The sequence below is a fragment of the Nocardioides marmorisolisilvae genome, from assembly GCF_003725775.1.
Taxonomy (GTDB): Bacteria; Actinomycetota; Actinomycetes; order Propionibacteriales; family Nocardioidaceae; genus Marmoricola; species Marmoricola marmorisolisilvae.
Genome location: NZ_RJSG01000002.1, coordinates 1,600,934 through 1,714,866, shown reverse-complemented (window position 1 = coordinate 1,714,866; position 113,933 = coordinate 1,600,934). Strand labels below are relative to the sequence as shown.

At 70.4% G+C, this 113,933-nt stretch carries 107 protein-coding genes, 1 tRNA gene and 1 pseudogene (2 of these 109 running past the window's edge); 81 read left to right on the top strand and 28 right to left on the bottom strand.

Annotated elements, in window-relative coordinates; genetic code table 11:
* A protein-coding gene (gene pknB, locus EFL95_RS12385) for a Stk1 family PASTA domain-containing Ser/Thr kinase (RefSeq protein ID WP_246004923.1) crosses the window boundary here: on the bottom strand, positions 1–1,099 show its 5' portion. The gene continues 938 nt to the left of window position 1, outside the view; the window shows 1,099 of its 2,037 coding nt (coding positions 1–1,099); it begins with the start codon at positions 1,097–1,099; its stop codon lies beyond the left edge, outside the window.
* Positions 1,100–1,207: 108 nt separating this feature from the next.
* Here pknB and EFL95_RS12380 point away from each other — a divergent pair, with 108 nt between their 5' ends.
* Together EFL95_RS12380 and EFL95_RS12375 are read left to right on the top strand one after the other, a co-directional pair.
* A complete protein-coding gene (locus EFL95_RS12380; RefSeq protein WP_221176377.1) occupies positions 1,208–1,597 on the top strand; it encodes an Rv2175c family DNA-binding protein in 390 nt (129 codons plus the stop codon).
* A complete protein-coding gene (locus EFL95_RS12375; protein WP_221176376.1) occupies positions 1,594–2,004 on the top strand; it encodes a guanyl-specific ribonuclease in 411 nt (136 codons plus the stop codon). Before EFL95_RS12380 ends, EFL95_RS12375 begins: the two co-directional genes overlap by 4 nt.
* A 4-nt stretch (positions 2,005–2,008) precedes the next feature.
* On the opposite strand, the gene EFL95_RS12370 is transcribed toward EFL95_RS12375, so the two are convergent.
* Together EFL95_RS12370 and EFL95_RS12365 are read right to left on the bottom strand one after the other, a co-directional pair.
* Positions 2,009–2,287 (bottom strand): hypothetical protein, encoded by a 279-nt coding sequence (locus tag EFL95_RS12370; protein ID WP_123234249.1) that lies wholly within the window; start codon positions 2,285–2,287, stop codon positions 2,009–2,011.
* Positions 2,288–2,289: 2 nt separating this feature from the next.
* Entirely contained in the window at positions 2,290–3,375 is a 1,086-nt protein-coding gene (locus EFL95_RS12365) for a polyprenyl synthetase family protein (protein WP_246004922.1), read from the bottom strand.
* Between the two features lie 31 nt (positions 3,376–3,406).
* Between EFL95_RS12365 and metF the strand changes: the two genes are divergently transcribed.
* Positions 3,407–4,297 (top strand): methylenetetrahydrofolate reductase [NAD(P)H], encoded by an 891-nt coding sequence (metF, locus tag EFL95_RS12360; RefSeq protein ID WP_123234247.1) that lies wholly within the window; start codon positions 3,407–3,409, stop codon positions 4,295–4,297.
* Positions 4,298–4,390: 93 nt separating this feature from the next.
* Here metF and EFL95_RS12355 read toward each other — a convergent pair whose 3' ends face one another.
* Positions 4,391–5,707, bottom strand: coding sequence for a phytoene desaturase family protein (locus EFL95_RS12355; protein ID WP_123234246.1), 1,317 nt, complete (start codon positions 5,705–5,707; stop codon positions 4,391–4,393).
* Between the two features lie 69 nt (positions 5,708–5,776).
* Here EFL95_RS12355 and EFL95_RS12350 point away from each other — a divergent pair, with 69 nt between their 5' ends.
* Positions 5,777–6,418, top strand: a complete 642-nt coding sequence (locus tag EFL95_RS12350; RefSeq protein WP_123234245.1) for an MSMEG_1061 family FMN-dependent PPOX-type flavoprotein — start codon at positions 5,777–5,779, stop codon at positions 6,416–6,418.
* Here EFL95_RS12350 and EFL95_RS12345 read toward each other — a convergent pair.
* Complete coding sequence (locus EFL95_RS12345; RefSeq protein ID WP_123234244.1) at positions 6,415–6,780, bottom strand: ArsC/Spx/MgsR family protein; 366 nt, start codon at positions 6,778–6,780, stop codon at positions 6,415–6,417. The genes EFL95_RS12350 and EFL95_RS12345 overlap by 4 nt on opposite strands.
* Complete coding sequence (locus tag EFL95_RS12340; RefSeq protein ID WP_123234243.1) at positions 6,780–7,277, bottom strand: YbaK/EbsC family protein; 498 nt, start codon at positions 7,275–7,277, stop codon at positions 6,780–6,782. The genes EFL95_RS12345 and EFL95_RS12340 overlap by 1 nt, the downstream gene beginning before the upstream one ends.
* Before the next feature lie 175 nt (positions 7,278–7,452).
* On the opposite strand from EFL95_RS12340, the gene EFL95_RS12335 reads away from it, so the two are divergent.
* The 5 genes from EFL95_RS12335 to EFL95_RS12315 all read left to right on the top strand — a co-directional run bounded on the left by EFL95_RS12335 (position 7,453) and on the right by EFL95_RS12315 (position 10,930).
* Positions 7,453–7,833, top strand: a complete 381-nt coding sequence (locus EFL95_RS12335; RefSeq protein ID WP_123234242.1) for a DUF6504 family protein — start codon at positions 7,453–7,455, stop codon at positions 7,831–7,833.
* A 7-nt stretch (positions 7,834–7,840) separates the two neighbouring features.
* The gene (locus tag EFL95_RS12330) at positions 7,841–8,251 is read left to right on the top strand and encodes an SAV_6107 family HEPN domain-containing protein (RefSeq protein ID WP_123234241.1); all 411 of its coding nucleotides are present in this window, start codon (positions 7,841–7,843) and stop codon (positions 8,249–8,251) included.
* Between the two features lie 30 nt (positions 8,252–8,281).
* Positions 8,282–9,001, top strand: a complete 720-nt coding sequence (locus tag EFL95_RS12325; RefSeq protein WP_123234240.1) for a methyltransferase domain-containing protein — start codon at positions 8,282–8,284, stop codon at positions 8,999–9,001.
* A gap of 126 nt (positions 9,002–9,127) precedes the next feature.
* Positions 9,128–10,336 (top strand): DNA polymerase IV, encoded by a 1,209-nt coding sequence (dinB, locus tag EFL95_RS12320; protein ID WP_123234239.1) that lies wholly within the window; start codon positions 9,128–9,130, stop codon positions 10,334–10,336.
* Positions 10,337–10,456: 120 nt separating this feature from the next.
* Positions 10,457–10,930 carry a DUF3040 domain-containing protein gene (locus EFL95_RS12315; RefSeq protein ID WP_123234238.1) on the top strand — a complete coding sequence of 158 codons (474 nt, stop codon included), beginning with the start codon at positions 10,457–10,459 and terminating at the stop codon, positions 10,928–10,930.
* Between the two features lie 56 nt (positions 10,931–10,986).
* Here the strand turns inward: EFL95_RS12315 and EFL95_RS12310 are convergent, their stop codons facing one another.
* Genes EFL95_RS12310 through EFL95_RS12300 form a run of 3 tightly spaced genes read right to left on the bottom strand, consistent with a single transcriptional unit; the run spans position 10,987 to position 15,596 of the window.
* Complete coding sequence (locus EFL95_RS12310; protein WP_123234237.1) at positions 10,987–13,335, bottom strand: transglutaminase TgpA family protein; 2,349 nt, start codon at positions 13,333–13,335, stop codon at positions 10,987–10,989.
* Positions 13,332–14,627 (bottom strand): DUF58 domain-containing protein, encoded by a 1,296-nt coding sequence (locus EFL95_RS12305; protein WP_123234236.1) that lies wholly within the window; start codon positions 14,625–14,627, stop codon positions 13,332–13,334. The genes EFL95_RS12310 and EFL95_RS12305 overlap by 4 nt, the downstream gene beginning before the upstream one ends.
* 9 nt (positions 14,628–14,636) lie before the next feature.
* A complete protein-coding gene (locus EFL95_RS12300; RefSeq protein WP_123234235.1) occupies positions 14,637–15,596 on the bottom strand; it encodes an AAA family ATPase in 960 nt (319 codons plus the stop codon).
* A gap of 155 nt (positions 15,597–15,751) precedes the next feature.
* On the opposite strand from EFL95_RS12300, the gene mraZ reads away from it, so the two are divergent.
* The 19 genes from mraZ (at position 15,752) to EFL95_RS12210 (ending at position 34,703) form a co-directional block, all read left to right on the top strand.
* Entirely contained in the window at positions 15,752–16,180 is a 429-nt protein-coding gene (gene mraZ, locus EFL95_RS12295; RefSeq protein WP_123234234.1) for a division/cell wall cluster transcriptional repressor MraZ, read from the top strand.
* Between the two features lie 216 nt (positions 16,181–16,396).
* Positions 16,397–16,531, top strand: a complete 135-nt coding sequence (locus tag EFL95_RS20050) for a hypothetical protein (RefSeq protein WP_281272209.1) — start codon at positions 16,397–16,399, stop codon at positions 16,529–16,531.
* 10 nt (positions 16,532–16,541) lie between these two features.
* Positions 16,542–17,495: a 16S rRNA (cytosine(1402)-N(4))-methyltransferase RsmH gene (gene rsmH / locus EFL95_RS12290; RefSeq protein WP_123234233.1), complete on the top strand. Its 954-nt coding sequence runs from the start codon at positions 16,542–16,544 to the stop codon at positions 17,493–17,495.
* Positions 17,492–18,103: a cell division protein FtsL gene (gene ftsL / locus EFL95_RS12285; protein ID WP_123234232.1), complete on the top strand. Its 612-nt coding sequence runs from the start codon at positions 17,492–17,494 to the stop codon at positions 18,101–18,103. Before rsmH ends, ftsL begins: the two co-directional genes overlap by 4 nt.
* Complete coding sequence (locus EFL95_RS12280) at positions 18,100–19,935, top strand: peptidoglycan D,D-transpeptidase FtsI family protein (protein WP_246004921.1); 1,836 nt, start codon at positions 18,100–18,102, stop codon at positions 19,933–19,935. Before ftsL ends, EFL95_RS12280 begins: the two co-directional genes overlap by 4 nt.
* Positions 19,936–19,952: 17 nt before the next feature.
* Positions 19,953–21,500 (top strand): UDP-N-acetylmuramoyl-L-alanyl-D-glutamate--2,6-diaminopimelate ligase, encoded by a 1,548-nt coding sequence (locus tag EFL95_RS12275; protein ID WP_123234231.1) that lies wholly within the window; start codon positions 19,953–19,955, stop codon positions 21,498–21,500.
* Positions 21,497–22,906 (top strand): UDP-N-acetylmuramoyl-tripeptide--D-alanyl-D-alanine ligase, encoded by a 1,410-nt coding sequence (locus EFL95_RS12270; RefSeq protein WP_123234230.1) that lies wholly within the window; start codon positions 21,497–21,499, stop codon positions 22,904–22,906. Before EFL95_RS12275 ends, EFL95_RS12270 begins: the two co-directional genes overlap by 4 nt.
* Positions 22,903–24,000 carry a phospho-N-acetylmuramoyl-pentapeptide-transferase gene (gene mraY / locus EFL95_RS12265; RefSeq protein WP_123234229.1) on the top strand — a complete coding sequence of 366 codons (1,098 nt, stop codon included), beginning with the start codon at positions 22,903–22,905 and terminating at the stop codon, positions 23,998–24,000. Before EFL95_RS12270 ends, mraY begins: the two co-directional genes overlap by 4 nt.
* On the top strand, positions 23,982–25,490 hold the full coding sequence (gene murD, locus EFL95_RS12260) for a UDP-N-acetylmuramoyl-L-alanine--D-glutamate ligase (RefSeq protein ID WP_123234228.1): 1,509 nt from the start codon (positions 23,982–23,984) through the stop codon (positions 25,488–25,490). The genes mraY and murD overlap by 19 nt, the downstream gene beginning before the upstream one ends.
* A gap of 9 nt (positions 25,491–25,499) precedes the next feature.
* On the top strand, positions 25,500–26,789 hold the full coding sequence (gene ftsW, locus EFL95_RS12255; protein ID WP_246004920.1) for a putative lipid II flippase FtsW: 1,290 nt from the start codon (positions 25,500–25,502) through the stop codon (positions 26,787–26,789).
* A 13-nt stretch (positions 26,790–26,802) separates the two neighbouring features.
* Positions 26,803–27,906 (top strand): undecaprenyldiphospho-muramoylpentapeptide beta-N-acetylglucosaminyltransferase, encoded by a 1,104-nt coding sequence (gene murG / locus EFL95_RS12250; protein WP_123234227.1) that lies wholly within the window; start codon positions 26,803–26,805, stop codon positions 27,904–27,906.
* Complete coding sequence (murC, locus tag EFL95_RS12245; protein ID WP_123234226.1) at positions 27,903–29,336, top strand: UDP-N-acetylmuramate--L-alanine ligase; 1,434 nt, start codon at positions 27,903–27,905, stop codon at positions 29,334–29,336. The genes murG and murC overlap by 4 nt, the downstream gene beginning before the upstream one ends.
* Complete coding sequence (locus EFL95_RS12240; RefSeq protein WP_123234225.1) at positions 29,323–30,081, top strand: cell division protein FtsQ/DivIB; 759 nt, start codon at positions 29,323–29,325, stop codon at positions 30,079–30,081. Before murC ends, EFL95_RS12240 begins: the two co-directional genes overlap by 14 nt.
* 289 nt (positions 30,082–30,370) lie before the next feature.
* Entirely contained in the window at positions 30,371–31,534 is a 1,164-nt protein-coding gene (gene ftsZ, locus EFL95_RS12235; protein ID WP_123234224.1) for a cell division protein FtsZ, read from the top strand.
* A 17-nt stretch (positions 31,535–31,551) separates the two neighbouring features.
* Positions 31,552–32,277, top strand: coding sequence for a peptidoglycan editing factor PgeF (pgeF, locus tag EFL95_RS12230; protein ID WP_123234223.1), 726 nt, complete (start codon positions 31,552–31,554; stop codon positions 32,275–32,277).
* 8 nt (positions 32,278–32,285) lie between these two features.
* The gene (locus EFL95_RS12225; protein WP_246004919.1) at positions 32,286–33,008 is read left to right on the top strand and encodes a YggS family pyridoxal phosphate-dependent enzyme; all 723 of its coding nucleotides are present in this window, start codon (positions 32,286–32,288) and stop codon (positions 33,006–33,008) included.
* Between the two features lie 43 nt (positions 33,009–33,051).
* Positions 33,052–33,534, top strand: coding sequence for a cell division protein SepF (locus EFL95_RS12220; protein ID WP_123234222.1), 483 nt, complete (start codon positions 33,052–33,054; stop codon positions 33,532–33,534).
* 7 nt (positions 33,535–33,541) lie between these two features.
* Positions 33,542–33,838, top strand: a complete 297-nt coding sequence (locus EFL95_RS12215; RefSeq protein ID WP_123234221.1) for a YggT family protein — start codon at positions 33,542–33,544, stop codon at positions 33,836–33,838.
* Positions 33,839–33,950: 112 nt separating this feature from the next.
* Complete coding sequence (locus EFL95_RS12210) at positions 33,951–34,703, top strand: DivIVA domain-containing protein (RefSeq protein ID WP_123234949.1); 753 nt, start codon at positions 33,951–33,953, stop codon at positions 34,701–34,703.
* 134 nt (positions 34,704–34,837) lie between these two features.
* Here EFL95_RS12210 and ileS read toward each other — a convergent pair whose 3' ends face one another.
* Entirely contained in the window at positions 34,838–38,029 is a 3,192-nt protein-coding gene (gene ileS / locus EFL95_RS12205) for an isoleucine--tRNA ligase (RefSeq protein WP_425463969.1), read from the bottom strand.
* A gap of 351 nt (positions 38,030–38,380) precedes the next feature.
* Here ileS and EFL95_RS20115 point away from each other — a divergent pair, with 351 nt between their 5' ends.
* From EFL95_RS20115 to htpX, 5 genes are all read left to right on the top strand, one after another.
* On the top strand, positions 38,381–39,319 hold the full coding sequence (locus EFL95_RS20115) for a TraR/DksA C4-type zinc finger protein (protein ID WP_183407140.1): 939 nt from the start codon (positions 38,381–38,383) through the stop codon (positions 39,317–39,319).
* Entirely contained in the window at positions 39,292–39,852 is a 561-nt protein-coding gene (locus EFL95_RS12195; protein ID WP_123234220.1) for a signal peptidase II, read from the top strand. The genes EFL95_RS20115 and EFL95_RS12195 overlap by 28 nt, the downstream gene beginning before the upstream one ends.
* Positions 39,849–40,886 carry an RluA family pseudouridine synthase gene (locus EFL95_RS12190; RefSeq protein WP_123234219.1) on the top strand — a complete coding sequence of 346 codons (1,038 nt, stop codon included), beginning with the start codon at positions 39,849–39,851 and terminating at the stop codon, positions 40,884–40,886. The genes EFL95_RS12195 and EFL95_RS12190 overlap by 4 nt, the downstream gene beginning before the upstream one ends.
* Positions 40,876–41,598, top strand: a complete 723-nt coding sequence (locus EFL95_RS12185; protein WP_123234218.1) for a GNAT family N-acetyltransferase — start codon at positions 40,876–40,878, stop codon at positions 41,596–41,598. The genes EFL95_RS12190 and EFL95_RS12185 overlap by 11 nt, the downstream gene beginning before the upstream one ends.
* Before the next feature lie 73 nt (positions 41,599–41,671).
* Entirely contained in the window at positions 41,672–42,553 is an 882-nt protein-coding gene (gene htpX, locus EFL95_RS12180) for a zinc metalloprotease HtpX (RefSeq protein WP_123234217.1), read from the top strand.
* Between the two features lies 1 nt (position 42,554).
* On the opposite strand, the gene EFL95_RS12175 is transcribed toward htpX, so the two are convergent.
* Both EFL95_RS12175 and EFL95_RS12170 read right to left on the bottom strand, forming a co-directional pair.
* Positions 42,555–43,214, bottom strand: coding sequence for a DUF6308 family protein (locus EFL95_RS12175; RefSeq protein WP_123234216.1), 660 nt, complete (start codon positions 43,212–43,214; stop codon positions 42,555–42,557).
* Entirely contained in the window at positions 43,211–44,035 is an 825-nt protein-coding gene (locus EFL95_RS12170) for a DnaB-like helicase C-terminal domain-containing protein (RefSeq protein WP_123234215.1), read from the bottom strand. Before EFL95_RS12170 ends, EFL95_RS12175 begins: the two co-directional genes overlap by 4 nt.
* Before the next feature lie 233 nt (positions 44,036–44,268).
* Here EFL95_RS12170 and dnaE point away from each other — a divergent pair, with 233 nt between their 5' ends.
* The 3 genes from dnaE (at position 44,269) to EFL95_RS12155 (ending at position 50,266) form a co-directional block, all read left to right on the top strand.
* Entirely contained in the window at positions 44,269–47,826 is a 3,558-nt protein-coding gene (gene dnaE / locus EFL95_RS12165; protein ID WP_123234214.1) for a DNA polymerase III subunit alpha, read from the top strand.
* Positions 47,814–48,527: a hypothetical protein gene (locus EFL95_RS12160; protein WP_148045039.1), complete on the top strand. Its 714-nt coding sequence runs from the start codon at positions 47,814–47,816 to the stop codon at positions 48,525–48,527. Before dnaE ends, EFL95_RS12160 begins: the two co-directional genes overlap by 13 nt.
* A 62-nt stretch (positions 48,528–48,589) precedes the next feature.
* A complete protein-coding gene (locus tag EFL95_RS12155; protein ID WP_123234212.1) occupies positions 48,590–50,266 on the top strand; it encodes a DUF3352 domain-containing protein in 1,677 nt (558 codons plus the stop codon).
* Here the strand turns inward: EFL95_RS12155 and ybaK are convergent.
* Together ybaK and EFL95_RS12145 are read right to left on the bottom strand one after the other, a co-directional pair.
* Complete coding sequence (gene ybaK, locus EFL95_RS12150; RefSeq protein ID WP_123234211.1) at positions 50,247–50,747, bottom strand: Cys-tRNA(Pro) deacylase; 501 nt, start codon at positions 50,745–50,747, stop codon at positions 50,247–50,249. The genes EFL95_RS12155 and ybaK overlap by 20 nt on opposite strands.
* A complete protein-coding gene (locus EFL95_RS12145; RefSeq protein ID WP_123234210.1) occupies positions 50,747–51,421 on the bottom strand; it encodes an LON peptidase substrate-binding domain-containing protein in 675 nt (224 codons plus the stop codon). Before EFL95_RS12145 ends, ybaK begins: the two co-directional genes overlap by 1 nt.
* A gap of 82 nt (positions 51,422–51,503) precedes the next feature.
* Here EFL95_RS12145 and hisD point away from each other — a divergent pair, with 82 nt between their 5' ends.
* From hisD to hisF, 7 genes are read left to right on the top strand one after another with little or no spacing between them, the layout of a single operon-like run.
* Positions 51,504–52,841 (top strand): histidinol dehydrogenase, encoded by a 1,338-nt coding sequence (hisD, locus tag EFL95_RS12140; RefSeq protein ID WP_123234209.1) that lies wholly within the window; start codon positions 51,504–51,506, stop codon positions 52,839–52,841.
* Positions 52,838–53,968, top strand: a complete 1,131-nt coding sequence (locus EFL95_RS12135; protein ID WP_123234208.1) for a histidinol-phosphate transaminase — start codon at positions 52,838–52,840, stop codon at positions 53,966–53,968. Before hisD ends, EFL95_RS12135 begins: the two co-directional genes overlap by 4 nt.
* Positions 53,965–54,567, top strand: coding sequence for an imidazoleglycerol-phosphate dehydratase HisB (gene hisB, locus EFL95_RS12130; RefSeq protein WP_123234207.1), 603 nt, complete (start codon positions 53,965–53,967; stop codon positions 54,565–54,567). The genes EFL95_RS12135 and hisB overlap by 4 nt, the downstream gene beginning before the upstream one ends.
* Positions 54,564–55,211 (top strand): imidazole glycerol phosphate synthase subunit HisH, encoded by a 648-nt coding sequence (gene hisH, locus EFL95_RS12125; RefSeq protein ID WP_123234206.1) that lies wholly within the window; start codon positions 54,564–54,566, stop codon positions 55,209–55,211. Before hisB ends, hisH begins: the two co-directional genes overlap by 4 nt.
* A gap of 24 nt (positions 55,212–55,235) precedes the next feature.
* Complete coding sequence (locus tag EFL95_RS12120) at positions 55,236–55,568, top strand: hypothetical protein (protein ID WP_123234205.1); 333 nt, start codon at positions 55,236–55,238, stop codon at positions 55,566–55,568.
* 8 nt (positions 55,569–55,576) lie between these two features.
* Positions 55,577–56,317, top strand: a complete 741-nt coding sequence (priA, locus tag EFL95_RS12115) for a bifunctional 1-(5-phosphoribosyl)-5-((5-phosphoribosylamino)methylideneamino)imidazole-4-carboxamide isomerase/phosphoribosylanthranilate isomerase PriA (RefSeq protein WP_123234204.1) — start codon at positions 55,577–55,579, stop codon at positions 56,315–56,317.
* Positions 56,314–57,075 carry an imidazole glycerol phosphate synthase subunit HisF gene (gene hisF, locus EFL95_RS12110; RefSeq protein WP_123234203.1) on the top strand — a complete coding sequence of 254 codons (762 nt, stop codon included), beginning with the start codon at positions 56,314–56,316 and terminating at the stop codon, positions 57,073–57,075. The genes priA and hisF overlap by 4 nt, the downstream gene beginning before the upstream one ends.
* On the opposite strand, the gene EFL95_RS12105 is transcribed toward hisF, so the two are convergent.
* From EFL95_RS12105 to EFL95_RS12095, 3 genes are read right to left on the bottom strand one after another with little or no spacing between them, the layout of a single operon-like run.
* Positions 57,072–57,899 carry a septum formation family protein gene (locus EFL95_RS12105; RefSeq protein WP_148045038.1) on the bottom strand — a complete coding sequence of 276 codons (828 nt, stop codon included), beginning with the start codon at positions 57,897–57,899 and terminating at the stop codon, positions 57,072–57,074. The genes hisF and EFL95_RS12105 overlap by 4 nt on opposite strands.
* Positions 57,899–58,681, bottom strand: coding sequence for a septum formation family protein (locus tag EFL95_RS12100; protein WP_123234201.1), 783 nt, complete (start codon positions 58,679–58,681; stop codon positions 57,899–57,901). The genes EFL95_RS12105 and EFL95_RS12100 overlap by 1 nt, the downstream gene beginning before the upstream one ends.
* A 9-nt stretch (positions 58,682–58,690) precedes the next feature.
* On the bottom strand, positions 58,691–59,200 hold the full coding sequence (locus tag EFL95_RS12095; RefSeq protein ID WP_123234200.1) for a flavodoxin family protein: 510 nt from the start codon (positions 59,198–59,200) through the stop codon (positions 58,691–58,693).
* 178 nt (positions 59,201–59,378) lie between these two features.
* Between EFL95_RS12095 and leuA the strand changes: the two genes are divergently transcribed.
* On the top strand, positions 59,379–61,118 hold the full coding sequence (gene leuA / locus EFL95_RS12090; RefSeq protein ID WP_123234199.1) for a 2-isopropylmalate synthase: 1,740 nt from the start codon (positions 59,379–59,381) through the stop codon (positions 61,116–61,118).
* On the opposite strand, the gene EFL95_RS12085 is transcribed toward leuA, so the two are convergent.
* Positions 61,119–63,515, bottom strand: coding sequence for an ATP-binding protein (locus EFL95_RS12085; protein WP_183407139.1), 2,397 nt, complete (start codon positions 63,513–63,515; stop codon positions 61,119–61,121).
* Positions 63,516–63,563: 48 nt separating this feature from the next.
* Here EFL95_RS12085 and EFL95_RS12080 point away from each other — a divergent pair, with 48 nt between their 5' ends.
* The 4 genes from EFL95_RS12080 to EFL95_RS12065 are packed head-to-tail and all read left to right on the top strand — an operon-like array spanning position 63,564 to position 67,623.
* Positions 63,564–64,415, top strand: a complete 852-nt coding sequence (locus tag EFL95_RS12080) for an alpha/beta fold hydrolase (protein WP_123234197.1) — start codon at positions 63,564–63,566, stop codon at positions 64,413–64,415.
* Between the two features lie 3 nt (positions 64,416–64,418).
* Positions 64,419–66,071, top strand: coding sequence for a sensor histidine kinase (locus EFL95_RS12075; protein WP_123234196.1), 1,653 nt, complete (start codon positions 64,419–64,421; stop codon positions 66,069–66,071).
* Positions 66,072–66,095: 24 nt separating this feature from the next.
* On the top strand, positions 66,096–66,824 hold the full coding sequence (recO, locus tag EFL95_RS12070; protein WP_123234195.1) for a DNA repair protein RecO: 729 nt from the start codon (positions 66,096–66,098) through the stop codon (positions 66,822–66,824).
* Positions 66,811–67,623: an isoprenyl transferase gene (locus tag EFL95_RS12065; protein WP_123234194.1), complete on the top strand. Its 813-nt coding sequence runs from the start codon at positions 66,811–66,813 to the stop codon at positions 67,621–67,623. The genes recO and EFL95_RS12065 overlap by 14 nt, the downstream gene beginning before the upstream one ends.
* Before the next feature lie 60 nt (positions 67,624–67,683).
* Here the strand turns inward: EFL95_RS12065 and EFL95_RS12060 are convergent.
* The 4 genes and pseudogenes from EFL95_RS12060 to EFL95_RS12045 form a co-directional block, all read right to left on the bottom strand.
* A pseudogene (locus tag EFL95_RS12060) lies at positions 67,684–68,040 on the bottom strand (Fur family transcriptional regulator); the annotation flags it as partial.
* Positions 68,037–68,324, bottom strand: coding sequence for a hypothetical protein (locus EFL95_RS12055; protein ID WP_123234193.1), 288 nt, complete (start codon positions 68,322–68,324; stop codon positions 68,037–68,039). The gene EFL95_RS12055 and the pseudogene EFL95_RS12060, both read right to left, overlap by 4 nt.
* 38 nt (positions 68,325–68,362) lie before the next feature.
* Positions 68,363–69,517 (bottom strand): DUF1214 domain-containing protein, encoded by a 1,155-nt coding sequence (locus tag EFL95_RS12050; RefSeq protein WP_123234192.1) that lies wholly within the window; start codon positions 69,515–69,517, stop codon positions 68,363–68,365.
* Positions 69,514–70,062 carry a TetR/AcrR family transcriptional regulator gene (locus tag EFL95_RS12045; protein ID WP_221176374.1) on the bottom strand — a complete coding sequence of 183 codons (549 nt, stop codon included), beginning with the start codon at positions 70,060–70,062 and terminating at the stop codon, positions 69,514–69,516. The genes EFL95_RS12050 and EFL95_RS12045 overlap by 4 nt, the downstream gene beginning before the upstream one ends.
* A 43-nt stretch (positions 70,063–70,105) precedes the next feature.
* Between EFL95_RS12045 and EFL95_RS12040 the strand changes: the two genes are divergently transcribed.
* Positions 70,106–71,341, top strand: coding sequence for a sulfotransferase family protein (locus EFL95_RS12040; RefSeq protein WP_123234190.1), 1,236 nt, complete (start codon positions 70,106–70,108; stop codon positions 71,339–71,341).
* Here EFL95_RS12040 and EFL95_RS12035 read toward each other — a convergent pair.
* Positions 71,297–72,646, bottom strand: a complete 1,350-nt coding sequence (locus tag EFL95_RS12035) for an adenylate/guanylate cyclase domain-containing protein (protein WP_123234189.1) — start codon at positions 72,644–72,646, stop codon at positions 71,297–71,299. The genes EFL95_RS12040 and EFL95_RS12035 overlap by 45 nt on opposite strands.
* A 59-nt stretch (positions 72,647–72,705) precedes the next feature.
* Here EFL95_RS12035 and EFL95_RS12030 point away from each other — a divergent pair, with 59 nt between their 5' ends.
* From EFL95_RS12030 to pyk, 18 genes are all read left to right on the top strand, one after another.
* Positions 72,706–73,017 carry an antibiotic biosynthesis monooxygenase family protein gene (locus EFL95_RS12030; RefSeq protein ID WP_123234188.1) on the top strand — a complete coding sequence of 104 codons (312 nt, stop codon included), beginning with the start codon at positions 72,706–72,708 and terminating at the stop codon, positions 73,015–73,017.
* 54 nt (positions 73,018–73,071) lie between these two features.
* Positions 73,072–74,469, top strand: coding sequence for a glycine--tRNA ligase (locus EFL95_RS12025; RefSeq protein WP_123234187.1), 1,398 nt, complete (start codon positions 73,072–73,074; stop codon positions 74,467–74,469).
* 59 nt (positions 74,470–74,528) lie between these two features.
* Positions 74,529–75,170, top strand: coding sequence for a hypothetical protein (locus EFL95_RS12020; protein ID WP_123234186.1), 642 nt, complete (start codon positions 74,529–74,531; stop codon positions 75,168–75,170).
* Between the two features lie 41 nt (positions 75,171–75,211).
* A complete protein-coding gene (dusB, locus tag EFL95_RS12015) occupies positions 75,212–76,309 on the top strand; it encodes a tRNA dihydrouridine synthase DusB (RefSeq protein ID WP_342773200.1) in 1,098 nt (365 codons plus the stop codon).
* A gap of 169 nt (positions 76,310–76,478) precedes the next feature.
* On the top strand, positions 76,479–77,318 hold the full coding sequence (locus EFL95_RS12010; RefSeq protein ID WP_123234185.1) for a VldE C-terminal domain-containing protein: 840 nt from the start codon (positions 76,479–76,481) through the stop codon (positions 77,316–77,318).
* A 46-nt stretch (positions 77,319–77,364) separates the two neighbouring features.
* Positions 77,365–79,203, top strand: coding sequence for an ABC transporter ATP-binding protein (locus EFL95_RS12005; protein WP_342773199.1), 1,839 nt, complete (start codon positions 77,365–77,367; stop codon positions 79,201–79,203).
* The gene (locus EFL95_RS12000) at positions 79,196–81,010 is read left to right on the top strand and encodes an ABC transporter ATP-binding protein (protein WP_123234944.1); all 1,815 of its coding nucleotides are present in this window, start codon (positions 79,196–79,198) and stop codon (positions 81,008–81,010) included. Before EFL95_RS12005 ends, EFL95_RS12000 begins: the two co-directional genes overlap by 8 nt.
* Before the next feature lie 22 nt (positions 81,011–81,032).
* Complete coding sequence (hisI, locus tag EFL95_RS11995; RefSeq protein WP_123234184.1) at positions 81,033–81,380, top strand: phosphoribosyl-AMP cyclohydrolase; 348 nt, start codon at positions 81,033–81,035, stop codon at positions 81,378–81,380.
* Entirely contained in the window at positions 81,373–81,969 is a 597-nt protein-coding gene (locus tag EFL95_RS11990; RefSeq protein WP_123234183.1) for a Trp biosynthesis-associated membrane protein, read from the top strand. Before hisI ends, EFL95_RS11990 begins: the two co-directional genes overlap by 8 nt.
* Before the next feature lie 69 nt (positions 81,970–82,038).
* Positions 82,039–82,233, top strand: coding sequence for an HGxxPAAW family protein (locus tag EFL95_RS11985; RefSeq protein WP_123234182.1), 195 nt, complete (start codon positions 82,039–82,041; stop codon positions 82,231–82,233).
* Between the two features lie 100 nt (positions 82,234–82,333).
* Positions 82,334–83,125 (top strand): indole-3-glycerol phosphate synthase TrpC, encoded by a 792-nt coding sequence (gene trpC / locus EFL95_RS11980; RefSeq protein ID WP_123234181.1) that lies wholly within the window; start codon positions 82,334–82,336, stop codon positions 83,123–83,125.
* An 8-nt stretch (positions 83,126–83,133) separates the two neighbouring features.
* The gene (gene trpB / locus EFL95_RS11975) at positions 83,134–84,339 is read left to right on the top strand and encodes a tryptophan synthase subunit beta (protein ID WP_123234180.1); all 1,206 of its coding nucleotides are present in this window, start codon (positions 83,134–83,136) and stop codon (positions 84,337–84,339) included.
* Positions 84,336–85,142 carry a tryptophan synthase subunit alpha gene (gene trpA, locus EFL95_RS11970; protein ID WP_123234179.1) on the top strand — a complete coding sequence of 269 codons (807 nt, stop codon included), beginning with the start codon at positions 84,336–84,338 and terminating at the stop codon, positions 85,140–85,142. Before trpB ends, trpA begins: the two co-directional genes overlap by 4 nt.
* The gene (locus tag EFL95_RS11965; RefSeq protein ID WP_123234178.1) at positions 85,135–85,779 is read left to right on the top strand and encodes an SCO family protein; all 645 of its coding nucleotides are present in this window, start codon (positions 85,135–85,137) and stop codon (positions 85,777–85,779) included. The genes trpA and EFL95_RS11965 overlap by 8 nt, the downstream gene beginning before the upstream one ends.
* Positions 85,776–86,759: a prolipoprotein diacylglyceryl transferase gene (gene lgt / locus EFL95_RS11960; RefSeq protein WP_246004918.1), complete on the top strand. Its 984-nt coding sequence runs from the start codon at positions 85,776–85,778 to the stop codon at positions 86,757–86,759. Before EFL95_RS11965 ends, lgt begins: the two co-directional genes overlap by 4 nt.
* Before the next feature lie 143 nt (positions 86,760–86,902).
* The gene (gene gltB / locus EFL95_RS11955; RefSeq protein ID WP_221176453.1) at positions 86,903–91,465 is read left to right on the top strand and encodes a glutamate synthase large subunit; all 4,563 of its coding nucleotides are present in this window, start codon (positions 86,903–86,905) and stop codon (positions 91,463–91,465) included.
* The gene (locus EFL95_RS11950; RefSeq protein WP_123234176.1) at positions 91,458–92,918 is read left to right on the top strand and encodes a glutamate synthase subunit beta; all 1,461 of its coding nucleotides are present in this window, start codon (positions 91,458–91,460) and stop codon (positions 92,916–92,918) included. Before gltB ends, EFL95_RS11950 begins: the two co-directional genes overlap by 8 nt.
* Before the next feature lie 85 nt (positions 92,919–93,003).
* Positions 93,004–94,461 (top strand): pyruvate kinase, encoded by a 1,458-nt coding sequence (gene pyk / locus EFL95_RS11945; protein ID WP_123234175.1) that lies wholly within the window; start codon positions 93,004–93,006, stop codon positions 94,459–94,461.
* Here pyk and EFL95_RS11940 read toward each other — a convergent pair whose 3' ends face one another.
* Both EFL95_RS11940 and EFL95_RS11935 read right to left on the bottom strand, forming a co-directional pair.
* The gene (locus tag EFL95_RS11940; RefSeq protein WP_123234174.1) at positions 94,462–95,013 is read right to left on the bottom strand and encodes a P-loop NTPase family protein; all 552 of its coding nucleotides are present in this window, start codon (positions 95,011–95,013) and stop codon (positions 94,462–94,464) included.
* An 85-nt stretch (positions 95,014–95,098) separates the two neighbouring features.
* Positions 95,099–95,171 (bottom strand) — tRNA-Leu (locus EFL95_RS11935).
* A 53-nt stretch (positions 95,172–95,224) separates the two neighbouring features.
* Here EFL95_RS11935 and EFL95_RS11930 point away from each other — a divergent pair.
* The 6 genes from EFL95_RS11930 to EFL95_RS11905 all read left to right on the top strand — a co-directional run bounded on the left by EFL95_RS11930 (position 95,225) and on the right by EFL95_RS11905 (position 100,944).
* Positions 95,225–95,845, top strand: coding sequence for an ANTAR domain-containing response regulator (locus tag EFL95_RS11930; protein ID WP_425463968.1), 621 nt, complete (start codon positions 95,225–95,227; stop codon positions 95,843–95,845).
* Positions 95,846–96,022: 177 nt separating this feature from the next.
* Complete coding sequence (locus EFL95_RS11925; RefSeq protein WP_123234172.1) at positions 96,023–97,153, top strand: branched-chain amino acid ABC transporter substrate-binding protein; 1,131 nt, start codon at positions 96,023–96,025, stop codon at positions 97,151–97,153.
* Positions 97,154–97,253: 100 nt separating this feature from the next.
* Positions 97,254–98,303, top strand: a complete 1,050-nt coding sequence (locus EFL95_RS11920) for a branched-chain amino acid ABC transporter permease (RefSeq protein ID WP_123234942.1) — start codon at positions 97,254–97,256, stop codon at positions 98,301–98,303.
* Positions 98,303–99,457 (top strand): branched-chain amino acid ABC transporter permease, encoded by a 1,155-nt coding sequence (locus EFL95_RS11915; protein ID WP_123234171.1) that lies wholly within the window; start codon positions 98,303–98,305, stop codon positions 99,455–99,457. Before EFL95_RS11920 ends, EFL95_RS11915 begins: the two co-directional genes overlap by 1 nt.
* A complete protein-coding gene (locus EFL95_RS11910; protein ID WP_123234170.1) occupies positions 99,450–100,235 on the top strand; it encodes an ABC transporter ATP-binding protein in 786 nt (261 codons plus the stop codon). The genes EFL95_RS11915 and EFL95_RS11910 overlap by 8 nt, the downstream gene beginning before the upstream one ends.
* Entirely contained in the window at positions 100,225–100,944 is a 720-nt protein-coding gene (locus EFL95_RS11905) for an ABC transporter ATP-binding protein (RefSeq protein ID WP_123234169.1), read from the top strand. Before EFL95_RS11910 ends, EFL95_RS11905 begins: the two co-directional genes overlap by 11 nt.
* Positions 100,945–101,014: 70 nt before the next feature.
* Here EFL95_RS11905 and EFL95_RS11900 read toward each other — a convergent pair whose 3' ends face one another.
* Complete coding sequence (locus EFL95_RS11900) at positions 101,015–101,779, bottom strand: DUF554 domain-containing protein (protein WP_123234168.1); 765 nt, start codon at positions 101,777–101,779, stop codon at positions 101,015–101,017.
* A 97-nt stretch (positions 101,780–101,876) separates the two neighbouring features.
* On the opposite strand from EFL95_RS11900, the gene EFL95_RS11895 reads away from it, so the two are divergent.
* Positions 101,877–102,479: a GNAT family N-acetyltransferase gene (locus EFL95_RS11895; RefSeq protein ID WP_123234167.1), complete on the top strand. Its 603-nt coding sequence runs from the start codon at positions 101,877–101,879 to the stop codon at positions 102,477–102,479.
* Between the two features lies 1 nt (position 102,480).
* Here the strand turns inward: EFL95_RS11895 and EFL95_RS11890 are convergent, their stop codons facing one another.
* Positions 102,481–102,924, bottom strand: coding sequence for a hotdog fold thioesterase (locus EFL95_RS11890; RefSeq protein WP_123234166.1), 444 nt, complete (start codon positions 102,922–102,924; stop codon positions 102,481–102,483).
* Between the two features lie 61 nt (positions 102,925–102,985).
* On the opposite strand from EFL95_RS11890, the gene polA reads away from it, so the two are divergent.
* From polA to EFL95_RS11870, 4 genes are all read left to right on the top strand, one after another.
* Positions 102,986–105,661 carry a DNA polymerase I gene (gene polA / locus EFL95_RS11885; protein WP_123234165.1) on the top strand — a complete coding sequence of 892 codons (2,676 nt, stop codon included), beginning with the start codon at positions 102,986–102,988 and terminating at the stop codon, positions 105,659–105,661.
* Between the two features lie 82 nt (positions 105,662–105,743).
* On the top strand, positions 105,744–105,989 hold the full coding sequence (locus tag EFL95_RS11880) for a hypothetical protein (protein WP_123234164.1): 246 nt from the start codon (positions 105,744–105,746) through the stop codon (positions 105,987–105,989).
* A 207-nt stretch (positions 105,990–106,196) separates the two neighbouring features.
* The gene (locus EFL95_RS11875) at positions 106,197–106,844 is read left to right on the top strand and encodes a hypothetical protein (RefSeq protein ID WP_148045037.1); all 648 of its coding nucleotides are present in this window, start codon (positions 106,197–106,199) and stop codon (positions 106,842–106,844) included.
* Complete coding sequence (locus EFL95_RS11870; protein ID WP_123234162.1) at positions 106,841–109,126, top strand: hypothetical protein; 2,286 nt, start codon at positions 106,841–106,843, stop codon at positions 109,124–109,126. Before EFL95_RS11875 ends, EFL95_RS11870 begins: the two co-directional genes overlap by 4 nt.
* Positions 109,127–109,132: 6 nt before the next feature.
* Here EFL95_RS11870 and EFL95_RS11865 read toward each other — a convergent pair whose 3' ends face one another.
* Positions 109,133–109,945, bottom strand: coding sequence for a class I SAM-dependent methyltransferase (locus tag EFL95_RS11865; protein WP_123234161.1), 813 nt, complete (start codon positions 109,943–109,945; stop codon positions 109,133–109,135).
* A gap of 231 nt (positions 109,946–110,176) precedes the next feature.
* On the opposite strand from EFL95_RS11865, the gene rpsA reads away from it, so the two are divergent.
* From rpsA to EFL95_RS11850, 3 genes are all read left to right on the top strand, one after another.
* On the top strand, positions 110,177–111,628 hold the full coding sequence (gene rpsA / locus EFL95_RS11860; protein WP_123234160.1) for a 30S ribosomal protein S1: 1,452 nt from the start codon (positions 110,177–110,179) through the stop codon (positions 111,626–111,628).
* Between the two features lie 79 nt (positions 111,629–111,707).
* Entirely contained in the window at positions 111,708–113,501 is a 1,794-nt protein-coding gene (locus EFL95_RS11855; protein WP_123234159.1) for a fibronectin type III domain-containing protein, read from the top strand.
* 12 nt (positions 113,502–113,513) lie between these two features.
* A protein-coding gene (locus EFL95_RS11850; RefSeq protein WP_123234158.1) for a DinB family protein crosses the window boundary here: on the top strand, positions 113,514–113,933 show its 5' portion. The gene runs 72 nt beyond the window's last position; the window shows 420 of its 492 coding nt (coding positions 1–420); its start codon is at positions 113,514–113,516; the stop codon falls past the right edge of the window.

Sequence of the window (113,933 nt, the reverse complement as noted above, 5' to 3'; positions counted from 1 at the left end):
GCGGCTGGTTGTGGGCGAGGTTCTGCGGCGGTCGCGGCGGTACCGCGGTCGCCACGCCGGACGGCGGCATCGCCGTGGTGACCTCGCGGTCCTGGTCGTAGACGTCGTCGGCCCCGAGGATCGAGATGCGGTCCTCGCGCTCGAGCTCACCGGTCACCTCACCGGTGTCCTCGGCGATCGGGCGGACGCCGGGCATCAGGTCGGCGTAGAGCTCCGGGTCCTCGACGACACCGTGGTCGAGCGCCTGGCGCACGCGGCGCACCTGGTGCAGCAGCACCCGTGCGTCCGAGGGCCGCAGGTCACGGTCGCGGGCGGTCGCACGGGCGACCAGCGCATCGACGTACGCCGGCAGCGCGGGCTCGCGCAACGACGGCGCCGGCACGTCCTCGTGGACGTGCTTGTAGGCGACCTGGATCGGGCTGTCCGCCTGGTGCGGCTTGACCCCGGTGAGCATCTCGTAGAGGAGCACGCCGACCGCGTACACGTCCGAGCGAGCGTCCGCCTTGCCGTCGACGACCAGCTCCGGCGACAGGTAGGAGACGGTCCCGATCAGGACGCCCCCGGTCGCGGTGTGCTGCGTCTCGGCGTTCACCGCACGAGCCAGGCCGAAGTCGGCCACCTTGATCCGGCCGTCGTCGGCCAGCAGCACGTTCTCCGGCTTCACGTCGCGGTGGATCATCCCGGCGCCGTGGGCGGCGGCGAGAGCCGCGAGCACGGGCTCGATCAGCTCCAGCGCCTTGCCCGGGTCCATCGGGGCGTCCTTGCGGATCAGGTCGCGCAGGGTCAGGCCCGGCACGTACTCCATCACCAGGAACAGCGTCCCGCGGTCGTCGCCCTGGTCGAAGACCGAGACCACGTTGTGGTGCGAGAGACGCGCGGCCGAGCGCGCTTCGCGCTCGAACCGGGAGACGAACTCCGGGTCGTCGGCGAGGCCGGAGTGCATGACCTTCACCGCGACGGTGCGGTCCAGGCGCAGGTCGCGCGCCTGGTAGACGGTGGCCATCCCACCGCGGGCGATCTTCTGCCCGACCTCGTAGCGGCCGTCCAGAACGCGGCCGATCAACGGGTCGTCACCACGACCCAGATCAGTGCGCTCCACAACGCCTCCCATGCAGGACCGGTCGGGGAAGGGGTCCGGTCAAGCAGGCAGTTTAGTTGCCCGGAGCCCCGAATCGCGGCATCGCAGCGCGCCTGGCAGCATGGTCGCGTGCCAGAAATCACTCCCGAGAACCCCGCCGAGGCCGGCGCCGACCTGGGCACACTCATTTCCGAGTGGCTCGACTGGAAGGCCGCAGGCGTCGCGCTCGGCGTCTCGGTCACCAAGGTGCGGACCTGGATCCGCGAGCACCAGCTGGCCGCTGCCGTGCCCGCCCCGGGTGCCGGTCAGCAGATCCCGGCCGAGCTGATCATGGACGGCCAGATCGTCAAGGGCGTCCCCGGACTGCTCACGATCTTCCACGACGGCGGGTACGACGACCGCGAGATCCTGGAGTGGATGTTCACCCCTGACGACACCCTTCCCGGCCGGCCGATCGACGCGCTGCGGGAGAACCGGGGTTCTGAGGTGAAGCGGCGCGCCCAGGCGATGTCGTTGTGAGCTCGGTTCTCGGGCGGCGCCTGCTCGCGCTGACCTTCCTCGTCGTCCTGGGGCTGCTCGTCGTCTGGGCACGCTCGGTCGGTCACCCGGACGGCGCACGGCCGCTCGCGCCCGTCGGGATGGGGCACGTCGTCGTCACCGAGCTCCCGCCGGATGCGGTCAGGACGATCAACCTGATCCTCGCCGGCGGCCCGTTCCCGCATCCCGAGGACGGCAGCACCTACGACAACGGCGACCTGCTGCTGCCCCGTGCCGACGCGGGCTACTACCGCGGGTACACGGTCCTCGTGCAGGGGGCTCCGGACGACGAGCGGCAGCGGATCGTCCGCGGGCGCGACGGCGACCTCTACTACACCGACGACGGCGGGAAGACGTTCGAGGCGATCCTCGGCGCGCCCGGCCCCTGACGGTTCAGGCGGGCGGCTGGTGGTGGCGCTTCGGTGCGGCCGGGAGGTCCAGCGGCGCCGGTGACGGCTTCTGGTCATCGTCGTCGTCCAGCCAGCCCTCGTAGCGGTCGACCAGCACCTCCAGGACGAGGCCCGGCGCGTCGGTGCTGACCGCCCACGGGTGGTCCTCGTCGTCGTCCTCGCCGGCGTACCGGACCCGGCTGAGCGCGACGTCGTAGCCGTCGGCGGCGAGCAGCCCCTCCACGGTGCGGGCGTCGTCCTCCGAGAAGAAGATGCCGCGCAAGGTCAGACGGTCCTCTGGGTCGCTGCGGCGGCGAGCTCGCGCAGCACGGCGCGGGCATCGTCCCTGATGCTGGCGCTCGTCAGTGCGTCCAGAGCGCGATCGGTGAGCTCGGTGATCAGGTGCTCGACGCGCTCGTGGGCGCCGCTCCCGGTGATGAGCTCGCGCAGGTGGCTCACCTCGTCCTCACCCAGCGGTTTGCCGAGGCTGTGGTCCAGCAGGTCGCGGTCCGATCCCTGCAGGACCTCGAGTGCCAGCGCGATCAGCACGGTGCGCTTGCCCTCGACCAGGTCGTCGCCCGCGGGCTTGCCGGTGACCTCGGGGTCGCCGAAGACACCGAGCAGGTCGTCGCGCAGCTGGAACGCCTCGCCGAGGGGGAGTCCGAACCGGGACAGCTGGTCGAGCACGGGCGGCGTGCCGCCGGCCAGGGCGGCCCCGATGTGCAGCGGGCGTTCGATCGAGTACTTCGCGGACTTGTAGCGGACCACCCGCATCGCGAGGTCGACCTCGGAGGTCGCCCGTGCCTGTGCGGAGACGTCGAGGAACTGACCGGTCACCACCTCGGTCCGGGTCAGGTCGAAGTAGCCGAGCGCGTCGAGCACCCGGTCCGGCGGCAGGCCGCAGGTGCGCAGCAGCTCGTCCGACCAGGACAGCAGCAGGTCGCCGAGCAGGATCGCTGCGGAGGCGCCGTACTGGGCTGCGCTGGCCGCCCAGCCGTTGTCCCGGTGCAGGGCCTCGAAGGCGCGGTGCGTCGCAGGCCGCCCGCGGCGTACGTCGGAGGCGTCCATGTAGTCGTCGTGCACCAGGGCGCTGGCGTGCAGCAGCTCGAGCGAGGCGCACGCGCGCAGCAGGGCCACGTGGTCGGTCGGCTCGGCGATGGCGAGGTGACCCCACCAGCAGAACGACGCACGGAAGCGCTTGCCACCCGAGACGCTGACGCGGGCGTGCTCGACGAGTCGCTGGGCGTCCTCGCCGAGGGCGGCGAGCCAGCTGGCCTGGCCGTCGACGAACGACTGGAGCGTCGACTCGATGCCGTCGCGGAACCCGGTGGGATCCCAGGTGGTGGGGACGACTTCGTGAGACTCAGTCACGCGGCGAGCGTATCCCCGTATCCTTCCCGCCATGGCTTCGGGACGATCCACGAGCATCGCGACCCTGCTGGGGCAGGGCGAACGCTCCTTCTCCTTCGAGTTCTTCCCTCCCAAGGACGCCGCGGGTGAGGAGGTGCTCTGGCGCTCCATCAGCGAGCTCGAGGAGCTCCGTCCGACCTTCGTCTCGGTGACCTACGGCGCCGGGGGCAGCACCCGCGACCGCACCATCGAGATCACCGGCCGGATCGCGCGGGAGACCTCGATGACCCCGATGGCGCACCTCACCTGCGTGGGTCACACCGTCGAGGAGATCGACGACATCCTCGACTCCCTGGCCGCTGCCGGCGTGCAGAACGTGCTGGCGCTGCGCGGCGACCCGCCCGGTGGTCCGGGAACGCCGTGGACCGCGACCGAGGGCGGTCTCGAGTTCGCTGCCGAGCTCGTCGGGCTGATCCGGCGCCGCGACGACGTGTCCGTGGGCGTTGCCGTCTTCCCCGAGGGGCACCGGGACTCCACCTCCCTGGAGGCGGACGTCGCGGTGATGAAGGCCAAGTACGACGCCGGTGCCCAGTTCGGCATCACCGAGATGGTGCTGCGCGCCTCGGACTACTTCGGGCTGGTCGAGCGCTGCCGCGCCGCCGGTGTCGACATGCCGATCGTGCCGGGGATCATGCCGATCCTCGCGATCGGCTCGATGAAGAAGATGGTCGAGCTGTCTGGCCGGGAGATGCCCACCGAGATCCTGGACCGGATCGAGCCGCTCGCCGAGGACCCCGAGGCCGTGCGCGCCGAGGGCATCCGGATCGCGACCGAGCTGTGCGACGAGCTGCTCGCCGGAGGCGCACCGGGTCTGCACTTCTACACGCTGAACCGGTCCAAGGCGACCCGCGAGATTTACTCGTCCCTGGCCGTCAACGCCTGAAAGCGGTTTCCCACGTTCTGATGGGAAGCCGTCACTGACCCGTCGTTCTTTCGACGGGTCAGTGCATGTTTCCCATCAGAACGTGGGAAACCGTCAGGCCGGGCCGATCGCTTGGGCGACCAGAGCGGCCGACAGTCCGACGCTGGGCAGTCCGGCACCTGGGGTGGTGTGTGCGCCGGCCAGGTAGACACCGCTGATCGGGGCCACGGTGCCGATCCGGTTGCGGACCGTGCCCCGGCCCTGCCACAGCACGCCGTACGGCGAGCCGTTCCAGTCCGAAACGAGCTCCCGGGGGGAGCGGTCGATCCGGGTCTCGACCTGCTTGTGCACCTTGATGCCGCGGCGGGCCAGAGCGGTGACGAGGTCCTCGGCAAGCGGTCCGCGACCCAGGATCGTCCAGGCGTGCATGCCCTCGGGCGCTGTTCCTCCGGTGCGCACGACGAGGGTCGGGTCGCGCTTCTCGTGCCCGTGCAGCACGACCTCGTGCGGCAGCTCGGGCACCTCGCCGGTGATGCCGACGTGCGAGATGACCGGCGGGATGCACGGCATCGTCCGCTCGACCAGGGGCGCGAGGGACGGCAGTCGACGCGGGTCGATCGCGACGACCACCGCATCGGCGGCGAACTCCCCGGACTCGGTCCGAACGCCGCGGACCGCACCGCCCTCGACGATCAGGTCGCGCGCCGTGGTGTCGGTCAGGGCGGTGACCCCGCGCGTCTGCAGCCGGCTCGCCAGCACGTCCACCAGCTGACCCATGCCGCCGGGGATCGTCCACGCGCCGAAGTTCTGCTCCACGTAGGCCCACACGCCGACCCAGGCCGGGACGTTGCGCGGCTCGTGACCCTCGAGACGTGCCGGGTGCAGCGCGAGGGTGCGGAGCCGCGCGTCCTTGAACTCCTTGTCCACCAGCTTGTGCAGGCTCAGCCGGCTCTCCAGGAGCTGGTGGGTCTCCTTGCTGGCGTGCTCGGCGGACCAGACCCGCTCGAAGTAGTCCTTGCGCAGGGCCTCCCAGACCTCGCCGAAGTCGTCGACGTAGCTGACCCAACGGGCCCCGGCTCCCTTGCCGAGCGCCTCCTCGACCGCCTCGAGCTGGGCGGCGCGGCTGCCTCCGGGCAGGTCGAGGACGGTGCCGTCCTCGAAGCGGTGCTGGCGCGCCGGCTCGGCGGGAACCAGGTCGATCTCCTTCTCCGCGGGGCGACCCGACTTGCGGAAGAAGTCGCGGATCACCGCCGGCAGCAGCGTGCTCGTCGGCCCGGTGTCCCAGCGGCAGCCGTCCTGCTCGACGAACCCGAGCGCCCCGCCGAGCTCCGACCGCGCCTCGAGCAGGGTGACCTCGTGCCCGAGCTTGGCCAGCCGGGCAGCGCTCGCCAAGCCGCCGAAGCCGCCACCGACCACCACCACGCGTGCCATGCGGACACCCTAGTGAGCCGGGCCGATATCCCGTCGCGGGGCACCACGGGCGCGGCGTACCGTCGTGCCGTGGAGCAGACCTGGACCGAGATCACCGACCTCGACGAGCTCGTCGAGGTCATCGGCGTGCCGCTCCCGCGGGTCCGGGACAAAGCGCGGCACGCGCTCACCGACCTGGACCGCGACTGGCTGGCTGCGTCTCCGTTCTGCGTGATGGCGACCGCGGCCGTGGACGGGACCTGTGACGCCTCGCCGAAGGGCGACCCGGCCGGGCAGCTCGTGCACGTGATCGACGAGGTCACCATCGCCCTGGCCGAGCGGCCGGGGAACCGTCGCGCCGACGGCTATCGGAACATTCTGGAGAACCCGCACGTCGGGTTGAACTTCTTGATCCCGGGTCGGGGCGACACGCTGCGCATCAACGGCCGGGCGCGGCTGGTCTCGGACGCACCGTTCTTCGACGAGATGGTCGTGAAGGGGCACCGTCCGGTGCTGGCGGTGGTCGTCGAGATCGACGAGCTGTTCCACCACTGCGCGAAGGCGTTCCTGCGCTCGGGCCTCTGGGACCCCGAGACCTGGGACCCGGAGGGGACGGTGCCGCGGCGCGCGGTGCTGGCGCAGAGGCTCGACGCCAGCGAGCTGACGCTGGAGGAGCTGGACACCTACTACGGCGAGCAGTACGGCAAGGGCCTCTACGGGCCGACGCCCTAGGACCGTTCGCGCTCGACGATCGAGGCGATCGTCCCCGGGTCGCGGGCGACGACCGTCGTGGCGTCGCTGGCGGTGATGATCGGACGCTGGATCGCCCGCGGGTTCGCCACCAGCGCCGCGATCCAGGCATCGCGGTGGGCAGCGTCCTTGGCCAGGTCGATGCCGGCGTCGCGGGTCTCGACCGGGCGTGCGATGTCCCACGGGTCCAGGCCGAGGCGCTCCAGCACCTCGCCGAGCTCGGCGGTCGTCGGCGGCTCGTCGAGGTAGCGGCGCTCGACGTACTCGATGCCCGCTGCGTCCAGGTCGGCCTTCGCGGACCGACACTTCGAGCACGACGGGTTCATCCAGATCTCGACGGCCATCAGTTCACCTCGATCTCGATCGCACCCGTCATCGTCCGGAGCTCGGCGTACGTCGTGGAGTAGACGGCCGCCGGGTGCCCGGCCGCGGCCCAGACGACCGGGTAGTGCTCCAGTGCCGGGTCGAGGAACGTGCGCACCGGTGCCGGGTGCGCGATCGGGGAGACCCCGCCGATCACCTGGCCGGTGTGCTCCTTGACGAACTCGGGCTTGGCCCGGCGCAGCTCCGGTACGCCGATCAGCGCGGCCGCCTTGTCGGTGTCCACCCGGTGCGCGCCCGACGTGAGGATCAGGATCGGCTCGCCGCCCGTCTCCGTCGGCGCCGTGAAGAGGAGGCTGTTCGCGATCGCGCCGACCTCGCAGCCCAGAGCCTCCGCGGCCAGCGCCGCGGTGTGCACCGAGTCGGGCAGCACGACGATGCGGCCGGTGCCTCCGAGCTCCGTCCAGCGGTTGCGGAAGTGGGCGATCGAGGGGTGCTCGGCGGCCGGCTCGCTGGACATGCCGGGACCGTATCCCAGCTCCCCGAAACAGGTCTTGACGGGTTGTCCGTGGGGAGGTGTACCTTGGAGTTGTTCGAACATATGTTCGAACAACGGTCCGGTGGAGGACGTGCGACCCCGATCCTCCACCGGACCACCGACAACCACGGCAGCCACGGAGCGGAAGGAGCGGACGATGCGTACCTACTCGGACCAGGTGGAGGTGCGGACCGGGCCGGTGCCCGGCTACGGGCTCGACGGCGTTCCGACGTCCTTCGGCGACACGCTCCTGCTCGACGAGCGCCCCGATGACGCTCCGCAGCAGTTCCTCTGGCGCGGCCGTCTCTGGCAGGTGCGCGAGGTGATCGCGAACTGGATGGAGGTCGGAGCGTGGTGGGTGCGCCGCCCGGAGGAGGCTCCCGGTCGTTCGGAGCTGGTCACCGAGCGGCAGGTCTGGCGGGTGACGGCGGCCCGGGGTCGGGCAGTGGCCACGGCCGACGACCCGGGCTTCGGCGTCTTCGACCTGACCTTCGACGGAGCCGAGGGCGCCTGGCGCCTGGCCGGCTCGCTGGACTGAGGGCGGCATGATGCACGTTCAGCTTCCTGCGGCGACGCACTCCTACCTGGAGCGGTCCGCCGAGTCGTTGCGCGAGGCGATCCTGTGCAACGACGTTCCGCAGCGCTACGCGCTCGCGCACGTCTCCGCCTTGCGGGCGACCGCCGCGCTGCTGGCCGCCAAGGCTCAGCCGATGCCGGCCGCGCGCCGCCGGCAGAAGAACGCCTGGGTGCTGCTCACCGAGGTGGCTCCGGAGTTCGAGGAGTGGGCGGTGTTCTTCTCCTCAGGCGCGCAGAAGCGTTCGGCCGCCGAGGCGGGTTCCCGGCGCGCGGTCTCCGCGCGCGAGGCGGACGACCTCGTGCGCGACGCCGACCGCTTCCTCGCACTGGTGGAAACCTCGCTCGGACTGACCGAACATCCGGCGATCCGGGTGGCCTGAGACCCGAGGGGCCGCACTAGTGTTCCTGCCATGGAGCGAGACCGTCCTCTCGAGCGCCGGGCCTCGGTGCGCACCGCAGTCGTCTGGGACGCCTGCCGTGCTCGCCTCGACGGTGCCTCCGACCAGACGGTCATCGACATCGGGGGAGGCACGGGCGGGTTCGCCGTACGGGTCGCCGAGCTCGGGCACCGGGTCACTGTCATCGACCCGAGCCCGGACGCGCTGGCAGCCCTCGGCCGTCGGGCCGAGGAACGCGGCGTCGCCGATCGTGTCGTCGGGCAGCAGGGCGACCTCGCCTCGCTTCCCGAGCTCGTCGAGTCCGGCAGCGCCGACCTCGTCCTGTGCCACGACGTCCTCGGCCTGGTCGACGATCCCCGAGCCGCGCTGCGCACGATCCACGGCGTACTACGTCCCGGTGGTGCTCTCAGCCTGCTGGTCGGGCAGCGGCACGCGGCCGTGCTCGCGAAGGCCATGGCCGGCCACTTCGGTGAGGCGGTCCGGACCCTTGACGGGGAGGACGGCGCCGAGCGCCGGTTCACCGCTGAGGAGATCGCCGGTCTGCTCGCCGCGACCGGGTTCAGTGTCGCCCAGACCCACGCGGTCCGGGTGTTCGCCGACCTCGTCCCCTCCACGTTGCTCGACCTGGAGCCGGGAGCGGTGGCAGGCCTGCTCGAGCTCGAGCGCGCCGTCGCCGAGCGGCCGGAGTACCTCGCCCTCGCGGCCGCGATCCACACGGTCAGCACGGTCTGACTCTTCGCCGCGCTGCTCCTGGGACGTCAGGCGTGCCAGCTGGCAAGGCGGAGGAGGGAAGGCGTCCTTCGGCGGAGCGCCAGCGGAGCGGACGTCGACCGACGACAACGCAGCCAGGTGGCGTGCATGACGCCCCAGGACGGGTCGGAGGCGTGCTCGATCCTTCATGTCGACATGGACGCCTTCTACGCGTCGGTGATGTTGCGCGACCGACCCGAGCTCCGTGACGAGCCGGTGGTGATCGGCGGCGGGCACCGGGGCGTGATCCTCGCCGCGAACTACCCGGCGCGCAGGTTCGGGGTCCGCTCCGGGATGTCGGGCCGCGACGCGCTCCGGCTGTGTCCGCAGGCCGTCCGGCTGTCGCCGGACTACCGGCTCTTCGAGCGGGTCTCGTCCTCGGTGATGGAGACCTTCAGGCGGGTCACCCCGCTCGTCGAGGCGTACTCCCTGGACGAGGCGTTCCTCGACGTCTCCGGCGCCGGGCGCCGGCTCGGGACCCCGCTCCAGGTGGCGGAGTGGCTGCGCGCCCAGGTCTTCGATGAGCAGCAGATCACCTGCTCGGTCGGGGTCGCCGGGACGGTCTCGGTCGCGAAGCTGGCCTCGCGCCGGGCCAAGCCTGACGGCGTACTGGTGGTCACGCCGGAGCGGGTCGTCGAGTACCTGCACCCACTCGATGTCGGGGAGCTCTTCGGCGTGGGCGAGAAGACGCGCGCCAAGCTCCTGCGGATCGGGCTGGTCACCGTCGGTGACGTCGCCAGGATCCCGCTCCCGACGTTGCAGCAGATGCTCGGTCGGGCCAGCGGTGCCCACCTCCACCAGCTCGCCTGGGGGACCGACCGGAGCTCCCTGACACCGCGCAGGTCCGACGACGACCCGGAGCGCAGCATGGGGGCCGAGGAGACGTTCTCCCGCGACACCGCCGACCCGGCGGTGATCAGCCGCGAGCTGCTCCGGCTCTCGGCCCGGGTGACCTCGCGGATGCGGGCCGCCGGCATGACCGGACGCACCGTCGCGATCCGGATCCGGTACAGCGACTTCACCACGCTGACCCGCTCGCACACGCTGGCCGACCCGACCGACGTGACCTCGCTGGTGCACGCCGAGGCGTTCCGGCTGTTCGAGGTGCTCGTCGCGCAGGCGGGCCAGCGGCGGATCCGCCTGGTCGGGGTCCGGGTCGAAGGTCTGCGCCCGCGGGCCGGGAGCGAGCGGCAGCTGGCGCTGGGGGAGCGCGAGCGCGGCTGGGCCGAGGCGGACCGCGCGGTCGACCTGGCCGGGCGTCGGTTCGGCCGCGGGGTGGTCAAACCGGCGGCTCTGCTCAGCGGGGACCGCCCGTAGCGGCGCCGGAGCATCCGGGACAAGTCGTGACCTATGAATTCTCGGTCTCGGGTACCGCGTTCACCGGAGCCTGCCTAGACTTGTGGCGTCGAACACCATCAGGCCAATCCGGAGGACGTCGTGCCGCTGTCGGAAGAGGAGCTCCGTCTGCTCGAGCAGATGGAACGCGCCCTCGCCGCGGAGGACCCGAAGTTCGTCTCCGCTCTGCAGGGGCGGACGCTTCGTCGGGTCGCCCGGCTGCGCACCCTGTTCGCAGGGGTGGCGTTCCTCGGCGGTATCGCCCTGCTCATGGGTGGTGCCATCGCCGAGCTGCCGTGGCTGGGCATTCTCGGCTTCCTCGTGATGCTCGGCTCCGCGATGTTCGGCATCGCCGCGTGGCGCGGGCACCGGGTGCCCGAGGAGCGGCCGAGCCCGGACGCGCTCTTCGATTTCGACGACCACCCGCACCGGTTCGAGGTGCTCGACGGTGGTCGTGCCGGCAAGCCGAAGCGCGACCGTCGGCCGCGCCAGCGCAAGCTGCGCCAGCCCAAGCAGGGCACCTTCATGCAGCGCATGGAGCAGCGCTGGCAGCACCGCCGCGACCAGGGCTACTGAGCACCCGCCGCTGATCCGGACCGACCTCGACCGAGGTCGGTCCTTGTGCGTCTGCCTCAGCCGACCTCGGTGAAGCTGTTCGCGTCCGCGTGCGCCACGGCCGGGACGTCCAGCTCGGCCCTGCGCTGTGAGCTGAGCGCGGAGCGCGGCCAGACCAGCGCGACCCGAGAACGCCGGGACGGGGTGGCCTCGACGAGCACGGTGATCCAGTGCCGTGTCGCCTCCCGGCAGCGGGCGCGGGTGTCCTCGTCGAGCACGAAGCGCTCGCGGTACCGGGCCTGCTCCAGCACGCCGACGAGCACCAACAACTCGTTGACCTCGTCGGGTCCGGCGTTGACGCGGTGGCAGACGATCCGGGCCGCGGTCCGCGGGGAGCGCCCCTCGGGCCACGGGATGCGGAGGTCGGTCGCGGTCGCGCGCAGTTCGCGCCACAAGTTCTCGACCTCGAGCCGGGCATTGGCGCGGTCGGTGAAACGGCGCCGCCGCTGCGCCCGGCGCAGCAGGGCGGGAACCGCGAGCAGGCAGAGCAGGAGCAGCACGACGGCCAGACGGAGGTAGGTCGTCGACGACGTACCGCTCGCGGTCGGGGTCTGGGTGTTCTCGGTCGGCTTCTTCGTCGGCTTCGGGATCGGTGCCGACGTGGTCGGGCTGGCCGACGGCGTGTTGGTCGGCTGCGGCCGCACGTTGCCGCGGGTCCAGGAGGGAGCCGTGCCCGTCCGGGTGGAGGGGGTCGGCTCGAACCGCACCCAGCCGGAGCCGCGGAAGTAGACCTCCGGCCAGGCGTGCAGGTCGTCGCTGGTGAACTCGTAGGTCTCGTCCGAGAGCTTCTCCGGGGCGAGGAAGCCGACGACCACGCGGGCCGGGATGCCGAGCGCCCGGGTCATCACGGCCATCGCGGCGGCGAACTGCTCGCAGTAGCCGACCTTCTCGGTGGTGATGAAACGCTCGAGCTGGTCCATCCCGTCACCCGGCGCCGGGTCCAGGGAGTAGCGGAAGCCACCGTCGTTGCGGAACCAGTTCTGCAGCAGCACCACCTTGGCGTAGTCGGTCGTCCCTGAGGCCGTGACCTCCTTCGCGATCTGCGAGACCGTTGCCGTCAGCTTCGGAACGGCGGTCATCGGCTTGAGGATGTCGTCCGGTGCGACCGTGGCTGCGTTGAGCTTGGCCGGGTCGTAGACCTGCGCGAACCCGGTCAGCCGGTAGCTCACCGGGATCGGCGGGTTCTTGTCGGTGTTCGCCAGGTCGAGCGTGGTGATGTCGTAGCGCCAGTCGCCCTCGTCGACCGAGATGTCCCGCGTCAGGTAGGGCGCCGGCAACCACGTCGTCCGGAAGTTCTCGGTGGTCTTCAGGTTCCACGTCGAGGTGGTGCCCGGAGTGGTCGGGGAGACACCGGAGGGGTCGGGGAGCCGGCCCTGGGCGATGTTGGTCTCCGGCAGGTCGCGGTGCCCCGGCACCCAGGCGGTGCCGTTGAAGGTGTCCAGCACCGTGGTGCGCAGGTAGGACGGGTCGGCGGCGTCGGTCCGCACGTCGAGCAGCGGGAGGTGGTCCTCCTGGACCAGGTTGCGGCGCAGGTCGACCATCGGGTTCCTCAGCTGGACCTGCTGGCCTGCACCGCGACCGCTCTGGCCGTTGTCGGGGCCGGCGTCGAGGACACCGCGTCCGATCGGGATGAAGATCGGCAGCACCAGCGCCGCGACCGCGGCGACGGCGCCGATCTTCAGCGCCGGCAATTGCGCCGACGCGCGGTCCAGGACCTGGTCGGTGGTGTCGTCCCGCTGGCGCCGGCCGGTGACGGCCTGTCCCCAAGCCAGGGTCTGCTCGTTCTCGACGGTGGCCAGGAGCATCACGAACAGCACCGCAGTGCCGATGAAGACGTGCGCGGCGAGCGGTTCGCTCAGCACGCTGATCGGCACGGTTAGCGCGACCAGGATCGGCAGCCCGGCCCAGGTCGGACGGCGCAGCCCGGCGGCGATGAAGTCGACCGCGAGCAGGAGCAGCAGCGCCAACCCGAGCAGGTACATCGGTGCGGTCACCCGGGCCGCGCGCACCGGCGCGGCGTACGTGTTGATCGCGGAGGCACCGGTGCGGATCTGGTCGCTGATCGCACTGATGCCGTCCCAGGTGGGCAGCCAGCCGCCGTAGGAGGTGGAGACGTCCTGGTGGTGGAAGAACCAGACGAGGACGACGAGGATCTGGACGACCAGGACCAGGTACGACGGCAGCGGGGTCCCGCGCAGCACGGCACCGGTCACCGCGATGAGCAGGGCCGCGGTCAGGGCCGGGCCGGTGAACTTCAGCGGCTCCTCGACCATCCCGTTCCAGGAGTGGATCGCCATCCAGGTCATCAGGTTCGCCAGCAGCGCGACCAGCAGTCGTGCCGGGAACCTGCTGCGGACCGCGCTCACCGTCCGAGCTCCTGCCACGCGGTGGCGACCGGTTCCCAACGCGCCAGCTCGGCGGCCTTCCAGCCACGGTGGTGCAGCCAGTCGACGACGTCGGTCCGGTGGTGCTCGACCGGTTGCTCGGGAGCGGTGCGCCCGGTCCAGCCGGCGACGTCCAGCAGCACGGCGTACGACGCGCTGCCGGCTCCGTGCAGCCGGCCGAGGAACGCGCGGTCGTCGGCGGTCAGGCCGCCGAAGACCCCGATGAACATGCCGCCGGTGACGGTCTCGTCGACCCAGCCGCTGGTGATGTCGGGAGTCTTGGTGGTCGGCAGGACCGCCAGGCGCTCGAGGACGGGGCGGGCGTGCGCGGCGACGTCGCCGTCGTGCCAGGAGTGGTCGACCTCCTCGCCGTCCGCGCTGACCAGGCGCACCTGGTAGCCGAGGTCGGCGAGGTGGACCGCGATCGAGGCGGCCACGGTGATCGCGCGCTCGAGCGAGGAGTCGGGTCCGCTGCCCCGGTGCGAACCGGCGCGGTTGTCGACGAACAGGGTGCAGCGCGACTGCCACGGCTGCTCCTCGCGCCGCACCATCAGGTCGCCGACGCGGGCGGTGCTGCGCCAGTGCACCCGGCGCAGGTCGTCGCCGCGGCGGTACTCGCGCACCGTGACGTCGGCGGCGCTACCGGTGGAGAAGGGGCGCGGACGGTTGTCACCGCTGCCCGACCAGGCGCCGCCCAGGTGGATCGCCGGCAGCGGCTCGGCGACCGGGATCACCACCAGCGACGAGGTCTTGGTGAACGCCCGGTTCAGCGACAGCATCCCGAACGGGTCGGCCACCCGCAGTCGCATCGGGCCGATCTCGTAGATGCCGCGCACCTCGGCGCGTACCGGGTAGCTGACCTTGCGGTGCCAGCCGGGACGCATGGAGTCGATGACGAAGCGAGGGCGCTGACCGAGGGCCCAGGGGACCTGCTCCTCGACCAGCAGCAGGCCGGTGGTGCTGCCGACGTTGGCCAGGTCGAGCTGCACCTCCAAGGTGGTGCCGACCTCGATCTGGGTGGCCGCCAGCGTCCGGGTCAGGCTGAGCCGGTTGCTGCTCAGCGCTGTGATGCCGGCCGTGACCAGGGGGAGCAGCGCGACCAGGAAACCGATCCGCACCAGGTCGCGCTCGCCGAGGACGAGACCGGCGATCGCCGCGGTGACGCCGCCGGCGACGAAGCCGCGACCGCGCGCGGTCAGCGACCCGAGACCTTCTCGAAGGCCGGTGCCAGGGCGGTCCCGGCCGGGCCGGGTCCGCGAGGGTGAGGCAGCCATGCTCGCGACCTACTCCGGGACCGGGACCGACTCCAGGATCCCGGCCAGGATCTCGGCGGGCTCGCGACCGGTCCGGGTGGCCGGCAGCAGGCGGTGGGCCAGCACCGTGGGGGCCAGCACCTGCACGTCGTCGGGGACGACGAAGTCGCGGCCGGCCATCGCCGCCGAGGCACGGGCGGCGCGAACCAGGTGCAGGGTGGCGCGCGGCGAGGCGCCGAGGCGCAGCTCGGGGGAGTTGCGGGTCGCGGTGGTCAGGGCGACGGCGTAGCGCTGCACCGCCGAGGACACGTGCACCCCGGAGACCACGGAGATCAGCTTGCGGATCTCGGCCGCGTCGGTGACCGGCTCGAGCTCCTCGAGCGGGCTGGTCGTCGTGCGCGCCGAGAGCATCGCGATCTCGGCCGCCATGACCGGGTAGCCCATCGAGACCCGGGCCAGGAACCGGTCGCGCTGGGCCTCGGGCAGGGCGTAGGTGCCCTCCATCTCCAGCGGGTTCTGGGTGGCGATCACCATGAACGGCGAGTCCAGCGCGAAGGTCTGGTTGTCGACCGTGACCTGCCGCTCCTCCATGCACTCGAGCATCGCGGACTGGGTCTTCGGCGAGGCCCGGTTGATCTCGTCGCCGATCACGATGTTGGCGAAGATGCCGCCCGGCCGGAACTCGAACTGCCGGGTGTCCTGGTTGAAGATCGAGACGCCGGTGACGTCCGACGGCAGCAGGTCCGGGGTGAACTGGATCCGCCTCACGGTCAGGTCGATCGAGCGCGCCAGCGCCTTGCTCAGCATCGTCTTGCCGACGCCGGGGACGTCCTCGATGAGCAGGTGACCCTCGGCGAGCAGCACCACCAGGGCGGTACGGGCGACCTCGGGCTTGCCCTCGATCACCTTCTCGATGTTCGCCTGCACCCGGTCGGTCACCGACCGCAGCGCGTCCAGACCGCTCCCGAGCTCAGCCGCGTGTTCTCCCATGCGCCTAGTCAACCCCATGGGCGTTCGACGCCGCAGGAACAGCGGTGGATCCCTGGGGCGCAAAAAGGGAGGGAAATGGAGCGAAGGTGGTTGACGGTGGAGCGTTGTGGAGTAAAGTGGGGGAAAGTGGTGGAAGAGAGGAATGAGGTGGCGAGTTGTTCTCCGGCACCTTCAAACCTCGGCTCGACGACAAGGGCCGTCTCTTCCTCCCGGCGAAATTCCGAGAGGCGATGGGGGACGGTCTGGTGATCACCCGGGGTCAGGAGCGCTCGATCGACATGCGCACCAAGGCCGACTTCGCCGTGTTCGCCGACAGGTTCCAGAACGCGTCGCAGACCGACGCCCGGCTGCGCGGCTACGGCCGGATGCTCTTCGCCCTCGCCTCCGAGCAGGTGCCGGACAAGCAGGGACGCATCTCGATCACCCCGGAGCTGCGCGAGTACGCGTCGCTCGAGAAGGACTGCGTGGTGATCGGCATCTACAACCGGATCGAGATCTGGGAGCCGCAGGCGTGGGTCGAGTACACGGCGGCCCAGGAATCGGCTTTCTCCGACGTGCAGGAAGAGATCTTCCCGGGTTTCTGACCCGGCGCTCCACTCTGCTCCACCACACAGCGCTCCACCACACAACTCAACAGCGGTGATCGCAGGACGAGGCTCGTGTCCGCTCCTCCGGCAGGTCGTCTGTCGCACCTTCCCCGGTGACAGAAGACAGCAGTCGTCAGACGAGCGGACCCGAACCTGGGCCGGCGATCACCACCTCACCAGTCGCGTACAGCCAGCCAGCAGGGGTCGAAACCAATGAGCGGTTCTGTCACACCCGCACGACGGGTCCGTCACGACGTTCGTGACGGTCTCGCCGTGATGGCGTTCTCCGCCGCCACCAGCGTCGGGGTCGCCGGCGTCTGGATGCTCCTCGTCGGGCTCGGGAAGTAGGGCCGAGCAGATGAGCAGCCCCGCCCACGTCCCGGTCCTCCTCGACCGGGTCGTTGCTTTGGTGGCCCCGGCCCTCGCCGAGCCGGGCAGCGTCCTGGTGGACGCCACGCTCGGCCTGGGCGGCCACAGCGAGGCCGTGCTCACCCGCTGCCCGCAGGCCCACGTGGTCGGCGTCGACCGCGACGTGCACGCCCTGGACCTGGCCCGCAAGCGCCTCGAGCCGTTCGCCGAGCGGATCACCCTGGTGCACGCCGTGTACGACGAGATCCCGGAGGTCCTCGCCGAGCACGGCATCGGACCGGTCCAGGGGATCCTCTTCGACCTGGGCGTCTCCTCGATGCAGCTCGACGTCCGGGAGCGCGGCTTCGCCTACGCCGAGGACGCGCCGCTGGACATGCGCATGAACGACACCACCGGCATGACCGCCGCCGAGGTGCTGAACACCTACCCGGCCGAGGACCTGGCGCGGATCCTGCGCACCTACGGCGAGGAGAAGTTCTCCCGCCAGATCGCCCGTGCGGTGGTGCGCGAGCGCGAGGCCGAGCCGTTCAGCTCCTCCGCCCGGCTGGTCGAGCTGCTCTACGACGTGATCCCGGCGCCGGCCCGGCGTACAGGGGGACATCCGGCCAAGCGCACCTTCCAGGCGCTCCGGATCGAGGTCAACGACGAGCTCGGCGTCCTGCGCCGGGCCATCCCGGCGGCCCTCGACTCCATCGACGTCGGTGGCCGGGTCGTGGTGATGAGCTACCACTCGCTGGAGGACCGGATGACCAAGCAGGTCTTCGCCGAGCGCACCCGCTCCACGGCGCCGGTCGACCTCCCGGTGGTCCCCGAGGCGCACCAGCCCGAGCTGAAGCTGATCACCCGCGGTTCGGAGAAGGCCACGGCCGCCGAGATCGCCGAGAACCCCCGTGCCGCGTCGGTCCGACTGCGTGCCGTCGAACGGATCCGGAGGGCAGCATGAGCCAGCTGAGCAGCACCGTACGGGCCGCGCGTCCGGCCATCGCGGCCGTCGAGCGCGCCCGCCTCGCCCTGGTCCCGGCCCGTCGGGTCGACGCCCCGCGCGCCCCGTTCGCCGTCCTGGTCTTCCTGATCCTCGGTGCCGGCGTCGTCGGCCTCCTGATGTTCAACACCCAGATGCAGCAGGACTCGTTCTACGCCACCCGCCTGCAGAACCAGGCGGACCGGCTGACCGCGCAGCAGGAGTCGCTGCAGATGGACCTCGACGGATTGCGCGACCCGCAGCACCTGGCCCAGGCCGCGACCTGGCTCGGCATGGTCCCGGCGCCGGTCCCGGCCCAGATCAACCTCGCCTCCGGGAAGGTCGAGGGCATCCCGACCGTCGCCACCGGCGCCGACCGGATCCAGGTCAACCCGAAGGCCACGGCGGTCACCCCGCCGTGGCAGCCGCCGGTCAAGCACGTGGTCGTGACGGTGAAGACCCCCGAGGCCCCGGCCACGACGACGAAGACGGGGCAAAAGGGCGCCGCCCACGGCCCCGCCTCCACGACGAAGCGGTCCACCGGCGGTACTAATGGGGCAGGAACCGCTGCCCAGGGAGCAACTCGTTGACCCAGCCCCGCCGACCGGTCGCCCGCCGCTCGCCGTCGCAGCGTGGTCGCACGTCCAGCGCCCGTTCTTCCGGGCGCTCGCTGCGGGGTTCCTCCGAGCTCCGCCTGCGGGGCGGTCTGATCATCATCCTGATGATCCTCTCGGTCTTCGGCGTGCGGCTCTTCGAGCTCCAGGGCCTGGACCCGAAGGCCTACGCGAAGCTGGCTGACGCCCAAGGTCTGGTGACCGTGCCGCTGCCGGCTACCCGCGGCGAGATCACCGACCGCAACGGCGTTGCGCTGGCCGAGTCGGTGACCGGGATGATGGTCGTCGCCGACCCGTCGCGCACGGCGGCGCACGCCGAGCCGATCGCGCGCATCCTGGCCAACAAGCTCAAGCTCGACTACGTCGACACCCTCACCCAGCTGCGCAAGACCGGTCCGGACGGCAAGCCGACGGTCCGGTTCGCCTACCTCGCCCGTCGGGTGCCGGCGTCCGAGGCGACGGCTGCGGTCAAGGCGATCGACAAGGCCGGCTACCAGGGTGTCGACACCCGCCCCGACCCGCTGCGCGAGTACCCGGCCCACGACGTGGCCGCGAACCTCCTCGGCTTCCTCGGCACCGACGGCACCCCGCTGGCCGGACTGGAGCTGGCCTTCAACAACCAGCTCGCGGGCAAGGACGGCAGCACCACCTACGAGGTCGGCGGCGGCAACCGGATCCCGCTCGGCGAGAACAGCGAGACCAAGCCGGTCAACGGCAAGAACCTCACGCTGACGATCGACCGGGACGTGCAGTTCTTCTCCCAGCGGGTGCTGCGCACCGCGGTCCAGAAGGCGCACGCGGCCTCCGGCGTCGCGATCGCGATGGACACCAGGACCGGCGAGATCCTGGCGCTCGCCGACTACCCGACGTACGACGCCAACGACGGCGCGAACGCGAACAAGGACGACTACAACAGCCGGGCGCTGAGCAACGTCTACGAGCCCGGCTCGGTGGAGAAGGTGCTCACCAGCTCGGCGCTGATCGACGCGGGCAAGGTCACCCCGCGCACCAAGCTGACGGTGCCGCAGAACCTGCGCGTGGCCGACCGGACCATCCACGACTACTGGGGCCACGGGACGCTGCACCTCACCCTGGCCGGCGTGATCGCGAAGTCCTCCAACGTCGGCACCGTGCTCGCGTCGCGCCAGCTGAACCACCGGCAGCTGTGGAACTACCTGGACGCGTTCGGCCTCGGCCAGAAGACCGACGTCGGTCTGCTCGGCGAGACCAAGGGTCTGCTGCCGGCCGAGCCGACCTGGACCGAGCTGACCCAGTCCAACATCGCGTTCGGTCAGGGACTCTCGGTCAACGCCCTGCAGATGGCCACCGCGGTCAACGCGGTCGCGAACGGCGGGGAGCGGATCTCGCCGAGCCTGATCAAGGGCACGGCCACCAACGTCAAGGGCGCCGTGGTCGGCACCGGAACCGCGACCCGGACCCGGGTGATCAGCCGCAGCGCTGCCTCGCAGGTCGCCCAGATGATGGAGGGCGTCACCACCGAGGGCCTCGGTACCGCACCGCGCGCCGGCATCGCCGGGTACCGCGTCGCCGGCAAGACCGGCACGGCGCAGGAGGTCGGTGCCACCTGCCGCTGCTACGACGGCTCTCTCGCGGTCTCCTTCGCCGGCTTCGCCCCGGCGGACAACCCGCGGTTCACCGTCTACGTGGTGATCCAGAAGCCGGTGCAGAGCGCCAGCGGTGGCGGTACGGCCGGTCCGGTGTTCCGGCAGATCATGAACTACCTGCTGCAGAAGTACGCGGTGCCGCCGACCAACACCCGGCCGCCGCTCCTGCCGATCATGTGGTGAACCGATAGGTTTGCGGTGTGCCAGCAAGCCCGTCGTCGCGCCCCGAGGAACCGCTCGCGACGCCGCTGACCGACCTCGTCGCGTGGCTCGGCGCACGGTGCGTCGGCGATCCCTCGGCGACGGTCGTCACCGGCCTGACGTTGAGCTCCCAGCGGGTCCGCCCCGGCGACCTGTACGCCGCCCTGCCCGGCGCCAGCCGCCACGGTGCGGCCTTCGCTGACGACGCCGTCGCTGCCGGGGCGGTCGCCGTGCTCACCGACGCGGCCGGGTGCGAGCAGCTCGGCCCGACCGGTGTCCCGGTGCTGGTGCTCGAGGACCTGCGCCCGGTCCTCGGGGCGCTCGCGGCCCGGGTCTACGGCGAGCCGGCAGCGGCGTTGACGCTGATGGCGGTGACCGGGACCCAGGGCAAAACCACCACCACCCGTCTGCTCGAAGCGGGTCTGGAGCTGGCCGGCATCCCGGCAGCGGTCGTCGGCACCGTCGGCACCCGGATCGCCGGCCACGACGTGCGGACCGCGCTGACCACTCCTGAGGCTCCCGACCTGCACGCGTTGTTCGCGGTGATGCGGGAGCACGACGTCGTGGGCTGCGCGATGGAGGTCTCCAGCCACGCTCTGGTGATGGGCCGGGTCGACGGCGTGGTCTTCGACGTGGCCGCCTTCGCGAACCTCGGGCGCGACCACCTCGACTTCCACGCCGACATGGAGGAGTACTTCGCCGCGAAGGCGTCGCTCTTCACCCCCGAGCACGCCCGGCTCGGCCTGACCAACGTCGACGATGAGCACGGCCGTCGGTTGCTCGAGGTGGCCGGGATCCCGATGCGCACGTTCTCGCCGAGCGGTGCCGACGCCGACTGGCGAGCGGTCGACGTCGAGCTGGCGCCGGAGGGGTCCCGGTTCACCGTCATCGCCCCGGACGGGGCGCGCATCGCTGCCGGGGTGCCTCTGACCGGTGCCTTCAACGTCGCCAACGCGTTGTGCGCCGTAGCCCTCGCGGCCGAGGCCGGCTTCGACCCGGTGGTCGTCGCGGCCGGGATCGCCGCCTCGCACGGGGTGCCCGGTCGGCTCGAACGGATCGACGGGGGCCAGGACTTCCTGGTCGTCGTCGACTACGCCCACAAGCCTGATGCGCTCGAGGCCGCCGTGGCTGCGGTCCGGCCGCTGACCACCGGGAAGCTGGTCGTGGTGATCGGCGCCGGCGGCGACCGCGACACCGGGAAGCGTCCCCTGATGGGGGAGATCGGCGCCCGCCTGGCCGACGTCCTGGTGGTGACGGACGACAACCCGCGGAGCGAGGACCCGACCGCGATCCGCCGGGCCGTCCTCGACGGTGCGGACCAGGTGCCATCGGCCGATCGGGCCGAGGTGCTCGAGCTCGGCGACCGCCGCGAGGCGATCCGTCGCGCGATCGCGTCCGCAGGCCCGGGCGACACCGTGCTGATCGCCGGCAAGGGTCACGAGACCGGTCAGGAGGTCGGCGTCGGACCCGACAAGGTCGTGCACCCGTTCGACGACCGCGACGAGGCACGCGCCGCGCTGGCCGCGCTGGGGGAGGCCGGACGATGATCGAGATGACCCTGGGCGAGATCGCCGAGGTGGTCGGCGGCGCGCTCGCCGACTCCGCGGACGCGGGCGTCGCCGTCACCGGCCCGGCCTTCCTGGACAGCCGCAGCCCCGAGCCGGGTGGGCTGTTTCTCGCGATCGCCGGAGAGCACGTCGACGGTCACGACTACGCCGTCGGTGCGGTCGGGGGTGGGGCCGCCGCGGTCCTCGGCAGCCGCGCGACCGAGGTGCCGACGGTCGTGGTCGACGACGTCGAGGCGGCGGTGCAGGCACTCGCACGCGAGGTGCTGCGCCGGCTCCGCCGGGTGAACCCCGACCTGCGGGTGGTCGCGGTCACCGGCTCGCAGGGCAAGACCACCGCCAAGGACATGCTCGCCGCGGTGCTCGGCGATGCCGGGGAGACGGTGGCCACCTACGGCTCCTTCAACAACGAGCTCGGTCTGCCCATCACCGTGCTGCGCACGGGGCCGACCACCCGGTTCCTGGTGCTCGAGATGGGCGCGCGCGGCATCGGCCACCTCGCGCTGCTCTGTGCGATCGCGCCTCCGGACGTGAGCCTCGTGCTCAACGTCGGGCGGGCGCACATCGGCGAGTTCGGCAGCCAGGAGGCGATCGCCACGGCGAAGGGCGAGCTGGTCGAGGCGCTCGGACCCGAGGGGACCGCGGTGCTGAACCACGACGACCCGCTGGTCATCGGGATGGCTCCGCGCACCCGCGGCCGGCTGAACACCTTCGGACGCACCTCGGGTGCCGCGGTCCAGCTCGAGAAGGTGGAGCTCGACGACCTCGGGCGTCCCTCGTTCGACCTGCACCGTGGTGCCGAGCGCGTGCACGTCCGGCTCAACCTGCTCGGCGAGCACCAGGCCACCAACGCGGTCGCCGCCGCGACGGTCGGCCTGACCCTCGGCCTGTCGCTGTCCGCGATCGGCGCCTCGCTGGAGTCGATCACGGCGCTGTCGAAGTGGCGGATGGAGCTGCACGAGCGCGCCGACGGGCTCGTGGTCATCAACGATGCCTACAACGCGAATCCGGACTCGATGCGCGCGGCGCTCGAGACCCTGGCCGCGATCGGGCGCAGCTCGGGACGCCCCACCGTTGCGGTCCTGGGGGAGATGCGCGAGCTCGGCGCGACGAGTGCGCAGGAGCACGCGGCGATCGGACGCCTGGTCGGCGACCTCGGCATCGACCGGCTCGTCGTCGTCGGTGAGGGCGCCCGTGCGATCAGCGACACAGATGAATCTGCCCTGTTCTCCGCGTCGGTGTCCGATGCGGTCGAGGCGGTGCGGAACAATGTCGACGGCACGGAGATCGTGCTGGTCAAGGCGTCCCGGGCTGCAGGCCTGGAACGGGTGGCCGACGCGCTGCTCGGGGCAGCGCCTGATGTGGTCGGGAAGGAGGCGAGTCCGTGAGAGCGATCCTGCTCGCCGGGGGACTGTCGCTGATCCTGACCATCATCGGGACCCGGGTGGCCATCCGCGTGTTCGCGGCCAAGGGCTACGGCCAGCTGATCCGCGACGACGGACCGACCTCGCACCACACCAAGCGCGGTACCCCGACGATGGGCGGCCTGGTCATCGTGCTGGCCACGCTGATCTCCTACTTCACCGCCAAGCTGATCACCGGCTCGCAGCCCTCGGCCTCGGCGTACCTGCTGCTGTTCCTGTTCGTCGGGCTGGGCTTCGTCGGGTTCCTCGACGACTTCATCAAGATCTACAAGCAGCGCAACCTCGGGCTGCGGAGCAAGGCCAAGTTCATCGGGCAGACCGCTGTCGCGGTCGTTTTCGGGTTCCTGGTCCTGTGGGACCACAGCCCGTTCGTCGACCCGGACGGCCTGACCCCGGCGAGCCGGGCGATCTCGTTCACCCGGGACATCGAGAAGTTCAAGCTGCCGATCGTGCTGATGATCCTGTTCATCGTGCTGCTCATCGCCGGAGCCAGCAACGCGGTCAACCTCACCGACGGGCTCGACGGTCTGGCCGCGGGCTCCTCGATGATGGTCTTCGGCGCGTACACGCTGATGAACATCTGGCAGAACAACCAGTCCTGCGGCGGGGCCCGGGTGGCGCTGGACGTCTCCACCAAGGCCTCCTGCTACGACGTCCGCGACCCGCTCGACCTCGCGGTCGTCGCGGCCGCCATCACCGGCGCCTGCTTCGGATTCCTCTGGTACAACGCCTCGCCCGCCCAGATCTTCATGGGGGACACCGGCTCGCTGGCCCTCGGCGGCGCCGTGGCTGGCATGGCGGTGCTGACCCGCACCGAGCTGCTGCTCGCGGTGCTCGGCGGCCTGTTCGTGCTGCAGACGATGTCGGTGATCCTCCAGGTCGGCTACTTCAAGCTCAGCAAGGGCAAACGGCTGTTCCGGATGGCACCGCTGCACCACCACTTCGAGCTGCTCGGCTGGGAGGAGATCACCGTGGTGATCCGCTTCTGGCTGATCGGCGCCGTCTGCGTCGCGGGCGGTCTGGGCATCTTCTACGCGGAATGGGTGGTCGGCGGGTGAACGCCGGTGCTGACGGGCGTCTGGACGGTCTCGGCCGCGAGGACTCCTGGGAAGGCGTGCGCGCCGTGGTCGCCGGGATGGGTGTTTCGGGCTTCGCCGCTGCCGACAACCTGACCCACCTGGGCGCCTCGGTGACCGCGCTGGACGAGTCCGACGCGGGCGACCGCGGCGAGAAGGCGACGCTCCTGGAGATCCTCGGCGCGACCGTGCGCCTTGGACCCGGCAGCACCGCCGAGCTGCCCGCCGACGTCGACGTGGTCGTCACCTCGCCCGGCTGGCGCCCGGACTCGAGCCTGCTCACCCAGGCCGCGGCCCGGGGCATCCCCGTCTGGGGCGAGGTCGAGCTGGCCTGGCGCCTGCGGGCCGACAACCCGGCGACCGGGGTGCCGGCGCCGTGGCTGACCATCACCGGGACCAACGGCAAGACCACGACCGTGCAGATGCTCGAGCGGATGCTCCTCGCCGGTGGCCTGCGCGCGGTCGCCTGCGGCAACGTCGGCCTGCCCATCGTCGAGGCGGTGATGACCGTCGACGAGACCGGAGCCTCGCCGTACGACGTGCTGGCGGTCGAGCTCTCCAGCTTCCAGCTGCACTACACCTCCTCGATGCGGGCGCACTCCGCGGCGGTCCTCAACATCGCCGAGGACCACCTGGACTGGTACGACGGCATGGAGGGCTACATCGCCGACAAGGGCCGGATCTACGCCGGCGTCCAGCACGCCTGCGTCTACAACGTCGCTGACCCGGTCACCGAGCAGCTGGTCCGCGACGCCGACGTCGAGGAGGGAGCCCGCGCGATCGGTTTCACCCTCGGTACGCCGGGAGTCGGCATGCTCGGCCTGGTCGAGGACGTGTTGGCCGACCGAGCGTTCATCGACGACCGGCAGAACGCAGCCGCCGAGATCTGCACCCTGGCGGACCTGGCCACGCCGGCGCCGCACTTCGTCCAGAACGCCCTGGCGGCAGCCGCCCTGGCCCGCTCGGTCGACGTCGAGCCGGCGGCGATCCGGGAGGCGCTGCGCGGCTTCGTCCCCGACGGCCACCGGATCGCCGAGGTGGGCACCTACGACGAGGTCCGGTGGGTCGACGACTCCAAGGCGACGAACCCGCCGGCGGCGCTCGCCTCGCTGCAGGCCTACGACCCGGTCGTCTGGGTCGCCGGGGGACTGGCCAAGGGGGCGCACTTCGACGACCTGGTGCAGCGGGTCCGCGACCGGCTGCGGGCTGTCGTCCTGCTCGGCCAGGATGCTCCGGTGATCGCCGAGGCGCTCGCCCGACACGCCCCGGATGTACCGGTCTTCCGCCTGGATCCCGGCGAGACTTCTCCCATGGACCGCGTTGTGGCGGAAGCCGCAGCGTTCGCCCGACCGGGTGACACGGTGCTGCTTGCTCCAGGCTGCGCGTCCATGGACATGTTCACCAACTACGGGGCTCGTGGCGACGCGTTCGTCGAGGCGGTGCACCGGAAGTGGCGAGCCAGCGAGGATTGAGGAGGATGCGTGAGCATCACGGCGCAGCCGGGAGGCCGGACCGGGACCCGTGACGAGGTCCGGGGCTCGTCCTCGCAGGGTTTCGCCGGTTGGCTGGAGACCGTCCGCCGCTACCGCGACCGCCCGCTCACGCCGTACTACCTGCTCCTGGGCGCCACCGGCCTGCTGCTCGCCATCGGCCTGATCATGGTGCTGTCCGCCTCGAGCGTCTACTCGTACAAGACCCAGCACGGGAACTCCTACTACTGGGCGACCAAGCAGCTGATGTGGGTGCTGATCGCGCTCCCGTGCGCCTGGGTGGCGACGCGGCTCCCCTTGCGCACCCTGCGCGTCGCGGCCTGGCCGATGCTCGCCGTCGCGGTCGTGATGCTCGCGCTGACCCAGACCGGCCTCGGCGTCGAGGTCAACGGCAACAAGAACTGGCTCGGCGTCGGTCCGTTCCAGGTCCAGCCGTCCGAGGTCGCGAAGTTCGCGATGATCCTGTGGTGCGCGGACGTGTACGCGCGCAAGGACCGGCTGCTCGACACCTGGCGCCACCTCGCCGTGCCGGTGCTCCCGGTCGCCGGCCTGATCGTGGGTCTCGTCCTCGTCGGTGGCGACCTGGGCACCGCCCTGGTGATGTTCGCGATCGTGCTCGGCATGCTCTGGGTGGTCGGGGTCCCGGCCCGGATCTTCGTGGCCGCGGTCAGCGTGGTCTCCGTCGGTGCGCTCTACCTGGCGGCGAGCAGCCCCGAGCGGCTCAACCGCATCACCGGCTTCGTGAACCCGTTCAACGACCTGCAGAACTCCGGCTGGCAGGCCGGCCACGGCATCCTCGGCATGGCGAGCGGCGGCATCTTCGGCAAGGGCATCGGTGCCAGCCAGCAGAAGTGGGGCAACCTGCCCGAGGCCCACACCGACTTCATCTTCGCGGTGCTCGGCGAGGAGCTCGGCCTGGTCGGCACCCTGCTCGTCCTCGCGCTGTTCCTGACCATCGCGTACGCCGGCCTGCGGGTCGCCGTGCAGGCCCAGAACCTCTTCGTGCGCTACACGAGCGCGGGCATCGTGATCTGGCTGACCGCGCACATGGTGATCAACATCGGCATGGTGCTCGCGCTGCTGCCGGTCATCGGCATCCCGCTCCCGCTGGTCTCCTACGGCGGCTCGTCCCTGGTCCCCGAGCTGGTCGCGCTCGGTCTGGTGATCGGCTTCGCCCGGTCCGAGCCGAACGCTGCGGGTGAGCTGCGCCGCCGGCGTGGCGAGCGCCGCAACCGTCGTGCGGTCAACGCGGGCGCGGTCCCGCGGGGCCGGACCTCGTGAGCGGGGCCGGTCGATGAGGAGGGTGCTGCTCGCCGGTGGCGGCACCGCGGGGCACACCTCGCCGCTGCTCGCCACCGCTGAGGCGCTGCGCCGTCGCTACCCGGACGTCGAGATCGTCTGCATGGGGACGCCGCGCGGGCTGGAGAACACCGTGATCCCGGCCGCGGGCTACCCGCTCGAGCTGGTCTCGCCGGTTCCGCTCTCGCGCAAGGTCAACGCCGACCTGTTCAAGACCCCGGCCCGGCTGCGGGCCTCGGTGAACGAGGCCGTCGACATCCTGGACCGGCACCAGCCCGAGGCCGTGGTCGGCTTCGGCGGGTACGTCTCGGTCCCGGCCTACCTGGCGGCCCGGCGTCGCAAGTTCCCGCTGGTGGTGCACGAGGGAAACGCCCTGCCCGGCATCGCGAACAAGCTCGGCGCCCGCTTCACCTCCTTCGTCGCGACCAGCTTCCCGGGGACGGTGCTGCCGCACGCGATCTGCACCGGCCTCCCGATCCGGCGGATGATCGCCACCCTCGACCGCGCCGCGCTGCGGGCCGAGGCCGCGGCGTTCTTCAGCCTCGACCCGGACCTGCCGACGCTGCTGGTCACCGGCGGCTCCCAGGGCGCCGAGCGGATCAACACCTCGGTGGCCGCCTCCGCCCAGGCGATCGCCGACGCAGGAGTCCAGGTGCTGCACATCGTCGGGCCGAACGGCGAGGCCCACCCGGCACGCGGGACCGAGGGGCCGGCGTACGTCATCGAGAACTACGTCGACCGGATGGACCTCGCGTACGCCGCCGCGGACGCGGTGGTCTGCCGGTCCGGGTCGAACACGGTGACCGAGGTCTCCGGGGTCGGCCTGCCGGCGGTCTTCGTGCCGCTGCCGCACGGCAACGGGGAGCAGGCCCTGAACGCGCGCCCGGTGGTCGATGCCGGCGGTGCCTTGCTGGTGGCGAACGCCGCCTTCACCCCGGAGTGGGTGGCCGCCAACGTGCCGGGCCTGCTCACCGACACCGCCCGGCGCGAGGCGATGGGCCGGGCGGCCTCGGGCGTGATCCCGCTGGACGCCGACGAGAAGCTCGCCGACCTGATCGAGGCCGCCGTCGAGAGCGGTCAGAGGGGTCGCGGGCGATGAGGGTTCCGATTCCCGACGTGCTGCTCCCCGCCGAGGCGCTCGGCCGGGTGCACTTCGTCGGTATCGGCGGCGCCGGGCTGTCCGGCATCGCCCGGATCATGCTCGCCCGGGGTATCGAGGTCTCGGGCAGCGACGCGAAGCCCTCGGCCACCATCGAGGCGCTGCGCGCGCTCGGGGCGACCTGCTTCGTCGGGCACGCTGCCGAGCAGGTCGCGAACGCCGACACCGTCGTCGTCTCCACGGCGGTGCGTGCCGACAACCCCGAGGTCGTCGAGGCCGAGCGGCTCGGCCTGCGGTTGCTGCCGCGCTCGGCGGCGCTCGAGGCGGTGATGCAGGGCCGCCGGGTGGTCGCGGTCGCCGGCACCCACGGCAAGACCACCACGACCTCGATGCTCACGGTCGCGCTGCAGCACTGCGGTGCCGATCCCTCCTTCGCGATCGGCGGCGACCTCAACGAGGCCGGCACCAACGCCCACAACGGCACCGGCGAGCTGTTCGTCGCCGAGGCCGACGAGAGCGACGGCGCCTTCCTGGTCTACTCGCCGTACGCCGCGCTGGTCACCAACGTCGAGGCCGACCACCTCGACAACTACGGGACCGAGGAGGCCTACCGCGAGGCCTTCGTGCAATTCCTCGACCGGATCGACGAGGCCGGCTTCCTGGTGGCGTGCTCGGACGACCCCGGTGCGGCGGACCTGCTCGACATCGCGCGCGAGCGCGGACGGACCGTGGTCTCGGTGGGTCTCGGGACCGCGGCCGAGGTCCGGGCCGAGAACCTGCGCCAGGTCGGCTCGACGTCCACCTTCGAGGTGGTCGACCGCGGCCGCCGGCTGGGGGAGGTCACGCTGGTGGTCCCCGGTCAGCACTACGTGCTCGACGCGCTGGCGGCGCTGGCCTGCGGCCTCCGCCTCGGCTACCCGTTCGCCGACCTGGCTCGTGGCCTGGGTGCCTACAGCGGCACCCGTCGCCGGATGGAGCTCAAGGGGGAGCGCAACGGCATCCGCGTCTACGACAGCTACGCGCACCACCCGCGCGAGATCGCCGGCGACCTCGAAGCGGCACGTGCCCTGGCAGGTCCGGGCCGGATCGTGGTCGCCTTCCAGCCGCACATGGTCTCGCGCACCCGGATCTTCGGCGCCGAGATGGGCCAGGCGCTCGGCGCCGCCGACGAGGTCGTCGTGATGGACATCTACGTCGCCCGCGAGGACCCCGAGCCGGGGGTCACCTCGGCGCTGGTGGCCGACGCCGTGCCGCTCGGGCCCGAGCACGTGGTGCTCGAGCCGTCCTGGTCCGCGACCGCCGGGCACCTGGTCGAGCGGGCCCGTCCGGGCGATCTGATCCTCACGCTCGGCGCCGGTGACGTGACGCTGCTGGGCCCCTCCGTGCTGGCCCTGCTCGAGGGGGAGGAGCCCGTCGATGACCATGACTGACGACGAGACCGTGGTCGTCGCGGCCCCGACCTTCAAGCAGCGCCGGTGGACCGCACGGCTGCGCCGCTGGCGGCCGTTCCTGATCATCGCCCTGGCGCTGGCGCTCGTGGTCACCGGCATCTGGCTGGTCTTCTACTCCTCGGTCGCCAGCGTGCGCGGCGTCGAGGTGGTCGGGAACCACCGGGTCACGGCCCAGCACATCCGCAGCGTCGCGCGCGCCCCGATCGGGACGCCGCTGGCGCGCGCCGACCTCGCCGCGGTGCAGGCCCGCGTCGAGGCGATCCCGGACGTGAGCGCCGTCTCGGTGTCCCGCTCCTGGCTGCACACCATCCGCATCGAGGTGACCGAGCGGGTCCCGGTCGCGGTGGTCAGCCGCGACTCCGGGACGGCCGGCGCGCCGCTCCAGGCGGTCGACCTCGACGGTGTCCTGTTCGGCAGCTTCCGGAGCCGGCCGAAGGGCCTGCCGCTGATCCGCACCGCTCCGGGCGTGACCGCGGAGGTGCTCTCGGAGGCGGCGAAGGTGGTCACCTCGCTGCGTTCCGACATCGCCTCCCGGGTCCGGTACGTCGACGTCGCCTCGATCGACAAGATCACGCTGAGCCTGCGCAACGGGCCGCAGGTGCTGTGGGGGAGCGCGGACGACTCCGAAGAGAAGGCGGACGTCCTCGCCGTCTTCCTCAACGGGGGCTCGAAGAAGTACACCCGGATCGACGTCAGCGTCCCGGGCAAGCCGACGACGCGCTGATTCCCTAGGCAGGACGTGAAACCAGCACGTCCGACCCGTTGCATCGGGTCGAGCGCGAGGATTCGGGTCGACGTTCGACCGGAATCGTGATTGGTCCGCGTGTCGCGGGCGTGTTGCCACGGTTTCCCGGCGGCCGGTGCCTACCTTGGTTCCACGACCTCAGGTTGACATAACATTAACCCTCTACTGGAGGGTTAATGTTCCGGAAAGCCAGAGGGAGTGCTTCCCCAAGACATACCGGAGCCGCCCTGCAGACGGCGGGGCGACACAGCAGACGAGAGGCATCGCCGTGGCAGCACCACAGAACTACCTGGCCGTGATCAAGGTCGTGGGTATCGGTGGCGGTGGCGTCAACGCAGTGAACCGGATGATCGAGGTCGGTCTGCGTGGCGTTGAGTTCATCGCGATCAACACCGATGCACAGGCACTCCTGATGAGCGACGCCGACGTCAAGCTCGACATCGGCCGCGAGCTCACCCGCGGGCTCGGTGCCGGCGCGAACCCCGACGTGGGTGCGCGCGCCGCCGAGGACCACGCCGAGGAGATCGAAGAGGTCATCAAGGGCGCCGACATGGTGTTCGTGACCGCGGGCGAGGGTGGTGGCACCGGCACCGGTGGCGCCCCGGTCGTCGCGAAGATCGCCCGCTCGCTCGGCGCGCTGACGATCGGTGTGGTCACCCGCCCGTTCGCCTTCGAGGGTCGTCGCCGGTCGAACTCCGCCGAAGAGGGCATCGCCAACCTCCGCGAGGAGGTCGACACCCTGATCGTGATCCCGAACGACAAGCTGCTCTCCATCGCGGACCGCAACGTCTCGATGCTGGACGCGTTCAAGCAGGCCGACCAGGTGCTGCTCCAGGGCGTCTCGGGCATCACCGACCTGATCACCACCCCGGGCCTGATCAACCTCGACTTCGCCGACGTGAAGTCGGTGATGTCCAACGCGGGCTCCGCCCTGATGGGCATCGGCTCGGCCCGCGGCGAGAACCGCGCCGTCGAGGCGGCCGAGCTCGCGGTGTCCTCGCCGCTGCTCGAGGAGTCCATCGACGGTGCCCAGGGCGTGCTGCTCTCGATCGCCGGTGGTTCGGACCTCGGCCTCTTCGAGATCAACGAGGCCGCCGCGATGGTGGCCGACGCCGTGCACCCGGAGGCGAACATCATCTTCGGTGCGACCATCGACGACGCCCTCGGTGACGAGGTGCGGGTGACGGTGATCGCGGCCGGGTTCGAGGGCGGTCGTCCGAAGCGTCGCGAGGAGGCGCCGTTGAAGCGCCCCGTCACCGCGCAGAAGACGCAGAGCCAGGAGGAGACGCTCGCGGCCGCGAAGGCGCTCGCCGAGGAGCGGCGTACCGCTGACGCTCCGGCTCCGAAGGTCCCGGTGGGCGTCACCGCCTCGACCCCGCGCGGGAACGCGGACTTCGACGACGACCTCGACGTCCCCGACTTCTTGAAGTAGGGCGCAACACTGCTGCTGTGTACTTCCATCGTGCGACGCTCGGCCCCGTCGACCTGGCCTTCACGGACAGGTTCGGCGGGGTCAGCGCCGTTCCGTACGACGAGCTGAACCTGGCCCTGGAGAGTGGAGACGCTCCCGAGGCGCTCGCCGAGAACCACCGCCGGGTGCTGGCCGATTTCGCCCCGGACGACGCGGTCGTCGACCTGCACCAGGTGCACGGCGCCACCGTCGTGCTCGCCGGCGGCGCCGGCTTCTCCGAGCCACCCGACGCGGACGGACTGGTCGCGGTCGAGCCCGGCGTCACGCTGATGGTCCGCGCCGCGGACTGCGTCCCGGTGCTGCTCGCCGACGCGGAGGCCGGCATCGTCGGTGCGGCCCACTCCGGGCGGCCGGGGCTGGTCGCCGGCGTCGTGCCGGCGACCGTGGCCCGGATGCGGGAGCTCGGCGCCGCACGCATCACCGCGTGGATCGGGCCGCACGTGTGCGGCGCCTGCTACGAGGTGCCCGCGACGATGCAGGCCGAGGTCGGAGCCTTGGTGCCGGCCGCTGTCGCGACCACGAGCTGGGGGACCCCGTCCCTGGACATCGGGGCGGGAGTGCGCGCCCAGCTGGAGGCAGCCGGTGTCGCGGTGCAGGACCTGTCCCGGTGCACCCGCGAGTCTGCAGACCTCTACTCCTACCGCCGCGACGGCGACGGCGCTGGGCGCCTGGCCGGGCTGATCCGCTTGCGAGCCCGGGGATGAGCCCAGGGATGAGCCCGGGGATGGGCGCAGCGATGAGCCGCCGTGAGGAGCTGGCCTCCAACCTGGACGCGGTGCACGACAGGATCCGGGCGGCGTGCGACGCCGCCGGCCGCGACGTGGCCGAGGTCGGGCTGGTCGTCGTGACCAAGTACTTCCCGGCCTCCGACGTCCGGCTGCTGGCCGACCTCGGCGTCACCGACGTGGGGGAGAACAAGCACCAGGAGGCGCAGGGGAAGGCTGCCGAGTGCGCCGACCTCGGGTTGCGGTGGCACTTCATCGGCGGCTTGCAGAGCAACAAGGCGGCCGCCGTCGCCGGGTACGCCGACGTCGTCGAGTCGGTCGACCGGCTGAAGCTGGTCCCCGGGTTGAGCCGTGGCGCGGGGGAGCGCGGTGCCGTCGTCGACTGCCTGGTGCAGGTGAGCCTGGACCCACCGGGCGCCGGCGGACGCAGCGGGGCCGACCCGGCGCAGGTGCCCGAGCTGGCCGGGGCGATCGCGGCCGCGGAGCACCTGCGGCTCGTCGGGGTGATGGCGGTGGCGCCGCTCGGGGAGCCGCCGCTGCCGGCGTTCGAGCGCCTCGCGCAGGTCGCCGCGACGCTTCGTGCCGACCACCCGGAGGCGCGAATGATCTCTGCAGGGATGAGCGGGGACCTCGAGGACGCGATCAGGTGCGGCGCGACACGCCTGCGCATTGGCTCGTCGGTCCTCGGGACGAGGCCTTCCATCCAGTAATGTCCGAAACAACCGTCAGTACCGGCGTAGAGGAAGAGGAACGATGAGCGGCGCGATGCGGAAGATGGGCGTCTACCTCGGACTGCTCGAGGACGCCGACGGCGAGTACGCCGAGCTCGACAACGCCTACGACGAGCCGACCCGTCGGCACGAGCCGGTCCGGGCCGCGGTCTCCAGCATCTCCGAGCGCCGTCGCGCCGCGACGCCTGCGCCGACCTCGGCAGCGCCGGTGCGCGCCGCCACGCCGCTCTCGCGGATCACCACCCTGCACCCGCGGACCTACAACGAGGCCCGGGTCATCGGCGAGAACTTCCGCGACGGCATCCCGGTGATCATGAACCTCTCCGAGATGGCCGACGGCGACGCCAAGCGTCTCGTCGACTTCGCAGCCGGGCTGGTCTTCTCCGTCCGCGGCTCGATCGAGCGGGTCACCAACAAGGTCTTCCTGCTGTCCCCGCCGAACGTCGAGGTTGCGGCGGAGGCGAAGGAGCTCGTCGCCGAGGACGGCTTCTTCAACCAGAGCTGAGCCCTGCGTGAACCCGATCGGCTACAGCATCGACCTGGCCCTGAAGATCTTCATCGGTTTCCTGATCGTCCGCCTCGTCGTCGACTGGATCCAGGTCTTTGCCCGGTCCTGGCAGCCCACCGGCGTCGTACTGGTGCTGCTCGAGGCGGTGTACTCGGTCACCGACCCGCCGATCCTCGCTTTCCGGAGGATCTTCAAGCCGATCCGGATCGGTGGGGTGTCCCTCGACCTGAGCTTCCTCGCCGTGCTCCTGGTCTGCTACCTGCTGCTGGCGGTCAACCAGGCGATCTGGGCCTCCGCCTGAAACCTGGGGCCGACAGGGGCGTGAATGCCACGCGACCCGCAAGCGGCTATTGTTCAGTTCCGCACGATGTTTCACACCAGTTTTGTCCGACTAACGAAGAATGGGTGAGGTCATGCCGCTGACGCCTGAGGACGTGAGCAACAAGCGCTTTACTCCGGTCCGGCTCCGCGAGGGCTACGACATGGGTGAGGTCGACCAGTTCCTCGACGAGGTCGAGGCAGAGCTGGAGCGCCTCAACAAGGAGAACGACGACCTCCGGACGAAGCTGAGTGCCGCCCAGAGTGGTGGCGGCGAGACCGCGGCGATCACCCCGCCGCCGATCTTCAAGGAGCCGGAGCCGGTCGCGCCGCCGACCCCCGCGCCCACCCCGGCTGCCGCACCCGCGCCGGTCCAGGAGTTCAAGGTGAGCACCGTCGCGGACGCCTCGAGCGCCGCCGCCCGCCTGCTCGAGATCGCCACCCGCAACGCCGACGAGCTCGTCGACGGTGCGAAGGACGAGGCCGACAAGATCATCGGCGCCGCCCGCACCAAGGCCGAGCGCCTCGAGGTCGAGACCAAGGCCAAGACCGACCGCCTCGAGTCCGACGCCCGGACCCGTGCCGCCATGCTCGACTCCGAGACCGAGGCCCGCCGCAAGGAGATCTTCGGCAACCTCGAGAAGGAGAAGGACAACCTCAACAGCGAGATCGAGGGACTGCGTTCCTTCGAGCGCGAGTACCGCAGCCGCCTGAAGAGCTACTTCACCCAGCAGCTCGAGGCTCTCGACGGTGCCACCTCTCCGGCCGCGCCGCTCGGCGGCGGCGAGCACTCGCCGAAGCGCCTGCGCTCGATCCTGGGCGAGGACGCCGAGGACGCGAAGCCCTGAGGCGCCAGACGCGGCACCTGGCTGCGCCCGCCTCCTGTTATCGGGAGCTCGACGGCACCGCGTAGCGGTGGGCCGCCAGCGCTCCTCCGCCTTGCCATGCACCACGCCTGACACCTCAGGCGTGGTGCTGGCTTTCAGACCCGGAAGACGTTGAAGCGGAAGCCGAGCTCCTCGTCGCCGAACTGAAGTGATCCCGGGTCGTCGGACTCGGCCATCGAGGCGGCGAGCACCTCGTCGGCGATCATCGAAGCGTGCTCGGTGAACGCCGCGGCGGTGGCGTCGGCGGCGGACCAGGTCAGCGCGATCCGGTCGGAGACCTCGAACCCGCTGTTCTTGCGGGCCTCCTGGATCATCCGGATGATCTCGCGGGCGACGCCGGCCCGGCGCAGCTCGTCGGTCAGCTCGAGATCCAGAGCGACGGTCTCGCCCTGCTCGTTCACCACCGACCAGCCCTCGCGGGGGCGCTCGGAGATGATCACCTCGTCGGCGAGCACCTCGACCTCCGTGCCGGCGAGCAGCACGGTGGCCTTCCCGGTGGCGGCCAGCGAGGCGGCCAGCGTCGCCGCGTCGGCCTCGGCGATCGCGGCGGCGACCTGCGGGGTCTCCTTCGCGAACCGCTTGCCCAGGGCCCGGAAGTTGCCCTTGGCGGAGTGGTCGACGAGATCCGCACCGGCGGCGCTCAACGGCTCCAGGCCGCCCAGGTTCAGCTCGTCGGCGACCTCGGCCCGCAACTCCTCGGTGAGCCGCTCGTGCGCGGCGGTGCCGACCAGCGCGCGCCGCAGCGGCTGCCGGATCTTCACCTTCGCGTCCGCGCGGGCGGCCCGGCCGAGCTCGACCAGGCGGCGGGCGGTGGTCATCTGCTCGGCCAGGTCGTCGTCGACGAGGTTCAGGTCGGGCACCGGCCAGGAGGCGAGGTGAACGGAGTCCGGTGTCCCTTCCGGACCACCAGCAGCGGGAGCCACCACCATGTCCTGCCAGACGCGTTCGGTGATGAACGGCGCGATCGGCGCCATCAGCAGCGTGACGACGTGGAGGCACTCGTGCAGGGTGGCCAGCGCGGCCGCGTCGCCCTGCCAGAACCGTCGGCGCGAACGGCGCACGTACCAGTTGGACAGGTCGTCGACGTACGCCGCGATCAGCGTGCCGACGCGCTGGGTGTCGAACCGCTCGAGCGCCTCGGTCACCCCGGCGGTCAGGCGGTGGGCCTCCGAGAGCGCCCAGCGGTCCAGGGCCGACCGTTCGGCCACGGCCGGGGCCGGGTCGCCGGGCGTCCAGTCCGACGTGCCGGCGTAGAGCACCTGGAAGGCGACGGTGTTCCAGTAGGTCAGCAGCACCTTCCGGACGGTCTCCTGGATGGTGTTGTGCCCGACGCGTCGCGCCGACCACGGGGAACCGCCGCAAGCCATGAACCAGCGCACCGCGTCCGCGCCGTGCTCGTCCATCAGCGGGATCGGCTCCAGGATGTTGCCGAGGTGCTTGCTCATCTTGCGGCCGTCCTCGGCCAGGATGTGGCCCAGGCACAGCACGTTCTTGTACGACGACTCGTCGAAGACCAGGGTGCCGACGGCCATCAGCGTGTAGAACCAGCCGCGGGTCTGGTCGATCGCCTCGCAGATGAAGTCGGCCGGGTAGGCGGCCTCGAACTTCTCCTTCGAGCCCTCCGCGTGCGGGTAGCCCCACTGCGCGAACGGCATCGAGCCGGAGTCGAACCAGGCGTCGATGACCTCCGGGACACGCGTCGACGTCGCGCCGCAGCCCTCAGTAGGGCACGCGAACGTGACCGCGTCGACGAACGGCCGGTGCGGGTCCAGCTCGGACTGGTCGGTCCCGGTGAGGGCGGAGAGCTCGGCCAGCGAGCCGACGCACGTCTGGTGGCCCTCGGCGCACCGCCAGATCGGCAGCGGGGTGCCCCAGTAGCGGCTGCGGGAGAGTGCCCAGTCGATGTTGTTGTTCAGCCAGTCGCCGTACCGGCCCCACTTGATGGTGTCGGGGTACCAGTTCGTCTTCTCGTTCTCGGCGAGCAGCGCGTCCTTGGCCGCGGTGGTCCGGATGTACCAGGACGGCTGGGCGTAGTAGAGCAGCGCGGTGTGGCAGCGCCAGCAGTGCGGGTAGCTGTGCTCGTACGGGACGTGCCGGAACAGCAGGCCGCGCGACTCCAGGTTCGCGGTGAGGTCGGCGTTGGCGTGCCGGAAGAACTGGCCGCCGACCAGCGGGATGTCGCCGAAGAAGTGGCCGCTGGTGTCGATCGGGTTGACCATCTCGACGCCGTTGCGCCGGCACGAGGCGAAGTCGTCCTCGCCGAAGGCGGGGGACTGGTGCACCAGGCCGGTGCCGTCCTCGGCCGTCACGTAGTCCTCGGTCACGACGAAGTGCGCCCGTGCATCGACGCCGCCCGGCCACTCGACCAGCTCGAAGGGCCGCTGGTAGGTCCAGCCGACGAGGTCGCTGCCCTTGACCGGCTCCCCGGTGATCGTCCAGCCCTCGCCGAGGACCTTCTCGACCAGGACCTCGGCCATCACGACCGTCTCGGTGCCGTCGGTGACCGCGACGTAGTCCAGGTCCGGGTTCGCCGCGACCAGCGCGTTGGAGACCAGCGTCCACGGGGTCGTCGTCCAGATCAGCAGCGCGGCCTGACCGGCGTACGGGCCGGAGGTCAGCGGGAATCGGACGTAGACCGCCGGATCGGTGACGGTCTCGTAGCCCTGGGCCAGCTCGTGGTCGGAGAGCCCGGTGCCGCAGCGCGGGCAGTACGGCGCGACGCGGTAGTCCTCGACCAGCAGGCCCTTGGCGTGGATCTGCTGGAGCGCCCACCACACCGACTCGACGTACGGGGTGTCCATCGTGCGGTAGGGGTTCTCGGTGTCGACCCAGTACCCCATGCGCTCGGTCATCGCCTCGAAGGCGTCGACGTGGCGCAGCACCGAGGTGCGGCAGCGCTCGTTGAACTCGGCGATGCCGAACGCCTCGATGTCGCCCTTGCCGGAGAAGCCGAGTTCCTTCTCGACGGCGAGCTCCACCGGGAGGCCGTGGCAGTCCCAGCCGCCCTTGCGGACGACGTACCGGCCGCGCATGGTCTGGAAGCGCGGGAACAGGTCCTTGAATACCCGGGCCTCGACGTGGTGGGTGCCGGGCATGCCGTTCGCGGTCGGCGGCCCCTCGTAGAAGGTCCACGGCTCGCCGTCGCGGGTGAGCTCGACGGACTTCTCGAAGGTCTGCTGCGCGGCCCACAGCGCCAGCACGTCGCGCTCGAGCGCGGGCAGGTCGACCTGGGGCGGAACGGGGCGGTACTGGCTCACGTCTGTCCTTTGATCCTTCGGGTCACCGATCGCGGTCAGCCGCGTGCGGTGGTTGAGCTCGTCGAAACCCGAAGGGACGAGGACCGTTTCCGGCTCCCGCGGTACCACCCTCCTTGGCCGGGCGCACTGCCCGACCCGCTCTGGTGCGCTGCTGCCGGGTCTAGTCCGTTTCGCCCGAGGGCGACGCGTTTCTTCCGGCGACTCCGGGGTGATTGCCCCATCACTGCCTGTACAGCGGGTCCAAGTCTGCCAGACGTCCTGATGCGGATTCACCCCGGTTTCCCGGTCCGGCGAGTTGAAGGGGCAGGCGCTTGCACATATCCTCGCGCCCACTGGTTATGACGTACGTCATATTTCTCAAGCCCGATGGGGGCGCAGACCATGGCAGCAACCGCTAAGAAATCGCTGGTCAGCCGCGCAGGCGCTGCCGCGCGCAAGGTGGTCGGCTCGGCGACGAAGAAGGCTGCGCCCGCGAAGAAGGCGGCTCCGGCCAAGAAGGCGGCCCCGGCGAAGAAGGCTCCCGCCAAGAAGGCTCCTGCCAAGAAGGCGGCCCCGGCCAAGAAGGCGGCTCCCGCCAAGAAGGCTCCCGCGAAGAAGGTGACTCCCGCCAAGAAGGCTCCCGCGAAGAAGGCGGCCCCGGTCAAGAAGGCGGCTCCCGCCAAGAAGGCTCCGGCCAAGAAGGCGGCCCCGGCCAAGAAGGCTCCTGCCAAGAAGGCAGCCCCGACGAAGAAGGCCGCCCCGGTCAAGAAGGCAGCCCCGACGAAGAAGGCGGCGCCGGCGGCAAAGGCTCCGGCGAAGAAGGCCGCCCCGGCCGTGAAGGCGCCCGCGAAGAAGGTTGCTCCGACCACCAAGGCGGCCCCTTTGGCAGCACCTGCGAAGGTAGCGCCCGTGAAAGCCGCCCCCGCCGCCACCAAGGCCGCAGCCAAGTCCGCCCTGGTCGTCCTCGAGGCCGAGGACCCGTGGACCAAGGAAGAGCTCAACGAGGTCCGCAACCAGCTCAAGGCCGACGTGAAGCGGCTCCGGGTCGAGCTCGACCAGGTCGAGGGAGACCTGCAGAACCTGATGCGCGACGCCGGCGAGGGCGCGGGCAACGACACCGCGGACGTGGGCTCGGCGACCTTCGAGCGTGACCAGGAGATGACGATCGTCAACAACGCGCGGGACATGCTCGAGCAGTCCGAGCACGCGTTGAACCGGATCGCCGACCGCACGTACGGCATCTGCGAGGTGTGCGGCAACCCCATCGGCAAGAATCGTTTGATGGCGTTCCCGCGTGCCACAATGTGCATGACATGCAAGCAGCGCGAGGAGCGTCGCTGACCGACACGGAGCGGTCAGGAGGCAACAGGTCCCGACTCGGGCTCATCGTCGGCGTCGCTGTCTGCGCCTGGGCCGTCGACCTGGTCACCAAGGTCGTCGCCGTCCACCAGCTCGGGAACGAGCCGGTCAAGCTCGTCGGTTCGCTGCTGCAGCTCCACCTGACCCGCAACGCCGGGGCGGCCTTCAGCACCGGGACCTCGATGACGGCGGCGATCGCGCTCTTCGGGTGCGTCGCGTTCGTCGGGGTCTGCTGGCTGACCCGCAAGGTGGGCAGCACGGTGTGGGCCTGGGCGCTCGGGCTGCTCCTGGCCGGCATCGCCGGCAACCTGACCGACCGGTTCTTCCGGGACCCCGCGCCGCTGCGCGGGCACGTCATCGATTTCCTCGAGCTGCCGCACTGGCCGATCTTCAACGTCGCCGACGTCTGCATCAACGTGGCCGCGGCGCTCATCGTGATCCAGTCGGTGCGCGGCGTGCCGCTCTCCGGGCGGAGGGACGCGACCGACCAGGACCCGGCGGAGGCCGCTCGATGAGCGAGCTCGCGAGCGAGCCCGGGAGCGAGCCCGGGAACGAGCCCGGGAGCGAGCCCGGGAGCGAGCCCGGGAGCGAGCCCGGAATCGAGCCCGGAATCGAAGCCGGAAGTGAGCACCGGGCACTCCGGGTGCCGGAGGGCCTCGCCGGGGAACGGGTCGACGTCGGGATGGCCCAGATGTTCGGCATCTCGCGCTCGAAGGCGGCCGAGCTGCTCCGGGCCGGCCACGTCCAGCTCGACGGCACCGGCGCCGCGAAGTCCGACCGGCTGCTGCCGGGCACCCTGCTCGAGGTCGTCCTGCCGCCGGTGACCGACCCGCTCGCGATCACCGCCGAGCTCGTCGACGGCATCACGATCCTGCACGAGGACGAGTCCATCGTCGTGATCGACAAGCCGGTCGGGGTCGCGGTGCACCCGTCGATGGGGTGGACCGGGCCGACCGTGGTCGGTCACCTGCGCGCCGCCGGCGTGCAGATCGCGACCAGCGGGGCCGCGGAGCGCCAGGGCATCGTGCAGCGCCTGGACGTCGGCACCTCGGGCGTGATGGTGATCTGCAAGGGCGAGCGCGCCTACTCGGTGCTCAAGAACGCCTTCCGCCACCGCGAGATCGACAAGATCTACCACGCCCTGGTCCAAGGTCACCCGGACCCGCTGGAGGGCACGGTCGACGCCCCGATCGGGCGGGCGCCGAAGTCGGACTGGAAGTTCGCGGTGCGCGAGGACGGCAAGCACTCGGTGACCCACTACGAGACGCTGGAGGCACACCGGTTTGCGAGCCTCCTGGAGATCAGGCTCGAGACCGGGCGCACCCACCAGATCCGGGTGCACATGGCGGCCCTCAAGCACCCCTGCGTGGGTGACCTCACCTACGGCGCCGACCCGACCCTGGCCCGCCGGCTGAAGCTCGAGCGGCAGTGGCTGCACGCGGTCCGGCTCGGGTTCACCCACCCGGCCTCGGGGGAGTACGTCGAGTACACCTCGCCCTACCCTTCCGACCTCGCCGACGCCCTGGAGACGATCCGTGATGCCCACTGACGACGTCGCCGACCTGGTCCTGCGCCCCGGTACCGCCGAGGACATCGAGGAGATCGCCGAGCTCTTCCTGGCCACCCGGCGCGATGCGGTGCCGCAGATGCCGCCGGTGGTCAGCGACGACGAGAAGATCCGGACCTGGTTCCGCGAGAACGTCGAGAGCCAGGAGTACTGGCTCGCCGAGGACGGCGACATCCTCGGCTACGCGATGCTCGACGGCCCCTGGCTGAACGCCCTGTACGTCGGCCCGCACCGTCAGGGCAGCGGGATCGGCGCGGCACTGCTGGACCTGGTCAAGGCCCAGCGTCCCGACGGGTTCGGGCTCTGGGTGTTCGCCAGCAACGACCGGGCACGCAGCTTCTACCACCGCAACGGGCTGATCGAGCTCGAGCACACCGACGGGTCCGGCAACTCCGAGCGGTCCCCGGACATCCGGATGGTGTGGCCCGGCCAGGAGCCGCTGGCCTTCCTGCGCAGCCAGATCGACGAGGTCGACGGGGAGCTCGCGCTCCTGCTGGCTCGCCGGTTCGCGCTCACCACCGCGGTCCAGGGCTTCAAGGAGAACCCGGGCCAGTCCGGTCGGGACGCCGAGCGCGAGGCCGAGATCGTCGCCCGGATGGCCGCCCACGCACCCGGCCTCGGGGTGGCGGCGCTGTCGCGGATCATGCACACGGTGATCGGTGAGTCGCTGGACGCCTACGAGCGCGACAGCTAGCAGCGTGTGCGGGCTCACGTGAGCGGGCGCCCGGGTGAGGAACCAGGCGCCGGCGCGGTACGTTGAGCAAGACATGCACCAGCACTTCAACGGCCTGAAGACCACCCTCCTGCTCGGCGGGATCTTCGGCCTGCTCCTGGCCATCGGCGGCCTCGTCAGCGCCTCGACCGGCAGCCCCGCGTTCCTCTTCCTCTTCGCCCTCTTCGGCGTCGGCATGACGGCGTACGGGTACTGGAACTCGGACAAGATCGCGATCAAGGCGATGCGGGCTTACCCGGTCACCGAGCAGGAGCAGCCGGCGATGTACCGGATCGTCCGCGAACTGTCCGCCAAGGCCGGTCAGCCGATGCCGACGCTGTTCGTCTCGCCCACCGAGGCGCCCAACGCGTTCGCGACCGGCCGCAACCCCGAGCACGCCGCCGTCTGCTGCACCGAGGGGATCCTGGGGATCCTCGACGAGCGCGAGCTGCGCGGCGTCCTGGGTCACGAGCTGATGCACGTCTACAACCGCGACATCCTGACCAGCTCGGTCGCCGCGGCCGTGGCCGGCGTGATCACCTCGGTCGCCCAGATGATGATGTTCGCCTCGATGTTCGGCGGTGGTTCCAACGACGAGGACCGGCCGAACCCGTTCGTCCTGCTCCTGATGGGACTGCTCGCCCCGATCGCCGCCTCGGTGATCCAGATGGCGATCTCGCGGACCCGGGAGTACGACGCCGACGAGGACGGCTCCAAGCTGACTGGCGACCCGATGGCCCTGGCGAGCGCGCTCAACAAGCTGGAGAACGGCATCGCGGCCCGGCCGCTCCAGCCGACCCCGCAGCTGCAGAACGCCAGCCACCTGATGATCGCCAACCCGTTCCGGGCGGCGGACATGTCGAAGCTGTTCTCCACCCACCCGCCGACCGCGGACCGGATCGCCCGGCTCCAGCAGATGGCCCGCGGGGGCGTCTGACCTAAGCGTTCGCGCCGCAGTCTCCGGCGCGGTGCTCGACCCGATGGCTCATCCACAGGATCACGTCGATGATCCGGAGGTCGGAGACAACGGCTGGAACTGCCCCTGCCGTCCTCAGTTCCGCGATCTGATTGCGCACCGTGTGTGAGCGAAGTGCTTCGTCCAGTTCGAGCCAGAAGTTGTCCGGGTGGCCCAGGACGCAGCGCACGACGTCGTCGTAGACCGGGATCAAATGCGGACGCTTGCGGGCCATCAGCTTGCCGGCGATGACCCAGCCGACTCCAGGCATCTTCGTGAGGTGTCCCCAGAGATCGTCGGCGGGCGAGCCCGGGCGGATATGCAGCGTGGCGTCCGCACTCCCGAGTACCGCGTCGGTCGGAATCCGCCTGAGCATGTCTGCCGCGAGCCGACCGCCCGGTCCTTCGATGAGCTCGACAGCCGTCTCGATCAGAACACTGACGCTCAACGCCTCGATCGCGATGAGATCGGTCGCCGTGAACTGGTTTTCGTTTCCAGTTCGGTCGCCTCCGCCGCCGAGTGTTTCAAAGTGTCGCCCGGTGAATCGATTCCCGTCGCTCCGGTCGTCGAAATACGCCCGCAGGTGCTCGGCCGCGGTCGGCTGTGCGAGCTGATGGCTTATCCGATCAGCAAGTGCATTCATGGTTTGCCTCCCGGCTGTGCGGCGTACGGGACGAAGCGGGCGTAGTGCCCCTGGAATAGCACGCTAATGGTCCGTTGGGCACCGTAGCGATGCTTGGCGATCGTCAGTTCGGCTTCACCTGGCCGGCTCGAGTCCTGGCAGGAGACGTCGTCACGATGGATCGAGATGACCAGGTCTGCGTCCTCCCAGACCGTGCCCAGTGCACCGATCTCCCGCAGGTCGGGAGCATCCGTACTCGCGGACGCCGACAACGGGGCGACGACCACGACGGCGGAGCTTGTGCGTCGGGCATGGTCACGCAGCCGGGGCAACAAGATCGACGTCGAACCGTCGAAGTAGTAGTTGATATCGTCGAGAACGATGAGGTCGCGGTCGTTCCAGCGGCCGTGCTCGACCGGGTCGGCAGCCGATGATGGAGGCCCCCACCCTGCAGAGATCGCTAATAGGTCGGTTTTCAAGCGCGCCTTGCTGTCCCGAAGCCTCTGACGGCTGCTCTCGTCCAACACTCCCGAACGGATCTGGGTGATCGGAACTCGAGCTTCGGCGGACAGGATGCGGGCGGCGATTTCGTCGGCTGAGGTCCTCGGCGCCACCATCACGCTGCTCAGCCCTGCCTGGTAGGCCGCGTACCGGGCCAGGCCGGTCGCGAACGTCGAGCAGCCGACGCCCGGTCTGCTCGTGACGGCGACGACCTGCCCGCGCCGCAGGCCTCCGTCAAGCGCGACGTCGAGAGCGTCGAGTCCGGTCGGGACCGTCGTGGTGGGAGCGAAGCTGGGCTCGACGAGCGCGTTGAGCCGGTCGATCACAGCGGAGGTTCCCATGTCTCAGACCCTGGCATGGAGGGCCGACAGATTTGCTGGCTCGGCGTGTCGACGGGACGCGCCGGAATCCTCTTCCTTCCGACGGAGCTGTCTCGTCCCGGTCCTTGGCGTGTCGGTGCCACCTGCCAGAATCAGAGCGCTGGACGTCGTACGCTGACACTCTTCCCCAGGCAGTTCGCGATGCTCCGGCGTACCGCTTAAACGACCCCACGGGAAGGTGTGTACCCCGCTCCATGGCCACTGGCGACGACTTCGTCCACCTGCACGTCCACACCGAGTACTCGATGCTCGACGGGGCCTCGCTGCTGGACGGCCTGTTCTCCCGGGTGAGCGAGCTGGGGATGTCGTCGATCGCGATGACCGACCACGGGAACCTGCACGGCGCCTACGACTTCTACTCCAAGGCGAAGCGGTACGGCGTGAAGCCGATCATCGGCATCGAGGCCTACATCACCCCGGGCACGCTGCGCTCCGAGCGCCGCCGGGTCCGCTGGGGGCGGGGCGACGCGGCCGAGGAGGGTGGCGACGACGTCGCCGGCGGCGGCGCCTACACCCACATGACGATGTGGTCGGAGAGCACCGAGGGGATGCACAACCTCTTCCGGCTCTCCTCGCGGTCCAGCCTCGAGGGCTACTTCTACAAGCCCCGGATGGACAAGGAGATCCTGGCCGAGCACAGCAAGGGTCTGATCGTCAGCACCGGCTGCCCGAGCGGGGCGATCCAGACCCGGTTGCGGCTGGGCCAGTGGGACGAGGCAGTCCAGGAGGCCGGCGAGCTCCAGGACATCTTCGGTCGCGACAACGTCTTCCTCGAGCTCATGGACCACGGCATCTCCATCGAGAAGCGGGTGCGCGAGGACCTCCTCAAGCTCGGCAAGCAGCTCGGCATCCCGCCGATCGCCACCAACGACTCGCACTACAACAACCCGGAGGACGCCGACGCCCACGACGCCCTGATCTGCGTCGCTTCCGGCAAGCGGCTCTCGGACACCAACCGGCTCAAGTTCGACGGCGGCGGCTACTACATCAAGTCCGCTGCCGAGATGCGCCAGCTCTGGGCCGACCAGTTCTCGATGCCGGAGGCGTGCGACAACACCCTGGCGATCGCCGAGCGCTGCAACGTCGAGTTCACCGAGTCCACCGGTGGCTACATGGCCCGCGCCGACGTGCCGGCGGGGGAGACCGAGGAGTCCTGGTTCCGCGCCGAGGTGTGGCGCGGCATCGAGGCGCGCTACCCGGGTGAGCGACTCGACCAGGACGTGCGCGACCGGGTCGAGATGGAGCTCGGTGTCATCTCGCAGAAGGGCTATTGCGGCTACTACCTGGTGGTCGCCGACTTCATCAACTGGGCCAAGGACAACGGCATCCGGGTCGGTCCCGGCCGCGGGTCCGGTGCCGGCTCCATCGCCGCGTACGCACTGCGGATCACCGACCTGTGCCCGCTGGAGCACGGCCTGTTCTTCGAGCGGTTCCTGAACCCCGAGCGTCCCTCGATGCCCGACTTCGACATCGACTTCGACGACGCCCGTCGCGGCGAGGTCATCCAGTACGTGACCCAGAAGTACGGTGCCGACCGGGTCGCCCAGATCGCCACCTTCGGCCGGCTCAAGGCGAAGGCCGCGATCAAGGACGCGGCCCGGGTGCTCGACCACGGCTTCGCGATCGGCGACAAGATCACCAAGGCGCTGCCGCCCGACGTGATGGGCAAGGGCGTCCCGCTCAAGGACATCTTCGATCCCGAGCACAAGCGCTTCAACGAGGGTGGCGAGTTCCGCACCCTGCACGACAACGACCCCGACGTGCGGACGATCTACGGCACCGCCCTCGGACTCGAGGGCCAGATCCGCAACTGGGGCGTGCACGCCGCCGGCGTGATCATGTCCAGCGAGCCGCTGATCGACATCGTGCCGATCATGGCGCGACCGCAGGACGGCGCCGTCATCACCCAGTTCGACTACCCGATGTGCGAGTCGCTCGGGCTGGTCAAGATGGACTTCCTCGGCCTCTCCAACCTGCGGATCCTCGAGGACGCGCTGGTCAACATCGAGGCCAACCGCGGCGAGAAGGTCGTGCTCGAGGAGCTGCCGTTCGACGACCGCGCCACCTACGAGCTGATGGGTCGCGGTGACACGCTCGGCGTCTTCCAGCTCGATGGTGGCGGTATGCGCGCGCTGCTGCGCTCGATGCAGCCCGACCAGTTCGCCGACATCACCGCTGTCTCGGCGCTCTACCGTCCCGGGCCGATGGGCGCGGACTCGCACAACAAGTACGCCCACCGCAAGAACGGGCGTCAGCCGATCGAGCCGATCCACCCCGCCCTGGCCGACGCGCTCGAGCCGGTGCTGGGGGAGACCTACGGCCTGATCGTCTACCAGGAGCAGGTGATGGCGATCGCGCAGGTGCTCGCCGGCTTCTCCCTGGGTGCCGCTGACAACATGCGGCGAGCGATGGGCAAGAAGGACGCCGAGAAGCTCGCCAAGGAGTACGACGGCTTCGAGGCCGGCATGCTCGAGCGCGGCTACCCGCGCGACGCGATCAAGAAGCTCTGGGAGATCCTCGTCCCGTTCGCCGACTACGCGTTCAACAAGTCGCACTCCGCCGCGTACGGCGTCATCACGTACTGGACCTCCTACCTCAAGGCGAACTACCCGACGGAGTACATGGCCGCCCTGCTGACCTCGGTGAAGGACAGCAAGGACAAGATGGCGATCTACCTCAACGAGTGCCGCCGGATGAAGATCCAGGTGCTCCCGCCGGACGTCAACGAGTCCGCGCACGACTTCACGCCGGTCGGCAACGACATCCGTTTCGGCCTGACCGCGATCCGCAACGTCGGTCACAACGTGGTCGACGGGATCGTGGCGGCGCGCGGCGAGAAGGGCCGCTACGTCGATTTCAACGACTTCATGGACAAGGTCCCGGCGGTGGTCTGCAACAAGCGGGTCATCGAGTCGCTGGCCAAGGCCGGTGCGTTCGACGACATGAAGCACAAGCGGCGCGCGCTGGTGGCGATCCACGAGGTCGCGGTCGACCAGTACGCCGACCTGAAGAAGAACGAGGCGATCGGGCAGGACTCGTTGTTCGCCGGGATGGACGACGTCGGCGGCGGCGACGCCGGGTTCGGCATCGCGGTCTCGGTCCCCGACATCGAGGACTGGGACAAGATGACGCTGCTCGGTCACGAGCGCGAGATGCTCGGCCTCTACGTCAGTGACCACCCGCTGCTGGGCGTCGAGCACGTCCTGGCCGCGACCAGCGACTGCACCATCGGCCAGCTGCTGCTCGACGAGGAGCGGGCAGACGGTACGACGGTGACGGTCTCGGGCCTGATCACCTCGGTGCAGCGCAAGCTGACCAAGCGCGGGGACACCTGGGCGATGGTCACGCTGGAGGACCTCGAGGGTGCCATCGAGGTGCTGCTGTTCCCGAGCGCCTACCAGCTCGCCGCGACCTCGCTGACGCCCGATGCGATCGTGACCGTCAAGGGTCGCCTCTCGCGCCAGAAGGACCAGCCCGAGCTGCACGGCCAGGAGGTCACCCTCCCGGACATCAACGACGGACCGAGCGGACCAGTGGTGATCTCGATGCCTTCGACCCGATGCACCCCTCCGGTGGTGGAGCAGCTCAAGGAGGTGCTGGCCACCCACCCGGGTATGTCCGAGGTGCGGCTGAAGCTGATGAGCCGCCAGTCCACCACCGTGATGCGTCTCGACGACCGGTTGCGGGTGGCGCCGAGCCCGGCGCTGTTCGCCGACCTCAAGCAGCTGCTGGGGCCCGGATGTCTGGGCTGACCCCGCCGGGCCCGCCGCTGCCGGAGCCGGTGCCCGAGTCCGTTCCCGGTGCTGCGCCGGAGTGGTCGTGGACGCCCCCGCCCGCGGTTCCGCCCGGGATGCCGCCCGCGTTTCCCGGAGGCGAGGCCGGGGACGAGGACCGCAACGCGGCCGTCCGCGACGGGCTGACCACGCTGTCGGTGGTGGTCGCCTGGTTCGCCGTCGCCGCGTTCCTCGGTGCGCTGGTCTGGTGGCAGGTGACCCCATTGGCGGAGTACACCCGCACCCGGGACAACGCCAGCATGGACGAGGAGCAGCTCGCCAAGCAGTTCGGTGCCGACGGCTGGTTCTTCGTCATCGCCGCGGTCGGCGGCCTGGTCAGCGGCCTGGTGCTCGGCCTGCTGCGACGCCGCAATCCGATCCTGCTCGTGCTGCTGCTCGGCGCGGGCGGCGCGCTCGCCACCTTCCTGATGGTCCAGTTCGGCCTCATGCTCGGGCCGAACGACCCGAGCACGATGTTCGCCTCGACCCCGGTGGGCGGGAAGGTGCCGCTCCAGCTGAAGGTCGACGCGCACGGCATCTGGTTCCTCTGGCCGATCACCGCGCTGGTCGGCGGGATCATCGCGCTGTGGATCACCGAGGCCCGCGAGACGAGCCGGCTGCAGCACGCCGCGGCGTACGGGTACCCGGGCCCGGCCCACGCTGTGCAGAACCAGCGCTGAGGCCCGCGCCCGACCGGTAGGGTGCCGCCCACAGCCAGCTCACAAGAATTCTCGAGGATCCGATGACTGACGCCCAGCCGCCGTCCTACCTGCCTGCCGACAGCCAGTCCGAGGTGCTCGGCACCGCCCCGAGCGGTGGTCGCCGCGTGCTCGTCATCGGTCTCGTGGCCGCGCTCGTGGTCGCCGTCCTCGGCAGTGGCGCCTGGGCGGCCTACTCGTTCCTGTTCGGCGGCGGCCCGCAGCCGGAGGAGGCGCTGCCGTCGACGACCGTCGCCGTGGTCAGCGTCGACCTGAACCCGTCGGCGGGTCAGAAGATCAACGCGATCAAGACGATCCGCAAGTTCCCCGGCCTGAAGAAGTCGCTCGGCCTGAACACCGACGACGACCTGCGCAAGTTCATCTTCGACAAGGCAACCGAGTCGGGTGACTGCAAGGGCATCGACTTCGACAAGAACGTGAAGCCGTGGATCGGCAAGCGCGCCGCGTTCGGCGCCGTCGACCTCGGTGGCGATTCACCCGCTCCGGTGATCGCGCTCCAGATCTCCGACCGGGACAAGGCCCGGACCGGGTTCAGCCGGATCGCGGACTGCGCCGGTGCCGGGGACGACTTCAAGTGGGCGATCGGCGACGACTACCTGATCGCCAGTGACAGCCAGGCGCACGCGGACACGATCCTGAGCGAGGGCCAGAAGAAGTCGCTGGCCGACGACCCGGCGTACAAGCGCTGGCACGGCGAGGCCGGCGACGCCGGGGTGATCAACTTCTACGTCGCCAAGCGCGCCACCAAGTACCTCTCCGACGTGCTCGACCAGCTCGGGAGCGACGTCTTCGGCGGCAGCGCCGACTCCTCCTCGGCGTTCGACGGAAGTTCCTCCCTCGGTGAGGGGTCCGGTCTCTCGGCCCCGCGGGTGCGACCCGCCGACGACCCCGACCCGCTGGCCGGGGTGAAGGACCAGCTGGACAAGTTCCAGGGTCTGGCAGGAACGGTCCGGTTCGCCGGTGGGGGCATGGAGCTCTCGTTCGCGGCGGGCGGCCTGGGCAAGGTCGCGCCGACCACCCCGGTGGGCAAGCAGGTCGCCGCGCTGCCGGCCGACACCGTCTTCGCCCTGGCGTTCGGGGTGCCGAAGAACGCGGCCGAGAACTTCACCGAGGGCTTCAAGTCCGGAGATCCGTCCGGCGGTGCGCTCGGGTTCGTGGAGGACCAGATCGGGCTCAGGCTGCCCGAGGACCTCCAGACGGTGCTCGGGGACTCCCTCACGCTGTCCCTCGGCGGTGACGCTCCCGCGGATCTCTCCGACATCCAGGGCTTTGAGGACATCCCCGTGGGCCTGGTGATCCACGGTGACGCCGCCAAGATCCGCAGCGTGATCACGAAGATCGAGGACCATACCGGGGTGCGGCTCTCCGACATCCCGATCGTGGTGGCGGGGGACGACAGCCGCGTCGTGCTCAGCCCGTCGAAGGACTACGCCGACCAGCTCTCGAAGAAGGGGTCGCTGGGCAGCAAGGAGGCCTTCGTCGAGGCGGTCCCCGACGCCGAGCGGTCCACCGTCGTCGCCTACCTGGACTTCGACTCGTCCTGGCGCGAGACGCTGCTGCGCTTCGCCGGTGACGACGGCTCGAGCGCGGCCGACGTGCAGACGGCGGACGACAACACCAAGCCGTTGCAGTCGCTCGGGATCAGCTCGTGGCTCGACGGCAACGTCAGCCACGTCCTGGTCAAGATCTCGACCGACTGATCGACGCGGTCAGCGCCCCGGTGATCGTGACCAGGTCCTCGGGGCGCAGACCGATGTCGAGGCCGCGGCGTCCGCCGCTGACGTAGACCTGGGCGTGCCGCAGGGCGGTCTCGTCGAGCACCGTGCGCAGCCGCTTCTTCTGCCCGACCGGCGAGATGCCCCCGACGACGTACCCGGTGACCCGTGCGGCGACGGCCGGGTCGGCCATCGCCGCCTTCTTCGCGCCCACGGTCGCGGCGAGGGCCTTGAGGTCCAGGTGGCCGCCGACCGGGACGATGCCCACCACGAGCTCGCCGTCGGCCTCGGCCAGCAGGGTCTTGAACACCAGCTCAGGCTCGAGCCCGAGCGCCTCGGCGGCCTCCAGCCCGTAGGAGGCAGCCGCCGGATCGTGCTCGTAGGTGTGCACGCTGAAGGTGATCCCGGCCGCCTCCAGGGTCACCGTGGCCGGGGTGCCGGCGCCGGCTCGGGTCTTCTTCGCCATCAGTTGGGGGACCAGCGGGTCCGCGCGACCTCGGTCGCCGGCAGGCTGGGCAGGGCCCGCATCGCGCGCATCTCCTCGCGCAACGAGAACCGCAGCATCCGCAGCCGGGAGGCGGCGTCCGGGGCCTCGAGCAGCTCCTGGCGCTCGCTCTGGCTGAGCAGGCACGTCGCGGCGAGCGAGTAGGAGAGGTACGTCGGGTCGTGGGGCATCGGGCCGGCGAGGACCGGGCCGCCGCGCAGGTCCGAGAGCTGGTCGCGGTACTCCTCGAAGGCGGCGAGCGCGCGCTCGGCCTCCTCGGCCGCCTCGACGTCGACGGGTCCGGCGTCGTCGGCAACCAGGTCGCAGTCGGCGCGCAGGTACTCCCCGCTGCCGTCGACGGTGTTGAGGATGACCCGCTGGCGGCCGGTGACCTCGATGTCGAACCGACCGTCGTCGTACCGCTCGGACTCGGTGAGCTGGACCAGGGTCCCGGTGCGGTGCATCGACTGCATCCCGTGCTCGCCGACCTCGTAGCCCTCGCGGATGGCGACCACGGCGAAGACCCGGTCCGAGGGGTCCGAGATCGCCAGCAGATCCCGCATCAGCGCCCGGTAGCGGTCCTCGAAGATGTGCAGGGGCGTGACGACCCCGGGGAAGAGCACCGCGTTGAGCGGGAAGACCGGAATGCTCGTCACGCTCTGAATCTATGCCCGGGCGGGTGACCGAGCGGTGAAATCGGGTCCGAGTCGCGCCACCGCCTTCCCTAGACTTGCCCCCATGCTGCGCAGGATCGATCTGAGAGGGCTCGCGTCCTCTCCCGACTACCGCACCCTGGTGCCGCGCGCCGACTTCGACGTCGAGTCCGCGCTGCACGTGGTGCGGCCGATCTGCGACGACGTCCGCGACCGCGGGGTCGAGGCGATCCTGGAGTACTCCGCGAAGTTCGACGGGGTCCAGAACACCGAGATCGCGGTCCCGCGCGAGAAGCTGCGCACGGCCCTGGCCGAGCTCGACCCGGCGGTCCGCGCCGGCCTGGAGGAGTCGATCCGCCGGCTGCGGGCCACCTGCGAGGCCGAGCTGGAGAACGACGTGGTCACCGACCTCGGACCGGGCGCCCGGGTCACCCAGCGGATGGTCCCGGTGGACCGGGTCGGGCTCTACGTGCCCGGCGGCGTCGCGCCGCTGGTGTCCTCCGTGGTGATGAACGTGGTCCCGGCCCAGGTCGCCGGCGTCGGCTCGATCGCCCTGACCAGCTCTCCGCAGAAGGACTTCGGCGGTCTGCCGCACCCGACGGTCCTGGCGGCCTGCGAGCTGCTCGGCATCGAGGAGGTCTACGCCGTCGGGGGAGCCCAGGCGATCGCCATGCTCGCCTACGGTGCCGGACCGTGCCGCAAGGTCGACCTGGTCACCGGCCCGGGCAACATCTACACCGTCTCGGCCAAGCGCCTGCTCAAGGGCGTCGTCGGCATCGACTCCGAGGCCGGGCCCACCGAGATCGCGATCCTCGCCGACGACACCGCCGATGCGGCCTACGTGGCCGCCGACCTGATCAGCCAGGCCGAGCACGACCCGATGGCCGCCTCGGTGCTGGTCACCGACTCGCTTCGCCTGGCCGACGAGGTCGACGCCGAGCTCGACAAGCAGGTCGCCGTCACCCGGCACGTCGAGCGGATCCGCACGGCGCTGGCCGGCGAGCAGTCCGGGATCGTGCTCGTCGACGACGTGGAGCAGGGCCTGGACGTGGTCAACGCCTACGCCGCCGAGCACCTGGAGATCCACACGGCGGACGCCGCCGGAGTCGCCGGCCGGGTCCGCAACGCGGGAGCGGTCTTCGTCGGCGCGTTCGCCCCGGTCTCGCTGGGCGACTACTGCGCCGGCTCCAACCACGTGCTGCCGACGGCCGGGTGCGCCTGCCACTCCTCGGGGCTCTCGGTGCGTGCCTTCCTCAAGGCGGTGCACGTGATCGAGTACTCCGCCGAGGCGCTCGCCGAGGTCGCGGACCACGTGATGACGCTCGCCGACGCCGAGGACCTGCCGGGCCACGGGGCCGCCGTCCGCGTGCGGATCGAGCTCTTCGAGACGGTTGCTGCGCAACCTCCTCAGGAACCGTCGTGACCTGGCCGCCCCTGCGTGACGAGCTGCGGGGCGTCGAGCCGTACGGAGCTCCCCAGCTCGACGTGCCCGTCCAGCTCAACGTCAACGAGAACCCCTACGGGCCCTCCGCCGCGTGCATCGCCGACATCGCGACCGCGGTGGCGGAGGCCTCGGCGTCGCTGAACCGCTATCCGGACCGTGAGTTCACCGAGCTCCGGACCGGGCTGGCGGCCTACCTGAACACCGACGGCGGGAACGACCTCACGGCCGACCAGGTGTGGGCGGCCAACGGGTCCAACGAGGTCATGCTCCAGCTGCTCCAGGCGTTCGGAGGACCGGGCCGGGTGGCGGTCTCGTTCGCCCCGACGTACTCGATGTACCCGGAGTACGCCCGCGACTCGATGACCGGCTGGATCGCCGGCCGCCGGCGCGAGGACTTCAGCTTCGACCTCGACCACGCCCGCGACCTCCTGGCCGAGCACCGTCCGTCGGTCGTGCTGCTGCCCTCCCCGAACAACCCGACCGGAACGGCGCTGCCGCACGACGTGATCGGCACGCTGGCGACCCTGTGCGCCGAGCACGACGGCGTCCTCGTGATCGACGAGGCCTACGCCGAGTTTCGGCGCAGCGGCACCCCCTCGGCCCTGGAGCTCCTCGGCGAGCACCGCAATCTGGTCGTCACCCGCACGATGAGCAAGGCGTTCGCCCTGGCCGGGGCGCGGTTGGGGTACCTCGCTGCCTCCACCGAGCTGTGCGACGCGCTCCGGGTGGTCCGGCTGCCGTACCACCTCTCCGCGGTCACGCAGGCGACCGCGTCCGCGGCGCTGCGCCACGCACCGGAGCTGCTCGGGAACGTCGCGCTGCTGCGCGAGGAGCGCGACCGCACCGTGGCGTGGCTGCGCGAGCAGGGCCACCAGGTGGCTGACTCCGATGCGAACTTCGCCCTGTTCGGCACCTTCGCCGACCGGCACGCGGTCTGGCAGGGCCTGCTCGATCGCGGAGTGCTGATCCGGGAGACTGGACCCGAGGGCTGGTTGCGCGTCTCGATCGGTACGCCGGAAGAAATGAGTGCGTTCCGCGGCGCGCTGACCGCCACACTTGAGGCAGCACCCCCCACCGAGACAATGGCGAACGAGGAGCGAGCATGAGCACCCGTACTGCGCGGCTGGAGCGCGTGACCAAGGAGTCCAAGGTCACCGTCGAGCTCGACCTGGACGGCAGCGGCCGGACCGAGGTCTCGACCGGCGTCGGCTTCTACGACCACATGCTCACCGCGTTCGGTCGGCACGCCCTGTTCGACCTCCGGGTGATCACCGAGGGCGACACCCACATCGACGCCCACCACACGGTGGAGGACACCGCGATCGTGCTCGGTGACGCGCTGCTCCAGGCGCTCGGCGACAAGTCCGGGATCCGTCGCTTCGGCGACTCGCTGGTCCCGCTGGACGAGGCCCTGGTGCAGTGCGCCGTGGACGTCTCCGGCCGGCCCTACTGCGTCCACGTCGGTGAGCCCGAGGGGCAGCAGTTCGTGTCCATCGGTGACGCCTACCTGGGTTCGCTGACGCGGCACGTCTTCGAGACGCTCGCCCACCACGCCCAGATCGCGCTGCACGTGCGGGTGCTGTCCGGACGGGACCCGCACCACATCGTGGAGTCGCAGTTCAAGGCCGTGGCCCGCGCCCTGCGCGACGCCGTGGCTCTGGACCCGCGGGAGAGCGGCGTGCCGTCGACGAAGGGCACGCTCTGAACCCCAAGGTCACTGTCCTCGACTACGGCTCGGGGAACCTGCGGTCCGCCGTCCGCGCCCTCGAACGGGCCGGCGCGGAGGTCACCCTGACCGGTGACAAGACCGCAGCCCTCGAGGCCGACGGTCTCGTCGTACCCGGGGTCGGCGCGTACGCCGCCTGCATGGCCGGCCTGCTGGGGGTCAAGGGTCCGGAGATCATCGGGCGACGCCTCGCCGGAGGCCGTCCGGTGCTGGGCATCTGCGTGGGCATGCAGGTGCTCTTCGCGACCGGGGTCGAGCACGGCGTGACCACCGAGGGCTGCGACGAGTGGCCCGGGGTGGTCGAGCGCCTCCAGGCGCCGGTGGTCCCGCACATGGGCTGGAACACCGTGGAGGTGCCGCCGGGCACCGTGCTGTTCGATGGCGTCGAGTCCGAGCGGTTCTACTTCGTGCACTCCTACGGCGTTCGCGACTGGACCCTGGTCACCAACGACCGCACCGAGGCCCCCACGGTCGTCTGGGCCGAGACTGGATCCGTTCCCGGGGCAGGCGACCGTTTCGTGGCTGCCGTCGAGAACGGACCGCTGAGCGCGACCCAGTTCCACCCGGAGAAGTCCGGGGACGCCGGCGCCCGCCTGCTGCGCAACTGGGTCGGGTCCCTGTGAGGGCGGCTCTGTGAGGCACGCGTCATGAGCAAGGAACGCGCCCGCCGACGCGAGGTCCGCGAGGCCGAGGCCGCCGTCAAGGCCCAGGCCCGGGCCGAGGCTGACGCCAGGGCCGCGGACCAGCGCGCCCGCAAGGCCGCCCGGGACGCCCGGCTGCGTCGGCTCGGACTGAAGTCCGCCGGCCGTCCTACCGGCATCATCGCCGAGCGTCGCCGGTCCCGCGTCCGGGCGATCGTCGGCCTGCTGCTCTTCGCCCAGATCGTGGTCTGGCTGGTCCGCCCGGACTGGCAGGCCAGGTTCGGCGCCCTGGTCATCTCGGCCTTCGTCTTCCTCGTCGCTTCCGTCTTCGCCCTCTAGGAGTACCCGTGCCCCACCTCGAACTTCTGCCCGCCGTCGACATCGCCGACGGCCAGGCGGTGCAGCTCGTCCAGGGCGTCGCCGGCTCGGAGAAGCGGTTCGGTGACCCGATCGAGGCCGCGCTGCGCTGGCAGGACGCCGGAGCCGAGTGGCTGCACCTCGTCGACCTCGACGCTGCCTTCGGCCGGGGCAACAACCGCGAGCTACAGGCCCAGATCGTCGACCGCCTCGACATCAAGGTCGAGATGAGCGGGGGGATTCGCGACGACGAGTCGCTCGCCGCCGCGATGGCCACCGGCTGCCGCCGGGTCAACATCGGCACTGCAGCTCTGGAGCAGCCCGAGTGGTGCGCGCAGGCGATCGCGACGTACGGGGACCGGGTCGCCATCGGCCTCGACGTGCGTGGCACGACCCTGGCGGCGCGCGGGTGGACCCGCGAGGGCGGCGACCTGTACGAGGTGCTGGCCCGGCTCGACTCCGAGGGCTGCGCCCGCTACGTCGTCACCGACGTGAACAAGGACGGCATGCTCCAGGGCCCGAACCTGCAGCTGCTCAAGGACGTCTGCGCGGTCACCGACCGACCGGTGGTGGCCTCGGGCGGCATCACCGAGCTGCACGACCTCGAGGCACTGATGGACCTCGTCGACGTCGGCGTCGAGGGCGCCATCATCGGCACGGCCCTCTACGAGGGCCGGTTCAGCCTGGAGGACGCGCTGCACCTGACCTGGCCCGAGAGGTTCACCTCATGACCCTCGCGGTCCGGGTGATCCCGTGCCTGGACGTCGACGGCGGCCGGGTGGTGAAGGGCATCAACTTCCAGGAGCTGCGCGACGCCGGCGACCCGGTCGAGCTGGCCAAGGTCTACGACGCGGAGGGCGCTGACGAGCTCACCTTCCTCGACATCTCGGCCTCGCACGAGGGCCGGGCCACCACGATGGAGATCGTCTCGCGCACCGCCGAGCAGGTGTTCATCCCGCTCACCGTGGGCGGCGGCGTCGGCAGCGTCGAGGACGTCGACCGGCTGCTGCGCGCGGGTGCCGACAAGGTCGCGGTGAACACCGCGGCGCTCCGTCGTCCCGAGCTCGTGGCCGACATCGCCGACCGGTTCGGCAACCAGGTGCTGGTGCTCTCGGTGGACGCCCGCCGTGCCCCCGGCACCGACTCCGGCTTCGAGGTGACCACCCACGGCGGGCGGCAGTCGGCCGGGGTGGACGCGGTCGCCTGGGCCGTCAAGGCTGCCGAGCTGGGAGCAGGGGAGATCCTGCTCAACGCGATGGACGCCGACGGCACCCAGGACGGCTTCGACCTCGAGCTCATCCGGCTGGTGCGGGCCGCGGTCACCATCCCGGTGATCGCCAGCGGCGGAGCAGGAGCGCTGGAGCACTTCCCGCCCGCGGTCGACGCCGGCGCGGATGCCGTCCTCGCCGCCACCGTGTTCCACTTCGGCACGCTGCGGATCGGCGAGGTCAAGCAGACGCTGGCCACCTCGGGCCACCCGGTCCGCTAGGCGTCGGGGGTCCAGCAGAGCCCGTACCGCTGACCGGACTGCCACTGGTCGCGGGTCGGCCACTCGAAGGCCCAGCGCAGCTTCGAGCTCTTCGGCGAGAGCTTCGCGGCCACGGCGCGGCAGCGCGCGTCGGCCGTCCGGCCGGCCTTCGTGGACAGGTACGCCGTGCCGGCCGGCAGGGTGGTCGCCGCCCGGGCGCGCCAGGTGTGCCGGGCCGAGCAGAGCACCCGCTGGAAGTGCTTCGCGGCGGGGGAGGCGGTGCCGCAGGTGCCCCACCGGGACATCGCGCCCTGGGCGCGCAGCATCCCGTGGGTCTTGCGCGGCAGCGCCGCGAAGGTGCGAGGACCCGAGGAGATCACCAGGTCGCACCGGTACCAGAGCGCACCGCGGTCGGCCTGGGCCGTGGTCGGGTTGAACCAGACCGCCTGGATCCGGCTCAACCGCTGGTCCCGCAGCGACCCGCCGACGTGCGCGTCCACCGCACGGCGGCAGCGGTCGGCGATCTGGCGCTGCACCAGCGTCGAGTCCAGGGCGAGCAGGTGACCGTCGACGACGGGCTGCACGGTCCCGACCGCGACCGTGACTGCGGTGTGCCGGTGGCTGCAGGAGACAGCCGGCCGGCTGCTGGTCGCCTTGAGCGCCGAACGCACATCGAGCTGGTAGCACGAGCCGACCCGGGGTGCCTTCGGTGCCGCTGCAGCGGTCGTGGCCCCGGTCGCGCCGTTCGGTGCCGCGGACGTCCCGTCGCCCCCGTCGCCGCCGCTGCACCCGGTCGCGCTGAGGAGCACGGCCACCAGGAGACCGCCCAGGCGTCCCGGACGCATCACTTGCCCGTCCTCGCCCAGCAGATCGAGCGCCGGTTGCCCTCGGCCCAGCGGTCCTGCTTGAACCAGGTGAACCCGTACTCGTAGTCCGAGGGGTAGTGCAGCCAGCTGCGCACCGACTCCTGGCAGTAGCTCCGGGTCCGAGCCTCGATCACGTCGTCCCCGGGATAGGGGTCGTCCGGTGCACCGAGCTTGATCGTGGTCACCGCGCGCCAGGTGTGCTTCGCGGTGCACGGGACCTTCTTGCCGTGCGCGACGGTCGCGCCGTTCGCGCAGGCCAGCCAGGTGTCCGGGTCGCCCTTGCCGAGCAGGTCGCGGGCATCGGCCGGAAGGTCGACCAGGCGGCTCGCGCCGGCCGGACCACCGACCAGGTCGCAGCGGTACCAGCGCGCCCCGTTCGACCAGCCGCGCTGCGAGGGGCGGAACCAGGCCCAGCTCAGCCGGACCCGCAGGGCCAGGGACTCGTCGGCGCCGATGAAGTCGGCGAACGCCTTCTGGCAGGTGGTGAAGACGAAACGGTTGTGACGGGCATCGGCGTAGGACTGGCCGGTCCCGAACGGAAGCGTCCCGCTGGCGAAGGTGACCGCGGTGTGCGGCTGGGTGCACGCCACGACACGGGTCGCGTTGGTCTGGGTGTTCAGGTCGCTGGCGGTCAGGTTGCGGCACGCACCGACCTTCGGGGTCGCCTTGCGGTCGGAGTCGTTCTCGGACTGCAGCGGGTTGGCGCAGGCAGCCAGCGCCAGGCAGACGACCACCAGCGCGAGGTGGGCACGTCGGAGCACGGTCCCTCCTCAGCCGATCAGCAACGCCGCGATCGTACCGCCGAGCTCGTAGGCCGAGCCGAGGTGCGTCTCGCTGACGTCGCCGAGAGCCTCGAGCACGTCGTACCCCTGGCGCCAGCCGAGCGCTCCGGTCACCGACAGCACCGAGCGCACCGCACCGGTCGTGTCGTAGCGCCCGTGGACGTAGAGCCCGAACGGTCGGCCCTGGGTCGTCCCGCCGGCTGCGGGGTCGCCCGCACCGCTGGCGTCCAGGGCGCCGCCGATCTGCAGGAAGGTCGCGTCGAAGACGTGCTTGAGCGCTCCGGACATGGAGCCGAAGTTCGCGCTGGTGCCGAGCAGGTAGCCGTCCGCCTCCAGGATCGCGGTGTGGTCGGCCTCGCCACGCGCGAACGCCAGCGCCTCGAGCACGACGACCTCGACGCCCTCGATCGCGTCGTCGTTCGCCCCGGCGACGACCTGGTCGGTCAACGCCTGCAGCGAGGCGGTCGGGGAGTGATGGATCACCAGCAGCCGGGGCACCGGTCCACCCTAGAGCGCGACTCCCGAGGCACGAACCGACCGATGCCGCTATGCTGACACCGTCATGTTGATGCGCCAGCTCCTCCTTCGCTGCCGCAGCGAGGTCTGAACCAGTCGGACCCCCTCGCTGCGGAGTGTTCATGCGCGCCGGCTCCCACCACCAGCGAGAGACGAATCCATGACCAAGCAGATCCCCGGCATCCAGCTGAGCCGGACGCACAACACCCAGCACGACAGCGGCATGCCGTACGGGCGCTACCGCGCCTTCGAGCCCGTCACCGTGCCCGACCGGACCTGGCCCGACACGAAGATCACCCACGCCCCGCGGTGGCTCTCCACCGACCTGCGCGACGGCAACCAGGCGCTGATCGACCCGATGACGCCCGACCGCAAGATGCGGATGTTCGAGCTGCTCGTCCGGATGGGCTACAAGGAGATCGAGATCGGGTTCCCGGCGGCCAGCCAGACCGACTTCGACTTCGTCCGCCAGCTCGTCGAACGCGACTTGATCCCTGACGACGTACGGGTCTCGGTGCTGACCCAGGCCCGTGAGGACCTGATCGAGCGCACCGTCTCGTCGCTGGTGGGCGCGCCCAACGCAACGGTGCACCTGTACAACGCCACCGCGCCGCTGTTCCAGCGCGTCGTGTTCGGGGTCAGCGAGGCCGAGTGCATCGCGATCGCGACCCGCGGCACCGAGTGGGTGATGAAGTACGCCGAGCAGCTGCTGGACGGGACCCACTTCGGCTACCAGTACAGCCCGGAGATCTTCACCCAGACGCCGACCGACTTCGCGCTCGAGGTCTGCGAGCGGGTCTCGGACGTGTGGCAGCCGGAAGCGGGCCGGGAGATCATCCTGAACCTGCCCGCCACCGTCGAGATGTCCACGCCGAACACCTACGCCGACCAGATCGAGTACTTCGGCCGCAACCTGACCCGTCGCGAGCACTCGGCGATCAGCCTGCACCCGCACAACGACCGGGGCACCGCGGTGGCGGCCACCGAGCTCGCGCTGATGGCGGGCGCCGACCGCGTCGAGGGCTGCCTGTTCGGTCACGGCGAGCGCACCGGCAACGTCGACCTGGTGACCCTGGCGATGAACCTCTTCAGCCAGGGCATCGACCCGCAGATCGACCTCTCCGACATTGACGAGGTGCGCCGGACGGTCGAGTACTGCACGAACCTGCCGGTGCACCCGCGTCACCCGTACGCCGGCGACCTGGTCTACACGGCGTTCTCGGGCTCGCACCAGGACGCGATCAAGAAGGGTCTGGAGGACCTGGACCGGATCGCCGCCGAGCAGGGCGTACCGGTCGGCGAGATCCCGTGGGAGGCCCCGTACCTCCCGATCGACCCGAAGGACGTCGGTCGCACCTATGAGGCGGTCATCCGGGTCAACAGCCAGTCCGGCAAGGGCGGGGTGGCCTACATCCTGAAGTCCGAGCACAAGCTGGACCTGCCGCGTCGGCTCCAGATCGAGTTCAGCCGGGTGGTGCAGCAGGCCACCGACGACTCGGGCAAGGAGATGACCGGCGAGGACATCTGGGCCGCGTTCGGTGACGCCTACCTCCACCGGGAGACGCCGCTGCGATTGAACTCGGTGCACACCTCCTCGGCTGCGGGCGAGAAGGACCAGCTGACCGTCAACGTCTACGTGAACGGCGAGATCCAGGAGCTGCACGGCACCGGCAACGGCCCGATCGCGGCGTTCGTGGACGCGATCAACGGCCTGCCCGAGGACTTCGACGTCCGGGTGCTCGACTACAACGAGCACGCACTGTCCTCGGGCGGCGACGCCATCGCGGCGGCGTACGTGGAGTGTGCGGTCCGGGGCGAGATCCTCTGGGGTGTCGGCCTGGACGCCAACATCGTCACCGCCTCGCTCAAGGCCGTGATCTCGGCGGTCAACCGCGCCTGATCAGGCCAGCGGCAGCGTCACGGTGAACGTGGTTCCCTGACCGGGGTCGGACTGCACGTCGATCCGGCCCCGGTGGGACTCCACGATCGAGCGCACGATCGCCAGGCCGAGCCCGGTGCCCTGGATGGCGTCGGCGCGGACGTTGCTCGAGCGGAAGAACCGGACGAACACGTTCTCCAGCTCGTCAGCCGGGATCCCGATCCCGGTGTCGGTGATCGAGAGGAAGCAGCTGGTTCCGGCCTGCGGTCCGTACTCGACGAGGCCGACGTGGGTGCTGATCCTGCCGCCGTCGGGGGTGAACTTGATGGCGTTGGTGAGCAGGTTGGTGATCGCCCGCTCGAGGTAGCCGGCGTCGCCGAGGACCGTGACCGGGTCGGTCGGCAGGTCGGTGTGCACGGCCAGGTCCCGCCGGGCGAGCATCGGCGCGACCGAGGCGTAGCTGGCCATCACCACGTCGCGCAGGTCGACCGGCACGGCCTCGCCGTTCCCACCCGTGTTCTCGTGCGCGGCCAGCAGGAGCAGGTCGTTGGCCAGGGCGAGCAGCCGCTCGGAGTTGCGGTCGATGACCTCCAGCAGCTGGCGCTGCTGCGGGTTGAGCTCGCCGGCCAGGCCGTCCTCGAGCAGCTCGGTGCTGCCGATGATGCTGGCCAGCGGCGTGCGCAGCTCGTGGCTGACGGTGGAGACGAAGTCGTCCTTCGCGGTGTCGAGCGCCCGCAGGTTGTCCACGACGCTCTCCTCGCGGTCGAGCGCGCGCTGGAGCAGCTCCTGGTTGCGCCGCGTCTCGGTGACGTCGCGGGCGACGAACAGGTAGCCGATCGGTCGCCCTGCCGAGTCGGCGACGAGGCTGGTCGTGACCGAGACCTGCACGGTGAACCCGTCCGGCACCACCCAGGTCCAGTCGCTGGTGTGCGAGACGCCCTCGGCCGCGACCTCGGCGACGACCGCGGCGAACCCGTCGGTCTCGCCGTACTCCTCCATCCGGGCGGCGACCTCGGCCGGGTCGAGGAACTCCAGGAACCGGTGCTCGGTCCCGGTGCCGACGGGGATCCTGAGCATGGACTCCGCGCCGGCGTTGACCAGCGTGATCGCGCCGGTCCGGTCGGTGGTCACGATCGCCACGGTGGTGGCCGAGCGCAGCAGGTGCTGGAGCAGGTGGGTGCTGGCGCGCTCGCCGGTGACGTCGTTGATGGTGACGACCAGGTTGTACGCGCCGCGCACCGGGTTGCGGATCACGCCGGTGCTGTAGGTGACCAGGCGCTCGCCGCCGGAGGCGGTCAGCAGCACGCCCTCGCCGTGCTCGGCGAGCGCGTCCTGCCCGGTGTAGCGGCTCTGCACGTACTCCCAGTTCTGCCGGGGGAGCAGCTTGGCCCAGAAGGGAACTCCGACCAGGTCCTCCGCGGTGAAGCCGGTGAGCAGCGTGGTGGCCGGGTTGATCGACAGGATCGTGCCCTCCTCGTCGGTCACCACGATCGGGGTCGTGGAGGATTCCACCACGGCCTCGGTGCGCTGCTTCTCCAGGCGCGCAGCCGTGGTGGCGAGCTTCTGCTGCCGCACGGCGAGCGCGAGCGGGAGTCCGGTCAGCGCCAGGCAGATCAGGTAGAGCTGGGCCAGCTGGCTGCCCTTCTCGTCAGGATCCGCGAACGGTCCCCAGTCGGCGAGCGTGGCCGAGGTGACCAGGGCCGCCACGGCGAGCTGCTCGAAGGCCACCACCCGGGGGCCGAACGAGACCCCGGCCCAGATGAGGAACGGCAGCGGCGCGAACCCGACGGTCAGCCGCTGGTCCGGTCCGAACGCGACCAGGACCGATCCGAGCAGCAGCGCCCCCTGGACCACGAGCTGTCCGATCGGCAGCCGACCGCGCCGCGGCGGCAGCAGGCCGAGCGGCGCGAACATGATCACCGAGGCCCAGTGCGAGCTCGTGGTCGCGCCGAGGGTGTGCCAGAAGGGTCCGTCCAGCGTCGTCGCCGCGGTGATCGCGATGCCCAGCGCCGCCACCCCCGCGCCGACGGCGGAGATCACCAGCAACCAGCCGAGGTCGGAGACCGTCCGCATCTGCCGGCCCATCCGCCAGCGGATGGCGTTGGCCACGATGAAGGTCTCCACGCCGTCGGAGAGCGCGAGCAGCGCCGCCGAGTCCAGGGGACGACCGCCGATCAGGTTCGCCAGCAGGTACATCGCGGTCAGGCCCAGCAGCATCGGGGTCCAGATCCGGGCCGGGACCAGCAGCATCGCGACCACGCCGACACCGGCAGCGGGCCACCAGGCCGCCGTCACCTGGGCGTGGTGCGTGATGGCGATCCCCAGCAGACCTGCGGCCAGCGTCGCGGCCAGTGCGAGGGCTGCGAGCGGTGCCGGCCTCTGCGCCGGTGCTGCAAGGGATCGGCCAAGGCGCTCCACACGCTGATTCTGCCGTAAGGACAGGTCCCGCCGTGGCAGTCTGGACGCATGACGCTCGTCTCCGAACGCATCGGCCAGCTCTTCGTCGACGACTTCCGGATCGAGTTCACCGAGTACGGCGGGGGCTCGAGCTGGGTCGTGCTGGTCCCGGGCCAGCTGATGCCGCGACGGATGCACGAGCCGCTGGCGCGCAAGCTCGCCGCGACCGGGGCTCACGTCGTCACCATCGACCTGCTCGGGCACGGACGCTCGGACCGCCCCGCGGACCCGCTGCTCTACTCCAGCACCGCCTTCGCCGAGCAGGTCGTCGCCCTGCTGGACCACCTCGGCGCGGAGCGAGCGGTGATCGGCGGCACCTCGCTGGGCGCGAACGTCGCGCTCGAGGTCGCGGTCGCGGCGCCCGAGCGGGTGCAGGGACTGCTGCTCGAGGCGCCTGTGCTGGAGAACGCCGTCGAGGCGGGTCTGCTCACCTCGACCCCGCTGCTGTTCGCCTCCCGGTTCCTGCCGGCCTCGGTCACCGGGGTCCGGCTGCTCACCCGGCTGGTCCCGCGCGGCGTCGTCCCCTTCTGGGTCGGCATCGCGCTCGACACCCTGCACCAGCGTCCGGCCGCGATGCGCGCCACCTTGCACGGCCTGGCCTTCGGCCGGACGGCGCCGCCCGCCTCCGAGCGAGCAGCGGTCGACGTACCGGCGCTGGTGGTCGGGCACCCGGGTGACCCGCTGCACCCGGTGGCCGACGCGCAGATGGTGGCCGAGGAGCTGACCGCGTCGCAGTACGTGGCCGCGCGCAGCGCCCTGGAGTGGCGGACCCGGCCGGAGAGGTTGGACGCGGCCGCGTTCGCGTTCGTCCAGGAGTGCTTCGAGTCGAGGACGGGGCGCCTGCTCGGAGCGTCGTCGTAGCCGATGCGATCCCGTTCGGCCTTCATCCGTGGCATCCAGCAGCTGCTGGGGCGCGAGCATGCCGACCCCCGGGTCGCGCAGTACCTGTTCGCGCTCCCGGTGGCGCTCGACGTCGCGTTCGTGCACTGGCACGGTGACGCTTCGCTGAGCCGGACGTACCTGGGCGGTCTCGCACTGATCGCGGTGGTGACCGTCGTCGGGATCTTCATCGGCCGTGGACTGGCGCCCGAGCGCTGGAGCCTGCTGGTGCCGACCCTCGACATCGTCGCGCTCGGGGCGCTGCGCACCGAGCCTGACAGCACGGCCGCAGTGATCCTGGCCCTCCCGGCGATCTGGATCGGGCTCCAGTTCGGCCGCCGCGGGGTCGCCGCGGGGACCGCTGCCGTGGTTGCCGGGTTCGTGCTGCCGATGGTCGTGCGCGACGAGAGCACCGACACGATCGCCCGCACCTCCCAGCAGATCGTGCTCGCCGCGATCTGCGCGCTGGTGGTCACCGTGACCGCGGAGATGTGGCAGAACAAGGTCGCCGAGGCGGCGGACGCCCAGCGGATGCTCGAGCGGGCGGTCGGTGACAGCGCGGACCAGCGCCGGTTCAACGAGGCGATCCTGAACTCGGTCGACGTCGGTCTGCTCGCCCTGGACGGCGAGGGCCGGGTGCACTCGGTGAACCCGCGCTACCAGCGCTTCCTGGACGGCGTCGGCGCGGACGGCTCGCTGGACCGGGTCGGGCGCACCTTCGGACCGGACGGCTTCACCGAGCTGGCTTCCGAGGAGCTGCCCACCTGGCGGGCGATGCACGGTGAGACCCTCCGCGACTACCTGATCTGGGTCGGCGCCGACCTGGCCGACCGCAAGGCGTTCGCGGTCTCGGTCTCCCCGTTCTTCACGCCCGAAGGCACCTTCGACGGAGCCGTGCTGGCGTACCACGACATCACCGAGCTGATGACCGCCGCACGGCTGAAGGACGAGTTCGTGGCCACAGTCAGCCACGAGCTGCGCACCCCGCTGACCTCGATCGTCGGGTACGTCGACGTGCTGCTCGAGGACGTCCCGGCGATCCCGCCCGAAGCACGCCCGTTCCTCCAGACCGTGCAGCGCAACGCCCGCCGTCTGCACCGCCTCGTCGACGACCTGCTCTCCGACGCTCTGAAGCTGGGCCGGGCCGAGGTGCACCTGGGCCGGATCTCGTTGGCCGCGGTGGTCCGGGCCTCGGCGATCGAGGCGGAGAAGTCGGCGCGAGCGGCCGGACTTGAGTTCGACGTCGAGATCGGCCGGGCGGTGCTCGAGGTCCAGGGCGACAGCGAGCGCCTGGCCCAGGTCGTCGACAACATCTTCAACAACGCCATCAAGTTCACCCCGACCGGCGGTGCGATCACCGGCTACGTCAAGCGCCAGGGCCGCGACGCGGTCGTGCGGATCAGCGACACCGGTCGCGGTATCCCGCAGGACGAGCTGGACGACGTGTTCACCAAGTTCTTCCGCTCGCCGGGCGTCCAGGTCGACGCGATCCCGGGTACCGGCCTCGGGCTCGCGATCTCCAAGACCATCATCGAGGCACACGGCGGGAGCATCGACCTGTCCAGCACCGTGGGCGAGGGCACCACCCTCGAGATCCGGCTGCCGCTGGCCGGGCCGCGCGTCGCGCGCCCTGCGTAACCGGCCTGCGGGGAGAATGGCTGCATGCCCCTGTACAGCGACGAAGCGGTCGTGCTCCGCACGCGCAAGCTCGCTGAGGCGGACCGGATCATCACGCTGCTCACCCGCGACCACGGCATCGTCCGCGCGGTGGCCAAGGGCGTACGCCGGACCACGTCGCGGTTCGGGTCGCGGCTGGAACCGTTCACCCACGTCGACCTCCAGCTGGCCGAGGGTCGCAACCTCGACGTGATCACCCAGGCGGTCACCCGGGCACCGTTCGGCGAGGCGATCAGCGCCGACTACGACCGCTACACCGCGGCCTCGGTGATGCTCGAGACGGCCGAGCGGCTCGTCGCGGAGGAGCGGGAGCCGTCGGTCCAGCAGTACCTGCTGCTGATCGGTGGGCTGCGCGCGATGGCCGCGGGGGAGCACCGCGCCGGCGACGTGATGGACAGCTTCCTGCTGCGCTCGCTCGCGGTGGCCGGCTATGCGCCGTCGTTCTCGGACTGCGCGCGCTGCGGTGCGCCCGGACCGCACCGGGCCTTCCACCCGGAGTCCGGTGGCGTGCTCTGTGCCGACTGCCGGATGCCGGGCTCGGCGCAACCGGCGGCGGCGACGCTGGTGCTGCTCGGGGCGCTGCTCGCCGGGGACTGGGGCACCGTCGACGCCGCGGGTGACCGGGAGCGTCGCGAGGCCCGAGGCCTGGTGGCGGCGTACCTGGCCTGGCACCTCGAGCGCGGTCTGCGATCGTTGCCCTATGCGTCGTCGTAGTCGCGCCACGTCGGCGCGGGTCGTCCGGGCCCCGGAGCCGCACCCGAGCGGTGCCCGTCCACCGGCCATCCCCGCGGACCTGGTGCCCGAGCACGTCGCCGTGATCATGGACGGCAACGGCCGGTGGGCCAACCAGCGCGGGCTCCCGCGGACGGCGGGACACGAGCGCGGTGAGCAGTCGCTGGTCGAGGTGGTCAAGGGCGCCATCGAGATCGGGGTGAAGGCGATCTCGGCGTACGCGTTCTCGACCGAGAACTGGTCGCGCTCGCCGGAGGAGGTCCGCTTCCTGATGGGCTTCAACCGCGACGTGGTCCGCCGCCGGCGCGAGGAGCTGCACGAGCTCGGGGTCCGGGTCCGCTGGGCCGGGCGCGAGCCGAAGCTGTGGCGCTCTGTCATCAAGGAGCTCCGCGTCGCCGAGGAGCTGACCGCCGACAACGATGTGCTCACCCTGACGATGTGCGTGAACTACGGCGGTCGCGCCGAGCTGGCCGACGCCGCCCGGGCGATCGCCCGCGACGTCGCGGCCGGGAAGCTGAACGCCGAGAAGGTCGACGAGCGCACCTTCGCCCGCTACCTCTACGTCCCCGAGTGCGCGGACGCCGACATGGTCTGGCGCACCTCGGGGGAGGAGCGGCTGAGCAACTTCATGCTCTGGCAGGCGGCGTACTCGGAGTTCGTCTTCACCGACGTGCTCTGGCCCGACGTCGACCGGATCGAGTTCTGGAAGGCGGTCGAGCTCTACGCCCGCCGCGACCGCAAGTTCGGTGCTGCCATCGACGCACCCGTCGAGGGTTCTTAGCGAACTGGCTGAACCATGCCGTCGGCTGCATTCCGAGCAGGTCCCGAAGATCTCCAGGGTGTGGCTCACGTCGGTGAAGCCGTGCTCGCCGGCGACCGCGCGGGTCCACTTCTCGACGGTCGGTCCCTCCACCTCGACGGTGCGCCCGCAGCTGCGGCAGACCAGGTGGTGGTGGCTGTCGCTGCACTTGCGGTAGGCCGCCTCCCCGGCGTCCGAGCGGAGCACGTCGATCTCGCCGGCGTCCGCCATCGCCTGGAGGGCGCGGTAGACGGTCGAGAGCCCGACGTTGTCGCCGGCGGCGCGCAGCGACTCGTGCACCTGCTGGGCGGTGCGGAACTCGCTGCACTCCTCCAGCACGGCGGCGACGGCCTTGCGCTGCCGGGTCGGCCGGAGGCTCTCGCCGAACCCGACGCTCACGTGTCCTCGCACTCTGCCGCGCTGGCGGGGACCTCGGGTTCGGTCACGTGGTGCACGTGGTCACCGTGGTGGACGATGCCGTGCTCCTCGTCCAGCGCGGCGTGCTGCCGTTCCAGGACGTGGTTGAAGTACGCCCGGATCAGGGGCCACAGCACGCCCAGCAGCAGTCCGTCGAACAGGAGCGTGAGGGTCAGTTCCACGGAGACGTGCGCGGGGTCGGTGAGGATCGACCAGTACTCGTGCAGGAATCCGCCGCCGTGGGCTTCTTCGAGAGGAATGAACATGACAATGATTCTCAATTGAAATGAGAATCATTGTCAAGTCACGTCAGCGCGACCGGCGCGTCGGCCGCCTTCACCAGGTCCACCGTGGGCTTGCCCGGCACCTCGTCGGCGAGGAACCAGCGGAACGCGAGCATGCCGCGCTGGTTGTCCAGGGTGGTGACCGCGTTCGGGTGCGCCAGCTGGGTCCGCGCGACCACGATCGTGATGCTGCCGTCGGAGTTCTTGACCGCGGTGTGGTTGTTCAACGAGGTCTTGCCGTCCGCGGCGTTGTGGCCGGCCATGTACTCGGTCCACGGCATGAAGTTCCAGAACCGGAAGCTGTTCGGCGGGGTGTAGGTCAGCACCAGCGCCTCGTCCGGCTCCAGGTCGTAGGAGCCGAAGCAGTACGTCGCGTCGGTCGCCGACCAGCCGAAGTTGAAGTCGGGGACCCGGTACGGCTCGGCGACCATATTCACCCCGTCGGGGGTCTCGTGACCGAGGCCCAGACGGTCGGAGTCGGTGCGCTCCTTGATGGTCATCGGCACGATCATGAACATCGTGCGCATCCAGGCCAGCGTCGAGCGCAGCGCCTGGGCGGTGGCGGCGTCCGACCGGGTGACCGGCTCCGGCTCGTCGAGGCACTCGATCTGCCACTCGACCGGGACGCCGGTCAGCGGGTCCGCCTGGTAGTCGCGGGTGAGTGCGGCCGCGGTGTCCGGGGTGAACTGGATCCACGGGCCGTCATACCCGTCGGGCTTGTTCGCGCCGAGGTAGAACGAGAAGCCGCCGTCGGCGTCGAAGGTGAGGTCGGAATCGTTCACGACGCCGATCACCTTGTCCGACCAGGCGCCGGGCGCCGGCTCGTTGTAGACGGTCACCGAGAAGTAGGCGCTGTCGTTGCGCTTGCCCCAGACCCGGTAGGTGCGCTCGGGATCGAAGACGCAGAACGCGTACGCCGCGTCGGTGTTGTCGCCTCCCCAGCGCCGGTCGCGCCGGAACGGGGTCACGGTGTCGACCCAGACCGGTCGGCTCGTCTCGGGGTAGAGGTAGATGTCCAGGCCGACGCCGAGGATGGTGGCCAGCATCCGGTAGCCGTTGACCACCCCGGTCTCGGTGGTGACGGCGCGGTCGCCCTCGAGGAAGGCGGCCTGCAGCTCACCGAGCCCGGAGAGCAGCTCGTTCCAGGCGGCGGTGGACTCCCAGGTGTCGGTCATGTGCGCGTGCCTTCCGTGATGCCCTCGTGCGAGAGCAGGGCGGTGATCCGGTCGACCCAACGATCGTCCAGGTCGTCGGGGTGGAGCAGCAGGGCGAAGAACGCGGCGCCGGCCACCAGGTCGAGCAGCGGCTGCTCGATCCCGCCGAGCGCGTCGGAGAACCGCAGCAGCAGGGCGCGGTGCAGGGTCGGGTCGGCGGTGATGGCGGCGACCAGTCCGGGGGCGGCGGCGCGGGCAACCGGGTGGGCGAACGCCGCCAGCGATCCGGCGACCAGGTCGCGCACGTCCGGAGCCGTGTCCGACGGTGCCCGCGGGAGGGTCAGGTCGGCGGGGAAGGCCGCCTCGTGCACCAGGTGGGCGAGCGAGGGCCAGCGCCGGGCGAGGGCCGGCCGCGTCGTGCCGGCCCGCTCGGCGACCGCGGTCAGCGACAGCCCGGTCCAGCCGACCTCGAGGAGGAGCTCGCGGGTCGCCGACAGGACCGCCTCGTCGATGCGCGCATCCCGCGGTCGACCGGAGGTCTGTTCAGAGGCTTCCGTCTGTGTCACCATTCCGATGCCGACTGTAACGGAATGGTGAGGAGACCGGAAGATGCCCGATGTCGTGAGGTTGACCGACCTGGCCGTCCCGCAGTTCTCCGACGACGTGAACGCGATCTTCGACGTGATGGGCACCATGGCCGACGGTCTGCGCCTGGACGCCGACCAGCTGCACGCGCTGGCGTCCGAGCAGACCGGCCTGAGCGACTTCGGCGCGCGCGACTACAGCGCGCGGCTCGAGGTACTCCTGGCCGCGCTGCGCGAGGTGGACGACCTGACCCCGGGTGGACTGCTCAACCTGCACAGCCAGGTGCTGCAGATGCTCAAGAACCGGCTGCGCCTGGTCGACCTGCTCGCCCGCAACCCGGAGATCGCCGCCAGCGAGCTCGTTCCTCCGCTGGTGATCGCCGGCCTGCCGCGGACCGGGACGACGCACCTGCACAATCTGCTCTCCGCCGCTCCGACGTACCGGTCGCTGCCGTACTGGGAGAGCGTCGAGCCGTTCCCGGCGCCCGAGGAGGGGGCGGACATCGAGCCGCGGCGCGAGCGCACCGGTCAGGCGACCTGGTTCGCCGACGAGGCGATGCCGTACTTCAAGCGGATGCACGAGATGACGACCGACCACGTGCACGAGGAGATCCAGCTCCTCGCCAACGACTTCTCGACGATGTTCTTCGAGACCATCGCCGAGGTGCCTGCCTGGCGCGACCACTACCTCGCGAGCGACCAGACCCCGCACTACGCCCACCTGCGGCTCCAGCTCAAGGCGCTGCAGCACCTGCGCGGCGGCGGTCCCCGCTGGTTGCTCAAGTCCCCGCAGCACCTCGAGCAGCTGCCGGTGCTGAACGCCGTCTTCCCGGATGCCACGGTCGTCATCACGCACCGCGACCCGGTCGCCGTCACGGTCTCGATGGCCACGATGGTCGCCTACACCGCACGGATGCACCGCACCCCGGTCCCGGTGGAACGGATCGGCGCCTACTGGGCCGACCGCATCGAGCTGATGCTCGGCAGCCTGGTCCGCGACCGCGACGTCCTCGACCCCGAGAGGTCCGTCGACATCCGGTTCGCCGACTTCATGGCCGACGACCTGGCGACCGCGCGATCGGTGGTCGAGCTCTCCGGCGAGCCCGTCACCGCCGAGGCCGAGGCGGCGATGCAGGCCTACCTGGACGGGCACCAGCGCGACCGGCACGGCCGGATCGACTACCGCGCCGAGGACCTCGGCCTGGACGAGGACGACCTACGCCAGCGGTTCTCCGGCTACCGCGCGCGGTTCGGAGTCTGACCTCACCTGGTAGACCGGGACCGGAGCGCTGAGGCCCTTCAGGGCGATCTCGCCGCGCGGAAGTGTCCTGCCCTCGCCCAGAGCGACGGCGACCCGCTCGTCGAGCAGGATCGCGCCGGCCTCGGCCTGCGCGCACAGCCGCGCGGCGAGGTTCACCGCGGTGCCGACGGCGGCGTACTCCATCTGGGCGATCTCGCCGATCGCTCCGACGGTCACCCGACCGGAGGCGATCCCGATGCCGACACCGAGCGGGTGCAGGTCGGTGGCCCAGCGTCCGGTGACCCGCGCCGCGGCCCGTTGCGCGTCCTCGGCCAGCGCCACTGCGGCCCGTTCGTGGTCGTCGCGCGCGATCGGTGCGCCCACCAGGATCATGATCCCGTCACCCGCGTAATTGTTGATCATCCCGTCGTGCCGGCCGACGCAGCCGGCGATCGCCTCGTGGTAGTCGCGGAGCAGCTCGATCACGGCCTGGCTCGGGATCGCCTCGGTGTACGCCGTGAACCCGCGGAAGTCGATGAAGATGACCGAGAGGGTCAGCTCCTGGGCCTGCATCACCGCGTTGAGTCCGCGCAGACGCACCATCTCGGTGACCTGGGGGGAGAGGAACCGGGAGAGGAAGGCAGCCCGCTCGCCCTCGGCGACGCCGTAGGTCACGACGCCGAGCAGGAACAGGACGAACGCCGTCGCGTACGCGACGATCGAGGCCTCGCGCGGGAGCACCAGGCTCAGCAGGAGCGGGGCGACGGCGACGCTGTAGACCCGCGCCCGGCTCCGCTCCCCGGGGTCCAGGTCCTGGCGTGCCAGCGTCGTCCAGGCGACGAGGAGGAAGGCGCAGCTGGCGGTGAGCGGTGCGCCGAAGAGCCAGAACTCGGAGTCCGTCCACGCATCCGAGGCGTCCAGGGCGTAGACGAAGTGGTTGAGGAACCGGGCGGGCTCGACCAGGGCGAGGACGTACGTGGCCAGCCCGAGCGCGCAGCCGGCGGCCGCGGACCGGATCACGATCTGCCGGGCGCGGTCGGTGGCGGCAGCCGTCGTGACCAGGTGCCGGATGTAGATCGGCGTCGAGACGTACAGGCCCATCAAGGGCAGCACGTACAGGCGGTCCCCGACCGTGATGGCCGCCGGGTCTGCCTGGCCGGCCACGAGAGGAGTGGTCGCGGCGAGGGTCCCGGCGAACAGCCATGACGCCGCCATCGCGAGGTCGCCGCGGGTCTGGTGGCGCGCCAGCAGGATGGCGGCGAGCGCGATCGACATCCCGCCGATGACCGTGTTGGCGAGGAACTCGTGGAACAAGCGGTCGTCCATGGCAGCCCCCTGGGTGCGCCCCGAGAGAGTGGTACCTGGCCTCAACGTACGCTGCGCGCATGCTCGTCGTGAACAGGTTCCGTGGCGATGACGCCCTGCGTGCCGACCTCGAGACGGCGCACGCAGCGCTCGCGGACCGCCCGGGGTACCTCGACGGGACGCTCGGCCGCAACGTCGACGACCCCGGCCTGTGGGTGCTGGTGACCCGCTGGCAGGACGTGGGCAGCTACCGGCGGGCGCTCTCGTCCTACGAGGTGAAGCTGACCGCGGTGCCGGTGCTGAGCCGCGCGATCGACGAACCGAGCGGCTACGAGCTGGTCGGCGAGAGCGAGCTGAATACCGCCGTGCCCCGGGACACCGACGCTCGGTAGGGTTGCACCTCGCCCGCCGGCAGCCAGTCGGCAGACTCCTAGGAGAGCAGAACCGTGGCCAAGGCGCCCGCTTCCACCGTTGACAACGTCGTCTCCCTCGCCAAGCGGCGCGGTTTCGTCTTCCCGTGCGGGGAGATCTACGGCGGCACCCGCTCCGCCTGGGACTACGGTCCGCTCGGCGTGGAGCTGAAGGAGAACATCAAGCGCCAGTGGTGGCGCTCGATGGTGCAGTCGCGCGAGGACGTCGTCGGACTGGACTCCAGCGTGATCCTGCCGCGGCAGACCTGGGAGGCGTCCGGCCACGTCGCGACCTTCACCGACCCGCTGACCGAGTGCCAGTCCTGCCACAAGCGTTTCCGGGCGGACCACCTCCAGGAGGAGTACGCCGAGAAGAAGGGCCTCGACGACCCGGACTCGGTCGACCTGGCCACGCTGGCGTGCCCCAACTGCGGCACCCGCGGCGCCTGGACCGAGCCGCGCCAGTTCTCCGGCCTGCTCAAGACCTTCCTCGGCGTCATCGAGGACGAGTCCGGCCTGCACTACCTGCGCCCGGAGACCGCCCAGGGCATCTTCCTGAACTTCGCCAACGTGGTGACCTCCAGCCGCAAGAAGCCGCCGTTCGGCATCGGCCAGATCGGCAAGAGCTTCCGCAACGAGATCACCCCGGGCAACTTCATCTTCCGCACCCGTGAGTTCGAGCAGATGGAGATGGAGTTCTTCGTCAAGCCCGGCGAGGACGAGGAGTGGCACCAGTACTGGATCGACGAGCGCACCCGCTGGTACGTCGAGCTGGGGATCGAGGCAGACAACCTGCGGCACTACGAGCACCCGAAGGAGAAGCTCAGCCACTACTCGAAGCGCACCGTCGACATCGAGTACCGGTTCAACTTCGCCGGTTCGGAGTGGGGCGAGCTCGAGGGCATCGCGAACCGCACGGACTTCGACCTGAAGACGCACAGCGAGCACTCCGGGACCGACCTGCGCTACTACGACCAGGCCGCCGACGAGCGCTACTTCCCCTACGTCATCGAGCCGGCCGCCGGTCTCTCGCGCAGCCTGATGACGTTCCTGGTCGACGCCTACACCGAGGACGAGGCGCCGAACACCAAGGGCGGCGTCGACAAGCGCACCGTGCTCCGGCTCGACCCGCGCCTGGCCCCGGTCAAGGTCGCGGTGCTGCCGCTGAGCCGCAACGAGGACCTCTCGCCGCGCTCGAAGGCGCTGGCAGAAGAGCTGCGCCAGTACTGGAACGTCGAGTTCGACGACTCCGGCGCGATCGGCCGCCGCTACCGCCGCCAGGACGAGATCGGTACGCCGTTCTGCGTGACCGTCGACTTCGACAGCCTCGAGGACGGTGCGGCCACCGTCCGCGAGCGTGACTCGATGAGCCAGGAGCGGGTCTCCCTGGAGGGCCTGCGCACCTGGCTCGGCGAGCGCCTGGTCGGCTGCTGATGCGCCCGGGCGCGGCGGTTCGGGCCACCTCGGCCGCTCCTGCCGTGCAGAATGTCCGGGTGATCTCGCGCGCACTTCGTCCTGTTCTGGCCACCACGGCGCTGCTCGTCGGTGCCCTGGTCCTCGCGGGCTGCGGGGGAGATGCGACGCCGCAGTCGAAGGCGACCGAGACCCCCGCGAACACCCAGACCCAGGTCCCGGTGCCGGACGGGGTCACGCTGACGGCGTACGGCACCGAGCTCAAGTTCGGGGACTCCGCGACCGTCGCCTACGCGCCGAACGACCAGCGCAAGTCGGTGCTCGACCTGACCGTCCTCTCGGCCGTGCAGGGCACCATCGCCGACCTGTCCGGCTACTCGCTGGAGGAGCGCACCAAGGCCTCGACGCCGTACTACGTCCGGGTCTCGGTCAAGAACGTCGGCACCGGTGACGTCGGACGCACCCCGATCCCGCTGTTCCTGGTGGACAATCGGAACACGCTGATCTCCGCGTCGAGCTTCACCAACACCTTCAAGAAGTGCCCCTCGGTGCCGCTGCCGACCACCTTCGGCCCGAACGCGACGCTGTCGACCTGCCTGGTCTTCCTCGCGCCCGACCACGGCACCATGACCGGGGTGAGCTTCCGCGCCGTCCAGGCGAACGCGCCGATCCTGTGGAAGGGCGTCGTGAAGGTCCCGGCGACCAAGAAGAAGGCGTCCTGACCTCCGCTGCTGCCCCGCCCCTGGCACTCGGACCGGTCCGGGTGGAGACCCCGGTGGTGCTGGCGCCGATGGCCGGCATCACCAACGCGGCGTACCGACGGCTCTGCCGCGAGCAGGGCGCCGGCCTCTACGTCTGCGAGATGATCACCAGCCGTGGCCTGGTCGAGGGTGACGCCACCACCAAGTCGATGCTGGTCTTCGACGAGCTCGAGGACGTGCGCTCGGTCCAGCTCTACGGCACCGACCCGGCCTACGTCGGCAAGGCCACCGAGATCCTCTGCGCCGAGTACGGCGTGGCCCACGTCGACCTGAACTTCGGCTGCCCGGTCCCGAAGGTCACCCGCAAGGGTGGCGGCGCGGCGCTGCCCTGGAAGCGCAACCTGCTCGGCGAGATCCTCACCGCCGCGGTCTCCGCCGGCGCCCGGTACGGCGTACCGGTGACGATGAAGACCCGGATCGGGATCGACGAGGACCACCAGACCTACCTGGACGCCGGCCGGATCGCCGAGGAGTCGGGCGCGGCTGCGATCGCCCTGCACGGGCGGACCGCGATCCAGGGCTACTCCGGCACCGCGGACTGGGCTCCGATCGCCGAGCTCGTCCAGCACGTCGACATCCCGGTGCTCGGCAACGGTGACATCTGGGAGGCCTCGGACGCGGTCCGCATGGTCGCCGAGACCGGTGCCGCAGGTGTGGTCGTCGGCCGTGGCTGCCTCGGCCGGCCGTGGCTGTTCCGGGACCTCGCCGCAGCCTTCGCGGGCGAGACCGTCGCGGTGCTCCCGTCGCTGGGCGAGGTGCGCACGATGATGTACCGGCACGCCGAGCTGCTGGCCCAGCACATGGGTGAGGAGCGCGGGTGCAAGGAGTTCCGCAAGCACGTGTCCTGGTACCTCAAGGGCTTCAGCGCCGGGGGAGAGCTGCGGCACGCGCTGGCGCTGGTCAGCACGCTGGCCGAGCTCGACCGGCTGCTCGAGCAGCTCGATCCCGACGAGCCGTTCCCGACCTCGATCCTGGGCGCGCCGCGCGGGCGCCAGGGCTCCCCGCGCAAGCGGGTGGTGCTCCCCGAGGGCTGGCTCGACGACGCCGACGGCACGGGTCTGCACCTGGCTGAGGACATCGACGAAGTCTCCGGCGGCTGATGTGAGACGGGCCATGCCTGCCCGCTCAGCACGACCAGACCACTGACCGGTATGCCCTGGTATGCCGGGAGTCAGATTGGTCTTCCGGTATCGGAACGTGTTCTCATGGAGCGGCCCGTCCCTCCCCAGCAGCATCCGGGCAGACCTGTCGTCGACGTGAGGAAAGCACGTGACCCGAGGCAACCACAGCCTCAAGCCACGCGGCTCCAAGACCCGCCGCCTCGCCGTGATCTCGGCACCCCTGGTGACCTGCGCGGTCGTCGGTGTGGGCGTCGCGATCTCCGACGGCGCGATCAGTACGGTCGACCTGTCCTCGCGCTACTCCGCCGCTGACGTCTCCGCGGCACTCGGCCCGCGCACGAACGGCGTCTCGCGCGACTCGGACCGGACCTCCTCCATCGGAGCCGTGGTCTCCGCGGCCACCCTGCCCCAGGCCCGCGGCCGACGTTGGACGACGACCAAGGTCGACCTGCGCACCGCACCCAGCCGGTACGCCGCGGTGCACTCCGAGGTCTCCGCGCTCAAGCGCCTGTCGGTGACGGGTCTGCACCGCAACGGCTTCTCGCAGGTTCTCGTCGGGCGCCAGGCGTTCTGGGTGACCTCGAAGTTCCTGGCCACCAAGAAGCCGGTGGTCGTGGCCGCGATGAAGGTCGTCGGCAAGCCCTGCCCGGCGCACAGCAGCACCGAGAACGGGCTGACCCCGCAGGCCATCACCGTCTTCCGTGCCGTCTGCAACGCCTTCCCGCAGATCACCTCCTACGGCGGGTACTCCCCGCACGGGGAGCACAGCAGCGGCAAGGCGATCGACATCATGACCACCGACGTCACGCTCGGGACCCAGATCGCTGAGTTCCTGCGGGCGCACGCCGCCGAGCTGAACCTGTTCGACGTGATCTGGCGGCGGCACATCTTCACCCCGGAGCGCGCCGGAGAGGGCTGGCGGCTGATGCCGAGCCGCGGTTCGGCCAACGCCGACCACATGAACCACGTCCACGTCTCCGTCAACTGAAAACGGCGGGCGGGAACAGGCCCGACCCACCTAGGGTTGGCCCACTGTGAGCTCTCCTGCCGTGACCGACATCGCCGCTGGTGATCCGTCGCGGACCACCCTGATGGACGGCTTCCGCGTTCTCGGGGTGGCGATCCGGCGCGAGCCGTGGATCTTCACGGTCTCCACGCTCGGCAGCATCCTCTTCGGTGCGCTGACCGTCGCCGACGCCTGGGTGCTCGGCTGGTCCACCGACCACGTCGTGCTGCCCGCCTTCGAGGACGGCCACATCCGGGGCGGCCTGCTGCTCACGGTGCTCGGCCTGTTCGTCGGCGTCGCGATCCTGCGCGCGGTCGGCATCGTCGCGCGGCGCCTCGGAGCCGGCGTGATGCAGTACCGGATGCAGGCGGCGTACCGGCGCGAGGTCACCGCCCAGTACCTGGCGCTGCCGATGTCCTGGCACCAGCAGCACCCCACCGGCCAGCTGCTCTCCAACGCGAACGCCGACGTCGAGGCGGCGTGGGCGCCGATCGCGCCGCTGCCGATGGCGGTCGGCACCATCGCGATGATGGTGATCGCGATCGTGCAGATGCTGCTCGTCGACCTGAAGATCGCGGCGGTCGGTCTGATGGTCTTCCCGCTGGTCACCCTGGCGACGCTCACCTACCAGTACTTCTCCTCACCGCTGTTCACCCGGATCCAGGCGCTGCGCGCGGAGCTCTCGGAGGTCGCGCACGAGTCGTTCGACGGCGCCATGGTCGTCAAGACCCTGGGGCGGGAGGCCGAGGAGACCGAGCGGTTCGCCGCGAAGGCCAACCAGCTGCGCGACCTCGGCATCCGGGTCGGGCGGATCCGGGCCGCCTTCGACCCGTTGCTCGAGGCGATCCCCAGCCTCGGCGTGCTCGGTGTGCTGGGTGTCGGCGTCTACCAGATCCGGCACGGCCACGCGGATGCCGGCGACGTCGTCACGATCGCCTACCTGCTCACCATCGTGGCCTTCCCGATCCGCTCGATCGGCTGGCTGCTCGGGGAGTTCCCGCGCTCTGTGGTCGGCTTCCGCCGGGTGCACCGGGTCCTGGACGAGCCCGTCGAGGTCACCTACGGCACCGCGGCGCTCGGGCACACCGCCCTCGGCGCCCGTCTGGAGGTCGACGACCTCGACTTCGCCTACGTGCCGGGCCAGGAGCTGCTGCACGAGCTGTCCTTCGTCGTCGAACCCGGTCGCACCGTCGCGGTCGTCGGTGAGACCGCGTCGGGCAAGAGCACCCTGACCACGCTGCTGACCCGACTCGTCGACCCGGACGCCGGGCGCGTGCTCGTGGATGGCACCGACCTGCGCGACCTCGCCCCGGGCGAGCTGGCTGGTCAGGTGGCGCTGGTGCCGCAGACGGCGTTCCTGTTCGACGACACCGTCCGCGGCAACGTCGCCCTCGGTGAGGACGTGCCCGACGAGGAGGTCTGGGAGGCGTTGCGGACCGCGCAGGCGGACGGGTTCGTGGCCGCGCTGCCGCACGGCCTGGACTCCCGTCTGGGGGAGCGTGGCACCACGCTGTCCGGTGGCCAGCGGCAGCGCTTGTCGCTGGCCCGGGCGCTGGTACGCCGCCCCCGGTTGCTGATCCTGGACGACGCCACCTCGGCGGTCGACCCCGAGGTCGAGGCCCGCATCCTGGCGGCGATCCGCGCCGACCGGTCCGGGGACGCGGTCGCCGCCTCGACGATGGTCCTGATCGCCTACCGCAAGGCGACGATCGGGCTGGCCGACGAGGTGCTGTTCCTCGCGGACGGCCGGATCGCCGACCGGGGACCTCACGACGCGCTGCTCGAGCGCAACCCGGACTACGCCCGCCTGGTCAACGCCTACGAGGCCGCTCCGGAAGGAGCCGTAGGTGGGCAGCGCCATGAGTGATCGCGTGGCCACCGCGGGCACCGCGCTGGACTCCGGTGAGGAGATCTCGGCCTGGGAGACGATCCGGCTCGGCGCGGCCATCTCGCCCGAGCTCAAGGAGGGCTTCGGCGGAACGGTCGCGCTGGCGCTGCTCGGCACCGCCGGCCGCGTGGTCGTTCCGATCGCCGTCCAGCAGACCCTCGACAAGGGCGTCAACGGCCCGCACGGCATCGACATGGGCTTCGTCGGGATGATGGCGGTGGTCGCCACCATCGCCATGGTGGTCACCGGCTTCTCGTCGTACCTGATGACGGCGCGGCTGTTCACCACGGCCGAGAAGGGCCTGGCGACGCTGCGGATCAAGGCCTTCCGGCACGTCCACGACCTGCCGCTGCTCACCCAGAACACGGAGCGCCGCGGGGCGCTCGTCTCCCGCGTCACCAGCGACGTCGACCAGGTGAGCCAGTTCCTCGTCTTCGGCGGGGTGATCGGCATCGTCAGCATCGGCCAGGTCCTGGTCGCGACCGTGATCATGCTGTTCTACAGCTGGCAGCTGACCATCGTCGTGTGGGTCTGCTTCGCGCCCCTGTTCCTCTCGTTGCAGTACTTCCAGCGCCGCCTCTCCGACTCCTACGCCGTGGTGCGGCGGATGGTCGGGCAGATGCTCGCCGCGGTCTCCGAGCCCGTCGTGGGCGCGGTGGTCGTCCGGACCCACGCGATCGAGGGCCGCACCCAGGCCCGGATCAACGAGTCGATCTCCGAGTACCAGGCGGCGAGCACCCGGGCGCAGGGCCTCACCGCGTTCTCCTTCTCGCTCGGGGGCGTCTCGGCCGGCCTGGCCAACGCCGGCGTACTGATCTTCGGCATCTGGCTGGGACAGGGCCATCTCTGGGCCAGCGGGGTGACCTCGGGCGAGGTGCTGGCGTTCGCGTTCCTGGTGACGCTGTTCGTCAGCCCGGTGCAGATGGGCACCCAGGTCCTCACCGACGCCCAGAACGCGATCGCCGGGTGGCGTCGCGTGATCGGCATCCTGGAGACCCCGGCCGACCTCGACGACCCCGGACCGGCTGGCGTGCAGCTGCCTCACGTGCCGTTGTCGGTCACCTTCTCGCACGTCGACTTCGCCTACCCCGGTGGACCGCCGGTGCTCCGCGACGTCGACGAGGAGATCCTCGCCGGCACGCGCGTGGCCGTCGTGGGGGAGACCGGATCGGGCAAGACCACCTTCGCCAAGATCCTCACCCGGCTGATGGACCCGACGTCCGGAACCGTGCTCCTGGCCGGCCACGACCTCCGCGAGGTCGACTTCGCCTCGCTGCGCCGCCGCGTCGTGCTCGTCCCCCAGGAGGGCTTCCTGTTCGACTCGACCCTGTACGCGAACGCGGCGTACGGCGACCTGGACGCGACCCCGGACGACGTGCAGCGGGCGATCGTCGAGCTGGGTCTCGGCGACTGGCTCGCCGGCCTGCCGCTCGGTCTGCAGACCCGCGTCGGGCAGCGCGGGGAGTCGATGAGCGCGGGGGAGCGTCAGCTCGTCGCCCTGATCCGCGCGCACCTCGCCGACCCGGACCTGCTGGTGCTCGACGAGGCCACCAGCGCGGTGGACCCGGCGCTGGAGATGCGGATCGCCCGGGCGCTGGAGCTGCTGATGTCCGGGCGGACCAGCGTCACCATCGCGCACCGGCTCTCGACCGCCGAGAACGCCGACGAGGTGATCGTCTTCGACAAGGGTGTGGTGGTGCAGCGGGGACGGCACCCGGACCTGGTCGCCGAGGGCGGCGTCTACGGGCGGCTGCACTCCTCGTGGGTGGCTCAGCAATCGACGTGACGCGGCTGGGATACTGGAGCCCGTGAGCTCCCTGGACCCCGCCATCGCCGCCCGGCTCAAGCGCAACGACGCCGGCCTGGTGCCTGCCGTCGTGCAGCAGCACGACACCGGCGAGGTGCTGATGCTCGGCTGGATGGACGACGAGGCGCTGCACCGCACCCTGACCACCGGCCGCGGGACCTTCTGGAGCCGCTCGCGCAACGAGTACTGGGTCAAGGGCGAGACCTCCGGTCACGCCCAGCACGTCGTCGAGGTCCGGCTGGACTGCGACGGCGACACCCTGCTGGTCAAGGTCGACCAGGAGGGACCGGCCTGCCACACCGGCGACCGGACCTGCTTCGACGCCGGGCTGCTGTCCGCCGATGCCTGAGTCGGGCGAGCCGAAGCAGCCGACCCGCTTCGGGCCGGTCGTGCTGGCCGGGCTGATGACGGCCGCCCTGGCGGCGGTCACCTCGGCGAAGGCCTGGGTCCGGCTCGACCTGCCGGCCAGTGCCCGGGTTGGTCTCACCGCGGACGACCTGAGGGCTGACTCGCCGCTCGCGCTCGCGCTGTCGCTGGTCGTGCTGGCGGCGTGGGGTGTCGTGCTGGTGAGCCGTCGCTGGGCGCGGCAGGTGGTGCTGGTGATCGCGCTGCTCGCGGACATCGGCGTGCTGGCCTGCCTGGTGCGAGCGCCCGGGGACCTGCCGGACCAGATCCGCACCCAGCTGTCCCTCGGCCACGCCGGCTCCGCGTCGCCGACGGCCGCGTACTGGGTCGCGCTGGTGGCCACCTTGCTCGGCCTGGTCGCGATCGGTCAGGGCGTGCGCTACGCACCCCGTTGGCCGGAGATGAGCAGTCGGTACGACGCGCCGACGGGCGCCGGCTCCGACGGCCCCGGAGACGACGTTCGCGCCGAGGATCTCGCCGACCGGGAGCTCTGGAAGGCCATGGACGAGGGTCACGACCCGACCGAGCGCTGAGTCCCACTAGACTGTGGCCCGCCCGCGAGGGCACCCCTGCAGACCGCACCGAGCAAGGAGTCATCCGACATGGCCGACAACCACGGCAACACCCCCGCAGCCTGGACCGCCGTCGTCATCGGTCTGGCCGCCTTCGTGGTCGGCGGCATCGGTCTGATGGTGTCCTCGATGCCGGTGTTCTGGGTCGGGGTCGCGCTCGCGCCGGTCGCGCTCGTCACGCTCTTCGTGATGGCGAAGATGGGGCTGCACTCCAGCTCGCACTGATCTCGACGCGGGCTGACCGGATTTCCGGTTGTCCCGGCGTGAGAACCTGTTTCTGGCAACGGCGCCGCTTCCCCCCTCCGCGGATCCAGTGAGGCTTTCCATGTCTGTGCTCGACGAGATCGTTGCGGGTGTGCGCGCCGATCTGGCCGTGCGCCAGGCAGAGGTCTCCGAGGCCGCGCTCCGGCAGCGGCTCGCGGACGTCTCGCCCGCGCTGGACCCGATGCCCGCCTTCCGCGCACCCGGCCTGTCCGTGATCGCCGAGGTCAAGCGTCGCTCGCCCAGCAAGGGCGACCTCGCCGAGATCCCCGATCCCGCTGCCCTCGCCGGCGCCTACGCTGCCGGTGGCGCTGCCGCGATCAGCGTGCTCACCGAGCAGCGGCGCTTCTCCGGCAGTCTGGCAGACCTCGAGGCCGTCCGGGCCGCGGTGCCGACGCCGCTGCTGCGCAAGGACTTCATGGTCACCGAGTACCAGGTGCTCGAGGCGCGTGCCGCCGGTGCTGACCTGGTGCTGCTCATCGTCGCGGCCCTCGACGACGCGACCCTGCGCGGTCTGCACGACCTGGCGCGCGGGCTCGGGATGACCGTCCTGGTCGAGGTGCATGACGAACCCGAGACCGAGCGCGCTCTCGCTGCCGGTGCCCAGCTGGTCGGCGTCAACGCGCGCAACCTGAAGACCCTCGAGGTCCACCCCGAGGTCTTCGGCCAGCTGGTGAAGGTGCTCCCCGACGACGTCGTGAAGGTCGCCGAGTCCGGCATCTCCGGTGTCGACGACGCCGCGCGGTACGCCGCCGAGGGTGCCGACGTGGTGCTCGTCGGCGAGGCGCTGGTCAAGGACGGCGACCCGACGGCTGCGGTCGCGGCGATGCGTTCCTCCGGGGGAGGTGTGCGATGAACGATCCCATGAACGGGCACGGACCCGACGAGCGCGGCCAGTTCGTCAGCGGCGACGTCGCCTGGGGCGGTCGCTACATGCCCGAGGCCCTGATCGCCGAGCTCGACGAGCTCACCCGGGTGTGGACCGAGGCGATGGTCGACCCGACCTTCACCGGAGAGTTCCAGCGGATGCTCGCCGAGTACGCCAACGTGCCGAGCCCGCTCTACGACGCGACCCGGATCTCCGAGCAGGCCGGCGCCCGCATCCTGCTCAAGCGCGAGGACCTCAACCACACCGGGGCGCACAAGATCCGCAACGTGCTCGGGCAGGCGCTGCTCGCCAAGAGGATGGGCAAGACCCGGATGATCGCCGAGACCGGGGCCGGCCAGCACGGGGTCGCCACGGCCACCGCTGCGGCGTACCTGAGCCTGGACTGCGTCGTCTACATGGGCAAGGTCGACACCGAGCGCCAGGCGCTGAACGTGGCGCGGATGAACCTGCTCGGCGCCGAGGTGGTCGCGGTCGACTCCGGCAGCCAGACGCTGAAGGACGCGATCAACGAGGCGATCCGCGACTGGGTCGCCACCGTCGAGCACACGGCGTACTGCTTCGGCACTGCGGCCGGGCCGCACCCGTTCCCGGCGATGGTGCGGGACTTCTGCCGCGGCATCGGGGACGAGGCCCGCGCGCAGGTCCTCGAGCTGACCGGCGCGCTGCCCGACGTCGTGACCGCCTGTGTCGGCGGCGGCTCGAACGCGATCGGGATGTTCACCGCGTTCCTCGACGACGAGGTCCGCATCGTCGGCTTCGAGGCCGGTGGCGACGGGGTGGACACCGACCGGCACGCGGCGACGATCTACGCCGGCGAGGCGGGCGTGCTGCACGGCGCCCGCACCTATGTGCTGCAGGACGAGGACGGCCAGACGATCGAGTCGCACTCGATCTCGGCCGGCCTGGACTACCCGGGCGTCGGTCCGCAGCACGCCTACCTCGCCCACACCGGCCGCGCCGAGTACCAGCCGGTGACCGACGCCGAGGCGATGGACGCGCTCGCGCTGCTGGCCCGCACCGAGGGGATCATCTGCGCGATCGAGTCCGCGCACGCGCTGGCCGGATCGCTGCGACTGGCTGCGGAGAACCCGGGGTCGACGATCCTGGTCAACCTCTCGGGTCGCGGCGACAAGGACATGGGCACCGCGATCGAGTGGTTCGGATTGGGCAGGCCGCAATGAGCGTCACCAGCACCGCGACCGCGTTCGAGCGGACCCGCGCCGAGGGCCGGGCCGCCCTGGTCGGGTACCTGCCGGCCGGGTACCCCGACGTCCCCGGCGCGATCGAGGCGCTGAAGGTCATGGTCGAGGCCGGCTGCGACATCATCGAGATCGGCCTGCCGTACAGCGACCCGGTGATGGACGGTCCGACGATCCAGGCGGCAGCGCAACAGGCGCTCGAGGGCGGCATCCGGACCGCTGACGTGCTGCGCACGGTCGAGGCCGTTGCCGCGACCGGTACGCCGACGCTGGTGATGACCTACTGGAACCCGATCGAAAGGTTCGGGGTCGAGCGGTTCGCCCAGGGCCTGGTCGATGCCGGCGGAGCCGGGCTCATCACTCCCGACCTGACGCCGGACTCCGCGGCACCCTGGATCGAGGCCGCCGACGCGCGCGACCTCGACAAGGTGTTCCTGGTCGCACCGTCCTCGACCGACGAGCGGATCGCGATGACCACGGCCGCCTCCCGCGGCTTCGTCTACGCGACCGCGGTGATGGGCGTGACCGGAGCGCGCGCCAGCACCTCCGACCTCGCCGGACCGCTGGTCGCGCGCGCCAAAGCCACCACGAACCTGCCGATCGGCGTCGGCCTCGGCGTCTCCAACGGCACCCAGGCAGCCGAGGTCGCCGGGTACGCCGACGCCGTGATCGTCGGCTCGGCCTTCGTCCGCACCCTGCTGGACGCGGGCACCGACCGCCAGGCCGGGCTGGCCGCGCTGCGCAAGCTCACCGAGGACCTGGCCGACGGGGTACGTCGTGGTTGATGCTCGTCGCGTTCGTCTCGGGGTCGCGGGGATCGTGGCCGGAGCACTGCTCCTCACCGGCTGCGGCGGTGGCGGCGGCAACGGCGTCACCATCAGCACGCCGGGCAACCACGGCTACCACGGCATCTACCTGGACGAGGCCTACCAGCTGCCCGCCACCGAGCTCACCGACACCGCCGGCAAGCCGTTCTCGCTCGCGAGCCAGAAGGCCCCGGTCAAGATCGTCTTCTTCGGCTACTCGCACTGCCCGGACATCTGCCAGATCGTGATGAGCACGATCGCCAGCGCGCTGGCCAAGCTGGACGCGAAGCAGCGGGCCGAGGTGCAGGTGTCCTTCGTGACCACGGACCCCGCCCGTGACACCGAGAAGGTGCTGCGCACCTACCTGGACCGCTTCAACCCGTCGTTCGTCGGCCTCACCGCTCCGCTGGCGAGGATCGACGCGGCCGGCAAGCCGCTGCACGTGTCGATCGAGGACGGCCAGAAGCTTCCCAGCGGCGGCTACGAGGTCGAGCACTCCACCTATGCGTACGGCGCCGTCGGCTCCGACGTGCGGGTGATCTGGGACCAGGACACCTCGCCGAGGTCCATGGCCACAGACATCATCAAGCTGCTCAAGACGAAGGAGACCGCGTGATCGCCGACCTGGTGCTCGCTTCCATCCCCAGCCCGTCGCAGGGTGTTTGGCACATCGGCTCGATCCCGGTGCGCGCCTACGCGCTGTGCATCATCCTCGGCGTCGTCGCCGCGGTCTGGCTGGGGGAGAAGCGCTGGATCGCCCGGGGTGGTGCTGCCGGTCAGGTCGGCGACATCGCGCTCTGGGGTGTCCCGTTCGGTCTGGTCGGCGCCCGGCTGTACCACGTGATCACCGACCACGACCTGTACTTCGGCGCCGGCAAGGACGCCGTCGGAGCGCTGGAGATCTGGCACGGCGGACTCGGCATCTGGGGCGCGATCGCCGGTGGTGTGCTCGGCGGCTGGATCGGCGCGCGCCGGCACGGCATCAAGCTGCGCCCGATGCTGGACGCGCTCGCTCCGGCGCTGCTGCTCGCCCAGGCGATCGGCCGTTGGGGCAACTACTTCAACCAGGAGCTGTTCGGGAAGCCGACCAGCAAGCCGTGGGGTCTGGAGATCGACCCGGCGCACCGTCCGGACGGCTACGCCGACTCGACCACCTTCCACCCGACGTTCCTCTACGAGTGCCTGTGGAACCTGTCGGCGATGGGCGTGGTCATCTACCTCGACCGCAAGCTCCGGCTCGGGTTCGGACGCTGCTTCGCGCTCTACGTGATGGCCTACTGCCTGGGTCGCGGCTGGATCGAGTACCTGCGCATCGACAACGTCGAGTACAACGACGTGCTGGGTCTGCGGCTGAACGTGTGGACCTCGATCGTGCTGTTCACCGGCGCGCTCATCTACTTCGTGCTGGCCGGCCGCCGGCACCCGGCCCCGGTGACCCGGGAGGAGTCGGTCTACCTGCCCGGTCGCGCGCCGGCCGAGGACGGCGCGACCGCCGCCGACGTCGCTGGTGAGGACGAGGCTGGTGTGGCCGCTGAGGCGTCCGCCCCCGCTCAGGACGAGGCTTCCGTCACGCTTCCAGCACCCGAAACCGAGTAGGGGTTCCCCGCTCGCCTCCTGTAGGCTGAACCTTCCGCATGGGCCAGTGAAGTCCTGTGTCGGCATGCTTCCACCGCCGCACCGTGCCGGACCCTGAGCCAGGGATCGTCTCGCGTGCGCACGACGACGACGGGAGAATGCAGATGTCAGCATTCCCGACCGCCGCCCTCGGTCGTTTCGGACGACCGGCTCCCCAGGGTCTGTACACCGGTGACAACGAGCACGACGCCTGTGGTGTCGCCTTCGTCGCCACGCTGACGGGCGTTCCGAGCCATGACATCGTCTTCAAGGCGCTGACCGCGCTGAAGAACCTCGAGCACCGCGGTGCCGCGGGTGCCGAGCCCAACTCGGGTGACGGCGCAGGCATCCTGCTCCAGGTCCCGGACCGCTTCTTCCGCGAGGTCGTCGACTTCGAGCTGCCCGCCGCGCACTCCTACGCCGTCGGCACCGCGTTCCTGCCGGGCGACGAGGAGCAGAACGCCAAGACCCGCCAGCGGATCGAGGAGATCGCCGCCGAGGAGGGCCTGACCGTCCTCGGCTGGCGCGAGGTACCGACCGACCCGTCGTCGCTGGGTGCCACCGCCCTCTCCACGATGCCGTCCTTCGCCCAGATCTTCGTCGCCGCGAGCGGCAGCCGGATCCTCGGCATGGGCCTGGAGCGCCTCGCCTTCTGCCTGCGCAAGCGCGCCGAGCGGGAGACCGACGCCTACTTCCCGTCGCTCTCGAGCCGGACCATCGCCTACAAGGGCATGCTGACCACCGACCAGCTCGACCACGTGTTCCCGGACCTGGTCGACGAGCGGGTCGAGTCCGCGGTCGCCGTGGTGCACTCCCGGTTCTCCACGAACACCTTCCCGAGCTGGCCGCTGAGCCACCCGTACCGGTTCATCGCCCACAACGGCGAGATCAACACCGTCATGGGCAACCGGAACTGGATGCGGGCGCGCGAGGCGCTGCTCGCCAGCGACGTCATCCCGGGCGACCTCGAGCGCCTGTTCCCGATCTGCACCCCGGGTGCCAGCGACTCGGCCTCGTTCGACGAGGTGCTCGAGCTGCTGCACATGGGCGGGCGCAGCCTGCCGCACGCGGTGCTGATGATGATCCCCGAGGCGTGGGAGAACCACACCGAGATGGACGCCAAGCGCAAGGCGTTCTACGAGTTCCACTCCGCGCTGATGGAGCCGTGGGACGGCCCGGCGTGCGTGGTGTTCACCGACGGCACTCAGGTCGGCGCCGTGCTGGACCGCAACGGTCTGCGCCCGAGCCGCTACTGGGTCACCGAGGACGGCCTGGTCGTGCTGGCCAGCGAGGTCGGCGTGCTCGACCTCGACCCGGCCACCGTGGTCCGCAAGGGTCGGCTCCAGCCGGGCCGGATGTTCCTGGTCGACACCGAGGAGCACCGGATCGTCGAGGACGAGGAGATCAAGTCCGCCCTCGCCGCCGAGAACCCGTACGACGAGTGGCTGCACGCCGGCCTGATCAAGCTCGACGACCTCACCGACCGCGAGCACATCGTGCACAGCCACGCCTCGGTCACCCGGCGCCAGCAGATCTTCGGGTACACCGAGGAGGAGCTGCGCGTCCTGCTCACGCCGATGGCGAACAACCCCGCCGAGCCGATCGGCTCGATGGGCACCGACACCCCGATCGCGGTGCTCTCGGACCGCCCGCGGCTGCTGTTCGACTACTTCGCGCAGCTGTTCGCGCAGGTCACCAACCCGCCGCTGGACGCGATCCGCGAGGAGCTGGTCACCAGCCTGAACGGCACCATCGGCCCGGAGGCGAACCTGCTCAAGCCCGGTCCGGCCTCGTGCCGGCAGGTGGTGCTGCCGTTCCCGGTGATCACCAACGACGAGCTGGTGAAGATCCGCCACATCAACCGTGACGGCGACATGCCGGGCTTCATCACCCACGTCTCCCGCGGCCTGTACGAGGTCGCCGGTGGCGGCGAGGCGCTGGCCGCACGGCTCGACGAGATCTGTGCCGAGGTGTCGCAGGCGATCGCCGGCGGCGCGCGCATCATCGTGCTCTCCGACCGGCACTCCGACGCCACCAACGCCCCGATCCCGTCGCTGCTGATGACGGCCGCGGTGCACCACCACCTGGTGCGGGAGAAGACCCGGACCCAGGTCGGCGTGATCGTCGAGGCCGGTGACGTCCGCGAGGTCCACCACGTCGCGACGCTGATCGGCTTCGGCGCGGCCGCGGTCAACCCGTACCTGGCGATGGAGACCGTCGAGGACCTGGCCCGCGACGGCTTCTACGTGAAGACCGAGCCCGAGCAGGCCGTCAAGAACCTGGTGAAGTCGCTGGGCAAGGGCGTCCTGAAGGTGATGTCCAAGATGGGCGTCTCCACGGTCGCGTCCTACACCGGTGCGCAGATCTTCGAGGCGCTCGGCCTGTCCGAGGAGCTGGTGAACAAGTACTTCACCGGCACCACCTCCAAGCTCGGCGGCGTCGGCCTCGACGTGATCGCCGAGGAGGTCGCCCTGCGCCACCGCGCGGCGTACCCGATCGACGGCATCGCTCCGGCCCACCGCGACCTCGCCATCGGTGGCGAGTACCAGTGGCGGCGCGAGGGTGAGCTGCACCTGTTCAACCCGGAGACGGTCTTCCGGCTCCAGCACGCCACCCGCTCCGGTCGCTACGACGTCTTCAAGCAATACACGAAGGCGGTCGACGACCAGGCCGAGAAGCTGATGACCATGCGTGGTCTGTTCCGCTTCAAGGACGGCGAGGAGACCGGCCGCGCGCCGATCAGCATCGACGAGGTCGAGCCGGTCTCGGCGATCGTCAAGCGGTTCTCCACCGGCGCGATGTCCTACGGATCGATCTCGCAGGAGGCGCACGAGACGCTCGCGATCGCGATGAACCGGCTGGGCGGCAAGTCCAACACCGGTGAGGGCGGCGAGGACCCGGAGCGGCTCCACGACCCCGAGCGTCGCAGCTCGATCAAGCAGGTCGCCTCCGGTCGCTTCGGCGTGACCTCGGAGTACCTGACGAACTCCGACGACATCCAGATCAAGATGGCGCAGGGCGCGAAGCCCGGCGAGGGTGGCCAGCTGCCCGGCAACAAGGTCTACCCGTGGGTGGCCAAGACGCGGCACAGCACGCCCGGCGTGGGCCTCATCTCGCCGCCGCCGCACCACGACATCTACTCGATCGAGGACCTGGCCCAGCTGATCCACGACCTGAAGAACGCGAACCCGGTCGCCCGGGTGCACGTGAAGCTGGTCGCCGAGGTCGGTGTCGGCACTGTTGCCGCGGGTGTGTCCAAGGCGCACGCGGACGTGGTGCTGATCTCCGGCCACGACGGTGGCACCGGCGCCTCGCCGCTGACCTCGCTCAAGCACGCCGGCGGTCCCTGGGAGCTCGGCCTGGCCGAGACCCAGCAGACGCTGCTGCTCAACGGCCTGCGCGACCGGATCGTCGTCCAGACCGACGGCCAGCTCAAGACCGGGCGCGACGTCGTCATCGCAGCACTGCTCGGTGCCGAGGAGTACGGCTTCGCGACCGCGCCGCTGGTGGTCTCCGGCTGCATCCTGATGCGGGTCTGCCACCTCGACACCTGCCCGGTCGGCGTGGCCACGCAGAACCCGGTCCTGCGCGAGCGCTACTCCGGCAAGGCCGAGTACGTCGTGAACTTCTTCGAGTACGTCGCGGAGGAGGTGCGCGAGATCCTCGCCGAGCTCGGCTTCCGCACGCTCGACGAGGCGATCGGTCGCGCCGAGGTGCTCGACTCCGCCAAGGCCGTCGAGCACTGGAAGGCCTCCGGGCTGGACATCTCGCCGATCTTCCACGTCCCGGACCTGCCCGAGGGTGCTGCCCGGCGCAACACCACCGGCCAGGACCACGGCCTGGACAAGGCGCTCGACAACGAGCTGATCGCGCTGGCCCAGCCGGCGCTCGAGAAGGGCGAGCCGGTGCGCGCCCAGGTCGAGGTCCGCAACGTGAACCGGACGGTCGGCACGATGCTCGGCCACGAGGTCACCAAGCGGTACCGCGGCGAGGGCCTCCCCGAGGGCACCATCGACATCACCCTGGTCGGGTCGGCCGGGCAGTCGTTCGGAGCGTTCGTGCCGAAGGGCGTGACGCTGCGGCTCGAGGGCGACGCCAACGACTACGTCGGCAAGGGCCTCTCCGGCGGCCGTCTGGTGGTGCGCCCGAACCGGGCCGCGACCTTCGACGCCTCGCAGCAGATCATCGCGGGCAACACGATCGGCTACGGCGCGACGTCGGGGCAGATCTTCCTGCGCGGCCAGGCCGGTGAGCGGTTCTGCGTGCGGAACTCCGGCGTCACCGCGATCGTCGAGGGCGTGGGCGACCACGGCTGCGAGTACATGACCGGTGGCACCGTGGTGGTGCTCGGTCCGACCGGGCGCAACTTCGCGGCCGGCATGAGCGGAGGTACGGCGTACGTGCTCGACCTGGACCCGAACCGGACCAACACCGAGCTCGTCGACCTCGGGCCGGTCCCGGCCGAGGAGTCGGAGTCCCTCAAGGCTCTGGTCACCCAGCACGCCGAGGAGACCGGTTCGACGGTCGCCGAGGCGCTGCTGTCCGACTGGGACGCGTCGCTGGCCCGCTTCACCGAGGTGATGCCGCGCGACTACCGCGTCGTGATGGAGGCCAAGGCGAAGGCCGAGGCAGACGGACTGGGCGAGGCGGACGTCGCCAAGAAGATGATGGAGAGTCTCCATGGCTGACCCCAAGGGATTTCTGAACCACGGCCGCGAGGTTGCCGGACGTCGTCCGGTCGACGAGCGCGTCGGTGACTGGGACGAGGTCTACCCGGGTGGTCCCGGCCGCGCGCTGCTGCCGATCATCCGGACCCAGGCCTCGCGCTGCATGGACTGCGGCATCCCGTTCTGCCACCAGGGCTGCCCGCTGGGCAACATCATCCCGGAGTGGAACGACCTGGTGTACCGGGACGACTGGGACGCGGCGATCGAGCGGCTGCACGCGACCAACAACTTCCCGGAGTTCACCGGTCGCCTCTGCCCGGCCCCGTGCGAGACCGCCTGCGTCCTGGGCATCAACCAGGACCCGGTGACCATCAAGAACGTCGAGGTCTCGATCATCGAGCGGGCCTTCGAGTCCCACAACGTGCGGCCGCAGCCGCCGGAGTGGCTCTCGGGCAAGACCGTCGCGGTGATCGGCTCCGGCCCGGCCGGCCTCGCCGTCGCCCAGCAGCTCACCCGTGCCGGTCACACCGTCGCGGTCTACGAGCGTGCCGACAAGATCGGCGGCCTGCTGCGCTACGGGATCCCCGAGTTCAAGATGGAGAAGAAGGTCCTCGACCGGCGTCTCGAGCAGATGCGCCGTGAGGGCACCGTCTTCCGTGCCGGCGTCCAGGTCGGCGAGGAGCTGACCGGCGACCAGCTGCGCGACCGGTACGACGCGGTGGTGCTGGCGATCGGCTCGACCGTCGGTCGTGACCTGCCGGTCCCGGGTCGTGAGCTCGGTGGCATCCACCAGGCGATGGAGTTCCTGCCGCAGGCCAACCGCGTCGCACTCGGGGAGACCGTGCCGGACCAGATCCGCGCCGACGGCAAGCACGTCGTCATCATCGGCGGTGGCGACACCGGAGCCGACTGCCTGGGCACCTCGATCCGCCAGGGTGCCGCGTCGATCACCCAGCTGGAGATCATGCCGCGTCCGGGCGAGGACCGGCCGGTCAACCAGCCGTGGCCGACGTACCCGATGACGTTCCGGGTCTCCTCGGCGCACGAGGAGGGCGGCGACCGGGTCTACGCGGTCTCCACCCAGGAGTTCGTCGGTGACGAGAACGGCAACGTCAAGGAGCTGCGCCTCGTCGAGGTCGACTCCAAGTTCCAGCCGGTCGAGGGCACCGAGCGGGTCATCCCGGCCGAGCTGGTGCTGCTCGCCATGGGCTTCACCGGCCCGGAGCGCGAGGGTGTCGTCGAGCAGCTCGGTGTCGACCTGGACGAGCGCGGCAACATCGTGCGCGACGCCAAGTACGCCTCCACCGTCGAGGGTGTCTTCGTCGCGGGTGACGCCGGTCGCGGTCAGTCGCTGATCGTCTGGGCGATTGCCGAGGGTCGTGCCGCCGCTGCCGCGGTGGACCGCTTCCTCACCGGTGGCGCCACCACGCTGCCGGCGCCGATCCCGCCGACCGAGCGTCCCGTCACCGCCTGACGTTCCGACGTCGTTCCCAACCCGTTCACCGCGCCCGCGGTGAGCGGGTTGGATCGTTCAAGCGCCGGACCGATACGCTGGGCGGGTGCGTAGAGCAAAGATCGTCTGCACGCTCGGCCCGGCCGTCTCCACCAAGGAGAGCATCAGGGCCCTCGTCGACGCAGGCATGGACGTCGCCCGGTTGAACCTGAGCCACGGCACGTACGCCGAGCACGAGGCCGTCTACCGGATGGTCCGTGAGGCCTCCGACGAGAGCGGCCACGGCGTCGGCATCTTCGCCGACCTGCAGGGACCCAAGATCCGGCTCGGCTGGTTCCGCGACGGTGGCTGCCGGATCCAGACCGGCCAGGCGTTCACGATCACCACCCGCGAGCTCTCCGGGGACAACGAGATCGCCTCGACGACGTACGAGGGTCTGCCCGGCGACGTCAGCGAGGGCGACCAGATCCTCATCGACGACGGCAAGGTCCGGCTGCGGGTCACCGCGGTCGAGGGCACCGAGGTGCACACCACGGTCGTCGTCGGTGGCCGGGTCTCCGACCACAAGGGCATCAACCTGCCCGGCGTCCCGGTCAGCGTGCCGGCGCTCTCGGAGAAGGACATCGAGGACCTGCGCTGGGCGCTGCACGTCACCGTCGACTTCATCGCGCTGTCGTTCGTGCGTTCCGCCGCCGACGTCGAGGACGTCCGCCGGGTCATGCGCGAGGAGGGAGTGATGCTCCCGGTGATCGCGAAGATCGAGAAGCCGCAGGCGATCGACAACCTCGACGAGGTGATCAAGGCCTTCGACGGCTTCATGGTCGCGCGCGGTGACCTCGGCGTGGAGTGTCCGCTCGAGGACGTGCCGTTCCTCCAGAAGCGCGTCGTCGAGAAGGCCCGCCGCAATGCCAAGCCGGTCATCGTCGCGACCCAGATGCTGGAGTCGATGATCACCAACCCGGCGCCGACCCGCGCCGAGGCGTCCGACGTCGCGAACGCCGTGCTCGACGGCGCCGACGCGGTGATGCTCTCCGGCGAGACCAGTGTGGGGGAGTACCCGATCGAGGCCGTGAAGACGATGGCCCGGATCATCTCGTCCACCGAGGACCACGAGCTGCACCACATGGCCGCCATCGACTGGCAGCCCCGCACCCGCGGCGGCGTGATCGCCAAGGCCGCGGCCGAGGTCGCCGAGCGGGTCGGTGCGAAGTACCTGGTCGCGTTCACCCAGTCCGGCGACTCCGCCAAGCGGCTGGCCCGCTACCGGGGCCACATCCCGGTGCTGGCGTTCACCCCGGAGTCGGCGGTGCGCTCACAGCTGTCGATGACCTGGGGGGTGGAGACCTTCAAGACCGTCTCGGTCGAGCACACCGATCAGATGGTGCGCCAGGTCGACGAGCAGCTCCTCAAGGCCGGCCGGGTCCAGGAAGGCGACCTGGTGGTGATCATCGCGGGCAGCCCGCCCGGCATCCCCGGTTCGACGAACGCGCTGCGCATCCACCGGATGGGGGATGCGATCAACGAGGTAGCGCCGGCGTACCGGGGTCTGACCTCGGGGATGTAGTCAGCCCAGTCGTTCGCGCCAGCGAGCGATGTCCCCGTCGTCGCGCAGCCGGACCACCGGAAGCTCGGGACGGTCGCGGAGCACGGCGTCGACCCGTTGGGCGACCTTCGGGTACGACGACCAGGCCCACCGGACGATGTGCTCGGGGTCGGTGAAGAAGTGCCGCAGCGGGCCTTCCCGGTTGCCGTTCCAGAGCTCCTCGCGCCGGAAGCGCCGCCGCAACGTCCGCCGGATCGCGCGCGACATCGTGCGCGAGCGCGGGTAGTCCAGCCACACGATCAGCTCGCACCGCTCGAGCAACATCGCGCGCGCCTCGCTGTACTGCCAGTCGGTGATCCACGCGCGGGAGGCGACCAGCTCCCGTACGTCGTCCAGGAACGACTCTCGCGGGACCCAGCCCTCGCCGTGGAACAGGCCGTCGATCTCGGTGTAGGGCAGGCCGAGCTGTCCGCCCAGCGACCGCCCGAGGGTTGTCTTGCCGCTGCCGGAGGCGCCGTTGATCAGGATGCGCTGTGGTCGGAAGCCGAGGTCGTCGTCCGGTCCGAGCAGCACCGGGTCACGCTAGCCGAGGTAGTCACGAGTCTGATCAATGTGGCTGTGATCGCGGCGGAATGCCAGCCACTTCGATCAGAATCAGTGCCCCGGGTGGGATTCGAACCCACACTGGACGGTGTTTGAGACCGCTTCCTCTGCCGTTGGGATACCGGGGCGACAGCAGGCGCAAACGCTACCGGAGCGGTACCTCCGCGACCCACTCGGTAGCCTGTGGCGCGTGACCGAGACCCCCGCAGCGCCGACTTCCGGCCCGACCCGACGCGTCGTGATCGCCGAGGACGAGGCGCTGATCCGCCTGGACCTCGCCGAGATGCTGGCCGAGGAGGGCTACGAGGTGATCGCCGCGGTCGAGGACGGCGAGCAGGCGGTGGCCAAGGTCGAGGAGCTGCGGCCGGACCTGGTGATCCTGGACATCAAGATGCCCAAGCTCGACGGCATCGCCGCGGCCGAGCGGATCGCCGGCCAGCGGATCGCCCCGGTCGTCATGCTCACCGCGTTCAGCCAGCGCGACCTGGTCGAGCGGGCCCGCGACGCCGGTGCGATGGCCTACCTGGTCAAGCCGTTCGGGAAGTCCGACCTGGTGCCGGCCATCGAGATGGCGGTGAGCCGGTTCTCCGAGCTCCAGCTGCTCGAGGCCGAGGTGGCCGACCTCAACGAGAGGCTCGAGACCCGCAAGGTCATGGACCGGGCCAAGGGCGTGCTCACCGAAAGCCTCGGGTTGAGCGAACCCGACGCGTTCCGGTGGATCCAGAAGACCGCGATGGACCTGCGCCTGTCGATGAAGGACGTCGCGGTCGGCGTGGTCGAGCACGGCGTCGAACCGCGCTGATCGATTCGGTGAGGTGACCTGCCGGTAACAGGTAACGGCGTTCGATCACGAATCGGCAACGGTGCCTTTCCGTCTCCGCAGAGCGCCCCGCAACGGATTCTCTGGTGCTAGCGTCCCCGAGAACCCGTGATCGTTCCTGTTTCGTCGATCACATCCATACCGTCACGCGGAGGAAGAATGATCCGTTCCAAGAAGTCTCTGACGACGTTCGCAGCCCTTGCGAGCGTCGCAGCCCTGACCCTGAGCGCCTGTGGCAGCTCGAGCGACAACAAGGACAACGGCGACAAGGGCAGCGCCAGCGCCCTGTGTGGCAAGAACATCGCCTTCCTCGGCGCCCTGACCGGTGACGCCGGTGCCCTCGGCCAGAACATGGTCAACGGCATCAAGCTCGCTCTCAAGGAGCACAACGACAAGAACGCCGACTGCCAGATCAACGTCAAGACGTTCGACTCGCAGGGTGACCCGAAGAACGCTCCGGCGCTCGCGACCCAGATCATCAACGACGACACCATCTTCGGTCTCGTCGGCCCGGGCTTCTCGGGTGAGTCGCTGGCCACCGGAAAGACCTTCTTCGAGGCCGGCCTCCCGTCGATCTCCCCGTCCGCGACCAACGTGACCATCACCAAGCAGGGGTGGACCACCTGGCACCGCGTGATCGGTAACGACGACGCCCAGGGCACCGCTGACGCGGGCTACCTGACCGGCACCGTCGGCGCCAAGAAGGTCTTCGTCGTCGACGACGGCCAGGACTACAGCAAGGGCCTCGCCGGCAAGGTGAAGGACGTGCTCGGTGCGGCTGCTGTCGACTCCGACCAGATCGCGGTGAAGCAGACCGACATGTCGGCCGTGGTCACCAAGATCAACGCTGCTGGTGCGGACGCTGTCTTCTACGGCGGCTACTACACCGAGGCCGGTCTGCTGGCCAAGGCGCTGCGCCAGAGCGGCTTCAAGGGCACCTTCATGTCGGGTGACGGCGCCGAGGACCCGAACTTCGTCACGGTTGCCGGCAAGGACGCCGCTGAGGGCGCTGTCCTCTCGGCCCCGGCTGGTCCGGCTCCGTCCGGGTTCGGTGCGACCGGCCTGTACGCCACCCAGGCGTACGACGCGACGAACATCTTCCTGGCTGCTGTCGACGCCGGTAAGTCCACCTCGAAGGAGATCAACGACTTCATCGGCAGCTACACCGCCGACGGCGTCAGCGGTCCGATCGCCTTCGACTCCAACGGTGACATCAAGGAGTCGAAGATCTACGCGTACTTCGTCAAGGACGGCAAGCTCGACGTCGCCAACCCGACCGCGATCTCCTGATCGCAGCCGGTCTGAAGTACTGAAACAGGCTGCGGCCGGAGGTAACCCCTCCGGCCGCAGCCATCAGAAGGCCGGGAGGGCCACTCTGTTGGACCTGAACATGACTCCGCTGACCCTGCACGAGCTGTTCGGCAACTTCGACAGCTTCACCAACTTCACCCTCGGTGGCTTGGTGTTCGGGGCGATCTACGCGCTCATCGCCCTGGGCTACACGATGGTCTACGGCGTCCTGCAGCTCATCAACTTCGCGCACTCAGAAGTCTTCATGTACGGCACCTTCGCCGTGGCGTGGGTCTTCATCCTGCTGCACGGAACGGACCAGGTCAGCTGGAGCCTGGGCCATGCCCTCCCGATATTGCTGGTCGCGCTGATAGGCGCGATGGCGATGTCCGCAGGGGTCGCGCTCTTGCTCGAGCGGGTGGCCTACCGCCCGCTGATCAACAAGAACGCACCCAAGCTGATCGCGCTGATCTCCGCGATCGGTGCGTCCTTCGCACTGTCCGAGGCGATGGGTCTGCGTGACAAGCTCACCCAGAAGATCGGTCTCGCGGACAACCTCAAGGACTACGTCTCGAAGCCGGGCGTCGCCATCCAGAACATGGGTCAGGCGCGGGACATCTACTCCAACCCCGTGACCATCGTGCCGAAGCACCTGTTCAACATCTTCGGCTACCGCGTGACCGACGTCGACCTGATGATCGTGGTCTCCGCGGTGCTGATGATGGTCGCGCTGGACCAGGTGGTCCGCCGGACCCGCTTCGGGCGGGGCATCCGGGCGGTCGCCCAGGACCCCGAGGCCGCGGCCCTGATGGGCGTCAACTCGACCCGGGTGGTCCAGGGGACGTTCCTGATCGGCGGCATGATGGCCGGTGCGGCCGCGACGCTCTACATGACCAAGATCGGATCCACCCAGCTGAACGCCGGCTTCCTGCTCGGCGTCAAGGCCTTCACGGCCGCGGTCATGGGTGGCATCGGCAACCTGCGCGGAGCATTGCTCGGCGGGCTCATCCTCGGCGTCGCCGAGAGCTGGGGTTCAGCCGTCTTCGGCGACACCTGGCGCGACGTCGTCGCGTTCGTCCTGCTGGTGCTGATCCTGCTGGTCCGTCCGTCGGGCATCCTGGGTGAGGCGCTCGGAAAGGCGCGTGCGTGATGATCGCCGAACGCTTCAGTGCCCTCCCCAAGCCGGCCAAGGTTCTCCTGGTCCTGGTCCTGGTGCTCTTCATCTACGCGCTCCCGCTGCTGCGGCCGCCGCTGATCACCACCGACCAGATCGACTTCGGTGGCGTGATGTTCACCGTGGCGATCTTCGCGCTGATCGCGCTGGGCCTGAACATCGTGATCGGGTACGCCGGCCTGCTCGACCTCGGGTACGTCGGCTTCTACGCCACCGGGGCGTACTCGATCGGCGTGCTCACCTCGCAGCACGGCAGCTGGCCGTTCTTCCTGACACTGCCGGTCGCCGTGGCGGTCACGATGGTCGCCGGCGTCATCCTGGGCGCGCCGACCCTGCGCGTCCGCGGCGACTACCTCGCCATCGTCACGCTCGGGTTCGGAGAGATCATCCGGATCACCGCCAAGAACGTCGACTGGCTCGGAGCTGCCGCGGGCATCAAGGACATTCCGCACCCGAACAACATCGGCCCGGCGCCGGAGCTGCCGTTCGACAAGGGTGGCTTCTTCGCGATCCCGCGCGTGGAGTGGAACGGTCTGATCCCGTCCCTGGACCACGAGCACGCGACCCACGTCCTGATCTTCGGGGCGACCGACGCGATCCCGTACTACTGGGTGATCCTCACCGCGCTGATCCTGGTGATCTTCGGCGACCGGCTGATCAAGGCCAGCCGCATCGGGCGTGCCTGGGAGGCCACCCGCGAGGACGAGGACGCGGCCGAGCTGATGGGCGTGCCGACCTTCAAGTACAAGCTGATGGCGTTCGCTCTCGGAGCGGCGATCGGTGGCCTCGCCGGCGCGTTCTACGCCAGCGGGCAGGGCGGCTACATCAACCCGGACAGCTTCCCGCTGCTCTACTCGATGCTGTTCGTCGCCGCCGTCATCGTCGGCGGGTCGGGCAACCGGTGGGGCGCGATCGTGGGCGGTGTGCTGGTCGCCTACCTGCCCGAGCGGTTCCGCGACTTCGCCGACTACCGCTTCCTGGTCTTCGGCCTGGCCTTGATGATCCTGGCGATCTGGCGGCCCGAGGGTCTGCTGCCGCCGAGACGGACGAAACGAGCCAAGGCTGCCGCAGCCGAGATCGAGGCTCTCGAAGAGGGCGAGATCGAGCCGGAGGAGGTGCAGCATGCCTGAGTCCCGGGCAGTGCTCGAGGTCGACGACGTCACCATCCGCTTCGGCGGACTGACGGCGCTGGACTCGGTGAGCTTCGAGATTCGCGAGGGGGAGATCCTCGGGCTGATCGGGCCGAACGGCGCCGGCAAGACCACCTGCTTCAACGTGATGACCGGCGTCTACCAGGCGACCTCGGGCCAGGTGCGTTTCGACGGCCGCCCGCTGACGAAGCTGAAGCGGCACAAGATCACGCAGCTCGGCATCGCCCGGACCTTCCAGAACATCCGGTTGTTCAAATCGATGACCGTGCTCGAGAACGTGATGGTCGGCACCGATGCGAACAGCAAGGTCGGGTTCTTCGACGCCCTGTTCCGGCTGCCGCGGCACCGCCGCACCGAGGCCGAATCGCTGGCCCGGGCGAAGGAGATCCTCGAGGTCGTCGGGATCAAGGCCCGGTACGACGAGCTCGCGTCGAACCTCTCCTACGGCGACCAGCGCCGTCTGGAGATCGCCCGCGCGATGGCCACCGGTCCCAAGCTGCTCTGCCTGGACGAGCCGGCGGCCGGCTTCAACCCGGCCGAGAAGCAGAAGCTGATGGAGCTGATCCGCAAGGTGCGCGACGAGGGCTACACCGTGCTGCTGATCGAGCACGACATGCGCCTGGTCATGGGCGTCACCGACCGGATCGTGGTGCTGGAGTTCGGCAAGAAGATCGCCGAGGGCTCGCCGGCCGAGATCCGCGACAACCCCGCCGTCATCGCGGCCTACCTGGGAGTGGACGAAGAAGATGCTTCTTGAGGTCGACGGGCTCTGCGTCAACTACGGGCACATCGAGGCGATCCGGGACATCAGCTTCGGGGTCGAGGAAGGCACGATCACGACGCTGATCGGGGCCAACGGTGCCGGCAAGACGACCACGCTGAAGACCATCTCCGGTCTGCGCAAGGTCCGCGCGGGGACGATCAAGTTCGACGGGAAGGACATCACCAACCTGCCGCCGTTCGAGCGGGTGATGATGGGCCTGAGCCAGTCGCCCGAGGGCCGCGGTTGCTTCCCGGGCATGACCGTGCTCGAGAACCTCGACATGGGCGCCTACGTCCGCAAGGACCGCAAGACGCCGGCCTACCGGGCTGACCTGGACCGTGTCTTCGACCTGTTCCCGCGGCTCAAGGAGCGGGAGAAGCAGGCGGCCGGCTCGATGTCCGGCGGCGAGCAGCAGATGCTCGCGATCGGGCGCGCCCTGATGGCCAAGCCGCGGCTGGTGCTCCTCGACGAGCCGTCCATGGGTCTGGCGCCCAAGTTGATCCAGCAGATCTTCACCATCATCAGCGAGATCAACAGCCAGGGCACCACGGTGCTGCTGGTCGAGCAGAACGCCGCCCAGGCGCTGAAGCGTTCGCACCACGCGCACATCCTGGAGACCGGCGAGATCGTGAAGTCCGGGACCGGGGCTCAGCTCGCCAGCGACGACAGCGTGAAGGCTGCCTACCTCGGCGGGGACGTCTGAGGTTTCGACAGGCTCAACCAGCACGGGACAGGCTCAACCAGCACGGGGCAGGCTCAACCAGCCCAGGGCGTTAGCGGAACCAGGTCACCACTTCGACCAGCACCGGCGCGAAGACGAGCGCCGGGAGCAGGTCGCCGACCTTCAGCTGCTTGATCTCCAGCAACCGCAGCGCGACCCCGACCAGCATCAGACCGCCGGTCGCGGTGAGTGCGGCCAGGTGTGCGTCCGGGAGGAAGTCGCCGAGCGCGGCGCCGAGGGCGGTCAAACCACCCTGGATCACCACCAAGGTGACGATGCTGGCGGCCACGCCCCACCCGAAGGCGGCGGCGAAGGCGATCGAGGCGAAGCCGTCCAGGGCCGACTTCAGCAGCAACTGGTCTGGTCCTTTGCCGATGCCCTCGGTGATCGATCCGAGGATCGTCAGCGGCCCGACGCAGAAGACCAGGGAGGCCGTCATGAACCCGGTGACGAACCGGTCGCGAGCCTCGTGGTCGACCTCGGGCTCGCCGTCACGACGTCGGGTGAGACGCCGCTGCAACGAGTCCCCGAACCCCTCGAGGCGGTCCTCGATCCGCAGCAGCGAGCCGAGAATCGCCCCCAGCAGCAGGGCTCCGAGCACGATCAGCATGGGCGCGGAGTCGCCGACGGCCTCGCTCAGCGCGTCGTCGGAGACCGCCGTCGCCGAAGACGCGGCGATCAGCAGGGTGACCAGGCCGAGGGCGTCGGTGACCACGCTGCGGGTCCGCAGCGGGAGCCGGTGGCCGATCAGGACACCGAGGGTGCTGCCGACGAGAACCGTGGAGGCGTTCACCACCGTGCCGGTTCCGATGAACACTCGTCGCTCCTTCTCAACACCCTCTTGCGGATAGAAGTCAGAAGCGTAGTCTGACCCGCAGTCCGGCAACCGGTCACCGTGGGGGTGAGAACAGTCGATGTCCCGTCACCTGCTCGAAATCAGGGATGCGCGTCCCGAGGACGCCGCCGCGTTGCTGAAGCTCTGGTCCGAGGCAGGTAGCCGGGGCGCCGAGCAGCCGAACGCCCGTCCGCTGGAGGACGCGACCGCCGCTCTGGCGCAGGTCGCCGCGGACCCGGACGAGCGGGTCGTGGTCGGGCTCTACGAGGGCGAGGTCGTCTCGGCCATCCACCTGCGCCGCGCCGCGATGAGCCCGCTGCACACCGACATGGCCGTGCACACGTCGTACCTGATCGTCCGCCCCGAGCACCGCAAGCACGGCTTCGCCCGGGCGCTCCTGGACTCAGCCGTCACCTGGGCCGAGGACAAGGACGTCGCGCACGTCACCGCGATCACCTCGAGCGGCTCGCGGGACACCAACCGCTTCCTGGCCCGTCTCGGCCTCGGCACCGTGGCCACCGTCCGGGTGGCGGGGACCGGGATGCTGCGTCGCAAGCTCACCCCGGAGTCGTTGCGGCCGAACACGCCGCGCAACCTCGGCCTGATGCTCGCCCAGCGCCGGTCGATCCAGCGCCGGGCGATCGAGCAGGCGCTGCGCGGGGAGCGCGCCCAGGAGGGCTGACTCAGCCGACCTGCGGCGGGTCGATCAGCGCGCAGGTGATCCGGGAGGTGCAGACGCGCTTGCCGCGCTCGTCTCTTATGACGATCTCGAACGCCGCGGACGTGCGTCCGAGGTGGATGGCGGTCGCGGTCCCGGTGACGATTCCCGAGGTCGCGGCCCGGTGGTGGGTGGCGTTGATGTCCACCCCGACCGGGACCTTGCCCAGCGGACCGGCGTGCAGGCCGGAGCCCATCGATCCGAGGGTCTCGGCCAGGACCACGGACGCCCCGCCGTGCAGCAGGCCGTAGGGCTGGGTGTTGCCTGCGACGGGCATGGTGGCCACGATCCGCTCCGGCGAGAGCTCGATGACCTCGATGCCCATCTTCTCGTTCAGCGCGCCCATTCCCTGCGGCATCGCAGCGATGTACTCGGCGATCGCCGCCGCGTTGTCGTGCTCGTTGCTCATGAGTCCCATCCTGCCGCCCGCCCCCGCTGACCTTGTCGGCGGCACCCACTAGGGTCGAGTCGTGCCAGACAATGAGCGTCCCCGCCTGCTGCTCCTCGACGGCCACTCGCTGGCCTACCGCGCGTTCTTCGCGCTGCCGGTCGAGAACTTCTCCACGGTCACCGGGCAGCACACCAACGCCGTCTACGGCTTCACCTCGATGCTGGTCAACGTCCTGCGCGACGAGCAGCCGACCCACGTGGCGGTCGCGTTCGACAAGTCCCGGCACACCTTCCGCCTCGAGGAGTACTCCGAGTACAAGGCGAAGCGGAACAAGACGCCCGACGAGTTCAGCAGCCAGCTCTCGCTGCTCCAGCAGCTCCTGGACACCTTCAGCATCCGGCACCTGATGATGGACGGCTTCGAGGCCGACGACATCATCGCGACGTTGACCACCCAGGCGCTGGCCGCCGGCTACGAGGTGCTGATCCTCACCGGCGACCGCGACTCGCTGCAGCTGGTCACGCCGGACTCCACGGTCCTGTATCCGATGCGGGGCGTCTCCGAGCTCGCTCGGATGACTCCGGACGCGGTCCAGGCGAAGTACCTGGTGCCGCCGCACCGCTACCCGGAGCTCGCGGCTCTGGTCGGCGAGGACTCCGACAACCTGCCGGGCATCCCCGGGGTGGGGCCGAAGACCGCCGCCAAGTGGATCGAGACGTACGACGGACTCGACAACGTCATCAACCGGGCCGACGAGGTCGGCGGCAAGGCGGGGGAGAACCTGCGCGCCCACATCGACGACGTGATCCGCAACCGGCGCCTGAACGCACTTGTCCGCGATCTGTCGCTGGAGCTCGGCCTCGACGACCTGGGCCGCACCGAGTGGGACCGGCAGTCCGCGCTCGCGCTGCTCGACGAGCTGGAGTTCCGGGGCGAGCTGCGCACCCGGATCATGGACGTGCTGGCGCCGGAGGACGAGCCCGAGGTGGAGGGTGGCTTCGACCTGGCGGGGGAGACCGTCGCGCCCGGTGAGCTGGCCGGATTCCTGGACGGCTTGGGCAACGACGCGACTGGCCTGCACGTCCGGGGCAGCTGGGGCTCGGGATCGGGTCGGGTCGAGGGCCTCGGGTTCGCCCAGGGCAGCGGCCGCGCGGCCTACGTCGACGCGGCCGGCCTGACCCCTGAGGACGACCAGGCGCTCGCGGACTGGCTGGCCGACGCGGGGAAACCGAAGATCCTGCACGACGCGAACGGTCCGCTGCTCGCGCTCGGCGCGCACGGCTGGACGGTCGACGGTCTGGTCAGCGACACCGCGATGATGGCCTACCTCGTCGCGCCCGACCAGCGCTCCTACGCCCTGGCCGACCTGACCCTGCGCCACCTCAAGCGCGAGCTCAAGCAGGAGAGCGGGGACGACCAGGGGCTGCTCTTCGAGACCGGTGACGAGGTCGCCGAGGCGGCGATGCTGCACGCGCGTGCGGTCGTGGACCTGTGCGCGGTCCTCGCCGGAGAGCTCGACGACCGGGGCGGCACCCGGCTGATGGACGAGATCGAGCTGCCGCTGGTCGAGGTCCTCGTCGGGATGGAGCGGGTCGGCATCGCGGTCGACCACGACTTCCTGGCAGGGCTCGAGTCCGAGTTCGGCGACCAGGTCCGCGAGGCCGCGACCGAGGCCTACGAGGTGATCGGCAAGGAGATCAACCTCGGCTCGCCCAAGCAGCTCCAGGTCGTGCTCTTCGAGGAGCTCGACATGCCGAAGACCAAGCGCACCAAGACCGGGTACACCACCGACGCCGACGCGCTGCAGGACCTGTTCGCGAAGACCGAGCACCCGTTCCTCGCACACCTGCTGCGGCACCGCGACGTGTCCCGGCTCCGCCAGACCGTCGAGGGCCTGATCAAGACGATCGCCGAGGACGGCCGGATCCACACCACCTTCAACCAGCTGATCGCGGCGACCGGTCGGCTTTCCAGCACCGAGCCGAACCTCCAGAACATCCCGGTGCGCACCGAGGAGGGCCGCCGGATCCGCGAGGCCTTCGTGGTCGGCGACGGGTTCACCGAGGTGATGACGGCCGACTACAGCCAGATCGAGATGCGGATCATGGCCGACCTGTCCGAGGACGCCGGCCTGATCGAGGCGTTCAACTCCGGCCGCGACTTCCACCAGGTCACCGCGGCCCGCGTCTTCGGGGTCGAGCCGACCGAGGTCAACACCGAGATGCGGGCCAAGATCAAGGCGATGAACTACGGCCTGGCCTACGGCCTGTCGGCGTTCGGGCTCTCCCAGCAGCTCAAGATCGACACCGGCGAGGCCCGGGGGCTGATGGACGAGTACTTCGAGACCTTCGGCGGCATCCGGGACTACCTGGCCGGCGTGGTCGACGAGGCTCGCAAGACCGGGTTCACCGAGACGATCATGGGCCGCCGCCGGTACCTGCCCGACCTGACCAGCGACAACCGCCAGCGCCGCGAGATGGCTGAGCGGATGGCGCTGAACGCCCCGATCCAGGGTTCGGCCGCGGACATCATCAAGGTCGCCATGCTCAACGTGGACCGCGCCATCAAGGCCGAGGGGCTCGCGTCCCGGATGCTCCTGCAGGTGCACGACGAGCTCGTCTTCGAGGTGGCTCCGGGGGAGCACGACGCCCTGGAGAGCCTGGTCCGCAAGCAGATGGCCGCGGCCGCCGAGCTCACCGTGCCGCTGGACGTCTCGGTCGGGGTGGGCGCCAGCTGGCACGCTGCGGCCCACTAGCCGCACGCGAGAACGAAACCGACAAGTAACCACATTCCGGTCGACTCGTTGTTCTGGGCAGACCTGCCCCGAGGAGACCCGCATGACCGCCACCACCCTGTCCCCGCTGATGGCCCAGTTGCTGCTGGTCGCCCTCCTCGCGTCCTGCGTCGTGCTCGCGGCGTACAGCAAGTGGTCCCTGGTCCGGGAGGCCCGCGGGCTGGAGATCCACGCCCACGCGGACGGCACCGTCCACGAGCACTTCCGCGGGGACGCCCCGCACACGCACCCGACCCTGGCCGAGCGTCACGAAGAGCTCCTGTCCCGGGTGTTCCGCGACCGCGTCTGACGCTCGGGCGAGCCCGATCCGGGCATATCGGCCTAGACCAGTCTGATCGTCTTCAATCACCCTCCGTTTTCGGAGTCATGATTTCCCGCCCCACGCGTCTCGTTTAAGAGATACACGTGGAGATGCGCTACTTTGTGCGCAAATGTTCCGGAATGAACCGGTTGGGAGGCCGGTCCGGAACTTGTCTGTGGGAGGAGATGCGCAGCTATGCGTAGACAAACTTTGTACGCCGGTGCCGTCCTGGCCCTGGCCGCGATGGGCGCGGTCATGGCTGGGTCGGCTCTCGGTCTCGAGCTCGAGTCCGTCGCCCTGCTGGGCGCGGCCATGGGTGCTGTCGTGGCGCTGGTCCCGGACCGCACGCCGACGACCCAGCTGGCCGGTTTCGCCGCCGGGTTCGTGATCGGCTGGTCCGGCTACATCTTCAGGGCCCAGTTCATGCCCGACACGACCGCCGGACGCGCGGTCGCGGTCGGCTTCGTGGTGATGGCCTGCGTCGCGGTCGCGTTCCTGACCAACGACCGCATCACGCTGTGGACCGTGATCCTGGGCGCGGGCGCCTTCGCCGGCGCCTACGAGTTCGCCTACAACCAGGCTCCGCCGGAGATCCTGTCGACCTCGGTGAGCACCGCCACCACGATGGCGTTCAACGTCGCGCTCGGCTTCCTGGCCGGCGTCGTGGCCGGTCCGGTCGTCGCCGGTGCGCAGGGGATGCGCCGTGGCCGTCCGACCCCGGACGCCCCCGAGGGCGACCACGTCGACGCGCCGGTCGAGGCTCCGGTCGCGACCAGCGCCGCAGCGACCGACGAGCGCGAGTTCACCACCCTGTCCGAGTTCATGAAGGAGACCGTCCGATGAGCGCCCTGAGCGCCCGGCGCGCCCGCCGGATCGGGGCCACCGCGGCCGCGATCACGCTGGCCGGCCTCGCCATCAGCCCGTCGCTCGCGGCGGCCGCGACCACCGAGGGTTCCGGGGTCGACGTCGTCAACACCGAGACCATCCAGGTCTACCTCGGCGCCGACGGCCACCTGGAGAGCAAGCGCGTCTACGAGCAGCTGGCCCTGACCGGCCACGGCCCCGTCGACCTGCTCAACCCGGTCTCCACCGACGGCCTGCGCAACATCGACGGCTTCGGCGGCTTCAAGCTCGACGGCAGCAAGCAGGTCATCAAGACCACCGTCGACGGCACCAAGCAGTACCGCTCGGTCAGCAACTACGACGGCGCGCTGCCGGTATCGGTGACGCCCACGTACACGCTGGACGGCAAGACCGTGAAGCCCGGCGACGTCGTCGGCAAGTCCGGCAAGCTCCGGGTCGACTTCACGGTGGCCAACAAGACCGTCACCCCGAAGGAGCTCACCTTCGACGACGGTGCCGGCGGCACCATCACCAAGACCGTCAACGTCCCGGTCCCGCTGGTCGGTCAGCTGACCACCACGCTGCCGAAGAGCTTCACCGAGGTGAAGCCGGACGCCGTGGCCAGCGCCGCGGGTGATGGCACCGGTGGCACCGCGCTGACCTACAACATGACGCTGTTCCCGCCGATCGGCGAGACCACCACCACGTTCGGCTACTCGGCCACCATCAAGAACGGTGTCGTGCCGCGCGTCGAGGTCGGCCTGCTGCCGGTGGACCCGCTGGCCAGCCCGACGTTCAAGACCGCCTCGGACGGCTACAGCACGGGTGCGACCACCGGTGCCGAGCTGGTCTCGGGTGCGTCCCAGATCGACAGCAACCTGCTCAAGCTGCGCGACGGCGCGTCCACCCTGGTCGCCGGTCTGCTCAAGCTGAGCGACGGTGCCGACCAGCTGCACAGCGGTCTCGCCGACGATGCCGCTCCTGGTGCGCGCAAGCTCGCCGCGGGCGCCAAGCAGCTGTCCAGCGGTGCGAGCCAGGTCAACGACGGTGCCGGTCAGCTGCACCAGGGCACCTCGGACGCCCTTGCGGGCGCGGACCAGCTCAAGGACGGCCTCGGTCAGATCAGCGGCGGTCTGAGTCAGCTCGCCGACCAGCTGCCGGCCGCCGGTCCCGGCATCCAGCAGTTGATCGACGGCGTCAACCAGATCACCGCCGGTTTCGGCGCGGCCGGCCAGGCCGGCACGCTGATCGACGGCCTGACCCAGCTGAACGCGGGTGCGACCGCGCTGAAGACCGGTCTGACCGGTCAGGTGGCCCCGGGCATCGGCCAGGCCAAGGCCGGGGTCGACCAGGTACGCGCCGGTCTGAACGCCGCCGTGACTGCGGGTGGTTCCATCGACCAGTTGCTCGCCGGCCTGAACGCGATCAAGAACAACGCCCTGCCCGGCATGGACTGCGGTCCGGTGTGCCAGGGCACGCTCGCGGCGGGCGTCATTCCCGGCGTGCAGCAGAGCAAGACCGACCTGTCCACGGCGTACGCCGGGCTGGGCCTGGTCTCCGGTGGCCTCCAGCAGGTGCTCGACGGCCTCAACGGCCAGATCGTGCCGGGTCTGACCCAGCTCGAGGGTGGTGCAGCAGCGGCCAAGGCCGGCGCGGCCCAGCTGAAGGCGGGCAACCAGCAGGTGGCTGACGGGCTGACCGAGCTCAAGGGGAAGCTCGCGGCGGCGATCGCGGGCGTGCTCCAGCTCAACTCCGGTGCTGCCGACGCCTACGCCGGCTCGGGCGACCTCGCCAGCGGGCTCGGCCAGCTGGACGCCGGCACCGGTGACCTCGCCGACGGCACCGCCAAGCTGTCCTCCGGCGCATCGCAGGTCTCCGGCGGCGCCGGAGACCTGGCGGACGGTCTGGGCACGGCGGCGGACGGCTCCGGCCAGATCGCCGACGGGCTCAAGCAGGCCTCCGGCAAGGCGCCGGAGATCCCGGACGGCGCCAACCGGCTCTCGAAGGAGGGCACCAGCAAGATCGTGACCTCCGGCAAGGAGACGGTCGCGAACTACGGCCAGCTCTACGCCGAGCTCGCCGCCGGTGCCAAGCGGGCCCAGACCGAGTCGATGGCGTTCGGTGCCCCGGCCGGCGCCGAGGGTCTGACCGCCTACTCGTTCGTCATCCGTGGCGACGACGGCGAGTCGAGCCGCAACGTCACCCGGTCCGCAGCGGCCCTGGCCCTGGTGGCACTGGCCACCGGCGTCTCGGTGCTGCGCCGCCGGATGGTCGCCGCCTAGCCCGGACTACTGGGCCAGATCGGCCACGTAGAGAGCCGTGCCCGGGGTCAGTCGGCCCCGGGTGCGGCTCCAGCCGCCCCAGACCCGGTCGTGGTCCGCCGGCCACTCCGGCTCGACCAGGTCGACGATCCGGTAGCCGTGGGTGGACAACGCCCGGACCCAGTCGCCCAGGGTCCGGTGGTGCTCCACGTAGGAGGTCTCGCCGGTCTCGTCGTCGACCTCGACGTACGGCGTGCGGTCCCAGTAGGACTGGTTGGCCAGCAGGCCGCCCTCGCCAGGGTCGTCCTGGAACATCCAACGGGTCGGGTGGGTCACCGAGAACGCCAGCCTGCCCCCGGCCCGCGTGACCCGGGCCATCTCGCCGACCAGCGCGTCCGCGTCGGCGATGAACTGGAGCGCGCCGAACGCGGAGAAGACCACGTCGAACGCGTCGTCCGCGAAGGGGATCGCCGCCGCGCCGGCGCACACCACCGGCACCCGGACGTCGTGCTCGAGGTCGATCCGGCGGCTGTGCTGCAGCTGGCGCATCGAGACGTCGAGGCCCACCGGGCGTCCGCCGCGGGCCAGCACCCACCGGGAGCACTGTCCCGCCCCGCAGCCGAGCTCCAGGACGTCCTTCCCGGTGACATCGCCGAGCGCACCGACGTGGTCCTCGCGGACGCCCTCAGGCCCCCAGAGGAACCCGTCGTCCCCGAGGAATTCGCCGTGGGTGGCCTGGTACTCGTCGGCGTAGCGGTCCCAGTCGGCCCGGTTGGCCAGCAGCGAGTCGCGCTCGTCGACCGGCCTGCGCTCGGGCCGCACCGGCCTGTGCTCGAACATGGGGCTGATGATGGCAGGTCCGCGGGGGAGGCGCTGGTTGGACTCAGGCCCCAATTCCGCCGTATTCTGTGCGTTGCGCCAGAAGTCTGCCTGAGTCTCAGACGTAGCAGTCTCTAGCTCGCTGTCAGCCCGGTGAACGTAGCGGGTAAGCGAAAAACATTTCGTGATGGTGAAACAGGACGTTCTGCGTGCGCCCACAACAACATCTGTCCACCAAGGATCCCATCCCTTATGACCACCACCCCCATCCTTTCCGACGCCCCCCAGGTCGCGATCAACGACATCGGCTCCGAGGAAGACTTCCTCGCCGCGATCGACGCGACCATCAAGTTCTTCAACGACGGCGACATCGTCGAGGGCGTCATCGTCAAGGTCGACCGCGACGAGGTCCTCCTCGACATCGGCTACAAGACCGAGGGCGTCATCCCGTCCCGCGAGCTCTCCATCAAGCACGACGTCGACCCCAACGAGGTCGTCCAGGTCGGCGACTCGGTCGAGGCCCTGGTCCTCCAGAAGGAGGACAAGGAAGGCCGCCTGATCCTGTCCAAGAAGCGCGCCCAGTACGAGCGCGCCTGGGGCACCATCGAGCAGGTCAAGGAAGAGGACGGCGTCGTCACCGGCACGGTCATCGAGGTCGTCAAGGGCGGCCTGATCCTGGACATCGGCCTGCGCGGCTTCCTGCCCGCGTCGCTGGTCGAGATGCGTCGCGTCCGCGACCTCCAGCCGTACGTCGGCAAGGAGCTCGAGGCGAAGATCATCGAGCTGGACAAGAACCGCAACAACGTCGTGCTCTCCCGCCGTGCGTGGCTCGAGCAGACCCAGTCCGAGGTTCGCCACGGCTTCCTGACCCAGCTCCAGAAGGGCCAGATCCGCAAGGGCGTCGTCTCCTCGATCGTCAACTTCGGTGCGTTCGTGGACCTGGGCGGCGTCGACGGTCTGGTGCACGTCTCGGAGCTGTCCTGGAAGCACATCGACCACCCGTCCGAGGTCGTCACGGTCGGTGACGAGGTCACCGTCGAGGTTCTCGACGTCGACATGGAGCGCGAGCGCGTGTCGCTGTCGCTCAAGGCGACGCAGGAGGACCCGTGGCAGCACTTCGCCCGGACCCACCAGATCGGCCAGATCGTGCCGGGCAAGGTCACCAAGCTGGTGCCCTTCGGCTCGTTCGTCCGCGTCGAGGAGGGCATCGAGGGCCTGGTGCACATCTCCGAGCTGGCCGAGCGCCACGTGGAGATCCCGGAGCAGGTCGTCCAGGTCAACGACGACGTCATGGTCAAGATCATCGACATCGACCTCGAGCGTCGCCGGATCTCGCTCTCGCTGAAGCAGGCGAACGAGACGTCGACCGCGGCCGAGGCCGAGGACTTCGACCCGACGCTGTACGGCATGAGCGCGTCGTACGACGAGGCCGGCAACTACATCTACCCGGAGGGCTTCGACCCGGACACGGGCGAGTGGCTCGAGGGCTACGACGACCAGCGCAAGGTCTGGGAGGACCAGTACGCCAAGGCGCACGCCCGCTGGGAGGCCCACGTCAAGCAGCAGGCCGAGGCGAAGGTTGCCGAGGTCGAGGCTGGCGAGGCCACCTCGTACAGCAGCGAGGCTCCCGAGGCCGAGGGCGGCTCGCTCGCCTCGGACGAGGCGCTGCAGGCGCTCCGCGAGAAGCTGACCGGCGGCAACTGACGCCAACGATCGAAGGGCCCCGACCAGCAGGTCGGGGCCCTTCGTCGTTCCTCAAGGTCGGCACTCCTAGCATGGGGGCGTGGGGTACGGCCGTTCGCTGGTGAGCCGCGCCCTGGGCCTGGTGCTCGGGGTGACGGTGAGCGCTGCCCTGAGTGCGGGCCTGGGGGCCACCGCGGCCTCGGCGGTCAACGACCCGACCCAGTACGACCCGGCCTGCCCGCCTGCGGCGGCCCCGGACCCGGCGTCCGATCCGGTGAAGATCCTGCTGACCGGGGACTCGATCACCAACGGCACCTCGGGTGACTACACCTGGCGGTACTTCTTCGACCACCGGTTGCGCGCTGCCGGGGTGAACTTCGACTTCGTCGGGCCGTGGAGCGACCTCATCGACTACACCACCTTCGAGTGGGGTCACCACGAGTACGCGGACTGCGACTTCGACCAGGACCACGACGCGCGCGGGGGAGCCCAGCTCGCCGAGCAGCTCGAGCCCTCGACGCTCAGCCCCGACGGGCACAGCCGGATCCGCTGGGCGACCGAGACCTACGACCCCGCCGTGGTGGTCGAGTTCTTCGGGTACAACGACCTGACCAAGCCGCGCGACCGCAGTGACCTGACGAGCGCGCCGTACACGGTCGACGAGCTGATCGCGAACGCGAAGAAGTACATCGACGAGGTCCGGGCCGCGAAGCCGGACGCGACGATCGTGATGGCGAACCTGGCCTACGCCGAGGTGCCGAACGGATCCGCGCAGAACAAGCTGCTGGTCTCCGAGGCGCCGGACTACAACAGCAAGCTGGCGGCCAAGGTGCCGACCTGGTCGACCGCGCAGAGCAAGGTGGTGCTGGCCGACGTCGCCAACCCGTCGTACTGGCGCGGGTATGCCGACACCTACGACGGGGCGCACCCGAACGCCCAGGGCGAGGTCGACCTGGCGGCCGGCATGGCGGACGCGTTCGCCCAGCTCGGGATCGGGCAGGCGGCGACGCTCCCGCTGCCCGTGATGCCGCTCGGTCCGCGCACGGTCCCGCAGCTCACCGGCCAGGGCCGGTTGCGCTCGGTCGCCCTGTTCTGGAAGCCGGTGCCGGGGGAGACCCGGATGCTGGTCTACTGCCGGGATCCGGCGGTGTCCTCGACGTGGAACCGTCTGCCGGACGTGGACCGCACCGTCGACAGCTCCGGTGTCGTCCACGGCAACAGCGTGGTCCTCACCGAGTGCGCCCCGGGCGGCCCGACCCTGAGCCAGGGCCACGGGTACGAGTTCGCCGTCCGCGCGGCGAAGGTGCGCGCGGTGGCGAACGACATCCTCTCCAACACCGTCGCCGTCACTGTGCCGATCCAGCTTGCGCGGGTCCAGGGCCTCTCAGGTTCGGCCGGGGCGCACCGGGTCACGCTGACCTGGAACGCCGTCAGCGACGCCGAGCAGTACATCGTCTACTGGCGCAAGCACGGGAGCACCGCGGCGTACAGCACCAAGTCCGTGACCGGCACGAGCGGATCGGTGAGCAACCTGGTCGCCGGCCGGGCCTACGACTTCCGGGTGCGTGCGACGGGGGCCGCGCCTGCCGGTCCGTACGCCGACCCGGTGACCGTTACCCCGCGCGGCTACATCACCACGGTTCCGGCGCGGCCCTCGCTGGTGCGCGAGTCCGCCCACCGGGTCCGGATCTCCTGGCACTCGGTTCACGGAGCGACGCGTTACCAGGTGCAGATCCGCAACGGCTACGGGGCCTGGCGGACGCTGGCCTGGACGTCGCGGACCAGCTACCTCAGTCCGAGCCTGACCGCGGGCAAGTCCTACGCCTTCCGGATCCGCCCCTACGACCAGGACGCCCCCGGCGGGGTCTCCGGGTCCAGCCGGATCACCGCGTGACACCCTGCTGCCATGTCCTCGGTTGATCCCGGCATCTTCGACGCCCCGCTTCGCGACCAGTTCGAGACGTTCATCGACGAACACAGGGCCGGCCTGACCGGCTGCCTCGACGGGCTCACCGAGGAGGAGGCGCGTCGCTCGCTGGTGTCCTCGAAGACCACGCTGCTCGGCCTGGTCAAGCACGCCGCTTTCGTCGAGAAGGTCTGGTTCGACGAGGGGATCAGCTGCCGCTCCCGGGAGGAGATCGGGATCCCGTCCACCCCGGACGAGTCCTTCGAGCTCACCGAGGAGGACACCATCGCCTCGGTGCGTCAGGCCCACCTGGAGGCCTGCGCGGCGTCCCGGGCGGCGACTGCGCCGCTCGGTCTGGACGACCTGATCCTCGGCAACCGCCGCGGACCGCTTCCGCTGCGCTGGGTGTACCTGCACGTC

What these genes read in the sequence shown, in the direction of transcription:
- EFL95_RS11920 (WP_123234942.1), top strand. Translation starts at nt 97,254, where the DNA reads ATGACTCCGCTGACCCTGCACGAGCTGTTCGGCAACTTCGACAGCTTC.
- EFL95_RS12225 (WP_246004919.1), top strand. Translation starts at nt 32,286, where the DNA reads ATGAGCCCGGGGATGGGCGCAGCGATGAGCCGCCGTGAGGAGCTGGCC.
- EFL95_RS12035 (WP_123234189.1), bottom strand. Translation starts at nt 72,646, where the DNA reads ATGGACGACCGCTTGTTCCACGAGTTCCTCGCCAACACGGTCATCGGC.
- EFL95_RS12050 (WP_123234192.1), bottom strand. Translation starts at nt 69,517, where the DNA reads ATGACCGACACCTGGGAGTCCACCGCCGCCTGGAACGAGCTGCTCTCC.
- metF (WP_123234247.1), top strand. Translation starts at nt 3,407, where the DNA reads ATGGCTTCGGGACGATCCACGAGCATCGCGACCCTGCTGGGGCAGGGC.
- EFL95_RS12080 (WP_123234197.1), top strand. Translation starts at nt 63,564, where the DNA reads ATGACGCTCGTCTCCGAACGCATCGGCCAGCTCTTCGTCGACGACTTC.
- murC (WP_123234226.1), top strand. Translation starts at nt 27,903, where the DNA reads ATGAGGGTTCCGATTCCCGACGTGCTGCTCCCCGCCGAGGCGCTCGGC.
- rsmH (WP_123234233.1), top strand. Translation starts at nt 16,542, where the DNA reads ATGAGCAGCCCCGCCCACGTCCCGGTCCTCCTCGACCGGGTCGTTGCT.
- hisB (WP_123234207.1), top strand. Translation starts at nt 53,965, where the DNA reads ATGAGCACCCGTACTGCGCGGCTGGAGCGCGTGACCAAGGAGTCCAAG.
- EFL95_RS11925 (WP_123234172.1), top strand. Translation starts at nt 96,023, where the DNA reads ATGATCCGTTCCAAGAAGTCTCTGACGACGTTCGCAGCCCTTGCGAGC.
- EFL95_RS11905 (WP_123234169.1), top strand. Translation starts at nt 100,225, where the DNA reads ATGCTTCTTGAGGTCGACGGGCTCTGCGTCAACTACGGGCACATCGAG.
- EFL95_RS12335 (WP_123234242.1), top strand. Translation starts at nt 7,453, where the DNA reads ATGCGTACCTACTCGGACCAGGTGGAGGTGCGGACCGGGCCGGTGCCC.
- EFL95_RS12105 (WP_148045038.1), bottom strand. Translation starts at nt 57,899, where the DNA reads ATGCGTCCGGGACGCCTGGGCGGTCTCCTGGTGGCCGTGCTCCTCAGC.
- EFL95_RS20050 (WP_281272209.1), top strand. Translation starts at nt 16,397, where the DNA reads ATGAGCGGTTCTGTCACACCCGCACGACGGGTCCGTCACGACGTTCGT.
- EFL95_RS12160 (WP_148045039.1), top strand. Translation starts at nt 47,814, where the DNA reads ATGTCTGGGCTGACCCCGCCGGGCCCGCCGCTGCCGGAGCCGGTGCCC.
- EFL95_RS12305 (WP_123234236.1), bottom strand. Translation starts at nt 14,627, where the DNA reads ATGGCTGCCTCACCCTCGCGGACCCGGCCCGGCCGGGACCGCCCTGGC.
- EFL95_RS12345 (WP_123234244.1), bottom strand. Translation starts at nt 6,780, where the DNA reads ATGGCCGTCGAGATCTGGATGAACCCGTCGTGCTCGAAGTGTCGGTCC.
- EFL95_RS12170 (WP_123234215.1), bottom strand. Translation starts at nt 44,035, where the DNA reads ATGGGAACCTCCGCTGTGATCGACCGGCTCAACGCGCTCGTCGAGCCC.
- EFL95_RS12195 (WP_123234220.1), top strand. Translation starts at nt 39,292, where the DNA reads ATGCAAGCAGCGCGAGGAGCGTCGCTGACCGACACGGAGCGGTCAGGA.
- rpsA (WP_123234160.1), top strand. Translation starts at nt 110,177, where the DNA reads ATGACCACCACCCCCATCCTTTCCGACGCCCCCCAGGTCGCGATCAAC.
- EFL95_RS11880 (WP_123234164.1), top strand. Translation starts at nt 105,744, where the DNA reads ATGACCGCCACCACCCTGTCCCCGCTGATGGCCCAGTTGCTGCTGGTC.
- EFL95_RS12190 (WP_123234219.1), top strand. Translation starts at nt 39,849, where the DNA reads ATGAGCGAGCTCGCGAGCGAGCCCGGGAGCGAGCCCGGGAACGAGCCC.
- EFL95_RS11985 (WP_123234182.1), top strand. Translation starts at nt 82,039, where the DNA reads ATGGCCGACAACCACGGCAACACCCCCGCAGCCTGGACCGCCGTCGTC.
- recO (WP_123234195.1), top strand. Translation starts at nt 66,096, where the DNA reads ATGCCCCTGTACAGCGACGAAGCGGTCGTGCTCCGCACGCGCAAGCTC.
- htpX (WP_123234217.1), top strand. Translation starts at nt 41,672, where the DNA reads ATGCACCAGCACTTCAACGGCCTGAAGACCACCCTCCTGCTCGGCGGG.
- dnaE (WP_123234214.1), top strand. Translation starts at nt 44,269, where the DNA reads ATGGCCACTGGCGACGACTTCGTCCACCTGCACGTCCACACCGAGTAC.
- trpA (WP_123234179.1), top strand. Translation starts at nt 84,336, where the DNA reads ATGAGCGTCACCAGCACCGCGACCGCGTTCGAGCGGACCCGCGCCGAG.
- EFL95_RS12030 (WP_123234188.1), top strand. Translation starts at nt 72,706, where the DNA reads ATGCTCGTCGTGAACAGGTTCCGTGGCGATGACGCCCTGCGTGCCGAC.
- ybaK (WP_123234211.1), bottom strand. Translation starts at nt 50,747, where the DNA reads ATGGCGAAGAAGACCCGAGCCGGCGCCGGCACCCCGGCCACGGTGACC.
- EFL95_RS12040 (WP_123234190.1), top strand. Translation starts at nt 70,106, where the DNA reads ATGCCCGATGTCGTGAGGTTGACCGACCTGGCCGTCCCGCAGTTCTCC.
- EFL95_RS11890 (WP_123234166.1), bottom strand. Translation starts at nt 102,924, where the DNA reads ATGAGCAACGAGCACGACAACGCGGCGGCGATCGCCGAGTACATCGCT.
- leuA (WP_123234199.1), top strand. Translation starts at nt 59,379, where the DNA reads ATGACCAAGCAGATCCCCGGCATCCAGCTGAGCCGGACGCACAACACC.
- EFL95_RS12065 (WP_123234194.1), top strand. Translation starts at nt 66,811, where the DNA reads ATGCGTCGTCGTAGTCGCGCCACGTCGGCGCGGGTCGTCCGGGCCCCG.
- EFL95_RS20115 (WP_183407140.1), top strand. Translation starts at nt 38,381, where the DNA reads ATGGCAGCAACCGCTAAGAAATCGCTGGTCAGCCGCGCAGGCGCTGCC.
- EFL95_RS11990 (WP_123234183.1), top strand. Translation starts at nt 81,373, where the DNA reads ATGCCTGAGTCGGGCGAGCCGAAGCAGCCGACCCGCTTCGGGCCGGTC.
- EFL95_RS12220 (WP_123234222.1), top strand. Translation starts at nt 33,052, where the DNA reads ATGAGCGGCGCGATGCGGAAGATGGGCGTCTACCTCGGACTGCTCGAG.
- EFL95_RS11915 (WP_123234171.1), top strand. Translation starts at nt 98,303, where the DNA reads ATGATCGCCGAACGCTTCAGTGCCCTCCCCAAGCCGGCCAAGGTTCTC.
- trpB (WP_123234180.1), top strand. Translation starts at nt 83,134, where the DNA reads ATGAACGGGCACGGACCCGACGAGCGCGGCCAGTTCGTCAGCGGCGAC.
- EFL95_RS12155 (WP_123234212.1), top strand. Translation starts at nt 48,590, where the DNA reads ATGACTGACGCCCAGCCGCCGTCCTACCTGCCTGCCGACAGCCAGTCC.
- trpC (WP_123234181.1), top strand. Translation starts at nt 82,334, where the DNA reads ATGTCTGTGCTCGACGAGATCGTTGCGGGTGTGCGCGCCGATCTGGCC.
- EFL95_RS12075 (WP_123234196.1), top strand. Translation starts at nt 64,419, where the DNA reads ATGCGATCCCGTTCGGCCTTCATCCGTGGCATCCAGCAGCTGCTGGGG.
- EFL95_RS11895 (WP_123234167.1), top strand. Translation starts at nt 101,877, where the DNA reads ATGTCCCGTCACCTGCTCGAAATCAGGGATGCGCGTCCCGAGGACGCC.
- EFL95_RS12340 (WP_123234243.1), bottom strand. Translation starts at nt 7,277, where the DNA reads ATGTCCAGCGAGCCGGCCGCCGAGCACCCCTCGATCGCCCACTTCCGC.
- EFL95_RS11910 (WP_123234170.1), top strand. Translation starts at nt 99,450, where the DNA reads ATGCCTGAGTCCCGGGCAGTGCTCGAGGTCGACGACGTCACCATCCGC.
- EFL95_RS11865 (WP_123234161.1), bottom strand. Translation starts at nt 109,945, where the DNA reads ATGTTCGAGCACAGGCCGGTGCGGCCCGAGCGCAGGCCGGTCGACGAG.
- EFL95_RS12185 (WP_123234218.1), top strand. Translation starts at nt 40,876, where the DNA reads ATGCCCACTGACGACGTCGCCGACCTGGTCCTGCGCCCCGGTACCGCC.
- EFL95_RS12270 (WP_123234230.1), top strand. Translation starts at nt 21,497, where the DNA reads ATGATCGAGATGACCCTGGGCGAGATCGCCGAGGTGGTCGGCGGCGCG.
- murG (WP_123234227.1), top strand. Translation starts at nt 26,803, where the DNA reads ATGAGGAGGGTGCTGCTCGCCGGTGGCGGCACCGCGGGGCACACCTCG.
- murD (WP_123234228.1), top strand. Translation starts at nt 23,982, where the DNA reads ATGGGTGGTCGGCGGGTGAACGCCGGTGCTGACGGGCGTCTGGACGGT.
- dinB (WP_123234239.1), top strand. Translation starts at nt 9,128, where the DNA reads ATGACGCCCCAGGACGGGTCGGAGGCGTGCTCGATCCTTCATGTCGAC.
- ftsL (WP_123234232.1), top strand. Translation starts at nt 17,492, where the DNA reads ATGAGCCAGCTGAGCAGCACCGTACGGGCCGCGCGTCCGGCCATCGCG.
- EFL95_RS11950 (WP_123234176.1), top strand. Translation starts at nt 91,458, where the DNA reads ATGGCTGACCCCAAGGGATTTCTGAACCACGGCCGCGAGGTTGCCGGA.
- EFL95_RS12000 (WP_123234944.1), top strand. Translation starts at nt 79,196, where the DNA reads ATGAGTGATCGCGTGGCCACCGCGGGCACCGCGCTGGACTCCGGTGAG.
- hisD (WP_123234209.1), top strand. Translation starts at nt 51,504, where the DNA reads ATGCTGCGCAGGATCGATCTGAGAGGGCTCGCGTCCTCTCCCGACTAC.
- EFL95_RS12330 (WP_123234241.1), top strand. Translation starts at nt 7,841, where the DNA reads ATGATGCACGTTCAGCTTCCTGCGGCGACGCACTCCTACCTGGAGCGG.
- EFL95_RS12240 (WP_123234225.1), top strand. Translation starts at nt 29,323, where the DNA reads ATGACCATGACTGACGACGAGACCGTGGTCGTCGCGGCCCCGACCTTC.
- hisF (WP_123234203.1), top strand. Translation starts at nt 56,314, where the DNA reads ATGACCCTCGCGGTCCGGGTGATCCCGTGCCTGGACGTCGACGGCGGC.
- gltB (WP_221176453.1), top strand. Translation starts at nt 86,903, where the DNA reads ATGTCAGCATTCCCGACCGCCGCCCTCGGTCGTTTCGGACGACCGGCT.
- EFL95_RS11870 (WP_123234162.1), top strand. Translation starts at nt 106,841, where the DNA reads ATGAGCGCCCTGAGCGCCCGGCGCGCCCGCCGGATCGGGGCCACCGCG.
- EFL95_RS11875 (WP_148045037.1), top strand. Translation starts at nt 106,197, where the DNA reads ATGCGTAGACAAACTTTGTACGCCGGTGCCGTCCTGGCCCTGGCCGCG.
- EFL95_RS12120 (WP_123234205.1), top strand. Translation starts at nt 55,236, where the DNA reads ATGAGCAAGGAACGCGCCCGCCGACGCGAGGTCCGCGAGGCCGAGGCC.
- EFL95_RS12300 (WP_123234235.1), bottom strand. Translation starts at nt 15,596, where the DNA reads ATGGGAGAACACGCGGCTGAGCTCGGGAGCGGTCTGGACGCGCTGCGG.
- EFL95_RS12055 (WP_123234193.1), bottom strand. Translation starts at nt 68,324, where the DNA reads ATGTTCATTCCTCTCGAAGAAGCCCACGGCGGCGGATTCCTGCACGAG.
- EFL95_RS12325 (WP_123234240.1), top strand. Translation starts at nt 8,282, where the DNA reads ATGGAGCGAGACCGTCCTCTCGAGCGCCGGGCCTCGGTGCGCACCGCA.
- EFL95_RS12175 (WP_123234216.1), bottom strand. Translation starts at nt 43,214, where the DNA reads ATGAATGCACTTGCTGATCGGATAAGCCATCAGCTCGCACAGCCGACC.
- EFL95_RS12355 (WP_123234246.1), bottom strand. Translation starts at nt 5,707, where the DNA reads ATGGCACGCGTGGTGGTGGTCGGTGGCGGCTTCGGCGGCTTGGCGAGC.
- EFL95_RS12210 (WP_123234949.1), top strand. Translation starts at nt 33,951, where the DNA reads ATGCCGCTGACGCCTGAGGACGTGAGCAACAAGCGCTTTACTCCGGTC.